Here is an 82,154-nt window from a genome sequence, read left to right as displayed (position 1 = left end):
CCGGCCACGCCCTGCACATCGGCCTGGCCGCCCAGCTTGCCCTCGGTACCCACTTCACGCGCCACACGCGTCACTTCGGAGGCAAACGAAGAAAGCTGGTCCACCATGGTGTTGATGGTGTTCTTGAGTTCCAGGATTTCGCCCTTCACGTCCACGGTGATCTTCTTCGAAAGGTCACCGGCCGCCACGGCGGTCGTCACCTCGGCAATGTTCCGCACCTGGCCGGTCAGGTTGGAGCCCATGGAGTTGACCGAGTCGGTCAAGTCCTTCCAGGTGCCGGCCACGCCTTGCACATCGGCCTGGCCGCCCAGCTTGCCCTCGGTGCCCACCTCGCGCGCCACACGCGTCACCTCGGAGGCAAACGACGACAACTGGTCCACCATGGTGTTGATGGTGTTCTTGAGTTCAAGAATCTCGCCCTTCACGTCCACCGTGATCTTCTTCGAAAGGTCACCGGCCGCCACGGCCTTGGTCACGTCGGCGATGTTGCGCACCTGGCTGGTCAGGTTGCCGGCCATGAAGTTCACGTTGTCGGTCAAGTCCTTCCAGGTGCCGGCCACGCCCTGCACATCGGCCTGGCCGCCCAGCTTGCCCTCGGTACCCACTTCACGCGCCACCCGCGTCACTTCGGAAGCGAAGGAGCGCAGCTGGTCCACCATGGTGTTGATGGTGTTCTTGAGTTCGAGGATCTCGCCCTTGACGTCCACCGTGATCTTCTTGGAAAGGTCACCGGCGGCCACGGCCGTCGTCACCTCGGCAATGTTGCGCACCTGCGCGGTCAGGTTGGAGCCCATGGAGTTGACCGAGTCGGTCAAGTCCTTCCAGGTGCCGGCCACGCCCTGCACGTCGGCCTGGCCGCCCAGCTTGCCTTCGGTGCCCACCTCGCGCGCCACCCGTGTCACCTCGGCCGAGAAGGTGCCCAGTTGCTCCACCATCTTGTTGATGATCATGGCGGTGCGCAGGAACTCGCCTTCGAGCGCCTTGCCCTCGGCCTCCAGGGCCATGCTCTTGGACAGGTCGCCTTGCGCCACGGCGCCTATCACGCGCGCCACTTCGCTGGTCGGGTGCACCAGGTCGGCGATCAGCGAGTTGATGGACTCGGCGGAGTCGCGCCAGAAACCCGAAGCGTCGGGCACAAAGGCCCGCTCCTTGAGGCGTCCCTGCTTGCCGACCACGCGGCTCAGGCGTTCGAGTTCTCGGGCCATGCGCACGTTTTCAGAGACCACATCGTTAAAAGCATCGGCGACCTTGCCTGGCACGCCGGTCCAGTCTTGCGGCAAGCTGGCGCGCGCATCGCCTTTTTTGAGGTCGGTCAATGCGGTCAGTACCACCTTGGTCTGCTCCGTCACTGTCTCGGCTTCATCGAGCACAGTGTTGATGGCCATCGCGTTCTGCAGCCAAAAGCCCGAGAGCTTTTCCTCGGGCAGGCGCCGGCTGGCACGTGTTGCCAGGCGGGACTTGGACGCCAGGCCTTTGCAGCGGCTGGTGGTCGCGGTCGTCATGGCCGAGAGCTGGTTGAATTCGGCGGCGATCTTTCCATAGACGCCATCCCACTCGGTTGGAAGTGTGACGCCGGATTCGCCGCGCCTGAGCGCGCTCAAAGATTTGAGAATGGACTTCAATTCGGTGTCGCGCTCTACCACCGAAAGCTTGGTTAAAGCTTCCATATCGTTCATCCTGTATTGAGGGTAACTTTTTGTAGAAACGGGTGCCGAGATTACTCGCGAAGATACAGAATGACAACCAAATCGCACACTATTTTCCTAAGGGCGAAAACAATGTGCGGCGAGCCTGTCACAGCGGCCAAACTGTAGGCTTTGGCTTACATGAACTTCCATTTGACCGCTGTACATTTTGTAGTTACGCCTTGAAAAATATCGCAGCCGGATGTGTGTTGCTGCACGGCGTGGGCCCTGCAGATTCGCCTGCAGTTTTTGTGAAACTACCATCGGCGGCAGCACCATGAGCGTTCCATCCAGCAGCACGGCAACACTGGCAAGCGGATTGCAGAGCTGCGAGGCAGAAGCGGCGCACTACGCACTGCTGCGCCGGCTGGCCCCGGTGATACGCCACAACATGGCGGGAACGCTGCAGCCGATTGCCATGGTGGCGGCGATGCTGGAGCGGCGCTTGCAAAAAGCCGACACGGACCCGGAAGCGCTGCTGAGAAACGCGCGCGACATCGTGGCGCTGACCAAGGAAGCGGCCGCATCCTGCGTGGACCTGATGAGCTGGCTGGCACCCAAGGAAAAGCGTTTGATCACCGCCGGCGCCGGCATCGCGGAATGCCTGGGCATGGTGACGACGCAGCTTTCGTTCAGGGGCTTTTCGGTGGTCGACAACACCGGCGGCCCCGTTGTGCAACTGCCCCAGTCCGCGCTTCGCACAGTGCTGACCGCCGCCCTCATCGCACTGACCGATGCGGCCGCCGCGCCCGGCAAGGTGCTCATAGAGGCGGAGTTTGCCCAGGACATTTTTTCCCTTCACATCGAACTCAAGCCGCACGATGGCGCCGAGCCCATGCGCGCGGCGGACAAGCCGCCCTACCGCCTGCTGGAGTGGCTCGATGTGCAGGTACTGGCCGAGCAGGAATCCGCGCAACTGGTTCATCACGGGAAGAGCCGACTCACGCTGCAGTTCGAACCCGCCGCCGCGGTGGATTCACCGGCGCTGGCGGAGACGGCGCAAGCCTGAACGGCCGCGGCCTTCACGCTCGCGGCGACTCCATGTAGGACGAGGGAGCGTATGCACAACAGGCCCCGCTCGCGCTGGCACACTGAAGCCATGAGTCCTCTTCGACGCCTGGGGCGCCATGTCCTGCTGTGCGGCTGGCTGCTTTGCGCCGCCCATTTCCCGGCTAACGCGCAAGCGCCGCAGGCAAGCGCCGCGAACGCGGAATCCGGCGCACCGGCCCTGCTCGAAAAGCACGCGGAACTGGCCGGACAGCTTGCGCAGAATGCCTACCGCAGGCCGCTGTTTCTGGAGTCAACCGAGAATCCCAATGTCGTGACCGGCAGCGCGTATGCGGTGCTGAATTCGCCGTTCGCCACCGTCAGCGGCGCCTTCAAAAGCCCCAGGCGCTGGTGCGAGATGCTGATCCTGCACATCAACACCAAGTACTGCCATGCGAGCACGGACGAAAGCCCGAGCCTGCTGAACATGCACATCGGCAAAAAGACCGAGCAGCAACTGGAAGATGCTTTTGCGCTGCAATTCAGCTACCGGCTGGCCGCCAGCTTGCCCGACTACCTGGCGGCGAACCTGAGGTCTGACAAAGGCCCCCTGGGCACGAACAACTACCGTATCGAGCTGCAGGCGGTGCCGCTTCCCGGCGGCAAGACTTTTATGCACCTGCGCTATTCCTACGGCTACGGCGTCGCCGGCCGCCTGGCCATGCAGGGCTACCTGGCCACGGCCGGCAGCGGCAAGGTCGGCTTCACACGGGTGCAACGCGGCAACACCACCGCCTTTGTGGACGGCATGCGCGGCACGGTGGAGCGCAACACCATGCGCTACTACCTGGCGATAGAGGCCTACCTGGCCTCCCTGGACAAGCCGCCGGCCCAGCAGTTGGAGGCGCGCCTGCAGCATTGGTTCGACGCGACCGAGCAGTACGCCCGCCAGCTGCATGAGGTGGACAAGGAAAGCTACCTCACCATGAAGCGGGCCGAATACCAGCGCCAGCAGGCCTCCTAAACCGGAAGCGAAAGGCCAAAGGCTAGAAGTCGGAAGTCCTGGCCGGCCTGGCCTGGGGCGGGACATGGGTGCCCGGCTCGCGAATCGGCAGCGTGGGCTCGGGCGGCGGTGGATCAGTCACCTCGGGCGGCATGCCCGGTTCGGGCGGCACGATCAGCGGCGGGACTTCCTCGGGGATATGGATGCCCGGTGTACCGGGCGGCGGCTGGGGAACATGAAGATGCAGGGGCATTGAAATTTTCCTTGATTCAGGGGCCCGCCCGCCCGGCGTCATCGCAAATGGGGCCGGCGCGGTAGCTGCAAGCGGCCGCGCAATTGCGAACGCAAGGCCAGCATGGCCAGTGCGCCCGCCGCGGCGGCCAGCAGGGCTGACTGGCCGGGCCGGGCCGCGACATGCGCGCGAATAGCCTGCATGAACGGCAAACCACGGCGGCTGCCGGTGGCGGCAGTACCGGATGACGGCAGCTGCAGCGCGGCGGCACTGCCCTGCCCTTCAACCAGCACGGCTTCTTCGGCCGTCTGGAACACATCGTCGTCCAGCCGCCTGGGCCCGGTATAGGGCGGCAGCTCGATGGGCATGTCGGCGAGTGAAGCCGCAGGTGTGCTCATGGTCAGGCCCTGGATGTGCTGCGGGTTCGGGTTCAGGCGGACTGCAGCCTTGAATTCAGCGAGTTCCTGGACTCGTCATTAGCGGCGGTTTCCAGCTTGCGGCTCTGGGTGACACAGTAGGCCAGCAGGCAATCGATTTCGGTGGACTTGTCGAACACCGCGTCCACGCCCAGCTCGGCGCAGCGCATGCGCATTTCGCGCGTGGCGTAGTTGCTGAAGACCACGATCTTCTGCAAGGGGCTGCGCGCGCGGCAGGCTTGCAGGATTCTGAGGCCGCTGCCCTGTTTGAGGAACAGGTCGACGATGGCAAGGTCCCACTGGCCTTCATGGTGCGTCAGCCATTCGGTGCCCTCGTCTTCGGTTTCGCAGCTGCCGACCGACTGCACGGGCGCCAGCTCTTCCAGCGTGCTGATCAGGTTGTCGCGGATGGTCGGATTGTCTTCCACGAGGTAGGTTCGCATTTTCATGATGGGGTGCCGATCCGCAGCAAAGGCAAACAAGGGAGGTGGGGTGGGCTCATGCCGGTTTTCATGCCCCTGAATTTACGTGCGCTGCCCGCGGCTTTGTGCCGGAGGGGCGAGCATGGCCTTGTAGGAGAAAAGGCCACGCGGTGCCATGCCCCCTTTTCAACGCCCACCCGGCCGGGGAAGGACGCCCGCCTCCGCTCATCCCTGTTGGGCCGGTAAGCGGTGTCTTACGCGAGGAGCAGAAAGCCCTTACATGGCACGCCGACGTCGGGCTACCACCCGGCCGGCCGCGAGCCCGTAATGTCCATGCACCACCCAGTGACGATCACCCAAGCACAGGAAATCACCACCATGAAGCTGATGGCCGGACTTTTGACAGGCATGGCCGCGGGGCTGCTGACCGCCTGGCGGGTCCATGCCGACCCTCGCAATATCGACCTGCTCCACGCCTTCCTGACGGTGCTGGTCTGCGCGGCGGGCCTGTTCCTGGTCTCCATGGCCCTGCCGGACAGCATCGCGCAAGTCCTGCAGGAATTCATGGCCTGGTGCCTGGCGGGCACGATTGCCGCGCTGGGCCTGCTGGCCACGGTCAAAGTGCTGGAAGGCCTGCTCGACAACTGACTGCCACACGGCGCCGGTGCCTGGCCGATGTTTGCGCACCTTCCCTCCCGCATCCGCCTGTAGGCCACCAGCCCCGGGCGGAGTCCCTTTTTTGACACAAGGATGTTCATGCCGCCCTCCAAGCGCAACACTGCCAGCCCTCACCGGAACACGGACGGCGCCAAAGACAAGAAGACCCAGCTGGAAAGCTTCACCGCCGGCAGTACGCCGGTGCTGACGACCAACCAGGGCTTGCAGATCCCGGACAACCACAACTCGCTGAAGGCCGGCGTGCGAGGCCCGACCCTGCTGGAGGATTTCATCCTCCGCGAAAAAATCACCCACTTCGACCACGAGCGCATTCCGGAGCGCGCGGTGCATGCCCGGGGCGCGGGCGCGCACGGCTATTTCAAGCCCTACAAGTCCATGGTGCAGTACACCAGCGCCGGCTTCCTGCAGGACCCGGATGTGGAAACACCGGTTTTCGTGCGTTTTTCCACCGTGGCCGGCTCCCGGGGTTCGGCCGACACGGTGCGCGACGTGCGCGGCTTCGCGGTGAAGTTCTACACCGCCGAGGGCAATTACGACCTGGTGGGCAACAACATTCCCGTGTTCTTCATCCAGGATGCGATCAAATTCCCGGACCTGATCCACGCGGTCAAGCCCGAACCCCACAACGAAATGCCGCAGGCGGCCAGCGCCCACGACACCTTCTGGGACTTCGCCTCGCTGATGCCCGAGTCCACGCACATGCTGATGTGGGCCATGTCGGACCGCGCCCTGCCGCGCAGCTTTCGCATGATGGAGGGCTTCGGGGTGCACGCCTTTCGTTTCATCAATGCCCGGGGCGGCGCCTTTTTTGTGAAATTCCACTGGAAACCCAAGCTGGGCGTGCACGGCCTGGCCTGGGACGAGGCGCAGAAGATCGCCGGCAAGGACCCCGACTTCCACAGGCGCGACCTGTGGGAGGCGATTGAAAGCGGCAACTTCCCCGAGTGGGAGCTGGGCGTGCAGATCGTCGACGAAGGCAAGGAAGCTGAACTGGGCTTTGACATCCTCGACCCGACCAAGCTGATTCCCGAGGCGCAGGTGCCGGTGCAGCTCATCGGCAAGATGGTGCTGAACCGAAACCCGGACAATTTTTTCGCCGAAACCGAGCAGGTGGCTTTCCACCCGGGCCACCTGGTGCCGGGCATTGATTTTTCCAACGACCCGCTGCTGCAGGGCCGGCTGTTCTCGTACACCGACACCCAGCTGTCGCGCCTGGGCGGCGCCAACTTCCATGAAATCCCGATCAACCGCGCGGTCTGCCCCATGCACAACTTCCAGCGCGACGGCATGCACCGCCAGGCCATCGCCAAGGGCAGGGTCGCCTACGAGCCCAACACGCTGGGCAACGGCACCGAGTTCAGGGTGGACGGCGGCGCGCAGGGCTTCCAGTCGTATCCGGAGCCCTTGGAGCCGCCGAAAATCCGGCGCCGCAGCCCTTCTTTTGACGACCATTTTTCCCAGGCCGCGCTGTTCTGGAACAGCCAGAGCCCGCCGGAGAAAGACCATATCGTGGCGGGCTTTCGCTTTGAGCTTTCCAAAGTGGAGGTGCCCGAGATCCGCCAGCGCATGGTGGACAACCTGGCCCATGTGGACCTGAAGCTGGCCACGCGCGTGGCCGCGCCCCTGGGCATCAAGCCGCCCGACCCCAAGGCCGCGGCCGGCAGGCTGGGTTTTCGCGAACACCGCATCACCAGCAAGGTGGAGGAAGACCCGGCCCTGCGCATGGTGGGCCGCCCGGGCGGCAGCGCCAGGACGCGCAAGGTGGCCATCCTGGTGGCCGACGGCGTGGAGGCCGCGGCGCTCAAGCGCCTGCAGCAGGACCTGCTGGATGCCGGCGCCCAGTGCAAGCTGGTGGCGCCGCACCTGGGTACCGTGAGCACCTCGTCGGGCCGGCAACTGGCGGTGGACCACACTTTCACCAACATGCCCTCGGTGATGTTCGACGCGGTGCTGATACCCGGCGGCAGCGAGAGCGCCGCCACGCTGGGCGCCATGGGCGAGGCGGTGCACTTTGTGCTGGAGACCTACAAGCACTGCAAGACGATTTGCGCGCTGAACGACGGCGCGCAGCTGCTGTCCACCCTGGGTTTCAGCCTGGGCAAAGACCCGGAAGCCGTCAGCGAGCCTACGCCAGGCGTCATCATTGCCGATGCGCGCAAGGTCACGGACGGCCAGGTGTCGCAGGATTTGCTGGCGGCGATCGCGCAGCACCGCCACTGGGACCGGCTCAATGTGGATGCGATCCCGGCGTGAGCTTCGGGGCCGCCAGGGCCTTCAGGGTGTCAGCGTGAGCTGGTGCGCGAAGGCCGGCGGGTTCATCTGCAGGGGCCGGTACTGCACGGCGGCCCAGCTGCCCCTCATGTCGCGGTAGCGGCCGGAAAACACCAGGCCGCTCTGCCCGGTCTGGTAGATAAAGAGGGATTTCTCGGGGTCGCCCATGTCGTACACCGCGCGCAGGGACGCGGCTTGCCGGTTGGCAAAGGGCGTGGCGTCGCCCGTGGCCCAGTACTGGCCCACGTTGACGGTGAACGGGTCGCCGCCCGTGGGCACACGCACGTCAAACCAGGGTGCAAGCCAGGCGACGTTGCCGAAAGGTTTGTGCGCCGACAGGGCCGGATGCGCCCTGCCCCAGGTCCAGCCGGCGACGTCGGCGCCGTAAGCCGCCTGCAGGCGGTCCAGCGCGCGGGCCAGCGCCGCCGCGGACTGCGCCTGGCAACCTGCCGCGCCGCACCAGTTGCCGTCCTGGCGCTCCAGGATGTCCTCCAGCGCACTCCTGAAATGGCGCTTGCCATAAAGCGGCCTGAACGTCGCCTCGCCCAGCTTGCCGCCGAGGATGCCGCGCGTGAGCTCGTCGGCCCAGGCGGCAAACACCAGCGGCGCAGCCTGGTCGGCGCGCATGGTGCCGTCAAAACCGGCCAGGGCTTTGCGCGCGGCTTCGGCCAGCGGGTGCTTGACCGGCTGCGCCAGCGTTTTCTGCAGGAAAGGCAGCAGCTTGAGCGTCGCGGGCGACAGCAGGTCGGCCTGGATTTTTTGCATGGAGGCCACGTCGTGCTTTGGCGCGGCCGCCAGCAGCTGCTCGATGCGGTCGTAGCGGTAAGGCACGGTCCAGTCCTGGCCCATGAAGAAGGGATAAGCCGGCGGCGTGATGCGCTGGTTGGCCGTGGCCCACCAGCCTTTGGCCTCGATGGCGGCGCGGCCGGCCTCGGGCGTTTGCGCATACGGCAGCCAGCCGGCCCAGTCGTAGCGGGCGTCCCATCCGGGCGACGGCGCGATGCCGCGGATGTCGTTGTCGGGCTTGCGCAGCGGTACCTTGCCGGCGGCCTTGAAGGCCAGGCCGCCCGCGACGTCCGCCGCCACGACGTTTTGCATGGGCGAGTGGTGCGCCGCGAAGGCGTCCACCAGTTCCTGCACGGACTGGGCGCGGTTGATGCGCAGGCCCGCGAGCACGGTCTGGTTGTCGGCGTCCAGCGCGCTCCAGCGCAGCGCGATGACGTACTTGCGGGTGTCCAGCAGTTCGGCGTGCGATTTCTGCACGTCGCTGAGCACCGGGCCGTGGCGGGTTTCGCGCACGTCCAGCAACACGTCGGGCTGGCCCTTGACCTTGATGGTTTCGCGGCGGGTCTGGAAGTCGGCCCAGGCGGTGCCTGCGGCGGCCGGGATGCGGTATTGCCCGGGCTTGGCGGGATTGATCTGCTCCAGGTACAGGTCCTGCACGTCGGGCGCGGTGTTGGTGAATCCCCAGGCCATTTTTTGGGTGCGGCCCAGGACCACAAAAGGCAGGCCGGGCAAGGTCGCGCCGATGACGTCCAGCCCGGTGCCTGCATCACCGCCCCCGCCGGCGGGTGCCTGCAGGCGCGCGAAGTACCAGATGGCCGGCGCCGACAGGCCCAGGTGCGGGTCGTTGGCCAGCAGGGGTTTGCCGCTCGTGCTGCGCGCGCCCGCCACCACCCAGTTGTTGGAGCCCTTGCCGTCGACCTCGCCCAGTGCCTCGGCCCAGCGGTTGATGCCTTGCGCCATGGCGACCGCCCCGGGGTCGGGCCGGCCGGCTGAGACCTTTTGGGGGGCGGGCAACTCCGCCCGGTACACGCCGAGCTCGGCGTAGAGCTTGCTGAAGTCCACCTTGGACGCCGGCTGCTCGCCCGGATAAGGCGGGAACAGCTGCCAAAGTTCAGGCGTCTTGAGCACGCGGGCGGCCGACAGGCGCGCGAATTCGGTGCCCCAGTTGCCGCCCAGGTCCAGCGCCATCATCAGCGACCAGGCCAGGCTGTCGGTGGGCGACCAGGCGGTGCCGGAATTGCCGCCGGGCTTGACACCCAGGATGTGGAACTCGGGGGACAAGGCCTGCGGCGAGCCGGCGTAAAAGGCGTTGATGCCCTCGCTGTAGGCCTGCATGGCCTCGCGCCCCTCGGCGGGCAGGCCCTGCCACTGGCGCTCGGCGGCGCGCACCACGCCCAGGGTGCGCAGCAGCTTGTCGGTGTCCAGCGTGGCCGGCCCGAACACCTCTGAGAGTTCACCGTGCATCGCGCGCCGGTTGAACTCCAGCTGCCAGCCGCGTTCCTGGGCGTGCACATAGCCGAGGGCAAACCAGGCGTCGCGCGGCGATTGGGCCTTGATGTGGGTGACGTCGGACGGGTCGCGCGCCAGGATCACGCGATCGCGCAGGCCGGCGGCCCGCAGCTCGCCGTCCAGCATGGGACTGGCCCGGTACACATAAATGCCCGCGGCCGCCGCGGCAATCAGCAGCAAGGCGGCCAAGGCGGCGGAAATCCGTTTGAACCAGACCAAGATCGTGTTCCCTGTAAGTTCGCCGGCTGGGGATCAGCGGCGGCAGTGCCACGGCAAGTGGCGGGCCTTTTTTGGCATCCCGCATCCGGCAGGATGGCCCCGGCCTATTTTTTCTGCAAGTGCATTTTGCCGTCGGCAAACTTGAAACTGACGGTGGGCACGGTGAAATCTTCAAAGGGGGCGCCCAGCGCGATCTCGCCTTCGAGCAGCAGCACGCATTCCTGCCGGCGCAACGCCACCACCGCCGCATTGTCGGAAAAGCGCACCCAGGTGCCGTAGCTGCTGACGTCTTCGAGGAAAAACTTGCCCGCGCGGTATTCAATCCGGGCATGCCGGCGGGACACGCGCGGATCCTGCACCACAAAATGCGCATCCTGGTCGCGGCCCAGGAAGATGGGCAGCTCGGTCGAGGCGAAGGCGGTGTTGATGTCCAGCCAGCAAAGCTCGATCAGCGCCAGGGCGGCGGCCGGCGGCGTCGCCGACGGCACCGTCAGGCTGGCGGGCACGGTGAAGGACTCCGACATGACCTCGGCCTGCCATTCGATGCGGTGCACCAGGCAGGCCTCGGTGCGGCCGCGGATTTCCAGCGCGCCCAGGCTTCGGGAGCGCACAAGTGTGTCAGATGGTAAGTGCCGGATGACGGCGTCGGTGGCCAGGATCTGGTCGGGGCCCGACAGGTCGCTCAGGCGCGAGGCCAGGTTGACGGCGTCGCCGAAGCAGTCGCCGTCCTGCTCAACGATTTCACCGCGCGCCACGCCCGTTTGCAGGCGCATCTTGAGTTGTTCGGGCCAGTTGCGGATGCGTTCGCGGTGAACCCGCTGCAGTTCGGTCACCGCGTCGACGGCGTCGGCATTGTCGGGAAACACCACCAGCACGCCGTCGCCGAGGTATTTCACGACGTGGCCGCGGTAGGCCTGGCAGACCTTGCCTATCCACTGGGTCAGTCGCGTGATGGCCTGTGTGGCCTTGGCATTGCCCAGCGATTCAAAAACCCCGGTGCTTCCTGTGAGATCGGCAAAAACGACGGTAACTTCTGCCATAAATCGATGTAACTGCTTGTAGTTTTGACGCCATTAAAACATAAGTAGCACATGGGACTTATGACAAAAATGCGTACCGGCGCGCTGCCCTGGCCGCTTGCCCGGCCAGGGTGGGGTGCGAAAACTCAGCTCGTGCTGGGCTTGAGCTGCATGGCTTTGAACTCCAGGAATTCCTCAAAGCCATAGATGCCGTTTTCACGGCCGTTTCCTGACTGTTTGTAACCGCCGAAGGGCGCCTGGCCGTTGAAGGGCCCGCCGTTGATGTCGACCTGGCCGGTGCGCAGGCGGCGCGCGACCTTCATGGCGTGCTCGTCGGTGCCGCTCCAGACGGCGCCGCCCAGGCCGTAAATCGTGCTGTTGGCAATCGCCACGGCATCCTCTTCGTCCTTGTAAGGAATGACCACCAGCACCGGGCCGAAGATTTCCTCCTGGGCCAGCGTATCCGTTGCCTTGATGCCCAGGATGGTGGGCTGGACAAAATAGCCCTTGTCGAAGGCGGGCGCCTCGGCGCCGCCGGCGATCACGTCCGCGCCCTCTTCAATGCCGGTGCGGATGAATCCCAGCACACGGTCGCGCTGGCCGGCGCTGACCAGGGGGCCGAGCTTGCTGCCCTCCTCCAGGCTGGGGCCTATGCTGAACTTGGCGACGGCGGCCTGGGCCAGGGCCTTGACCTCTTCATAACGCCCGGCCGGCACCAGCAGGCGGGTGTGGGCCGAGCAGGTCTGCCCGCTGTTGAGCATGCAGGCCGAAACCGTCCCCTTGATGGCGGCCTCGAAATTGGCGTCGTCGAGCACCACGCTGGCCGACTTGCCGCCCAGCTCCAGCGCCACGCGCTTGATGGTCTGGCTGGCGAGTTCACCCACCCGCTTGCCGGCGCGGGTGGAGCCGGTAAAGCTCACCATGTCGACTTCCGGGTGCGTGGCCAGCACTTCGCCCACCACCGGGCCCATGCCGTTGACCAGGTTGAACACGCCGGGCGGCAGGCCCGCCTCGTGGATGATCTCGGCCAGGATCATGGCGTTGACCGGCGCGATCTCGCTGGGCTTGAGCACCACGGTGCAACCCGCCACCATGGCCGGGGCGATCTTGAGCGTGATCTGGCTCAGCGGGAAGTTCCAGGGCGTGATGCAGCCCACCACGCCTATCGCCTCGCGCACCACCAGCGAGTTGCCGACGGTCTTTTCCCATTGAAACTGCCGCGCCACCTTGGCGAAATTGCCCCAGTGCCAGGCCGGGCCGCCCACCTGGACGGCGCGGGCCATCTTCAGGGGCATGCCGACCTCGCGGGCAATGGCCACGGCGAGGTCCTCGGTGCGGGCCTTGACGCCGGCCGCCACCTTGTCGAGGTAGGCCGCACGCGTCTCGACCGGCAGGGCCGCCCAGCCCTCAAAGGCCGCACGGGCCGCCAGCACGGCGGCTTCGGCCTCCGCCGCAGTGCCGGCGGGCACCGTCGCCATCAGGGCCTCGGTGCTGGAATCATGGACGGGCAGGGTTTCGGAAGACTGGGCCTTGACCCATTGGCCATTGATGTAATGCGCGGGATATACGGTCATTTGTGTGCTCATGGCGGTCCGGAAAGGGCCTGGAGAAGGCCCGAAAAATGGTGAATAATGCCGAAAAAATGGTGGGTGACTTTCGACTCACAGGGGAAATCTCCCTGTAGGCCTAAAGAATTAAACAGTGTTCAAAACCAGAATCAACTTGACATCTGGTTACTAACTCCTTGATTCAATTGTTGTTTTGCGTTAACCATTTCACACAAAACACCTTGCATATCCTTAGATGTCGTCTTAATCTAACAGAAGACGTCGTTCCACGGGGACGCGGACAAATATCCCACGGATGTTCCGGTAGAAAGTTGTGAAACACATGCGCTGGTTAAAACCGAATCTGAAAAGCAGCTTCATGGCTTTGCTGGGCTCTGGAGAGGTTACTCCGTCGGTGCTGGAAGACCGCACCGAGGACATCCGCCAGTTCATCCTCGACGAACTCGGCGAATTCGGCGAAAAACACTATCCCAAGATTACCCGCCGCGTGCGCTACGCCCAGGACGTGCAGAGCCTGTGGTACACCCGCGGCGACGTGATGGCGGTGCTGGCGGCCATGCACGGTGAGACCATCGCCCGTGAGAAAGTCAGCCGCATCAGCGACAAATTCAAGGGCATGCTGCCTCGCGGACTGAGTTCGCGGTCCAGCCCGCTCACCACCTGAACCCTTTTCCTTCGTTAGTTGATTCGTTAGTTGAGTTTCTTCTTCTCTTTTTCAGTCTCCAGAGTTTCTTCAGTTTCTTCCTGGCCTCCAAGGCAACTTTTTAAACCAGCTTCTAGCTGGTTTATTTTTGTCCGCTTGCAGCCGGCCCCCTGCGCGCCGGCTCAGTGTGCTCCATGCGCTCCGTGCAAATGGCCCCAGAGCACAAAGGCGTCGCGTCCCTCCACCGCCAGGGTGGTTTTCAGGCCCACCGGCAGCATCACCTTGGTCGGCACGTGGCCGAAAGGCAATCCCGTCAGCACGCGCGCCTTGACCTTGCTTTGCAGCCAGGCAATCACCGTCGCCAGCTTGAAGCCCTTGTCATGCGGCACCAGCGCGTAATTCGTGAATTGGCCGAAGATGATGGCTTTTTGCTGCGCCAACACGCCGGCATGCAGCAGCTGCGTGAGCATGCGTTCCACGCGGTAGGGATGCTCGGCGACGTCTTCGATGAACAGGATGCCGCCCTTGACGGCCGGCAGGTAGGGCGTGCCCACCAGCGAGGACAGCATGGCCAGGTTGCCGCCCCAAAGTACCGCATCCTTGACCATGAAATCGGCCACCGGCTTGGCGTCGGCCGCGGGTTTGGGCAGTTGCCAGCCCGTGCCCTCGCCTTGCCCCGTGACCAGGTCGTCGAAACAGGCTTCGGTGATCTCGTCCGGCGCCTGGGCGCCGAAATCCTCGCCCAGCGCCGGGCCGGCCCAGGTCACCGCGCCGGTCTTGGCCATCACCGCCATCTGGAAGGCCGTGAAATCGCTCAGGCCCACGAAGCGGGTGCCGCCGGCGATGGCCTTGGCGACGGCCTTGTACTGGATGCCCGGCAGGATGCGCGACAGGCCGTAGCCGCCGCGTGAGATCAGGGCCACGTCGGCGCCGCTGGCGGCCGCGCGGTGGATGGCCGCTAGCCGGGTGTCGTCGTCGCCGGCAAAACGCTGGTGGCGCGCGAGCGCGTCGGTGTCGACCTCAACTTCATGGCCCAGGGCGGTGAGACGCCGCACGCCGCGCTTGAAAGCGGCTTTGTCGCGCACGGCGCTGGAGGGGGAGTAGATGTAGATATGTTTTTTCACGGCTGCAAGTATCCCACTGCCGCCGCAACTTTCCCCGGCGGCACGGCAGCGGGTATAAACGGGACCACCATGATGCTGTATGCGCTGGACCTGCTGGGCGTTGCCGTCTTTGCCGTGAGCGGCGCACTGGCGGCCGGGCGGCTGCAACTGGACCTGCTGGGCGTGCTGGTGCTGGCGGCGCTGACCGCCATAGGCGGCGGCACCCTGCGCGACCTGTTGATGAACCGCCACCCGGTGTTCTGGATGGCCAGGCCCGCCTACCTGCTGGTGATCGCTGCGGCGGCGTTGGGCACCGTGCTGTATGTGCAGCTGTTGCCGATCCCGACGCAGGCCCTGCGGGTGGCCGACGCGCTCGGACTGGCGCTGTTCGCGCTGTCGGGCGCGCAATTGGCCGAAGCCGCGCGGCTGTCGCCCATCATCGTGGTGGTGATGGGCACCATGACGGGCGTGGCGGGTGGCTTGATGCGCGACCTCTGCAGCAACCAGGTGCCGCTGCTGCTGCGCCAGGACATATATGCCAGCGCCGCGATCGCCGGGATCACGCTTTACCTGCTGCTGAAGGCCTTGGGACTCAAGCCTTCATGGGCATTCGGCGCGGGCCTGGCGGCCGTGGCGGCGCTGCGGATCGGCGCCATCTTCATGGGCTGGCATTTGCCGGTCTTCAGGCTGCCGGGCTGAAAAACGCCAGGGCCCGGCGCGCGACCGGCTCGCCGTGCTCCTGCACAAAATGCCCGGCCTGTTCGAGCACCACGGGTTCACCGCAGCCGCGGATCAGGGCCCGCAGCCCACGCATGACGGGCGGGCCCAGCACCGGATCCTGCGCGCCCACCACCATCAGGCTGCGGCCCGTCCAGTCGTTTTGCCAGAAATCGCGCGCCTGCCGTGAGATGGCGGCGCCGTCGGCATCGGGGCTACCGGGCACCATGGGCGGGAAGGCGCGCAAGGCCGCCCGGTGGCCTTTATCCGGGAAAGGCGCGCTGTAGGCCGCGCACTCGGCGGCACTCATCTGCGGGTTGCCGCGGGCGAACAGGCGCGCCACATCGAACTCGGGATTTTTTGCGCACATCTCGCGCCAGGCCACAAAGCCCGCGGGCAGCGGCGCATCGCCGGTGCCCAGTGTGGTGTTCATGACCAGCAGCCCCTTGTAGCGCTGCGGCGCCGCCATGGGCAGCGTGAGGCCCAGCAGGCCACCCCAGTCCTGCACCACCAGCACCACATTCCGCAGGTCCAGGCTTTCGACCAGCTCCAGGAGGATCTGGCGATGGGTGCTGAAGCTGTGGAAGCTGTCCTTCTTGGGCTTGTCGCTTTTGCCGAAGCCGATCAGGTCGGGCGCGACCACGCGATGCCCGGCCTCCAGCAGCACGGGAATCATCTTGCGGTACAGATAGCTCCAGGCCGGGTTGCCGTGCAGGCACAGGTAAGTCACGCCGCCCTCGCCTGCTTCACCTTCTCCGCCTTCATCGAGGTAATGCAAGCGCAGCCCGCCCAGTGCCGGCAGCTCACTGACGTAGCGGGGCTGCCAGGGGTAGCCTGGTAAATCATCGAAAGCCGCTTCGGGCGTGCGCAGCGCGTCGTCGCGCAGCGGATGGGCCAAGCGGGCCTCTTCGCGCTTGTCGGCCCGGCGTTGGCGGAAGAAACCCTGCAGCAGTTCACCGCACTCCCCCGCCAGCACGCCGCCCTGCAAGACCGTCTGGTGGTTCAGCCGGGCTTCGGCAAACAGGTTGAGGACCGAACCGGCTGCGCCGGTCTTGGGGTCGCCCGCGCCGAACACCACGCGTTTGAGCCGCGCATGCAGCATGGCGCCGCTGCACATGGCGCAAGGCTCGAGCGTGACAAAGAGTTCGCAGTCGTCGAGCCGGTAGTTGCCCAGCGCCTGCGCCGCAGCGCGCAAGGCCACGATCTCGGCATGCGCCGTCGGGTCGTGCCCGTCGACTGGTGCATTGCGGCCGGTCGCAATGACCTCGCCGCGCCGCACCACCACCGCGCCCACGGGCACTTCGCCCGCGGCAGCGGCCTGGCGTGCCTGGGCCAGCGCCTGTTGCATGAAGTTCTCGTCGCTCATGGAATGGCAGCGGCTGCCGTCGGCCTTATTTCTCTTCCGGCATGGGGCGGGCCTGCTGCAGGGCGCCCTCCACGGCCTGCTTGACCTGCTGCTGGGTTTGCTGGCTGCGCACCTGCGGCGGCGCGTCAGCGGAAATGGCGGGCATCCCGGGCGTCGCGGGAACAGCCGCCTGCGTGCCGCCCAGCTGCTTTTTGACCAGCAGGCCGATGATGGCCACAACGACCAGCAGGCCCACGATGCTGAAAATACCGCGCATATCAAGCCTCCTTTGGGGTGTCGTTGCCGGCGGCCATGCCCAGGCGGTCCATCCAGCCGGCCAGCGCCTGTTCGTTTTCATTGCCGGCGGCGTAAATGGTCTTCATCGCGGCATGGGCCTCGCGCCTGTGCTGGTTGATTTTGAGCTTGCACTGCAGCTCAGTCACCAGCAGTTCAAAACCCACGATACCGGCCAGCATCTTGTGGGCGAACTCCTCGCCCTGGTCACGCCACTGCTGAGCAAAAGGCGGCTCGTGGTCGCCTATGAGTTTCTTGAGCAAACGGTCCTTGGCCGCCGGGTCTTCAATCAGCGTGGCCCGCACGGTGCAGTGCACCGCCAGGTAGTTCCAGGTCGGCACCCGCGCCAGGTCGGGATAGACCTTGGGCGACAGGTAGGCATGGGGACCGAGAAATGTCACGACGGCCTGGGGCCTTGCCTGCAGGTAGCGCCAGTGCGGATTGGGCTTGGCCACATGGCCCAGCAACACCATCTGCTCGCCCTGCATTTCCAGGTGCAGCGGCAGGTGCGTCACATAAGGCAGGCCCGCGTCGTCGACGCTGATCAGGCTGGCGAAGGGGTGCTCATTGATCAGCGCCGTGGCCTGGGCGCTGTCGCCTTTGAATTGGGGTGGCAGGTACATGGGCTGAAGCATAGGCCAAAACCGGGCAGATTTCCCGGGCCTGCCAGCGCGGCCGGCCAAAGACTCAGGGCCGCAACGGCCAGCGCGCCAGCGGGATATGCAGGGTCTGGCCGATCAGGCTGCGCACCAGGATAAACTCGCCGGCCGTCCAGCGGATGGGTTCAATCGCCTGTTCGGCCACCGCGCGATCGTCGTAGAGCAGGGTGACGTGGGGGGTGTAAGCCGGTTTCGCCCAACGCCCCAGCCCGGCCTTGGCCATCTCAACACCCAATGCCCGCTGGAACACCATCAGTTCGGCAAGGCCGGCATCGCCGCGCAACACAAAAGGCCGGTTGCGCGGGGAACTCGAAAAGCTCACGGCCCGGTCGAAGGTGACCGAAAACGGCGCCGCCCTGACCGCGGCGGCGGCCCTGCTCGCCATGTCAACAATGCCCTGGTCCAGGCCGGCATAGTCACCCAGGTGGTGCAGCGTGACGTGAAAGCGCTCGGTTTTCAGCGGCGTACCGTGCAGGCCGTGCTGCGCGCGCAGTTGGCGGGCGCACTCGGCAATGCGTGCCGCGGCCTCGGCGTCGGGGAAGAGCGCGAAAAACAGCCTGTCCGTCGGCTTGGCGTCTTGTTCAAAGTCGAATAGGGAGGATTGCCCAGGCATGGTTCAGGCCTCCACTCCAGTCACTCCCACTCGATGGTGGCCGGCGGCTTGCTGCTGACGTCGTAGGTCACGCGGTTGATGCCGCGCACCTCGTTGATGATGCGGCCGGAGACCTTTTTGAGCAAAGCATAAGGCAACTCGGCCCAGTCGGCGGTCATGAAGTCGCTGGTCTGCACCGCGCGCAATGCCACCACATAGTCGTAGGTCCGGCCGTCCCCCATCACGCCCACGCTTTTGACCGGCAGGAAGACGGTGAAGGCCTGGCTGGTGAGTTCATACCAGGTCTTGCCGCTGGCCGCGTCCTTGAAGTTGCGCAGTTCCTCGATGAAGATCGCATCGGCGCGGCGCAGCAGGTCGGCGTATTCCTTTTTGACTTCGCCCAGGATGCGCACGCCCAGGCCGGGACCCGGGAACGGGTGGCGGTAGACCATGTCGTGCGGCAGGCCCAGTGCCACACCGAGTTCGCGGACCTCGTCCTTGAACAGTTCGCGCAGCGGTTCCAGCAGCTTCAGGCCCAGCTGCTCGGGCAGGCCGCCGACGTTGTGGTGGCTTTTGATGGTGACGGCTTTTTTGCTCTTGGCGCCGCCGGATTCGATGACGTCGGGGTAAATCGTGCCCTGAGCCAGCCACTTGGCGCCCTTGTGGCCGCCGTCGCCGGCCTTGAGGCGTGCAGCCTCGGCCTTGAACACCTCGACGAACTCGCGGCCTATGATCTTGCGCTTGGCCTCGGGCTCGCTCACACCGGCCAGGTGGCCGAGGAACTGGTCGCTCGCGTCGACGCGGATCACCTTGGCGTGCAGCTTGCCGACAAACATGTCCATCACCATGTCGCCCTCGTTCAGGCGCAGCAGGCCGTGGTCGACGAAAACGCAGGTCAGCTGGTCGCCGATGGCGCGGTGGATCAGGGCCGCGGCCACCGAGGAATCGACGCCGCCCGACAGGCCCAGGATGACTTCCTCGTCGCCGACCTGCTGGCGGATTTTTTCGACGGCTTCGCTGATGTAGTCCCCCATGACCCAGTCCTGGCGCGTCCCGCAAATATCGAGCACAAAACGCTTGAGGATGGCGTTGCCCTGCTTGGTGTGCGTGACCTCGGGGTGGAACTGCACCGCGTAGAAGCGGCGCTCCTCATCGGCCATGCCGGCGATGGGGCAGGAATCGGTGGAAGCCATGAGCTTGAAGCCGGGCGGCATTTCGGTGACCTTGTCGCCGTGGCTCATCCAGACGTCGAGCATGCCCTGGCCTTCGGGCGTGGTGTAGTCGGCGATGTCCTTGAGCAGCGCCGTGTGGCCGCGGGCGCGCACGTCGGCGGAGCCGAATTCGCGCTTGTGGCCGCCTTCGACCTTGCCGCCCAGCTGGTGCGCCATGGCCTGCATGCCATAGCAAATGCCCAGTACCGGAATGCCGAGCTCGAAGACGGATTGCGGCGCCTTGTCGGTGGTTTCCTCGTAAATACTGGCGTGGCTGCCGGAGAGGATCACGCCTTTGAGCGTGCCGTCCTTGGCGTATTCGCGGACCCATTCGTCGCTGACGTCGCAGGGGTGGACTTCGCAGAAGACGTGGGCGTCGCGCACGCGGCGGGCAATCAGCTGGGTGACCTGGGAGCCGAAATCGAGGATGAGGATTTTCTGGTGTTGCATGAGGGGCTTCTTCAAGGCAAAAAAAGAAAGGGCGTCTTTCAAGACGCCCTGGCCGGCTGGGTCAAACTCAATCGGCGCGGTAGTTTGGCGCTTCTTTCGTGATCTGCACGTCGTGTACGTGGCTTTCACGAATGCCTGCCGAGGTGATTTCGACGAATTCGGCCTTCTCGCGCATGTCCTCGATGGTGGGGCAACCGCAGTAACCCATGCTGGCCCGCAGGCCGCCGGCCATCTGGAACACGATGGCGACCATGGAACCCTTGTAGGGAACCCGGCCTTCGATGCCCTCGGGCACCAGCTTGTCGGCGTTCGGGTTGCCGGTGCTCGATTCCTGGAAGTAGCGGTCGGCGCTGCCCTGCTGCATGGCGCCTATGCTGCCCATGCCGCGGTAGCTCTTGTAGCTGCGGCCCTGGAACAGGATGACTTCGCCCGGGGCTTCCTCGGTGCCGGCGAACATGCCGCCCATCATGACCGTGTTGGCGCCGGCCGCGATGGCCTTGGCGATGTCACCGCTGTAGCGGATGCCGCCGTCACCGATCAGGGGGACGCCGGTGCCGCGCAGCGCGGTGGCGACGTTGTCGATGGCCATGATCTGCGGCACGCCGACGCCGGCGACGATGCGGGTGGTACAGATGCTGCCGGGGCCTATGCCGACCTTGACGCCGTCGGCGCCGGCTTCGACCAGCGCCAGCGCCGCTGCGCCGGTGGCGATATTGCCGCCAATGACGTCGACCTGGGGATAGTTCTGCTTGACCCAGCGCACCCGGTCGAGCACGCCCTTGCTGTGGCCGTGGGCGGTATCGACCACGATGGCGTCGACGCCGGCCTTGACCAGGGCCTCGACGCGCTCTTCGGTGCCCTCGCCCACGCCGACGGCGGCGCCCACACGCAGCTGGCCGTGCGAGTCACGCGCGGCGTTCGGGAAGGTGGTCTGCTTGGTGATGTCCTTGACGGTGATCAGGCCCTTGAGCTCGAAGTTGTCGTTGACCAGCAGCACGCGCTCCAGGCGGTGCTTGTTGAGCAGCGCCTTGGCGTCGGACAGCGAGGCGGTTTCGGAGATGGTGATCAGGCGCTCGCGCGGCGTCATGATGGTGCTGACTGGCACGTCCATGCGCGATTCGAAGCGCATGTCACGTCCCGTCACGATGCCGACCACCCGGCCGCCGTCAATGACGGGGAAGCCGGAAATGCCGAGCTGCTCGCTGAGCGCCATGACCTGGCGCACGGTGTGGGTGGGGGTGATGACGACCGGGTCGCGCAGGACGCCGCTTTCGTAGCGCTTGACCTTGGCGACTTCAGCGGCCTGCTGCTGGGCCGTGAGGTTTTTGTGGACGATGCCTATGCCGCCTTCCTGGGCGATGGCGATGGCCAACCGGGCTTCGGTGACCGTGTCCATGGCCGCCGACACGAGCGGCAGGTTCAGGCGGATGTTTCGGGAAAATTGGGTGGAAAGTGAAGTGTCCTTGGGCAGGACCTGGGAGAACGCTGGCACCAACAATACGTCGTCGAAGGTGAGCGCTTTGCCGAGTAGGCGCATAGGGATGGCTCCAAAAACACGATTGTACCCTTGTCGCAAAAACCCGTCGGTACTAACCCCTAGCCCTTCCGCCGCCGCCCTGGCACCGCTCTCACCGTTGTTGCGCCCAGGTTGTAAAAAGGCTGCTTTGCCTCCTCTTTGCGCCCCGTTTGCGTCCGAACGGGCAAAAAACCGCGCCACACAGCGCTACACTGGCGAAATGGACCTCAAACTCGTCTCAAGAACACTCATACTGGCCGTCGCCGGCGGCGCATTTTCACTGACCGCCCTGGCGCAATGGCAATGGATAGACAAGGACGGCCGCAAGGTCTATAGCGACCGATCCCCACCGTCCGACATCCCGGAAAAAAACATCCTCAAAATGCCGCGCGGCGGCAAGGGGAAGTCCGGAATGGTTTCGGTCCCAGAGGAGACGGCGACGGCTTCCGCCGCAGCCGCCTCGGCACCGAAAAGTGATCCGAACGCACCCAAGCTGACCGGCAAGGACGCGCAGCTCGAAGCCAAGAAAAAGCAGGCGGAAGACGAGGCGGCCGCGAAAAAGCAGGCGCAGGAGGAGCAAGTCTCCAAAGCCAAGGCGGAGAACTGCGAACGGGCGAAAAAATCGCTGGCAGGCCTGCAATCAGGCCAGCGGGTCCCCATCACCAATGCCAAGGGCGAACGCGACTACATGGATGACAACGCCAGGGCCGCGGAAATCAAGCGTACCCAAGGTATTGTGAGCAGCGACTGTAAATAGGCAGGAGGCGTTGAGCCCGCGGGCCTCGCCCCTGCTCTTCATTTCAATAGCCGGCCTTGGCGCCGGCCCGGGTTTTGGCAAACAGCCCGGCCCGCTTGGCGCCCTGGCGGTTGAACCTCTCCCGGCGCGCCACCTTGGGGTCCACGCGCAGGCCGCGGTAGATTTCCACCCTGTCCTGGTTGTGCAGCACATGTCCCGGCGTGGTTTTGCGGCCCCAGATGCCCAGCACCAGGCGGACGGTCCGCAGTTCGGGAAATTCGTCCAATATTCCGCTGACCGCCAGGGACTGGGCGACCGTTGCGCCGGCTGCCAGCTCCAGCGTCCATTCACGCACCTGCCGCGGCGCGGGGGAATAAACCAGGGTGATTGCCAGCGGCGTACCGCCCTCAGGGCTCGCCATAGACGTCCGAGGCTCTTTTGACAAAAGCATCGACCAGGCTGCCCGCGATCTTGTCGAACACGGGACCGACCAGCGCCGCCAGCGCGGCATTGTCGAAGTCGTAGCGCAGGCTGAACTCCACCTTGCAGGCGCGTTCGCCGCCCTTGCCCACGGGCGTGAAGTCCCAGTGGCCGTCCAGCTTTGAAAACGGGCCGTCGACCAGCTTGAGGCTGACCTTGCGGTCCTTTTCGTGGATGTTGCGTGTGGTGAAGCTTTGTGAAAGGCCGGCGATGGAAATGCCGACCTTGGCCGTCATGCCCTGCGCGTTTTCTTCCAGCACCGAGGCCTGATCGCACCACGGCAAAAACTCGGGATAGCGCGCGACGTCGGTGACCAGGGCATACATCTCGGCGGCGCTGTACCAGATTAAAACGGACTTGTGAACGGTTTTCATACAATGGAAGGCTGGGCGCAATTGTATTGGCACTGTACTTTCCGGTTTTCGCCCCCATTCTTTATCCATGGCCACCAAAGAAGCATCCTCCTCCAAAAAAACGGCCGCAACGCCTTCCGCCAAGCTGTCCCCCAAGGCCGCTGCTGCCGCCGTGCGCATTGCCGACAACAAAAAAGCCCTCTTCAATTACCACATCGAGGAGCGCTTTGAGGCGGGCATGGTGCTCGAAGGCTGGGAAGTGAAGTCCCTGCGCGAAGGCAAGGTGCAGCTCACCGACGGTTATGTCGTGGTGCGCGGCGGCGAGCTGTTCATCATCGGCTGCCAGATCAATCCGCTGGGCACGGCCTCCACCCATGTGCGGCCCGACTCGGTGCGGACCAAAAAGCTGCTGATGCACAAGGAAGAAATCCGCAGGCTGGTCGGCAAGGTCGAGCAAAAAGGCTTCACCCTGGTGCCGCTGAACATGCACTGGAAGGCCGGCAAGGTGAAGTGCGAGATCGGCCTGGCCAAGGGCAAGGGCGAACACGACAAGCGCGACACCATCAAGGACCGCGAAGGCAAGCGCGAGGTCGAACGCGCAATGAAATCCCGCAACCGCTAGCGGATTCGGGTATTTTTCGGGCTGGATGGAATAAAGGCCGCCTTGCCGGTGTTTATCCCGGTGCAGACAGCTTCTGCCTCAACCCTCACCCGGAGACTTCCATGAAATTCCTGTCCATTGCCTTCCTGACCGCCGTCCTGCTCGGCGGCTGTGCCAGCATGACGTCCAAACATCCTGCCACCGTCGCCGACGGCGTGCTGGTCGGCCCCAGTGGAATGACGCTTTACACCTTTGACCGCGATACGGCAGGTAGCGGCAAGTCCGTTTGCAACGGCCCCTGCGCGACCAACTGGCCGCCCCTGATTGCCACGCCCACGGCCCAGCCGCTGGGTGAATACACCCTCATAACCCGGGATGACGGTAGCCGCCAGTGGGCCATGAAGGGCAAGCCGCTGTACTACTGGATCAAGGACAGCAAGCCCGGGGACAAGACCGGCGACGGCGTGCAGAACGTCTGGCGCGTCGCGAAACCCTGAGCGATCGGCTGAAGCGGGAAGACTTGCATGACAAATTTCCCGCTGACCGACCATATCCCCAGCCTGCGGCGCTATGCGCGTGCGCTGACGGGCGACGCCTGGACGGCCGACGACCTGGTGCAGGACACGCTGGAACGCGCCTGCGCCAAATGGCGGCTGTGGGTGGTGGGCAGCGACCTGCGTGCCTGGCTGTTCACGCTGATGCACAACATCTTCGTCAACCAGGTTCGCCGCTCCCTGCGGCAGGCGGCTGCGGGCGCGACGGTCAATGTCGATGAGGTCGAGAACGAGCTTGCGGCGCCGGAGGCCGGCACCGCCCAGTCGCTGGACCTGCAGCGCTGCCTGCTGCGCCTGCCCGAAGACCAGCGGGCCGTGCTGCTGCTGGTCAGCCTCGAAGACCTCAGCTATGAGGAAGTCGCAAAAATCACCGGCGTGCCGGTCGGAACGGTGATGTCCCGGCTGTCGCGCGCGCGCAGCCGATTGCGCGAATTGATGGACGGCCCGGCCCCGGTGGCCGTCGCACCGGCCCAGCTCAGGCGCCTGAAGTAAAGGCAGGACCCCATGGAAAAACCCCACGACGCATCGCATGCCCCCCAAGGCGAAGTCCTGCACGACCGGATCAACGCCCTGGTCGACGGCCGCTTGCCGACGGCCCGGCAGGCTGAACTCGAGGCGCAACTGGGCGAAGACACCGCCGCCCGCGAGACCTTGCAAGCCTGGACGGCGCAGCGCGAGGCCTTGCGCGCCCTGCACCGTCCCTTGCTGGACGAGGCCATCCCTGACGCCTTGCTGGCCGCCGCGCGCCGCGGCCAGGCGGCCAAGCAGCACATCGACCAATGGCGGCGCTGGGGCGGCATGGCGGCCGCCGTGGTGCTGGCCTTTAGCATGGGCTGGCTGTCGCATGGGCAGCCCGGCAGCCCGGCACCGCAGCAGCTGGCCTCCGCGCGTTCGGCGCAATCCTTTGTGCGCCAGGCTTCGCTGGCGCATGCGGTGTTTTCACCCGAGGTGCGCCATCCCGTCGAAGTCACCGCCGCGCAGCAGGAGCACCTGGTGCAGTGGCTGTCAAAGCGTGTGGGCCGGCCGCTGAAAGTACCGGTGCTGGCGGCCGAAGGTTATGAGCTGGTCGGCGGCAGGTTGCTGTCCGGTGACGGCGGCGCCCGCGCGCAATTCATGTTCCAGAACGCGGCCGGGCTGCGCCTGACGCTGTACCTGGGCGCCGTGGATGCGGTTTCAGCCGCCGCGTCGGCGCCCCAGCCGCCCTCCCAGGCCACGCAGGAAACCGCCTTCCGCTACAGCGGCGACGGTCCGGTTCCCTCGTTTTACTGGGTGGACCAGGGTTTCGGTTATGCGCTGAGCGGGGCCGTCTCGCGCGATGAATTGATGAAGCTGGCGCAGCGGGTGTACCAGCAGCTCTGAGCCTGCGGGCTCTCTTACTTCAGCCCGCGCAGGGGATGCGTTTCAGGCATCCAGGGGCTGGCAAAAAACGCATCCGCCATGCCAGGCTTGACGTCTTCGATGCGCGCCGGGTTCCATTGCGGCTTGTAGTCCTTGTCAATCGCCAGCGCGCGTATGCCTTCGACGGTCTCGCCGGCTGCGCCTGGGCGCAGGTGAAAGCAGTGGTGCACCATGTCGCGCTCCATGCGCAGGTCGTCGGCCAGGCCCATGCCGCGCGCGCGGCGGATCTGCTCCAGCGTGACGTGCAGCATCAACGGCGAGCGTTTGCGCAAGGTCGCGGCGGTTTTAGCCGCCCATGGATCCGGCGAGGCTTCCAGCGCGTCGACGATATGTTTCACCCGCTGCAGGGAAAAATAGCCGTCGATCCGGCTGTCGGCCTTGGGCTGGCGGGTACGGCCCACTGTCCACTGCGCCGCTATCCATGCCTGGGCGTCCGCGGCCGAAGCAAAGGCCTGGTCGCCCAGCGCTTCCCACAGTTCAGGCAGGCGGGCCGCCTCGACCTGGATGTCGGCCAGGCCGTAGTCCATCGCCTCCTCCGCGCCAATGACATCACCCGTCAGCGCGAGGTATTCGCCGGCGTGGCCGGGGCAGCGGCCCAGGAAATAACCGCCGCCCACATCGGGAAACAGGCCGATATTGGTTTCCGGCATGGCCATCTTGGTGTGCTCGGTCACGATGCGCACGCGAGCCCCTTGGCTGATTCCCATCCCGCCGCCCATGACCACACCGTCCATGAAGGCGACGTAAGGCTTGGGGTAGGTATGGATCAGGTGGTTGAGGGCGTACTCCTCGGTGAAGAAATCCTCCAGCGCGGAATCCCCCGCGAACACCGCCTGGTGGAAAAAGCGAATGTCACCACCCGCGCAAAAGCCGCCGAACAGGCTCTGCGGTGTGCCGGGCTGGCCTTTTTTGTTGCTGCCGCGTATGGCCACGACATGGACCGCCGGGTCGTCGCGCCAGGCCAGCAAGGCGGCGGATAAGGCCCGAATCATGCCCAGGGACAGCGCATTGAGCGCCTTGGGGCGGTTCAGGGTGATGAGCCCGGCGCCGCCGCGGCGCTCGAGCAGCACCTCGGTCCTCGTCTCCGTGTTCATGCCGCTCATGCCCGCTGCCTCCATCCAATCAGTTCATTGACCACCAGCGCGCCTATGACCAGCGCACCGCCCGTCAGCACGCTGGCGCCGGGCACCTCGCCCGCGCCGAACCAGGCCAGCAGGATCCCGAAAATCACTTCCAGCAGCGCCAGCAAGGCGACTTCCGGCGCCTTGAGCACGCCGGCGCACATCACCGACAGCACGCAGGGAATGGCCAGTTGCACCAGGCCCAGCAGCGCCAGCAGGCCGACGTCATGCGCCGTGGCGGAAAACGGCAGCGACAGCGGCAAGGTCGCCAGCGTAGAAATCACCGCGCCCAGCAGTACCGCGGGCACCAGGTCGACATTCTTGCCGTGGGCGCGGCTGTGCTGCACCACCGTCCAGTTGCTGGCGCTGGCCAGCGGCACCATCAGAGCCACCAGGGTTCCGCCGATGTGGCTGGAAAGGTCCATCTGGCCGCCGTACATCCAGGCAATGCCGGCGCCAGCCATGGCAATCGCCAGCCAGGTGCGTGCCGGAATCTTGTGGCCGATGAAGGCGCGGGCCAGCAAGGCCGTGATGAAGGGGCTGACCGCCATGGTCACCAGCACGTTGGCCACGGTGGTCAGCGTGAGCGCGACCATGAAGGCGGTGAACATCATGCTCCAGCAGACACCCGACAGCCAGAAGGCCAAGCCGCCGTTGCGGATCTTGCTAAACACCGCCCTGCCCTGGAAAAACGGCAGGATGACCAGCAGCGACACCACCGTGAAAAAGCTGCGCCAGAAGGTGACTTCAAAGCTGCGGGCCGACTCCAGGTGGCGGGTCACCACACCGGCGATGGACCACATCATGGTCACCAGGATCATCAGGAAAACGGCGCGGGAATGCGTGAGTTTCATGGGCTTGCAATCATTTCAGGCTGCTAGGCAAACATAAAAGGCCGCTGGAGCTTGCACACACAGCGGCCTGGTTTTCAAGCGCGCTCCTCCGTTACCAGCAGGGGCCGCGGAACCGGCTTTGCCGGGCCGCAGGCGCAGCGGCCCCCTCGGGGGCAGAGAGCTACACGCAGTGAGCGAACGTGGAGGCTCTGCTCACCGTGGGGGCATCAAGACCTGCCGGCGCGCTTGCGGTCGCTTTCTTTCAGGTGGCGCTTGCGCAGGCGGATGGACTTGGGCGTGATTTCAACCAGCTCGTCGTCCTCGATGAATTCCACGCCGTATTCCAGCGTGCATTCAATCGGCGGCGTGATCTTGATCGCGTCTTCCTTGCCGCTGACGCGGAAGTTGGTCAGCTGCTTGGTGCGCGTGGCGTTGACCACCAGGTCGTTGTCGCGGCTGTGGATGCCGACGATCATGCCTTCGTACACCGGGTCGTTGGCGCGCACGAACATGCGGCCGCGGTCGTCCAGCTTGCCCAGGGCGTAGGTGAAGATTTCACCGTCGTCCATGGAAATCAGCACGCCGTTCTTGCGGCCGCCGATGTCGCCCTTGTGCGGCTCGTAGCTGTCGAAGATGTTGGAGATCAGGCCCGAGCCGCGCGTCAGGTTCAGGAACTCGTTGGTGAAACCGATCAGGCCGCGTGCCGGGATGCGGTACTCGAGGCGCACACGGCCGCGGCCGTCCGGTTCCATGTTCACCAGTTCGCCCTTGCGCTCGCCCAGGGCCTGCATCACGCCGCCCTGGTGCTGGTCTTCGATGTCGGCGGTGACCAGCTCGATAGGCTCGTGTTTCTCGCCGTTGACGTCCTTGAACACCACGCGCGGCTTGGAGACGGCCAGTTCATAGCCCTCGCGGCGCATGTTTTCCAGCAGGATGGTCAGGTGCAGCTCGCCGCGGCCCATGACTTCAAAAATGCCTTCTTCGTCGGTTTCCTTGACGCGCAGGGCCACGTTGTGTTGCAGCTCTTTCTGCAGGCGGTCCCAGATCTGGCGGCTGGTGACGTACTTCCCTTCGCGGCCGGCCAGCGGGCTGGTGTTGACGCAGAAGTTCATGGTCAGGGTCGGTTCGTCGACCTTGAGCATGGGCAGCGGCGCGGGGTTGACCGGGTCGGTGATGGTCACGCCGATGCCGATGTCGGCAATACCGTTGATCAGCACGATCTCGCCGGGGCCGGCTTCGGTGGCCTGCACGCGCTCCAGGCCCTGGAAGGTCAGGACCTGGTTGATGCGGCCCTTGATGGCCTTGCCGTCCGGGCCTTCCGTGACGACCACGTCCATCATGGGCTTGATGGTGCCCTGGCTGATGCGGCCCACGCCGATGCGGCCGACGAAGGTCGAGAAGTCGAGCGCGGAAATCTGCAGCTGCAGCGGCGCCGCCGGGTCGCCCTTCTGTGACGGCACGTGCTTGAGGATGGTGTTGAACAGGGCCGACATGTCGGGGCCCCACTGCTCGTTGGGAGGGCCTTCCTCGAGCGAGGACCAGCCGTTGATGCCGGAGGCGTAAACCACGGGGAAGTCCAGTTGCTCGTCGGTCGCGCCCAGCTTGTCGAACAGGTCGAAGGCGGCGTTGACCACCTTGTCGGGGTTGGCGCCCGGCTTGTCGACCTTGTTGACCACGACGATGGGCTTCAAGCCCAGGGCCAGCGCCTTCTTGGTCACGAAGCGCGTCTGCGGCATGGGGCCTTCCTGCGCGTCGATCAGCAGCACCACGCCGTCGACCATGGACAGCGCGCGCTCGACTTCACCGCCGAAGTCGGCGTGGCCCGGAGTGTCGACGATGTTGATGTGCGTGCCTTCCCAGGTCACGGCGCAGTTCTTGGCCAGGATGGTGATACCGCGTTCTTTTTCGATGGCATTGTTGTCCATCACGGTGTCGACCACTTTTTCGTGTTCGGCGAAGGTGCCGGACTGGCGCAGCAACTGGTCGACCATGGTGGTTTTGCCATGGTCAACGTGGGCGATGATGGCGATATTGCGGATCTGTTTGTGGCTCATGGTTGGCTTTCTGGGAACTTTAAAACGTCAAAAACTGGCAAAAACTGTCAAAACTTTTAATGGTGAACAAGGGCCGCCGCACTCGCGGGTGCGGCATGGCCGGAACTCTGTGCGGCTGCCAGGATGTCCTGGATCTCGATCGGGCTCAGCAGGCGCTGCGGAATCAACTCGTCCGCCGTGATGTGGGCCGAGCCCAGAAAGGCCGGGGCGTCGCCGCCCTGCCCCGCCGCGGGACCGTAGACCTGCACCAGCGGCGCGTCGGCACCCCATTGGCCAGGCTCGCCCCGGCGGCGCAGCCCGCTTAAAAACCGCCCCGCATTGTCGGCGTCCAATGTGACAGACGGATACGCTGAGACCAGGGACTGGGCCGGCAGCAGGCAGGCTTCGCGCTCGGGCTCGGTCATGGCTTCCAGCGCCGGCAGGCTCACGCACTGCTGCGTGGTGTAGCCGCCGGTCTCCAGCCGCCGGAGCGAGCCCAGGTGGGCACCGCAGCCTATGGCCTCGCCGATGTCTTCGCCCAGCGTGCGGATGTAAGTGCCCTTGCTGCAGGTCACGGTGATTTTGATGGCGGCCGGCGCGCGTTCGTCGTGGACCTGCGCCATTTCCAGTTTGAAAATGGTGATGTGGCGGGCTTCGCGCTCGACTTCCTGGCCCTTGCGGGCGTACTCATAGAGGGCCTTGCCGTCTTTCTTGAGCGCCGAATACATGGGCGGCACCTGCGCCAGAGGGCCGGTGAAGCGCGCCGTCAGGCCTTGCAGCAGGGCCGGCGTGATCTCGGGCACGGGCCGGGTTTCGATGACCTCGCCTTCGGCGTCGGCCGTACTGGTTTTTTTGCCCAGCAGCAGGACGGCCTCGTAGGTCTTGTCGGCATCGAGCTGGATCTGGCTGAACTTGGTGGCCGCGCCAAAGCACAGCGGCAGCACGCCGGTGGCCAGCGGATCCAGCGTGCCGGTGTGGCCGGCCTTGTCCGCGCGCAGCAGCCATTTGGCCTTCTGCAAGGCCTGGTTGCTCGACAGGCCCAGCGGCTTGTCGAGCAGCAGCACGCCGTGCACGGGACGTCGCTGGATTTTCTGGCGATGAGAAGAAGTTTGCGTCATAAGTTCCGACAGGCTCGGCGCACGGGACAAGCCCGGCGCTTCGTTGGCGCCGTTGTCCCTGAACCTGTCATCAAGGGGAACGGCGCGAACTCAGTCGTCGTGCGCGCGGGAAGAGACCGCCTTGGCAATCAAGGCGTTCATGTCGGCCGCACGCTCGGTGGTGCGGTCGAAGTGGAAATGCAGGGTCGGCACCGTGTGCGTCATCAGGCGCTTGAACAGGCCGTTGCGCAGGAAGCCGGCGGCCTGGTTGAGCGCTTCCTCGCACTCCTTCGGGTCGCCGACGAGCACGCTGAAGAACACCTTGGCGTGCGCGTAGTCGGCCGTCACCTCGACGGCCTGGATGGTCACCATCCCGACCCGCGGGTCCTTCAGCTCGCGCGCGATCAGCTCCGTCAGGTCGCGCTGGATCTGATCGGCGACACGAAAGCCGCGGTTGGGGGTGGATGACTTTTTACGCATGGAGTGAATGGAGCGGAATCTTGTCTTGTCTGGAAAGCCCGCCGCGGGAATGCGGCAGGCCGGTCCGTTTTACAAGGTACGCGCCACTTCCTTGATTTCGAAGAACTCGAGGATGTCGCCTTCTTGAATATCGTTGTAGTTCTTGATATTCAAGCCGCACTCGAAACCTTCCTTGACTTCCCGCACATCGTCCTTGAAGCGCTTGAGCGAGTCGAGTTCACCCGTGAAGATGACCACGTTGTCGCGCAGCAGACGCAGGCGTGCGGTGCGGCGAACCACACCGGCGGTGACCATACAGCCGGCGATGGAGCCGATCTTGCTGACCTTGAACACCTGGCGAATCTCGGCATTGCCGATGACTTCTTCCTTCTTGTCGGGCGTGAGCATGCCGGACATGGCGGCCTTGAGTTCGTCCACAGCGTCATAAATGATGTTGTAGTAACGAATGTCGATGCCGTTGTTCTCGGCCTGCTTGCGCGCCTGGGCGTCCGCGCGGGTATTGAACCCGATCAGCACGGCCTTGGAGGCGATCGCCAGGTTGACGTCGGACTCGGAAATGCCGCCGACGCCGGAGTACACCAGTTGCACCTTGACCTCGTCGGTCGAGAGCTTGAGCAGCGACTGGGCCAACGCTTCCTGCGAGCCCTGCACGTCGGCCTTGATGATGATGGGCAGCATCTTGACCTCGCCCGCCGAGATGTCGGAGAACATGTTCTCCAGCTTGGCAGCCTGCTGTTTGGCCAGCTTGGTATTGCGGAACTTGCCGGCGCGGTAGGTGGCGATTTCACGGGCGCGGCGCTCGTCGGTCATCACCATGAACTCGTCGCCCGCCTGTGGCACGTCGGTCAGGCCCTGGATTTCCACGGGAATCGAGGGGCCCGCCGATTTGATGGGCTTGCCGTTTTCGTCCAGCATGGCGCGCACGCGGCCGTAGGTCGATCCGGCCAGCACCACGTCGCCGGCTTTGAGCGTGCCGGACTGGATCAGCACGGTCGCGACCGGGCCGCGGCCCTTGTCGAGCTGGGCTTCAATGACCAGGCCCTTGGCCAGGGCGTCGACCGGCGCGCGCAGTTCCAGCACCTCGGCCTGCAGCAGCACCTGCTCGAGCAGCTGGTCGATACCGGCGCCCGTGCGGGCGGAAACCGGCACGAAGGGAGAATCGCCGCCGAATTCTTCGGGTACGACTTCCTCGGTGACCAGCTCACCCTTGACGCGATCCAGGTTGGCATCGGGCTTGTCGATCTTGTTGATGGCCACCACGATGGGAACGCCTGCCGCCTTGGCATGCTTGATGGCTTCCTTGGTCTGAGGCATCACGCCGTCATCGGCCGCCACCACCAGAATGACGATGTCGGTGGCCTGGGCGCCGCGGGCGCGCATGGCGGTGAAGGCCTCGTGGCCCGGGGTGTCCAGGAAGGACACCATGCCGCGCGGGGTTTCCACGTGATAGGCGCCTATGTGCTGGGTAATGCCGCCGGCTTCGCCCGCGGCCACTTTGGCACGGCGGATGTAATCGAGCAGCGAGGTCTTGCCGTGGTCGACGTGGCCCATGACGGTGACCACGGGCGCGCGCGGCAGCAGTTCAGCCTGCTGGCCCTGCACGTCGTCGTCGGTGAAGGCTTCCGGATCGTCCAGCGCGGCGGTGACCGCCTTGTGGCCCATTTCTTCCACCACGATCATGGCGGTGTCCTGGTCCAGCGGCTGGTTGATGGTGACCATCTGGCCGAGCTTCATCAGGTGCTTGATCACCTCGGAGGACTTGACGCTCATCTTGTGGGCCAGTTCGGCCACGGTGATGGTCTCAGGCACATGCACCTCGATGACCTTGAACTCGGTCGGTGCCACAAAGGTGGACTCGGGGCGTGCTTCGCGGTCATTGCTGCGGCGGCCGCGCGGGCCGCTGCGGAAATTGCCGCGTCCGGGCACGACGGGCGCGCCACGGCTCGGGATGCCCTTCTTCTTTGCGGCGTCGTCCTTCCAGGTCGAGGACAGGTTCTCCGACTTGACCTCCTTCTTGCCGGCGGCGCCCGGGGCACCGGCAGCTGCGGGAGCGCCCGGCTTGGGCGCGGCGCCCGGCGCACCGGCCGGCTTGTGCAGCGTGCCCTTGATGGCGGCCTTGGGGTCGACGTGCGGCACCAGCACGCGCTTGGGCGCGGACATCATGGCGCGAATGCCCGCGGCTTCGGCCTCGGCCTTGCGGCGGCGTTCCTGCAGCTCCTGCGCCTTGGCGGCGTCGGCCTGGAATTCAGCGGTGGCCTTGGCCTTGGCGGCGGCGGCGGCGGCAGCGGCATCAGCGGATTTCGTGGCCTGTTCGGCGGCGGCGGTTTCAGCAGCCTTGGAGGCGGCGGCCGTCGGCGCGGCGGCTTCCTTGGCCTTGCCGGCGGCGGGCTTGGCCTTCTTGGCGTCGGCGGCGGCGGCAGCAGCGGCGGCGGCCTGGGCAGTCTGCTCGGCGGCCAGGCGCTCCTGTTCGCGCGCGGCGTCCTTCGCATCCTGCTCTTCACGCAGGCGGCGTTTTTCGGCGAGCTCCTGCTCCTGGCGGCGCAACAGTTCGGCGTGGCGGCGGGCTTCTTCCTCGCGGCGGATCAACTCGGCGTCATCGACGACGGGCGCCGGCGGCGGTGCGGCCACTTCGGGCTGCACTTCTTCGGCGGGCTGGTCAGAGCCTTCGTCGCGTTTGATGAAGGTGCGCTTTTTGCGGACTTCCACCTGGATGGTGCGGGCCTTGCCGGTGGCGTCGGCCTGCTTGATTTCGCTAGTGGATTTTTTCACCAGCGTGATTTTTTTGCGCTCGGCCGTGACGGTGCCATGGCTGGCCTGCAAATAGCCCAGGAGCTTTTGCTTGTCCGCCTCGGACAGGGGGTCGCTGGGCTGCGCCTTGGCGACGCCCGCGCTGGTCAATTGCTCGATCAGCGTGGCGGGGGATTTATTGAGTTCAGCTGCGAATTCAGCGACGGTGGTGGTACTGGACATATGTTTTTTTCCTGCAGGCCTTTCATGATCATTGCTCTTGGGCCGCTGCGGGTGCAGGGGTGTCAGCGGCAGCGGGCTCATCGGTAAACCAATGCGCGCGAGCGGTCATGATCAGGGCTTTGGCCTCGTCCGCAGACTGGCCGGTGATATCGGTGAGTTCGTCCACAGCCAGGTCGGCCAGGTCGTCGCGGGTGGTGATGCCCGCTTCCGTGAGTTTGGCGATCAGCTCTGGCGTGAGGCCTTGGACGTCGCGCAGGTTCTGCGAAACGCCTTCGGCATTTTCTTCCTTGGCGATTTCCATCGTCAGCAGCGCGTCTTTGGCGCGCGTGCGCAGCTCATTGACGGTGTCTTCGTCAAAGGATTCGATCTCCAGCATTTCCTGCAGCGGCACATAAGCCACTTCTTCGAGGCTGGTGAAGCCTTCGGAGATCAGGATGTCGGCGATTTCCTCGTCCACGTCGAGCTTTTCCATGAAGAGCTTGCGGCTGGTGTCGGTTTCGCTGGCCTGCTTCTGGGCGGACTCGTCGGCCGTCATGATGTTGATCTTCCAGCCGGTCAGCTCGGCGGCAAGGCGCACGTTCTGGCCGCCGCGGCCGATGGAGATGGCCAGGTTTTCCTCGTCGACGACGACGTCCATGGCATGGCGTTCTTCGTCGACCACGATGGACGACACATTGGCCGGGGCCAGCGCGCCGATGACGAACTGGGCCGGGTCTTCGCTCCAGAGCACGATGTCGACGCGTTCGCCGGCGAGCTCGTTGGTCACGCCGTTGACGCGGGTGCCGCGCACGCCGACGCAGGTGCCTATGGGGTCGACGCGCTTGTCGTGCGAGAGCACGGCGATCTTGGCGCGCGAGCCGGGGTCACGGGCGCAGGACTTGATCTCCAGCAGGCCCTGCTCGATCTCAGGCACTTCCTGGCGGAACAGCTCGATCATGTACTCGGGCGCGGTGCGCGAGAGGATGATGGGCGCGCCGCGCAGGGTGGTGTCGACTTCCATGATCATGGCGCGGACGCGGTCGCCGGAGCGCAGGTTTTCCTTGGGGATCATGTCCCCACGGCGCAGGCGGCCCTCGACGCGGCCGGACTCGACGATGATGTCGCCCTTGTCCATGCGCTTGACGGTACCGACAAAAATCTTGTCGCCGCGCGACATGAAGTCGTTAAGCAGCATTTCGCGCTCGGCGTCGCGGATTTTCTGCAGGATGACCTGTTTGGCCGCTTGCGCGCCGATACGGCCTATGGGCAGGCTTTCAACCGGCTTCTCGATGTAGTCGCCCTCTTCGATGTCGGGGATTTCGTCGCGCGCATCGCTCACCAGTTCTTCGGCTTCGGGGTTTTGCAGGCCGGCTTCGTCCGGCACCACCAGCCAGCGGCGGAAGGTTTCGTAGTTGCCGCTGTCACGGTCGATCACCACGCGGATGTCCACTTCGCCTTCGTACACTTTTTTGGTGGCCGAGGCGAGCGCGAGCTCAACAGCGCCGAACACGACGTCGCGCTCCACATTTTTTTCACGCGAGATGGCGTCAACCAACATCAACAGTTCGCGATTCATTTCACAAGCCTGCCTTTCTTCATTTCTTGAAATTTAATTCTCTGTGGAGGAGGCGGCACCGGGGGCCGGCCTGGGTTTGCGGCCCTTGAAGTCCACCACGGGCGCAAGCCGCGCCTGGTGAAGCTCGTCGAGCGTGAAACCCAGCGCCTGCAGCGGCGCGGGAATCCTCTTCTTGCTAATCTTCTGGCCGGGTTTGGCGGGAGGCTCGTCACTCCAGACGACCTGCCAGCCGGCCTCGGCACGCTCCAGCGTGCCGCGGAATTTCTTGCGGCTGGCCGTCACCGTCGAGCCGGCGCTGGCCGCCACGCCAATAGGCGCCTTCAGCGTGATGTCGACCAACTCGCCGGCAAAACGCTCAAAATCCTTTTCGCTGCGCAAAAGCCTGTCGATGCCGGGGGAGCTGACCTCCAGCCGGGCGTACTCGACGCCCTCGACTTCCAGCACAAACTGCAGCTGGCGGGTGACTTTTTCGCAGTCTTCGGCATTGATGAACTGCTCGGCGCCCTGGACGTAAGGCATGTCGATCGTGACACGCAGCAAACCGCCGCCGGTGCGCTCGATCTCGACCAGTTCGTAGCCCAGCCCCGTCACAGTTTGCTCAATCGTCTCTTGCAATGCCATTCAGTCTCTAAAACCCGCTCTATTAGTTCAATAGTTCAAAAACAAACGCCCAAAAAAAATGGGCGGTGAAAACCCGCCCATTTGGTCGTGAAGCTCTTATTGTAACGCGCTGCGCCCCTCGATGCAAACAATTTCCGTGCCTGAAACGAGAGTCGCCGCTAAAAACTCCGGCGGGAGCAGCCCGCCCTAACCCTTTTTGTCAAGCCATCACACCGTCATTCATTGATCGCCAGCTTGTGGCGGGACCGGTAGCAACAAAGATGGGCGCCGCACATTGTTTTTCAACGACGCCCACAGGTCAACATCAAAATCTCCAATGAAATCATAGGGATTTTTTGATAATTTGAAGTAAGACTTGAAGACTGACGGTCTTATGCGGCCGTCACAAGTACACGCGTATAGGGATGACGCGGCGAATCCAGCACCTCGCTGAGCGAGCCGGATTCCAGCACATCGCCGTCCTTCATCACCATGACCTCATGCGCCATGGCGCGTATCACGTCCACGTCGTGCGTGATCAGCAAATAGCTGAGGCTGCGCTCGCGCTGGAGTTTTTGCAGCAGGCCCAGCACCTGCTTCTGGATGGTCACGTCCAGTGCGCTGGTCGGTTCGTCCAGCACCAGCAGGCTGGGGTTGATGATGAGCGCCCGGGCAATCGCCAGGCGCTGGCGCTGTCCGCCCGAAAACTCGTGCGGGTAACGCTGCAGCAGGCCCGGAAACTGGGCTTCGGTCATGCCGACATCGGCCAGCGCCTGTATGGCCCGCTCGCGCCGGACGGAAGGCGCCAGATCGGGCTCGTGCACACGCAGGCCCTCCTCCACGATGGCTTCGACGCTCATGCGCGGCGACAGCGAGGAAAACGGATCCTGGAACACCACCTGGACCGCGCGGCGCATGGTTTTGTCACGCGCGGCCTCGCGGCCCCATACCTGGCCGGCCGCCTGCAACTGCCCTGAGAAGGGCAGCAGCCCCAAGCTGGCCAGCGCCAGGGTGGACTTGCCGGAGCCCGACTCGCCAATCACGCCCAAGGTTCTGCCGGCCGGAATCTGGAAGCTGGCTTCTTTCACCGCCACAAACTCACCGCGTCGGAACCAACCTCGTATGCCGGGAAGCGGCACCGGATAGCTCACGCGCAGCCCTTGGGCCTTCATCGTGATGGCGGCATCCGCCGCGGCACTGGCCGCCGCCAGCCCGTCGCGCCGCGGCTTGCTGTCGATCAGCTTGCGGGTATAGGGGTGCTGCGGCCGGGCGAAGACCTCGGCCACGACACCCTGCTCCACGATGCGGCCGTTTTCCATCACCGCGACCCGGTCGGCGAACCTGCGCACCAGATTGAGGTCGTGGGTGATCAGCAGCACGGCCATGCCGTTGCGCTGCTGCAGATCGCCCAGCAGGTCCAGGATCTGGCCGCGCAGGGTGACGTCCAGCGCCGTGGTGGGCTCGTCGGCCAGCAGCAGCCCGGGTTGGCAGGCGAGCGCCATGGCGATCATGGCCCGCTGCCGCTGCCCGCCCGAGAGCTGGTGCGGAAAAGCCATGGCGCGGCGCGCGGGCTCGGGAATGCCGGTGTCGGCCAGCAGCTGGATGGCGCCTTGCATGGCTTCGGCGCGGGACAGGCTTTTGTGGAGTTCCAGCACTTCGGCAATCTGGTCGCCCACGCTGTAGAGCGGGTTGAGCGCCGTCATGGGCTCCTGGAAGATCATGGCGATGTCGCGGCCGCGAATCCCACGCAGGGAGGACTCCGGCAGGGACAGCAAATCGACGGGAGCCTTGGGCGGCGCCCCGCTGGCCGTGCGTTCGGCCGCATCCACACCGGCGAAAACGGCTTTCCCGCTCACCGCGGCATTCTGCGCCAGCCTCAACAGGCTGAGCGCGGTCACGGTCTTGCCCGAGCCGGACTCGCCCACCAGCGCCAGCTTTTCGCCGGGGGCGATGGAGAAATCAATGCCATGGACCACGGATTTGCCCGCAAACGAGATCCGCAGGTTCTGGACGTCAAGCAGCGGCGCGCCCATCAGTCGGCCTTCCTGGGGTCCATGGCGTCGCGCAAAGCATCGCCCATGAAGGTGAGCAGCAGCAATGTCATGACCAGCACCAAGAAGGTGGACAGTGAAATCCACCAGGCGTCTATGTTGTTCTTGCCCTGCGACAGCAGTTCGCCGAGCGAAGGCGTACCGGGCGGCACACCCAGGCCCAGGAAGTCCAGCGAGGTCAACGCCAGGATGGAACCGCTCATGCGAAACGGCAGGAAGGTCACGACTGGCGTCATGCTGTTGGGCAGGATGTGCCGCCACATGATCTGCAAATTGCTGACGCCCAGGGCCCTGGCCGCCCGCACATAGTCCATCTGGCGGTTGCGCAGGAACTCCGCGCGCACGTAATCGGCCAGACCCATCCAGCCGAACACCGACAACAGGATTAGCAGCAGCGCGATGCTGGGCGCGAAAATGGCACTGAAGATGATGAGCAAATAAAGTTCGGGCATCGCAGTCCAGATCTCGATCAGGCGCTGCATCACCAGGTCGGTTTTACCCGCGAAATACCCTTGTACCGCACCCGCCAGGATGCCCAACGCCGTGCCGATCACGGTCAGCGCCAGACCGAAAAGGACACTGACGCGAAATCCGTAGATCAGTTGCGCCAGCAGGTCGCGCCCCCGGTCGTCGGTGCCGAACCAGTTGTCGCGCGTGGGCGCGGCCGGACTGGGGGACTTGGCGAAGTAGTTCAGGGTTTTGGGGCCGTAAGGATTGGGTGCATATATCGCCCAGTTGGCGCCGGCAGTGATGCGGTCGCGGATGAAAGGGTCCAGGTAGTCCGCGGGCGTGGGGAAATCGCCACCGAAGGTCTGCTCGGAGTAATCCTTGACGATGGGGAAATAAAGGGTGCCCTCGTAGCGCACGACCAGCGGACGGTCGTTGGAGATGACTTCGGCGAACAGGCTGAGCACCACCATCACACAGAAGATCACCAAGCTCCAGAAACCCAGCGGATTGCGGCGAAATCGCCGCCAGGCGCGGCGGGCGGGGCTGATGTGGAGCGCCGACGCGGCGTCGGCCGCCGGCGCAGGGGCGCCATTGCTAGTCGAATTTGACACGTGGATCCACCAGTACGTAAGAGAGGTCGCTGACCAGTTTGGTTAAAAGCCCGATCAATGTGAACAGGTAGAGCGTTCCGAGCACCACGGGATAGTCGCGCCGGATCACGCTCTCGTAGCTGAGCAGGCCCAGGCCGTCCAGGGAGAACAGCGTCTCGATCAGCAGCGACCCCGTGAAGAACGCGCCGATGAACGCGCCCGGAAAACCGGTGATGATGGGAATCAGCGCATTGCGGAACACGTGTTTCCAGAGCACACGGTTTTCGGCCAGACCCTTGGCGCGCGCGGTCAGCACATATTGCTTGCGAATCTCTTCCAGGAACGAGTTCTTGGTCAGCATGGCCGTCACCGCGAAGCTGCCGAATACCATGGCGGTCACCGGCAGGGTGATGTGCCAGAGGTAGTCCACGATCTTCGCGCCCACGCTCAGTTCGTCCCAGTTCGGCGAGGTCAGCCCGCGCAAGGGAAACCACTGCAGCTGGCCGCCAAAGATCACAAGCAACACAACGCCCAGCACAAAACCCGGAATGGCATAGCCCACCAGGATCAGCAAGGTGGTGATCAGGTCGAACTTGCTCCCCGCCCTGACTGCCTTGGCCACGCCCAAGGGCACGGCGACGCCGTAACTGATGAAAAAAGTCCACAGCCCCAGGCTGATGGACACCGGCAGCTTCTCCAGGATCAGCGTCCACACGTCCTTGTTCTGGAAAAAGCTCTTGCCCAGGTCGAAGCGCGCGAACTGGCCCAGCATCTGCACCAGCCGCTCATGGGCCGGCTTGTCGAAACCGTATAAGGCCTTGATCGCCTCCAGGCGCTTGGGGTCCACGCCCTGGTTGCCCCGGTAGCTGGAGCCGCCCGACTCCACACCGCCGAAGCCGCCTTTGGCGTCCGACAAGTATTGCTCCACCGGCCCGCCGGGCACGAACTGGATCACGGCAAAGGTGATCAGCAGCACGCCCAGCAAGGTGGGAATCATCAGCAGCAGGCGTTTGAGGGCGTAGGCGAACATCTGGCTACTTTCCTTGGGGCACGGGTTTGGCCCACCAGGCCAGCATGACCCAGTCTTCCGCCCCGGCATAAGGCGGCATCGGCGGTTTGAAGCCCAGCCGCCAGGCGTTGTAGGCGACGCGGTGCGAGGTCAGCGTCCACTGGGGGATCAGGTAGTGGCTGTGCATGATCACGCGGTCCAGCGCCCGGCAGGCCGGGATCAGCTCAGCCTTGGTCCTGGCGCCGACCGCCGCGGTGACCAGCGCGTCCACGGCCGGGCTCTTGACGCCAAAGTAATTGCCCGAGCTTTCGGTGTCGGCCGCCTTGCTGCCGAAAATGTCGCTCAGTTGCTGGCCCGGGTCGTGCGTGCCCGGGAAGTTGATGGTCGTGATGTCGAACTCGAATTTGTCCAGTCGCTGCTGGTAGAGCGCAAAGTCCACCGGCGAGAAGCGCAGCGTGATACCCAGCTTTTCCAGGTTGCGCATCCAGGGCGCGATCGTGCGCACGCCCGTGTCGCGGCTGTCCAGATAGTCGAGCACCATGGCGTCGCCCTTGGCGTTGCGCAGCGCGCCGTCGCGGTAGGTCCAGCCGGCATCCTTGAGCAGGGCCTGCGCCTTGCGCAGGTTGTTGCGCAGCGACTGGCCTTCACCGGTCGTCCTGGGCGGCTGGTACATGGGCCCGAAGACCGCGGCGGGCACCTTGGCGCGCAAGGGCTCCAGCAGGGCCAGTTCCTCCGGAGACGGCTGGCCGGTTGCGGCGCAGTCCGTGTTGCCGAACAGATCCATCACGCGCGGATAGCCGTTGTAGAACATCTGCCGGTTCATCCACTCATAGTCCAGCGCCAGGCCGAGAGCCTCGCGTACACGCGGGTCGGACAGCATGGGCTTGCGGCTGTTGAGCACATAGCTCTGGAACCCGGCCGGCTGGCGGTGCGGGAAATCCTGCTTGACCAGCTCACCCGAATCAAAGCGCTTGCCCGTCACGCGGCGCGCCCAGTCGCCGGCCGAGTAGAAGCTCATCATGTCGAACTCGGCCGCCTTCAGGGCCTCCAGCCGCGCCGTGTTGTCCTTGTAGATCTTCACGGTGATGCGATCGAAGTTATAGCCGCCGCGCCGCACGTTCAAATCACGGGCCCAGTAGTCGGGGTCGCGCACATAAGTGATGTCCTTGCCGAAACGCACCGGGCCGATCTTGTAGGGCCCGCTGCCTATGGGTATGTCCATCACAACTTCGTCGAAGCGCTTGGGCTTGCCGCCCACCATGCCCCAGACACGGCTGAACACCGGCAGGCCACCCACGGTCAGGGGCAATTCGCGGTTGGGCTTCTTGAACCGGAAACGCACGGTGCGCGCGTCGATCACGTCGCAGCCCGCCACATCCTCCAACGCGGTCTTGTAGCCGGGTGAGGTGTAGGGGCCCATCAGCGTGTCGTAGCTATGCTTGACGTCCGCGGCCTCCACCGGCATCCCATTGTGGAACTTCGCCTGCGGGCGCAGGCGGAACACCACGCTCAGCCGGTCGGGTGCCACCTGCACGTCCTCTGCCAGCAGGCCATAGCCCGCGGCGGTTTCGTCCATGGAGCCGGCCAGCAGCGAATCGAACATCAGTACCGACAGATAGGCGGGTGCCGAGCCCTTGATCGTGAAAGGGTTGTATTTGTCGAAGGTCGAATAACGCAGGTTGCTGACCAGTCGCAGCTCGCCGCCTTTGGGCGCCACGGGATTGACGTAGTCGAAATGGGTAAAACCCGCGGGGTACTTGAGATCGCCCCAGAGCGCGTAACCGTGCGCGGCCCATGACGGCGCAGAAACTACCAGCAGGAGCCAGACCAGCAAACTTCGCATGCGACAATTCTGCCCTACTTAGGTCGGCAAATTTCCGGCGCGCGAATCTCGCGCCCCTTGCCGGCATATCTTCCGCACATTTACTGGAGCACCTGCATGGCGACACACACCGGATTCCTCACTGGCAAAAAACTGTTGATCACGGGCGTGCTGTCCAACCGCTCCATCGCCTACGGCATCGCCAAGGCCTGCCACGCCCAGGGCGCCGAACTGGCCTTCAGCTACGTCGGGGAGCGTTTCAAGGACCGCATCACGGAATTCGCCGCCGATTTCGATTCGAAACTGATTTTTGACTGCGACGTGGGCGACGACGCGCAGATTGCCAAGCTGTTTTCCGACCTGTCCCAGACATGGCCGACGTTTGACGGCTTTGTGCACAGCATAGGCTATGCGCCGCGCGAGGCGATTGCCGGCGACTTCCTCGACGGCCTGTCGCGCGAGGGCTTCAAGATCGCCCACGACATCAGCGCCTACAGCTTTCCGGCCATGGCCAAGGCGGCCCTGCCCTACCTGAACCCGAAATCGGCGCTGCTCACGCTGACCTACCTGGGCGCAGTGCGCACCGTGCCCAACTACAACACCATGGGCCTGGCCAAGGCCAGCCTGGAAGCCTCGGTACGCTACCTGGCCGAATCGCTGGGCCCCAAGGGCATGCGCGTTAACGGCATCAGCGCCGGCCCCATCAAGACCCTGGCCGCCAGCGGCATCAAGGGCTTCGGCAAGATTCTGAGCGTGGTCGCCGAAGCCTCCCCGATTCGCCGCAACGTGACGATCGAGGACGTGGGCAATGTGGCGGCTTTCCTGCTGAGCGACCTGGCCGGCGGCGTGAGCGCCGAGATCACTTATGTCGACGGCGGTTTCAGCCACGTCGTGGGCGGCATCGCCGAGCCGGCCGAAGCGGCCTGAGCCTGGGCAGCCACCTACGGTTGCCGCCAGTAGTCGTAACTCCAGACGGTCTCAAAACCCGCGCGCCGGTACAGCGCCAGCGCCGGGGCATTGACGTCTTCCACCTGCAAAAAAGCCCGCGCGATGCCGCGCTGTTCGGCCACGGCGGCGATGCCGGCCAGCACGCGCCCGGCCAGTCCCCTGCCCCTGCAGGCCTGGTCGGTGCGCATGCCGTGCACGCTGGACCAGCCATGGCTGAAGGCGCCGGCGCCCGCCGCCACGGTTTTGCCGTTTTCGCGCACGCTGGCATAGACCGAACCGCGGGCGCGGCTCAAGGCCTTGACGCGGCTCGCGCCGTCTACCGGGTCAAAACCTTCGGCCAGGAACAGCGCGGCCCAGGCCGCATCGGGCACATCGGCGGTTTCGGCCGGCGCTGCCGCACTGGCCGCGCGCATGGCCTGCACCGGCGCCACCTGAACCAGCACCGGCTTTCCCGATTGGTAGCCGCGCCGCGCCAGTTCCTGCCGCAGGCCGTCGAAGCAGCCCTCATTGGCCAGACGGAACACCGTGCGCAGGCCGCGCGCCCGGTAGCGCGCTTCTATCTGCTCGACCATGCCCACGCCCGCCGGCACATGGCGCAGCGGCACGGCGCTGTGGGCCCGGCTGACCGTGCCACCGTCAAAAGGCAGCAGCCAGCCCTGGAATTCCTCGACGGCTTCGGGAGACACCGCGGCCAGGGTGGCCCGCTCTATGGATTCGATATCGCTGGGGGTCATGCAGCCCGCCCGTTGAAATGCTGGACGGGGATGGCGGCGAGGTCCAGATCCTGCACGCAGCGCAGGTTGATGGCGGCCATGCGCTTGCCGTCCGGGCCCGTGCCTTCGCCATAGGGGTGGATGCCGCAGGTGGGGCAAAACCGGTGCTGGATGAGGTGCTTGTTGAACAGATAGGTACTGGCGTTCTCGTCGGGCGTGAGCAGGCGCAACTGCTCGCGCGGAACAAACCAGAGCAGCGAGCCCTTGCGCGAGCACATGGAGCAGTTGCAGGCCAGCGCGCTGGCGGGCTCGCCCTCGACCTCAAAGGCAATCCTTCCGCAGTGGCAGCTTCCTTGGTGGGTCATGTTTTTGCATCCTTTTTTCTCAATGATTTGCGGGGGAACCAGGCGCATGTGGCGCGCCCTCGACAGTTTCCTGGAGCAACGCTTGCCGCGCCCGGCACGGGACTATAGACTGTACATTCATACAGCCAAAAGTCAAAGAAACATGGCACCGCACCCAGCACAAACACCCACCTCCCACATTTCAACCTCCACGGCGGTTTTTCGCCTTAAAGCCCTCCAGTTGCTGCTGGTCGTCGCAGGCCTGCTCACGCCCACCCTGTCCGGCCCGGCCTTTGCCGCCGCGACTGCTCCCGAGGCGCCGCAGCTCATGCTGGCCAAAGCCTACCGCCCGGGCATCCCCCTGGCCGACTACTGGGTCAGCGAAAAATACGACGGCATACGCGGCTACTGGGACGGCGAAAAGCTGCTGACGCGCAACGGGGAACGCATCGCGGCGCCGGCCTGGTTCACGGCGGGCTGGCCCAAGGTGCCGCTGGACGGCGAATTGTGGGCGGGCCACGGGCAGTTCGCCCGCGCGATGTCCACGGTGCGCCAGCAAAGCCCCGATCCGGCGGCCTGGCGGGCCATGCGCTTCATGGTGTTCGACCTGCCCACGCAGGGCGGCCGCTTCAACGAGCGCATCCCGGCCCTGAACGGCGTGGTGAGCCGCATCGACCAGCCCTGGGTACAGGCCGTGGCCCAATCCAAGGTCGCCAGCCATGCGGCCCTGCAGGCTTTGTTGGCCACCACCGTCAAGCACGGCGGCGAAGGCCTGATGCTGCACCGCGGGGCCTCGCTTTACAGGGGCCAGCGCAGCGACGACCTGCTCAAGGCCAAGCCGCACGAAGACGACGAAGCCCGCGTGGTGGCGCACATTCCAGGCCAGGGCAAATATGCGGGCATGGTGGGCGCGCTGCTGGTGGAGATGCCGGCCGCCGACGGCAAGCCCGGCCGTCGCTTCAAGCTGGGCAGCGGCCTGAGCGACGAGCTGCGCCAGAACCCGCCGCCCGTGGGCAGCACCGTGAGCTACCGTTTCCGCGGCCTGAACGACAGCGGCATTCCGCGCTTTGCCAGTTTCATGCGGGTGCGGGACGCCGCCGTTTAAGGCAGCCGGGGCAGGCGTCGTCCGCGCGCCCGGGCCGGCTTGGGCCTACTTCTTGACGCAGTCGGCGTAATAACGGGTCTTGCCCTTGGCATCAACCTCTTCCACCAGGCCGTGGATGTCGGTCTCGAAACCCGGGCACTGCGCGTTGAATTCGCGCGAGAACTTCAGGTAGTCCACGATGCGCTTGTTGAACACCTCACCCGGAATCAAGAGCGGGATACCTGGCGGGTAAGGCGTCACCAGGCCCACGGTGATGCGGCCTTCCAGCTGGTCGATCTCGACGCGCTCCGTCGTACGGTGGGCGATGTGGGCATAGGCGTCGCTGGGCTTCATGGCGGGTGCCAGGTCACTCAGGTAGACCTCGGTCGTCAGCCGCGCGATGTCGTACTTGGCGTACAAGGTGTGGATGTGCTGGCACAGGTCGGCCAGGCCCATGCGCTCGTACTTGGGGTACTTCTGGCAGAACTCGGGCAGGATGCGCCACATCGGCTGGTTCTTGTCGTAGTCGTCCTTGAACTGCTGCAGCGCCGTCAGCAGCGTGTTCCAGCGGCCCTTGGTGATGCCGATGGTGAACATGATGAAGAAGCTGTAGAGGCCGGTTTTTTCGACGATCACGCCGTGTTCGGCCAGGAACTTGGTCACGATGCTGGCCGGGATGCCGGTTTTGGCGAACTTGCCGTTCAGGTCCAGGCCGGGCGTGACGATGGTGGACTTGATCGGGTCCAGCATGTTGAAGCCGGTGGCCATCTGGCCGAAGCCGTGCCAGTTGTTGGCGCCGTTTTTCGCCATCTTGGCGCTGCGGGATTCGCCCTTGATGATCCAGTCCTGGGCCTCGCCTATGCCCTCTTCGACCAGCTTGTCCGGCCCCCAGACCTTGAACCACCAGTCGTCGCCGTACTCTTCGTCGATCTTGCGCATGGCGCGGCGAAAGTCCAGTGATTCGGCGATGCTCTCCTCGACCAGCGCGGTGCCGCCGGGTGGCTCCATCATGGCCGCGGCCACATCGCAGCTGGCGATGATGCTGTACTGCGGCGAGGTGGAGGTGTGCATCAGGTAGGCCTCATTGAAGAGGTGCCTGTCGAGCTTCACGTCCTGCGAGTCCTGCACCAGCACGTGGCTGGCCTGGCTGATGCCGGCGAGCAGCTTGTGGATGGACTGCGTGGCGTACACCACGGCATTTTTCGGCCGGACGCGGTTTTTGCCCATGGCGTGGTAAGCGCCGTAGAAGGGGTGGAAGGCGGCGTGCGGCAGCCAGGCTTCGTCAAAGTGCAGGTTGTCGATGTAGCCGTCCAGCATGCCCTTGATGGTTTCGGTGTTGTAGAGCACGCCGTCATAGGTCGACTGCGTCAGCGTCAGCACACGCGGCCTGACCTTGCTGCTGTCCACGCCCTTGAGCAACGGGTTGGCGTCTATCTTGGCGCGGATGGCGTCCGGCTCGAATTCGCTCTGCGGAATCGGGCCGATGATGCCGAAATGGTTGCGCGTCGGCTTCAGGAACACCGGGATTGCCCCGGTCATGATGATGGAGTGCAGGATGGACTTGTGGCAGTTGCGGTCGACCACCACCACGTCGCCGGGCGCCACCGTGTGGTGCCAGACCATCTTGTTGCTGGTGGAAGTGCCGTTGGTCACGAAGAAGCAGTGGTCGGCGTTGAAAATGCGCGCCGCATTGCGCTCGCTGGCGCCTATCGCGCCGTCGTGGTCCAGCAACTGGCCGAGTTCCTCCACCGCGTTGCAGACGTCGGCGCGCAGCATGTTCTCGCCGAAAAACTGGTGGAACATCTGCCCGACCGGGCTTTTGAGAAAAGCCACGCCGCCGGAATGGCCGGGACAGTGCCAGGAATAGGAGCCGTCCTCGGCGTAGTCCAGCAAAGCCTTGAAAAACGGCGGCTGCACGCCTTCCAGGTAGCTCTTGGCCTCGCGCAGGATGTGGCGCGCGACGAACTCGGGCGTGTCCTCGAACATGTGGATGAAGCCGTGCAGCTCGCGCAGGATGTCGTTGGGGATGTGGCGCGAGGTCTTGGTCTCGCCATAGACGTAAATCGGCACGTCCAGGTTCTTGCGGCGCACCTCCTCGATGAAGGTGCGCAGGTTCAGCACGGCGGGATCGAGGTCGGGGCCCGGTGAGAACTCCTCATCGTCGATCGACAGGATAAAGGCGCTGGCCCGGCTTTGCTGCTGGGCGAACTGCGAGAGGTCGCCGTAACTGGTGACGCCCAGCACCTCGAAGCCTTCGCTCTCGATGGCCTGCGCCAGCGCGCGAATACCCAGGCCGGAGGTGTTTTCGGAACGGAAATCTTCGTCAATGATGACGATGGGAAAGCGGAATTTCATGGCGGGGAGAGCAGTTCAAGGGCGCCCTGAACCTGTCGGAGGGCATGGGGAACGCTCAAAAGGCATAGACAGGTTGAGCCCGAGCGGCGGGAGTGAAGCTTTTTCCAAGCAGCGAAGTGTAAGGACATATTGTTGCGCTACGCTTGTCTTGGGGTCTAATTGCCCCAAAATGTAGCGGATGACCGACAAAAGGAGGAAGCATGAGTGAATCGACGATCTGGTGGCTGCTGGCCGGCGTGGCGGTCGCGGTGGAGCTGGCGACGGGAACGTTTTACCTGCTGATGGTGGCCATAGGGCTGGCGGCTGCGGCCATTGCCGCCCACCTGGGCGCCTCAACGTCCGTGCAGCTCGTTACCGCGGCCGTGGTGGGCTCGGCCACCGTCGGCATTGCCCATTTTGTCCGGAGCCGGGGGCCCGAAGCCCTGCCGCCCGGAACCAATCCGGACGTCAACATGGATGTCGGCGAAACCGTGCAGGTCGACGACTGGCAAGCCGACGGCACGGCGCTGGTGCGCTACCGCGGCGCGCAGTGGGCGGTCGTGCAGGCGGGCGGCGCAGCGCCATCCGCGGGCCTGCACCGTATCCGGGAAGTCATTGGCAGCAAACTGGTCGTAGAAAAAATCTGAGGGAATCACCATGTCGTCTTATGTAGCACTTATCGTTTTTATCGTCGCGATGATCTTTGTCATCCGCGCCATCAAGGTCGTACCGCAGCAGAACGCCTGGGTCAAGGAACGCCTGGGAAAATATGCGGGAACCCTGACTCCCGGCCTGAACTGGCTGATTCCCTTTGTCGACCGCGTCGCCTACAAGCACAGCCTCAAGGAAATCCCGCTGGACGTGCCCAGCCAGGTTTGCATCACGCGCGACAACACCCAGCTGCAGGTGGACGGCATCCTGTACTTCCAGGTGACCGACCCGATGCGCGCCAGCTACGGCTCGTCCAACTACATCGTGGCCGTCACGCAGCTGGCCCAGACCTCGCTGCGCTCCGTCATCGGCAAGCTGGAGCTCGACAAAACCTTTGAAGAGCGCGACATCATCAATGCGCAGGTCGTGGCCGCCATCGACGAAGCGGCGCTGAACTGGGGCGTGAAAGTCCTGCGCTATGAAATCAAGGACTTGACGCCGCCCAAGGAAATCCTGCACGCCATGCAGTCGCAGATCACCGCCGAACGTGAAAAGCGCGCGCTGATCGCGGCATCGGAAGGCCGCCGCCAGGAACAGATCAACATCGCCACCGGTGAACGCGAGGCCTTCATCGCCCGCTCCGAAGGCGAAAAACTGGCCGCCATCAACAACGCCCAGGGCGAAGCGGCGGCCATCATGGCCGTTGCCGATGCCAATGCGAAAGCCATCGAAATGGTGGCGGCCGCCATCCGCCAGCCCGGCGGCGAGCAAGCCGTGCAGCTCAAGGTCGCCCAGCAGGCGGTGGACGCCTATTCCAAGGTGGCCAAGGACGCCACCACCACCCTGATCGTGCCCAGCAACATGACCGAAGTCGGCGCCCTGATCGGTTCGGCCATGAAAATGGTGCAGGCCAACAAGGCGTGACACGGGCCTGCCGGGAACACACGCCATGACCGCAAAAAATGTCCTGGGCACGGACCTTGTGCCCTGCTCCTACGACCCGCTCACCGGCTATTTCCGGGACGGCTGCTGCAACACGGACGCCTCGGACCTCGGCTCCCACCTGGTCTGCGTGCGGGTGACCACCGAATTCCTGGCATTTTCCGCCTTGCGCGGCAATGACCTGAGCACACCGCGGCCGGCTCACCGTTTTGCCGGGCTCAAGCCGGGCGATCGCTGGTGCCTGTGCGCCAATCGTTGGCGGGAGGCGCTGGAGGCCGGCCTGGCGCCGCCCGTCGTGCTGGAATCCACCCACAGCAAAGCACTGGAATTCGTCACCATGGCCCAGCTGGAAAAACATCGTTTCCAGGGCGCCGTGCATTAGCACGCGCATTTGTGGCGCGTTTTCAGCCGGCAGGCCGAGGCACTGCTATAATCAAAGGCTTCGCGGAAGGGTGGATGAGTGGTTTAAGTCACACGCCTGGAAAGCGTGCGTAGGGTTAAACCTACCGCGGGTTCGAATCCCGCCTCTTCCGCCAATGAGTCAGTAAAAACGGGGCCTCGCGCCCCGTTTTTCATTTGGCTTCGCCGAATACCGGCTCAACTGCAAAGCCCTGGGTCTATTCCGGTTTTGGCTCCGCGCCGCTTTCGGCCACCTGCTTGAGCTTTTCCATTTCCGATTGCATGTGCTGCAGGAACGCGGCAAAACCCTCACGGCCAAGACGCTGGATCGCCTCGTCGACCTCCTGCTGGCTGGTGGGGCGCGGATAAGCCACCCCATCGATTTCGCACACGGAGGCGGCGGGATACACAAAACCCATCATGTAAGGCAGGTTGGCTGCCGCCTCGGTGCCGAACATCCGGGTGAGCTGGCTCTCGTAAAGGATGTCGATGGGCTTGATTTTCAGTTTACGTCCCAGGATGTCGGTGAGTACCACGACCTCGTCGGCCGCGGCGCTCATGACGCCGGGTGCAGCCTGACTTTCCAGGCGTGTTTGCGGTTTAGCCATTTTTATGTCTCCAGGAAGAAGGTTGACCCAATGAGTGCGTTTCAGGCGGGTCATCGCCGGCTTTTTCCTGCCGGAAGTTCAACAACCTGCCTGGGAACATTCTGGGCGGGCAAACGCAACGAGTTGGAGGACATTGTCTTTTGGCGAACAATGTTTCCATGATTTCCTGCTCCGCCTGCAGCAGCAAGGCGCACGGGAAAACGGGCAAAAAAAAGCCACCTTGCGGTGGCTTTTTTGGTTCGCGGTGAACGATCAGTTCAGAGCGGACTTCTTGCCGTCCTTGTAGACGTACAGGGTGATGGCGGGGTTCTTCAGTTCGCCATTGGGTTCAAAAGAGATCGTGGTGGTCACGCCCTTGAAGTTGGTCTTGATCAGTTCAGGGGTGTAAACCTTTGGATCCCAGGAACCGGCGCGCTTCATGGCGTCAACCAGGACAAAAGTCGCGTCATAGGTGTACGGGCTGTAAACCTGGAACTGGTTGGGGTACTTGGCGTCGTAACGCTTTTTCCAGGCTTCGCCGCCGGGCATTTTTGCCAGGGAAGCGCCGCCTTCAGCGCAAACCACGTTGCCGATGGTCTTGGCGCCGGCTGCCAGCTTGGCCAGTTCGGCCGTGCAGATGCCGTCACCGCCGAAGTACTTGACGTTGCTCATGCCGAGCTGTTCCATCTGGCGCAGCATGGGGCCGCCTTGTGGGTCCATGCCGCCGAAGAAGATGGCGTCAGGAGCCTTGGCCTTGACCGCGGTCAGGATGGCCATGAAGTCGGTGGCTTTGTCGGTCGTGAACTGTTCGTCAACGACGGTCATGCCTTTGGCCAGGGCCGTCTTCTTGAACACTTCAGCAACGCCTTGGCCGTAAGCGGTACGGTCGTCGATGATGGCGACCTTCTTGAGCTTCAGTGCGTCGGCGGCATAGAAAGCCAGGCCAGCGCCCAGGGCGTTGTCGTTGGCGATGATGCGGTAGGTGGTTTTGTAGCCTGGCTTGGTCAGGTTGGGGTTGGTTGCAGCGCCCGTGACGTGGGGAATGCCGCAGTCGTTGTAGACCTTGGAAGCGGGAATCGTCGTACCGGAATTCAGGTGACCGACTACGCCAGCGACTTTGGAGTCGCACAGTTTTTGTGCGGCTGCCGTGCCCTGTTTTGGATCAGCAGCATCATCTTCAGCAACAATTTCAAACTTGACCTTCTTGCCGCCGATGACCACGTTTTGCGCGTTCAGGTCTTCGATGGCCATGCGCACGCCGTTCTCATTGTCTTTGCCGTAATGGGCCTGCGAGCCGGACAGCGGCGCCACGTGACCGATTTTGACGACTGCGTCTTGGGCAGAAGAAAAACCTGCCACCGCAGCGAGGGCGGCCACTACTGTCAGTTTTAATTTCATTTGCATAAAAAACACTCCGATTAGGAAATTACCGTTAAAGGTTGAGAACGAATTTTTTTACTCAACGGGGCCGAACATAACGCAATTTCCGGGCCCGCACCATAGCAACGTCCCTAGGTTAATTTCTGATAAGGGGGTTTACCCGGGGAGCAGCCCGGCTTATGTGAGAGGGTGTTTCAGCAGCGCCCGCGATAGCGCCGCGAGTGCAAAATACGCGGGCACAAACAGTCACCTGGGCGACCTATCCGCCGGCCGGAGGCGGCGTGGTTTCATTCGCGAAAGCCTGGCTCACGGACTGGCGAACGACGTCCTCGATTTCCTCGCGAAGGCGCGGCGCCAGGCTTTGCGTTTGTTCAAGAATGAGCTGGCCCACCACCTCGCGCAGACGCCGGTCCAGCATCAGGTCCACACGCTGCAGCACGCGCTGCACCATCTGTTCCTGCAGGTCCGGTGAAGCCGCCAGCGCAGCCGGCTGCGCTGGCGAGGCGGGTGCCGCGATGGCCGGTCCCGAAGCCGGCAGGGGCGCGGCGACGGGCCGCACGACTTCCGTCAGTGTCGGCACAAAGCGCGGCGGCGCGGGCGGCGGACGGTTCATGCGCCCTCCCCGGCCGTGGCCAGGTCATGCCGCTTCATCGCATAGCCCCTGTCGGTGTAATGCTTCCAGCGGCTGCGCGCGGCGAGGCGGTCTTCATCCTCACGCGCCACCACTTCGATAAATCGTTCAAAGCGCTCGAACTCGGGCGGAATGCCCTGCCCCAGATTGACCAGCACGCCGTAATGCGGGCAGTCCTGCAGCGATTCGGCCAGCACCACGGGCGAGGCCGCCAAGGTGCTTTGCGCCGAACCGGCCCGGCAGTGCGGCACAAACTCGGCCGGCGAAAAACTCCACATCAACTGGTCCAGCTCAGCCAACACCACCGGCTCGCCCGTCACCACCACACTCGCGCCGCTGAGGTAAGCCTTTCGTAGCAACCGGCAGCTGTAGGCCAGCTTGTCGGGCACGTTGAAGTGAAAAGCGATTTCGGTCATGCCCGTGTTCTGGCGGCGGCCTTGGGTTTGCCCGATGCCTTGGGTTTGCCCGATGCCTTGGGTTTGGCGGGTGCCTTGGGCTTGGCCGCAGCCGCCTGGCCGAGCAGGTAGTCAAGCAGCAGCGGCACGGGCCGGCCGGTGGCCCCCTTGGCGGCGCCGCCTTTCCAGGCGGTGCCGGCGATGTCCAGGTGCGCCCAGGGGAAGCTGGCCGCAAAGCGCTGGAGGAACTTGGCGGCCGTAATCGCGCCGCCGGCCCTGCCGGCCACATTGGCGACGTCGGCAAAGTTGGTCTTCAGGCCTTCGGCGTAGTCCTCGTCCAGCGGCATCCGCCAGCACAGGTCCATGGACGATTCGCCGGCTTGCGCCAGCGCCTCGGCCAGGGCATCGTCGGTGGAGAACATCCCGCTGCGCACACCGCCCAGCGCGATCACGCAGGCGCCGGTCAGCGTGGCGATGTCGACCACCGCCCTGGGTTTGAAGCGCTCGGCGTAGGTCAAGGCATCGCAAAGCACCAGGCGGCCCTCGGCGTCGGTATTCAGAATCTCTATGGTCTGGCCGCTCATGCTGGTGACCACGTCGCCCGGCTTGATGGCGCGGCCGCCCGGCATGTTTTCACAGGCCGGGATCAGGCCCACCACATTGAGCGCGGGCTGCAGTTCGGCCAGGGCCCGGAAGGTGCCCAGCACGCTCGCGGCGCCGCACATGTCGAACTTCATCTCGTCCATCTCGGCGGCGGGCTTGATGGAAATGCCGCCCGTGTCAAAAGTGATGCCTTTGCCGACCAGCACCACGGGCGCCGCAGACCTGGCCGCGCCGTCGTAGCGCAGCACGATGAAGCGCAGCGGCTCGGCCGTGCCCTGGGCCACGGCCATGAAGGAGCCCATGCCCAGTTTGGCGACCTCTTTGGGACCCAGCACCTCGACCTTGATGTTGCGCAGCTTGCCCAGCTCCCTGGCGGCGCCGGCCAGCAGGGTCGGCGTGGCGTGGTTGGACGGCCGGTTGGCCCATTCCTTGGCGAATTCCAGGCCTTTGACCAGCGCCACGCCCTTGTCCAGGCCGGCCTTGGCCGCCTTGGCGTTCGCGGCGTCGCCCACGGCCAGCAGCACGCGCTGCAGCTTCGAAGGGCTGGCCTTGGATTTGGTCGTGGTGTACACGTAAGCCACTTCGCTACAGGCCGTCACGGCGGCGCGAACGGCCTCGGCCTGCAGCCCGTCCAGCAGGTCCAGGCACAGCACCAGGCGCTGCGTGTTGCCGTTCTTCACGGCACCCAGGGCCGCGCCCACGGCCGTGCGGATATTTTTGGGGCTGGCATCACCCACCCCCGCCAGCACCAGGCGCGTGGCGGCGATGCCGGGTGCCCGGTAGGCGGCCAGCAGCTTGCCCGGCTTGGCCTCGAAGTCGCCGGACTTGATGGCCAGCGCCGTGAGCGCCGAAAGCGGGTCGCTGCCGACGCCCCCGCCCTGGGGGACCAGCACAAGCAGTGCGTCGGTTTTTTCACTGCAAATGCGGGCGCGGGTCAGTGTTTTGAGTTCAAAGTCCATAATTCAGGGTCTGGTGGTTAAACCAAAGTAAAACAAAAAATAAAACAAACGCAGATATTTCAGTCAATGTTATTCCAATCTTCGATTCGCAAAGAGCTGGCGCGCAGTTTCGGGGCCACGCTGGTGGTGTTGGTCACCATCGTGATGACCATTGTGCTGATCCGCACGCTGGGCCAGGCCTCGCGCGGTTTCATCAATCCGCAGGACGTGATGCTCTTCATGGCCTACTCCGCGCTGGGCCGCCTGCCGACCATCCTCACGCTGTCGCTCTTCATCGCCATGGTCAGCACCCTCTCGCGCATGTACCGCGACAGCGAGATGGTGGTGTGGTTCACCAGCGGCCAGGGGCTGGCCGGTTTTCTGCGGCCGCTTTTCCGTTTTTCCTGGCCGGTGCTGCTGGTGATCACGCTGATGGCGCTGTTTGTCTGGCCCTGGACCAACCAGCAGACCAAGGACATGCAAAGCCGCTACGAGCAACGCGGCGACATCGACCGCATCGCCCCCGGCCAGTTCCAGGAGTCCTCCAGCGGCAACCGGGTGTTCTTCATAGACCGCGAACTGGCGGGCGCGCGGGCCAGCAACAATGTGTTCATCGCCGCCACCGAAAAAGGCAAAAGCTCCATCACCACCGCGCGTTCCGGCCGCATCGAGGTGCTGAACGACGCCCAGTTCCTCATGCTCGAGAACGGGCAACGCCTGGAAAACGTGATCGGCCAGCCGGCGCTCAAGATCAGCGACTTCGAGGAATACGGCACCAAGACCGGCGACTCGAATCCACTCGCTGAAAACGCACCCGAAGCCAAGCTGCTGTCCACCCGCTCGCTCATCAAGGCGCCCACGCGCGGCAACCTCAGCGAACTGGCCTGGCGCATCGGGCTGGCGCTGGCAGCCATCAACTTCGTCGTGCTGGCCGTGGCCCTGGCCAGCGTGAACCCGCGCGGCGGGCGCAGCGGCAACATGATTTTTGTGCTGCTGACCTTCGTGGTCTACAACAACCTCGTCAACCTCGGGCAAAGCTGGATTTTTGTGGGCCTCATCAGCTTCAGCAACTTCCTGCTGGCCCTGCACGGCGGCGTGCTGCTGCTGGGCCTGGCCTGGCTGTCCAAGCGGCAGTTCAACTGGGTGCTCAGGCCCGCCCGGCGCATCCGGCGCCAGCCGATGGCCGTGCGCAACTCCGAAAGCCAGCAAGCATGAAAACCATACGCCGCCTGATTTACGGGGAAGTGCTGGCGGCCATCGCCCTGGTGGCCCTGGGCTTTCTGGCCCTGTTCTTCTTTTTCGACCTGGTCGATGAACTGCAGTACCTCGGCAAAAGCAACGGCATCAACGCCGGCGAGATCTACCAGATCCGCCATGCGCTGCTGTATGTGGGCCTGCTGGTGCCCAACCACCTTTACGAGCTGCTGCCCATTTCGGTGCTGATAGGCACGATTTTTGTCATGGCGCGGCTGGCCCAAAGTTCGGAATACACCATTTTGCGAACCAGCGGCCTGGGCCCCTGGCGCGCGCTCAAGCTGCTGCTGGTCCTGGGCGCGCTGTTTGTGGTGTTCAGCTTCGTGGTGGGCGACTACGTGGCGCCCGCCAGCGAGCGAGCCGCGCAACTGCTCAAGGCGCGCTACCAGAGCAAGATCACCATAGGCCAGACCGGCGCCTGGCTCAAGGAAAAGCAGGCCTACAACACCTACGTGGTCAATGTGAAAGCCCTCACCCCCGACAACGAAATGCAGGGCGTGCAGGTGTTTGAGTTCAATAACAAGGGGCTGATCGTCTCCACCACCCAGGCGCCGCTGGCGACCTTTGCCGCCGGCGATGCCTGGCAGCTGCAGCAGGCCACGCGCGCGGAATTCGAGGTCAGCGGCGCACCCAGCGCCGCCAGGCCGCAGGAGAGCGCCAAGGTCAACCGGGTGGTGCTGGAGACCTTCCGCTGGCCCACTGAAATCAGCGCCGAAATGGTCTCGGTGGCGCTGCTCAAGCCCGAGCGCATGGGCACCATAGACCTCTTCAACTACGTGCGCCACCTGGACGCCAACGGCCAGACGGCCCAGCGCTATGAAATCGAGTTCTGGAAAAAGGTGTTCTACCCGCTCAGCTGCCTGGTGATGGTGATCCTGGCCCTGCCCTTTGCCTACCTGCACTTTCGCTCCGGCGGCATCGCGGGTTATGTGTTTGCCGGGGTCATGATAGGTATCAGCTTCTTCCTGCTCAACAACGTGTTCGGCTACATCGGCAACCTGCGCAACTGGATGCCCTGGCTGGCGGCCGCCACGCCCGGCCTGCTCTACATGGCTGTCTCGCTGGGCGCTTTCGGCTGGCTGGTGCTGCGGCGCTAGGCACAGACACGAATGGCGATGGCGACCACGGCAGCACAGCCCCGCGGCATCATCCTGCTGGCCCACGGCTCGCGCGACCCGCTGTGGCGCGCGCCCATAGAGGCTGTGGCCGCGCAGGTGCGCGTCAGCGCGCCCGGCACGTCCGTGCTCTGCGCCTACCTGGAGCTTTGCCCACCCACCCTGCCTGAGGCCGCGGCGGAACTCGCCGCCGGCGGCGCACGCGCCATCAGGGTGTTTCCGCTGTTCTTCGGCGTGGGCAAACATGCCCGGGAGGACTTGCCGAGGCTGGTCGCGCAAGTCCAGGCCAGCCATCCCGGCATCGCCGTGGAACTGCTGCCCACCGCCGGCGAATACCCCGAACTCACAGCCCTGATGGCCAGCATCGCGCTGGGCTAAGGCTTGGCCGGCGCGGCGGCAAACAGGCTGCCAGCCGTCTCTATAGCGGTATACGGGCATAATAAAGTCAATAATTAGCCTGAATTCGATATGAACCTTCACCAATTCCGATTTGTCCAGGAGGCCGTACGGCGCAACCTGAACCTCACCGAGACCGCCAAGGCCCTGCATACCTCGCAGCCCGGCGTTTCCAAGGCCATCATCGAACTCGAGGAAGAACTGGGCGTGGAAATCTTCGCGCGGCACGGCAAGCGCCTCAAGCGCGTCACTGAGCCCGGCGAGCATGTGCTCAAAAGCATAGAGCTCATCATGCGCGAGGTCGGCAACCTGCGCCGCATCGGCGAGCAGTTCTCGGCCCAGGACAGCGGCACGCTGTCCATCGCCACCACGCACACCCAGGCCCGCTATGTGCTGCCGCAGCCGGTGGCCAAACTGCGCGAGGCCTTTCCCAAAGTCAACGTCAGCCTGCACCAGGGCTCGCCCGACCAGGTGGCGCGCATGGTGCTCGACGAGGTCGCCGAAATCGGCATCGCCACCGAGTCACTGACGCAGTACGACGACCTCGTCACCCTGCCCTGCTACGAATGGCAGCACATGCTGGTGATCCCCGTGGACCATCCGCTGGCGAAAAAAGAAAACATTTCGCTGGAAGACCTGGCCGAAGAACCGCTGATCACCTACCACCCGTCCTTCACCGGCCGCACCAAGATAGACCTGGCTTTTGCCGCCAAGCGCCTGCAGCCGCGCATCGCGCTGGAGGCCATCGACTCCGACGTCATCAAGACCTATGTGCGCCTGGGCCTGGGCGTGGGCATCGTGGCCGAAATGGCGATCAAGGAAGACGGCACCAACAGCGACCTGATCGCCATCCCGGCCGGCCCGCTGTTCGGCATCAACGTGGCCCGCGTGGCGTTCAAGCGCAGCGCCTACCTGCGCAACTTTGTCTACAAATTCGCCGAATTGCTCAGCGACAAGCTGGACCGCGCCCTGATCACCAAGGCAATGGCCGGCCGCGTCAACGATTACGAGATTTGATCCACCCTCGAAGCGCCCCCGCAGCTATGACCACCACCCTCGAACGCACCCCCACGCTACAAACCAAATTGCCCGCCGTAGGCACCACGATATTCACGGTCATGTCCACCTTGGCCGCCGAAAAAGGCGCCGTCAACCTGGGCCAGGGTTTCCCTGACTTTGAATGCGACCCGCAGCTGGTCAATGCCGTCACCGACGCCATGACTAAAGGCCTGAACCAGTACCCGCCCATGACGGGCGTGCCGGTGCTGCGCGAGGCCATCTCGGCCAAGGTGGCCAGGCTCTACGGCCATCGTTACGACGCCAATAGCGAGATCACCATCACCGCCGGCGCGACGCAGGCCATCATCACCATCATCCTGGCGGTGGTCCATCCCGGCGATGAGGTCATCGTGCTGGAGCCCTGCTACGACAGTTACGTGCCCAATATCGAGCTGGCCGGCGGCAAGGTCGTGCGAGTGCCGCTGACACCCGGCACCTTCCGCCCCGACTTCGGCAAGATCGCCGCGGCCATCACGCCGCGCACGCGCGCCATCATCGTCAACTCGCCGCACAACCCCAGCGCCACGGTCTGGAGCGAAGCCGACATGCTCGCGCTGCAGGAGCTGCTGGCGCCCACCGAGGTGCTGCTGATCAGCGACGAGGTCTACGAGCACATGGTGTTCGACGCGGCCCAGGGCCGCATCCACCAGAGCGCGGCGCGCTTCCCGGGCCTGGCCGCGCGCGCCTTTATCGTGAGCAGCTTCGGCAAGACCTATCACGTCACCGGCTGGAAGGTCGGCTACGTGGCCGCGCCCGCCGCGCTGACGGCCGAATTCCGCAAGGTGCACCAGTTCAATGTCTTCACGGTCAACACGCCGGTCCAGCATGGCCTGGCCGCCTACATGGCCGACGAGCAGCCCTACCTGGGCCTGCCGGCCTTCTACCAGCGCAAGCGCGACCTGTTCCGTGAGGGCCTGGCCAAAACCCGCTTCAAGCTGCTGCCCAGCGAAGGCAGTTACTTCCAGTGCGTGGACATCTCCGAGGTCAGCGACCTCGATGAAGCCGAATTCTGCAAGTGGCTGACCACCGAGATCGGCGTCGCGGCCATTCCGCTGTCGGCTTTTTACGGCAACGGCTTCGACCAGCGTGTGGTGCGCTTTTGCTTCGCCAAAAAGGACGAAACCCTGAACACTGCGCTGCAGCGACTCGCCAGGCTGTAGGCCAAGGCTGTCAGCATTGACCGACGGTTGGACAGGCCCCCCTCCTGCTTGATCAGGCCGGGGCCCGGGCAAGAATCAAGGCACACACATAACTAGGAGTGCCTCCAAATGTCCCTATCGCTCATCCTGCTGATTGTCCTGATCCTGATCCTGGTCGGCGCCCTGCCCACCTGGGGCCACAGCCGCAGCTGGGGCTACGGGCCCAGCGGCGGCCTTGGCTTGGTCGTGCTGATCCTCATCATCCTGCTGCTGATGGGTCGTATCTAGCCACGCGGTTTCACCAGGAAAAATGGCCTTGCAATGCAAGGCCATTTTTTATGCGCCTGGAAAGCCTGGCCTCAACTATTCAGTTGAGCCCAGGCCTTTTCCAACCTCTTGATGCTGACCGGTTGCGGCGTGCGCAGCTCCTGCGCAAAAAAGCTCACGCGCAATTCCTCCAGCAGCCAGCGGAACTCCTGCATGCGCGCGTCGACCGCGCCCTTGCGTTCGGCCACCAGGCGCCAGTAGCGCTGTTCCTGCGGCCGCAGTTCAGCCAGGCGCGCGGCGTCGCGTGCCGGGTCGGCGCGCCATTTTTCCAGCCGCAAGGTGATGGCTTTGAGGTAGCGCGCGAAATGCTGCAGTTGCGCATAAGGCGTGACCGCCAGAAAACGCTTGGGCACCAGGCGCTGCAGTTGCTGGGCGGCGTCGGCCGCGGCTTCGGCGGCGTTTTTGCTGTCCTTGATCTTGCGCTGGGCCGCGGCGAATTCGGTGAGAATGCCCGCGGCCAGCCGGGCGACCTCGCTGGCAATCAGGGTCAGGCGGCCCCGGCCGTCTTCGATGCGCTTCTTGAATTCGCCCTCGCTGGTGGGCAACGGATCGAGCAGGAAGGCACGGTCCAGCGCGACCTCGATGATCTGCTCACGCAGTTCCTCGAGCGTGCCGCCGCCGGAGTTATCGGCCGCACGGCCCACCAGCATGTAGGCCGTGGCCATCTTCTGCAGCTCGGGCAGGTTCTTCTCGAGGTATTTGAGCGCGTCCTTGATCTGCAGCGCAAACAGCCGGCGCAGGCCGGCACGGTGTTTTGCGGCCGCCGCATCGGGTTCGTCGAACACCTCTATGGTGACCGCGTCGCCCAGGTCAATCAGCGCCGGAAAGCCTATCAAGGTCTGCGAGCCCTTGCGGATTTCCATGAGCTCGGGCAATTCGCCAAAACTCCAGCCTGTGTAGCGCTCCGCCACCTTGACCGCCGGTTTTTCCGCCGCTGCCGGAGCGCCGGGCTTGCCGGCAGGGGGAGTCTTGCCTGGATGGGCGGCCGGCTCGGGTGCTTTCGCGAGGTTCTTGAGCCCCGCCAGCGCCTGGAAGGCGCCGCGCGCCTGCGAGCCCAGTTCGCCCTTGAGCGCGCCCAGGTTGCGGCCCGCGCCCAGCTGGCGGCCGTGCTCGTCGACCACGCGGAAGTTCATGAACAGATGCGGCGGCAGCATGTCCAGCTTCATGTCGTTGCGCTTGATGTCCAGCGAGGTCGCGTCGCGCACCAGCTTGAGCACCGCGTCCGTGAGCGAACCGCTGCCGAAGACTTCGGGCTGCAGCAGCTGCTCCGTCATGCGCGCCGCGGTCTCGGGCAGCGGCACTAGGCGCGAGCGCGGGCGCTGGTGCAGTGTCTTGATCAGCGCCTGGACCTTGTCCTTGAGCATGCCCGGCACCAGCCACTCGCAGCGCTCCTCATTGACCTGGTTGAGCGCGAACAGCGGCACGTCCACGGTCACGCCGTCGCGCGCGTCGCCGGGCTCGTGCAGGTAGGTCACCAAGCAATCCACCCCACCCATGCGCAAGGTTTTGGGGAAAGACTGGGTGGTGATGCCGGCCGCTTCGTGGCGCATCAGTTCTTCGCGGGTCAGCAGCAGGAGCTGCGGCTGCTTTTTCGACTCTTCCTTGTACCAGTGCTCGCAGCCCGCGCCGCTGTGCACGTCGGCCGGCAATTGCTGGTCGTAAAAGGCGTAGATCAGTTCCTCATCGACCAGCACATCCTGGCGCCTGGCCTTGTGTTCCAGGTCCTGCACCTGCTGGATCAGCTTCTGGTTGGCCGCCAAAAAAGGCAGCCTGGTGTCCCAGTTACCGGCGACCAGTGCCTCGCGGATAAAGATCTCTCGCGCCGTGACCGGGTCGACCCGGCCGAAGTTGACGCGCCGCCCGTTGTAAACCACCAGGCCGTACAGCGTGGCGCGCTCCAGCGCCGTGACCTGGGCGGCCTTTTTCTCCCAGTGCGGGTCCAGCAGCTGTCTGGACAAAAGATGGCCGGCCACCTGCTCTATCCAGGCCGGGTCTATATTGGCGATGCCGCGGCCGAATAGGCGCGTGGTTTCCACCAGTTCGGCCGCCACGATCCAGCGGCCCGGTTTTTTGCTCAGGCGCGCACCGGGATGGCGGTAAAACTTGATGCCACGCGCACCCAGGTACCAGTCTTCCTCGTCGCTCTTGCAGCCTATATTGCCCAGCAGGCCGCACAGCATGGACAGGTGCAATTGCTCATAGCTGGCGGGCTTGTCATTGAGCACCCATTTCTGTTCACCCACCACTGTATGCAGCTGCGAATGGATGTCGCGCCATTCACGCACACGGCGCACGTTGACGTAGTTCTCGCGCAGCAGGTTTTCATACTGGCGATTCGAGAGCTTGTGCTGGGGGCCTTCGGCCCGCAGCACGGGTGCTGTTTCAGGAGGCGTCACGCGACCGCGCGACGCGCCATGGCCGCCGCGCGCATCGCCCAGCCATTTCCAGAGCTTGAGGTAGCCGCTGAACTCGCTTTTTTCGTCGTCGAACTTGGCGTGCTGCTGGTCGGCCTGGGCCTGCTTGTCCATGGGCCGGTCGCGCACGTCCTGCACGCTGAGCGCACTGGCGATCACCAGCACCTCGTCCAGCGCATTGCGGTCCCTGGCTTCGAGGATCATGCGGCCCACACGCGGGTCCAGCGGCAGCTTGGCCAGCGTGCGGCCCACGGGCGTGAGTTCGTTGTCCTCGTCCACGGCGCCGAGCTCGGCCAGCAGCTGGTAGCCGTCGGCAATGGCGCGGCGCTGCGGCGGCTCAATGAAAGCGAATTCCTCGACATTGCCCAGGTGCAGCGCCTTCATGCGCAGAATCACCGAAGCCAGCGAGCTGCGCAGGATTTCCGGGTCGGTAAAGGGCTGGCGGCCCTGAAAGTCCTTCTCGTCGTAAAGGCGTATGCAGATGCCGTCGGCCACGCGGCCGCAGCGGCCGGCGCGCTGGTTGGCCGCCGCTTGCGACACCGGCTCCACCATCAGTTGCTCGACCTTGTTGCGAAAGCTGTAGCGCTTGACGCGCGCGGTGCCGGCATCGATCACATAGCGGATGCCGGGCACGGTCAGCGAGGTTTCGGCCACGTTGGTCGCCAGCACGATGCGCCGGCCGCTGTGGCCGTCAAAAATCCGGTCCTGCTCGGCCTGGCTCAGGCGCGCGAACAGCGGCAGCACCTCGGCATTGCGCGTCAGCGGCTGGTGCGCCAGGTGCTTGCGCAAATGGTCGGCCGCCTCGCGGATTTCGCGCTCGCCCGGCAGGAACACCAGGATGTCGCCCGCGCTGTGCGGGCTCAGCCAGAGCTCGTCGACCGCGTCGGCGATCGCGTCGTTGAGGTCGTGCTCGCGCGACTCTTCAAACGGGCGGTAGCGCTGTTCGACCGGAAACATGCGGCCGGAAACCATGATGACCGGCGCAGGGCCTTTGGCCGAGGCAAAGTAATCGGCAAAGCGCTGGGCATCAATCGTCGCCGACGTGATGACCACCTTGAGGTCGGGCCGGCGCGGCAGCAGTTGGCGCAAATAGCCCAGCAGGAAGTCGATATTCAGGCTGCGTTCGTGGGCCTCGTCGATGATGATGGTGTCGTAGGCCTTCAGCAGCGGGTCCGTCTGCGTCTCGGCCAGCAAAATGCCATCGGTCATCAGCTTGACCGAGGCATCGCGCGAGAGCCGGTCCTGGAAGCGCACCTTGTAGCCCACCACCTCGCCCAGCGGTGTCTTGAGTTCTTCGGCGATGCGCTTGGCCACGCTGGAGGCGGCGATGCGGCGCGGCTGGGTGTGGCCTATGAGCCGGCCCTGCCCCGGCGGGTAGTTGAGCTTGCCGCGGCCCATGGCCAGCGCGATCTTGGGCAGCTGAGTGGTCTTGCCCGAGCCGGTCTCGCCGCAGACGATGACGACCTGGTGGGCCGCCATCGCGGCGGTGATCTCATCGCGCTTGCCGGAGACGGGCAGCGATTCGGGAAAGGTGATGGTCAGGGGAGTCAAAGCAGGGGACAAAGGGAAGAGCCGTAAGGAATGCGCGGGGCCGGGACGGCCAAAGCCGCCAATTATCGGCGCTTCCGCAAAGCCCCGCGTGCCGAGGCTGTGCCGGCTCAGGCCGCCAGCACCGGCATGTCGACGATTTCCCCGCTGCCCTCGTCAAACCAGGCAATGCGGCTGGGATAACCCAGCGCCGCGCGCGACATGCCGCGCCCCAGTCCCACCGCCGAGGAGGCGCGCGCATCGGTTTTGGACACCCGCAGCACGCCCAGGCCGACCTCCGCCGCCCAGGGCGTCTGCTGGCCGGCTACCGTGCCGACGTCCAGGCTGGTGTTGAGCGTCACGGTGCGCGTCAGCGCGGCCTGCACGCGGCGCGCCAGGTGGATCAGGTCGCCGCTGTCGTGGCAGTTGCGCATCAGCAGCAAAAAGCCGTCCTCGCCCAGGCGCCCCATCTCCACATGGGCCGGCACGGTGCGCCGCAGCCGCCCGGCGCAGACAAACAGCGCATGGTTGACGGCAGCCAGGCCATAGAGCTTTTCCAGCACATAGAGGTTGGCGAGGGAAACCACGATCACGCCCATCGGCACCGGCTTGTCGCGGTAATCCCTGAAAGCCCCGTTCAACATATTGTTGGTTTCGCTGTTGGAGCGCATGCGGGTGACGGGGTCATAGCTGGGGCCGTAGGCCATGGCCTGGTTCAGCTCGATCAGGTAGGAATAGCGTATCCACAGCACCGACGCCATGGTGGCCAGGTAGGCCGTGCCCGCCAGCGCGGCGACGGCGTGGGCCTGCCAGGGCACATGGGCACGGTCCAGCGCCGCCCAACTCAGGCCCACGATGGCCACCAGCATGAAAACCACGCCCGCCACCGCCACCCAGGCCAGGCGGTCACCGCGCAGGGCGCTGCGCAGGCTCAGGGCCAGGGCCACAAAACCCATCAGCGCGGCTGCGGCCAGGCTCAGCATCAGGGACTGCTGCGGACTCACGGCCCAGCCCAGCCCGATGACCAGCACGGCAACGCCCGCCAGCAGCAGCAAGGCGCGCCGCTGGGACGAGGGGCTGCGCAAAATGCCCAGGATGGAGAACAGCAGGTAGGCCAGCAAAACCGACACCAGGCTGGCCACATGGGCCAGGAAACGGTCCTGCGTGTCGGCGTCGCCTATCGGCAGGACGCCCAGAAAGGCCACCACAAAAAAGGTCGAGGCCAGGGCCGAGGCGGCGGCATTGACGGCAATGCGCCGCAGGGACCGGATGTAGGCAAACACCGAACCGGCCAGCATCAGGCCGGCCGACCCGAAGTAGCAGCCCCAGAACCCGATCGCATATTTATCCATGACCCCCTGACCATAACCTGCCGCACCTTCTTCGCCAAGCACTAAAAGACGCAACGCCGGCCACCATGGACCTCCCCGGGCCGGCCGCGTCTCCCTTACACTCACTGGACTTTTTCGTTTGCCGGGAAATTGCGGGGAGAAGCAGCGCCGGGAAGCAGTGCCTTGCCCTGCGGCCGCCCCGCCCCCGGCTGCTCCCGCCCTGCCCTTTACGACCCGAAAGCGCGCCCATGTCCGCCGTCTTCAATTTCACCTTTGTGCCCTGGTTCCGCTCGGTCGCACCCTACATCCACACGCACCGCGGCAAGACCTTTGTGGTGGGCCTGGCCGGTGAAGCCATCGCCGCCGGCAAGCTGCAGCACATCGCCCAGGACCTGGCGCTGATCCAGAGCATGGGCGTGAAGATCGTGCTGGTGCACGGATTTCGCCCGCAGGTCAACGAACAGCTCAAGGCCAAGGGCCATACGGCCAAGTACTCACACGGCATGCGCATCACCGATGAGGTCGCCCTGGACAGCGCCCAGGAGGCCGCCGGCCAGCTGCGTTATGAAATCGAGGCGGCTTTCAGCCAGGGCCTGCCCAACACCCCCATGGCCGGCTCCACGGTACGGGTGATTTCGGGCAACTTCATCACCGCGCGCCCGGTCGGCATCCTGGACGGCGTGGACTTCAAGCACTCGGGCCTGGTGCGCAAGGTGGACACCGCCGCCATAGGCCGGGTGCTGGATTTCGGCGCCATGGTGCTGCTCTCGCCCTTCGGCTTCTCACCCACCGGCGAGGCCTTCAACCTGACCATGGAAGAGGTCGCCACCTCGGTGGCCATCGCCATGCAGGCCGACAAGCTGATCTTCCTGACCGAAATCCCGGGCATACGCATACACCACGACCAGCCCGAAAGCGAAGACAACCCCATAGACACCGAGCTGCCGCTGGCCGCCGCCGAAAAGCTGCTGGCCACCCTGCCCAACGGCGAGCGCCCCACCGACACCGGCTTTTACCTGCAGCACTGCGTCAAGGCCTGCAAAGCCGGCGTGGAGCGCAGCCACATCCTGCCCTTTGCGGTGGACGGCTCGCTGCTGCTGGAAATCTATGTGCACGACGGCATAGGCACCATGGTGGTCGATGAGAAACTCGAAGAGCTGCGCGAAGCCACCGGGGACGACGTGGGCGGCATCCTGCAGCTGATAGAGCCTTTTGAAAACGACGGCACCCTGGTCAAGCGCAGCCGCACCGAGATCGAGCGCGACGCCGCCAACTACAGCATCATCGAGCACGACGGCGTGATCTTCGCCTGCGCGGCGCTCTACCCCTACCCGGAAGCCAAAACGGCGGAAATGGCGGCGCTCACCGTCTCGCCGCAAAGCCAGGGCCAGGGCGACGGCGAAAAAATCCTGAAACGCATAGAGCAGCGCGCCCGCGCCGCCGGCCTGCAAAGCATTTTTGTGCTGACCACCCGCACCATGCACTGGTTCATCAAGCGCGGTTTTGTGCAGGTGGACCCGGACTGGCTGCCCGAAGGCCGCAAGCGCAAATACAACTGGGACCGCAAGAGCCAGGTGCTGGTCAAGAAGCTGTCCTGACCCGGCCGGGGTTTCCCTCGCAGGGATTTTTCTTTAGCATCGGGTCAATCCCCCCTTCACACAGGACTTCTCCATGCTCCAAATGCGACCCAACTGCGAATGCTGCAACAAGGACTTGCCCAACGAGTCGGCCGAGGCGCGCATCTGCACCTTTGAATGCACGTTTTGCGCCGACTGCGCCGACACCCGGCTCAAGGGCGTCTGCCCCAACTGCGGCGGCGGCTTCACCGTGCGGCCCAGCCGCCCCGAGCGCCTTCTCGCGAAATACCCGCCTTCGACCGAGCGCGTCTACAAGCCAGAAGGCTGCGGAGCGGCAGCCGCATGAACACCACCACCCTGCTGCTGTTTTCCGTCGTCGCGCTGGTGGCCATCGCCACGCCCGGCCCCACGGTGCTGCTGGCGCTGGCCAACGGCTCGCGCTACGGCGTGCGCCGCTCTGTGCCCGGCATGCTGGGCGCGGTGGTTTCCGATTTTGTGCTGGTGGGCGCGGTGGCCCTGGGCCTGGGCGCGCTGCTGGCCGCCTCCGAGTTCTGGTTTTCGGTGCTCAAGTGGGCCGGCGCGGCCTACCTGGCCTGGCTGGGCCTGCGCCTGCTGCGCTCGCGCGGTGGGTTTGAGATTCCCACCGAAGGCGCCGCCGGCACGCAGCACGGCGGCCGGGCGATTTTCATGAAATCCTTCCTGGTGGCGGTGACCAATCCCAAGGGCTACCTGTTCTGCTCGGCCCTGCTGCCGCAGTTCATCGACCCGGCGGCCGCCCAGGCGCCCCAGTACCTCGCGATTGCGCTGGTGTTCGCGGGCATCGATTTTTCCGTGATGTTGGGCTACGCCTTTGTGGGCGCGCGGGCGATACGCCTGCTCAAGGCCTCGGCCACGCGCTGGATAGACCGCGCCTGCGGCGGCGCGCTGCTGGCGCTGGCGGGTTCTCTGGCGTTTTACCGGCGCGCCAACAGCTAGGTTTGCAGCGCCGGCGGGAGCATACGCGTGACGGACCCGGTACTGCCCTACCGTGACCGCGTCCATGCCGGGCGCCTGCTGGCCGGCGCCCTGGCGGCTTACCGCGGCCGCCCCGGCCTGCTGGTGCTGGCCCTGCCGCGCGGCGGCGTGGCCGTGGGGCGCGAGGTGGCCCGGGAACTCGAAGCGCCGCTGGACGTCTTTGTGGTGCGCAAGCTCGGTTATCCGGGGCATGAGGAATACGCCATGGGCGCCATCGCCAGCGGCGGTGTGCGGGTGATGATGAACCCGCCGCCCGGCGCGGCGCCACAGCCGCAGGCCGTGGCCGCCGTTCTGGCCCGGGAAGAAGCCGAATTGCTGCGCCGTGAGCAGCTCTACCGCCAGCAGCGCCCGGCGCCCGCCATCGCGGGCCGCAGCGTCATCGTGGTGGACGACGGCCTGGCCACAGGCGCCACCCTGCGCGCGGCCGTGCTGGCGATACGGCAGCAGCAGCCGGCGCAGCTGGTGGTGGCCGTGCCGGTCGGTTCCGGGCAAGGGTGCAGCGAACTGGAAGACCAGGGCACGGAAGTCGTCTGCCCGGCCCGCCTGGACTATTTCGGCGCCGTGAGCCAGTGGTATGTGGACTTTCCCCAGGCCACGGACGAAGAGGTGCGGCAGTTGCTGGACGATGCGCACCGGGAGCACGCGCGGCAAGCCGGCCGGCCTCAATGAAAGTCGCGGCTGGAGGTTCCCAGCCGCCCCAGCAGCGGCGTCAAGTCTTCCAGCCGCCGCGCCACCAGGTTGCGCACCGCGCCATAGCCCTTGGCGGTGCCGCTTTCCTCGCTGCGCTGCCACACCCCGTAGACCGCCAGCAAACGTGAATGCAGCAGCTCGGCGCGCTGCGCTTCGCGCAGCGACTTCCAGACGATCACATTGACCGGCCCGGTTTCGTCCTCCAGCGTGACGAAGATGGTGCCCTTGGCGGTTTGCGGCTGCTGGCGCACGGTGACGATGCCGCAGCCCGCCGCTTCCTCGCCGTCGGGCAAGGCATTGAGTTCGCTGGCGCTCAGCAGGCCCTTGCGCGCCAGCCGCTCGCGCAGCAGCGCGACCGGGTGGCGCCGCAGCGTGAGGCCGGTGGCCCGGTAGTCGAACAGGATGTTTTCGCCTTCGGGCGTATCGGGCAGCACCAGCGGCGTTTCATGCGTGGGCACGGACTTGAGCAGGCGCGGCGCCGGCTTGATGGCCGAGGCCTCCCATACCTGCTGGCGCCTGTGGCCCGACAGCGGCAGCAAGGCATCGGCGGCGGCCAGCGCGTTGATTTCGAGCGTGCCCAGTTGCGCCCGTGACACCAGGTCTTCGGTCGAGTTGAAAGGGGTTTGCGCCCGCGCCGCCACCAGGCGCAGGGCCGCGTCCTCGCGCAGGCCGGCCACCAGGCGCAGGCCCAGGCGCACCGCCGGCTGCGTGCCGGCCGGCAGCACGCCGTCCGGCTCCAGCATGCAGTCCCAGTGGCTGTGCATCACGTCCACGGCGCGCACCTCCACGCCGTGGCGCACGGCGTCCTGCACCAGCTGCGAGGGCGTGTAAAACCCCATGGGTTGCGAGTTGACCATGGCCGCCAGGAAACAGGCCGGCTCATGGCACTTGAACCAGCAGCTCACATACACCAGCTTGGCAAAGCTGGCGGCATGGCTTTCGGGAAAACCGTAGTCGCCGAAGCCCAGGATCTGGCTGAAGATGCGTTCGGCGAATTCAGCGCTATAGCCGTTCCTGACCATGGCCTGGACCAGGCGGCCGTGAAAACGCTCCACCCCGCCCTTGCGCTTCCAGGCCGCCATGGAGCGGCGCAGGTCGTCGGCCTCGCCGGGCGTGAAGTCGGCGGCGATCATCGCGATCTGCATCACCTGCTCCTGGAAGATGGGGATGCCCAGCGTGCGCTCCAGGGCCGGGTTGAGCGCCGGGTATTCGGGGGTGATGGTTTCCCCGCGCCTCTGGGCTTCGCGGTTCTTCAGGTAGGGATGGACCATGCCGCCCTGGATGGGCCCGGGCCGCACGATGGCGACCTCGACCACCAGGTCGTAGTAGCTGCGCGGCTGCAGCCGCGGCAGCATGGACATCTGGGCGCGGCTCTCGATCTGGAACACGCCCACCGTGTCGGCCGCGCAGATCATGTCGTAGGTTTTCTCGTCGGGCTTGACCTCGTGCATTTGCAGCGTGGTGCCGCGCACCTGGTTCACCAGCGCCAGGCAGCGCCGTATGGCCGACAGCATGCCCAGCGCCAGCACGTCGACCTTGAGCAGGCCCATGGCTTCGAGGTCGTCCTTGTCCCACTGGATGATGCGACGCTCCTCCATGGAGGCCGGCTGTACCGGCACCAGCCGCGTGAGCTTGCCCTGCGTGAGCACAAAGCCGCCCACATGCTGGCTCAGGTGGCGCGGAAAACCGATCAGCTGCGCCGACAGGTCCAGCCACTGCAGCACCGGCCCTTCCCTGCCCGCCAGGCCGGCCTGGCGGATTTTTTCCCGCAGCACCTCGCTGCCGTCAAACCAAAAATGCTCCTTGGCGAACTGGTCTATCAGTTCCGGCTCCATGGCCAGCGCCTTGCCGACGTCGCGGATCGCGCTGCGCGGGCGGTAGCTGATGATGGTGGCGGCAATCGCGGCGCGGTCGTGGCCGTATTTGCGGTAGATGTACTGGATGACCTCCTCGCGCCGCTCATGCTCGAAGTCCACGTCGATGTCGGGCGGCTCGCGGCGCTCGCGGCTGATGAAGCGCTCGAACAGCAGCTTGCTTTCCGCCGGGTTGACGGCCGTGACGCCCAGGCAGAAACACACCACCGAGTTGGCCGCCGAGCCGCGCCCCTGGCACAGGATGCCTTCCTGCCTCGCAAAGCGCACGATGTCGTGCACGGTGATGAAGAACATCTCGTATTCCAGCTCTTCGATCAGGGCCAGCTCGAAGCCCAGCTGCTTCCTGACCTTGCGCGGAATGCCCTGCGGATAGCGTGTGTGGGCGCCTTGCCAGCTCAGCCGCCTGAGCCAGCGCGCCGGCGTTTCGGCCGGCGGCACCATGTCATCCCGGGGGTAGCGGTAGAGGTCGCGGATCTCGTCAAGGCTGAAATTGCAGCGTGCCGCCACCACCAGCGTGGCGCGCAGCAGCGCGGCCGGGTAGATGCCGGCCAGCCGCATGCGCGGACGCAGGTGCGCCTCGGCATTGGCCTGCAGCGCAAAGCCGCACTCATGCACCGGCCGGCCCAGCTTGATGGCCGTCATCACGTCGTGCAGCGGCTTGCGCGAGCGCTTGTGCATCAGCACATTGCCGGCCGCCACCAGGCCTATGCCGGTGCGCGCCGCCACCTCCTGCAGCTGCTGCAGGCGCAGCGCGTCGTCCAGGCCCTGCTGCAGCTCGACGGCCAGCCAGGCGGCCGTCCCGAACAGCCGCAGCGCCCAAGCGGCGTGCGCGCCCAGCGCCTGCGCATTGATGGCCTCGGGCAGGGGCGAGAGCAGGATTTCACAATCGGCCAGCCGCGAAAAATCGGTCTCGTCCAGCGCGACGCGGTAGCTGCCCTTCTCGACCTCGTCGCCGGCCCGGCGTGCCTCGGTGATGAACTCGCACAGGTTGCCCCAGCCCGCCGCATTGTGGGGCAGCACCACCAGCCTGAAGGCATCAGCGGCCTGCACCAGGAATTCGGCCCCCGGCAGCAGCTTGAGCCCGTGCGCCCGGGCCGCCTCATGCGCCTTCACGACACCGGCGACCGAACATTCGTCGGTGACGGCCAGCGCCTTGTAGCCCAGCTCGGCCGCCCGCTCGGCCAGCTCGTCGGCATGCGAGGCGCCGCGCTGGAAGCTGAAGTTGCTCAGGGCATGCAGCTCGGCGTAATCGGGCAGCGCGTGGGCGGACATGGCGGCGGGTCTCAGGCAAAAAAACCGTGCAAATACCAGGCGCGCTGCCGCGCGCCCTCGGGCGTCGCACCCAGGCGCTCGCTGTAAATCCAGAGCAGGCCGCCCTGCTGGCTGCGGTAAATGAAGTAGTCGCGCAGCGCCCACGGTTTTTCAGACAGGCCGGCACCGCGCGCGGCCTCGCTGTCCGCCAGCAGCCACTCGGCGGCCTCCAGCCGCTGCGGCCCGGCCAGGCGGCGCAGCGGGCCCTGGTAAACCGGGTTGTTGCCGGCGGCGGCCAGCTTGAGCGGCTCGGGCAGCAGCCAGGCCGGGTACAGGGCATCGGTTTTGGTCTCCGGGAGTGGGCTGCTGGAAGCCGCTTTCGAACCCTTTGAGCGCTTGCGACCGGGCCGCTCAGGATTGAGCTGCGCGCGTATCGATGAGATCACGCCCCGGGCCGGCACCCAGCGCTGCATCAGTTCCGGCCGGTGGTCGGCGCAAGGCTGCCAGGCCCGCACCCGCGCATCACCCAGGCGGGCGCTCAGGCGCTCGACCAGTTCCACCACGCCGTCGCCCTGCTGGCGCGCCTCCATCAGCAGGCTGCCGGTGGCGGCGGCCGCGTCGGCCAGCAGCTCGGTAGCCAGCGAGCGCAAGCTCAGGCTGTGCACCGGTGCCGGCAGCTTTTGCTGCGCCAGGTGCTCCGATATCAGGCGCGCCACATGGCGCAGGTCTTGCGCGGGCTGGGCCGTGCGCACGTCGAGCTCGCCGGTGGGCGGCACGTCGCGGCGCTTGTCCAGGTGCCAGGTGATTTTCAGGGCGCACAAGCCGCTCTGGCGCCCGAGCAGCCAGGCATGCAGTTGCACCAGCAAGCGCTCCACGCCGGCCATCAGCGCGGGGGCGTGGGTCACCAGCGCGTTGAGCTCGAGTTTTTCCTCAAAGTGCTCGGGCAGCAGCAGCCACTCATAGTCGTCGGGTGCGCTACCGCGCGCGCGGTCCAGCGCTTCCAGCAGTTCCGCGCCGAAGCGCCGCGCCACGCCGTCACGCGGCAGGCGCAGCAGGTCGTCCCAGGTACGGCAACCTATGCGCTCGAGCACACCCAGGTGCGGGCGGGCGGCCGTCAGCGTGTGCATGGGCAGCTCGGCCACGCGTTTTTTGACGGCGGCCCCGCCCTCGCCCAGCACACGCAAGCGGCCCAGCGCGATCAGGGAAGTCGCGCCCTGCGCGCGTTGAACTTCGGCCCGCAGCCCGTTCTCGCCGAAAAAGGCCGCCAGGCGCTGCGCCAGCAGTTGCATCAGCCGCGCCAGCCCGCCGAAGAGGCGCAGGCTGGCCGTCACGTCCATCAGCACCGCCTCATCGACCAGCGCTACGCGCGGCGTCAGGCCCAGCGCCAGGCTGGCCGCCGCCTGTTGCAGCGCGGCGGCATCCATGGCGCAGGCCGGCTGGCCCGCCTCAGTGGTGGTCGAGATGCGCAATGCGATCCAGCAACGCATGGATGGGGCTCTCGGGTGAGTTGAGGGGAAGCGCCACCCGCGACGGCAGCAGCAGCGGCACCGGGATACCGGCTTCTTCGCGCTGGCGCCACACCCTTTCACGGCTGGCCGCCAGCAGCGCGGCCAGACGGGCCGGCCGGGTGTCCAGCAGCAGCGGCGCGGCCAGCGGCGGGCCGCGCCGCTTGAAGACATCGACCCGCAGCGTGCCCGCCTCCTGGGCCGCGCCCTCCAGCCGCAAACGCAGCGGCGCGGGCGAGGATTCCTGCTGCGCCCGCAGCGGCCGGAACACAAACAGCAGCTTGTGGTGCGCATGGGCGGCGATCTGCAGGCGGCGCAGGTGCGCACTGCGCGCATCGGGCAACCAGGCCAGCACGCTGTGCACGTCGGCGCATTGCAGGGCCTCGCGCGTCGCCCACAGCAGCGAGGGCGCATCGCCGGGCTGCCCTTCGATGCTGAGCAGGCGCCGCATGTCCAGGGATCGCGCGCCCAGCGCCGGGCCGAATGGCAGCCAGGGCGCGCCCACCAGCACCGTCAATTCGCGGGCCTGCGCCTGCAAGGCCGCCAGGGCCGGCGCCACCAGGCCCCATTCATGCACGCCGGCCTGGGGCTGCAAAAGCTCGATCAAGGCCCCCCGCGGCCAGCCGCCGCCGGGCAGCACGGCGTCCAGCCCCGCATAGCCCGTGGCGACGGTCTGCACACTCGCGCCGCCCAACTCGCCGGCGCGCCAGATATGGGCATTGGCGAAGTCCGGCAAGGCGCGGGCTGCGGAGGTTGGCGAAAGCATGGCGGGAGGTCAAATTCGGATAAATACTGTATTTATGTACAGTATATCGATGCCGCCCTTGGCCGCAATCCCTTGGCCCTTTAAAAGCGTCACCTATGCAAGAAGCGCCATCAGCGCGCTCTTGCCATCCCCGAGGCGGCCGGGGCCCAAAAAACGGAGGAATGCGTAATGCCCTGTAATGGCGCCTCCTCCACGGCGCCCGTACATTGGCGCCTCCCCCGCCTGCAAGCAGGCCGGGAAAGATTTTTCAACCCTGAAGGAGAAGAAACATGGCCACCAACATCACCGTGAACATTTCGGGCGGATCGGACAAGGAAAACGTCACGGCCGCCACATTGGCCAACAAGCGATGGGGGGAAAACGGCACGGCGCGGTTTGGCCAGGCCCAGCAAGTCAACGCCGGCGGCACCACCCTCACGATCTACAAGACAACGGCACCTCGCCAGCTGTCCATCGCCGTGGACGTGACCGACAACGGCGACTTCACCTTGAACGTGCAGGTGAACCAGAACGACATGACGGTTTCCCAGAGCGGGGTGTAATCCCCCGTAATGGCTTTGCCAGGACCGCCGCCGTAAATTGGCTTCACCCTCTTGAGCAACACGAGGGCAATTTTTTGCCAACACCCCAAGGAGGAAATATGGCCGGTATACGCGTATATGTTGTGGGTGGAACAGAACAGGAAAATACCACGGCGGTGACCGTGGGGCCGCAGCGATGGGGACAGAACGGCCAGGCCTACGGCACCGTCCAGCAGGTCCCGGCGGGATTCCAGCCCCTGACTGTTTTCAAGACGACACAACCGCCGAGCATCTCCATCACGCTGGAGGTGCGCCCCGACTACCCCGGTGACCACACGCTCAATGTGACGGTGAACCTCAACACCATCAGCGTGGCCGAAGTCTGAACAAGGCGCTCAGGACTTGCGCGCCAGCCGGGCCACCAGCAGCAGGCCCACCAGCGCGATCACCACGAAGCAGACAAACGACCAGTTGGCAATCGAGCCGCCCAGAAAGGTCCAGTCGATCTTGGTGCAGTCGCCGCTGCCCTTGAAGATCATGGGAATGGCGCGCTTGAGCGGGAAGGTCTCGATCATTCCGTAAAAATCGCGGCCGCAGGAGGCGATCTCCGGCGGGTACCACTGCAAAAAGCTCTGGCGCGCCGCCACGAATGCACCGAACCCGGCCAGCAGCACCATTACGCCCGAGCCGGCCATCAGGAGGCTGCGGCTTCTGGCAATGGCCGTGACGCCCGCCACCAGCGCCACCAGCACCAGCGCGTAACGCTGCACGATGCACATGGGGCAAGGCTCCAGCCCGACCACATGCTGCAGGTAAAGGCCAAAAGCCAGCATGGCCACGCAGGCCGCGGCCACCAGCACCAGCACGCGGCGCGGCATGGCATCGAAATACGTCAAAAACATCAGGGAGCCCTCTTTTTTTCTGGGTGGATTATGAATGGTCCAGGGGTTCGGGCGTTTGGACCGGGATAAGTTCCCTTCCGCGATTCATTCAGGGCCAATCCTGGTCGTCCCGCGCCGCGCTTTCAGCACAATTTGCCGGTACTTGTCCTACAGGGTGAGTTCCCCGGCGGGCGTAAATTTTCAGGACTGCAACCTTTTTGGAGACTCATCATGATGGTGCAAAACGCCCTCGCCAGTGTCGCCGTGCGCAAGCTGGCCACCGCCCTGCCCTGGTATGAAAAATTATTGGACGCCAAAGCCAGCCGCCCCATGCCCGAAGTCGGCGAATGGCAGTTCCAGCGCGGCGGCGGCCTGCAGCTTTATGAACTGCCTGAGCGCGCCGGCGAAGGCTCGGTCACCCTGGCCGTCAACGACCTTGAGCCGGAAATCGAGCACCTGGAAAAGCTGGGCATAGACACCAGCCATAAAACCTCCAGTGACAAGGTCCGCACGGTGATGATCACCGACCCCGACGGCAACCACATCGCGATCGCCGAAGCCCTGATGCCCGGCGTGATACGCTGAAAACCTGAGAAAACAGGAAGGATAGAACCATGGAATTCCACCGCGGCCGCCTCGTCGACCACATCCACCTGCGCGCCCATGACCTCGCGGCCAGCAAGCGCTTTTACCGCGCCGTGCTGCAGTCGCTGGGCAAGGCCGGCGCCATCCAGGAAGCCGACAGCCATTTCTCGGCCGACGAACTCTGGATAGACCAGGCCGACGGCGCCACATCCCACGTCCACCTGGCTTTCCAGGCCAAGGACCAGGCGGCCGTCAAAGCCTTTTACGAAGCGGCCCTGGCCGCGGGCGGCACCGACAACGGCGCGCCGGGCGAGCGGAAATACCACCCGGGCTACTACGGCGCCTTTGTGCTGGACCCGGACGGCAACAACATCGAGGCGGTCTACCATGGGCCTTTTGTGGCTTCGGCCGAGTCGGTGGTGATCAAGCCCGCCGGCTAGGCAGAGCCAGGGATTTCAACGCGAAGCCTTCGCCTCAAGGAGCCGGCATGTGCCGCAACATCAAGACCCTGTTCAACTTCGAGCCGCCCGCCACCGAGCTGGAAATCCGTGATGCCTCGCTGCAGTTCGTGAGAAAACTCAGCGGCTTCAACGTCCCGTCCAAGGCCAATGAAGCCGCGTTCGAGCGTGCCGTGGAAGAAGTGGCGGCCTCTGCGCGAGATTTGATCCGCTCGCTGGTCACCCATGCCGAGCCGCGCAACCGCGAGGTCGAGGCGGAACGGGCGCGCGCCAGGTCGGCAATCAGGTTTGGCGCAAATCCGTAACAAGCGTCATTCCATCTCCCGGACTTCGATACTGGAATAAATACCTGCCAGCACGGCGGGGATCCGGTTCGGGCTTGCCTTGGGATTATTCAAGGCTTCGCTTCACTTAAAGACTGATATAAATCAGGTTCACAAAAGCATGAAGCTCATATGACGACCAAAGACGATTGGCCCAGGGAGAAACGCTGGAAAGACCTGTACATCCGGTCAACAAAAGTTGCGCGTGCAGAGCAGCTGGGCCTCGATTACCCCCGCACGACAGCAAAGCAACTTGTGCAGAAAGAAGAAACCGCCCGCAGCACTGAGCGCCTCAAAGTTCTGTTCGTGTGCAGCCGTAATCAATGGCGGAGTCCGACAGCCGAACAACTCTGGCGCAAGCACCCGCAACTGCTAACCCGCTCCGGCGGTACCAGCCCCAATGCGCGTCACACCGTTTCCGTAGAAGACATCCGGTGGTCCGACGTGATCCTTGTCATGGAGGAAAAACACAAGTCGAGGTTGACTGCAGAGTTCACCAGGCTGCTTGATGGCAAGACTGTGCATGTTCTTGATATCCCTGACGACTACAAATTCATGGACAAGGAACTGATAGAAATGCTGGAGCAGTGCGTGCCCAGCATACTTGGGATCGAGTGAGCCGGTTTCAGAGCACAGCACACTCACCCCTCCACAAACACCCTCGCCTTGCGCGGCGTCACCACCAGCATGTCGCCTTCGCGCAAGCCCATATCGGAAAATTGCTGTGAAGTCATCTGGGCTTCGATGATTGAATCGCCGGAAACATTGCCTTTTTGCTCAAAGCCTTCAGCGGGAATCAGTTCCAGCCGCGCGATGGGGCCTATGACGATGGCACGCTCCAGGTGGGCGACGATGCCTTCGGCGCCCGGCGCGTAGCGCTGCACGTCCAGGTCGTGCGGGCGCACATAGGCAAAGGCTTTGGCGTCCTGCGCGCCGGCGTGCTCGGGAGAATTGAGGCGCAGGCCTTCGAGCTGCACCTCGCCCTCGTGGGCGCGGCCGTGGAATAAATTGACGTCGCCCAGGAAACCGTAGACGAAAGGGCTGGCCGGGTGGTCCCAGACCTGCTGCGGCGAGCCTATCTGCTCGACCTTGCCGGCGTTCATCAGCACCACGCGGTCGGCCACTTCCAGCGCTTCTTCCTGGTCGTGCGTCACAAAAATGCTGGTGACGTGCAGGTCGTCATGCAGGCGGCGCAGCCAGCGGCGCAGTTCCTTGCGCACCTTGGCGTCGAGCGCGCCAAAGGGTTCATCAAGCAGCAGCACCTTGGGCTCCACCGCCAGCGCGCGCGCCAGGGCGATACGCTGGCGCTGGCCGCCCGACAGCTGCGAGGGAAAGCGGTCGGCCAGCCAGTCGAGCTGCACCAGGTTGAGCAGCGAATGCACTTTTTCCTTGATCTGCGCCTCGCTGGGTCTGAGGCCTCGCGGCTTGACGCGCAGGCCGAAGGCCACGTTCTCGAACACCGTCATGTGACGGAACAGCGCGTAGTGCTGGAACACAAAGCCGACCTGGCGCTCGCGCACATGCACGTCGGTGGTGTCTTCGCCGCTAAAGAGGATGCTGCCGCGGTCGGCGGTTTCCAGGCCGGCGATGATACGCAGCAGCGTGGTCTTGCCGCAGCCCGAGGGGCCCAGCAAGGCGACAAGCTCGCCCGATTCAATGTCCAGGCTCACGTCGCCCAGGGCCTGGAAGTCGCCAAAATGTTTGCTGACGTTGCGGATTTCTATGCTCATGGTGTGTTCCTTTAAGGGGCGGCCACGCCTGCGACAGCCCGCGGGCGTTCTGGTGGCAGGTCCGCCGCGGCTTTCATGTCGGCTTCGTGGCGCCATTCGGCCACCGACTTGATGGCCAGCGTGACCAGCGCCAGGATGGCCAGCAGCGAGGCCACGGCGAAGGCAGCCACCGACTGGTATTCGTTGTAGAGGATTTCGACGTGCAGCGGCAGCGTGTTGGTCTGCCCGCGTATGTGGCCCGAGACCACCGAGACCGCCCCAAACTCACCCATGGCCCGCGCATTGCACAGGATGACGCCGTAGATCAGGCCCCACTTGATGTTGGGCAAGGTCACGTGCCAGAAAGTCTGCCAGCCGGTCGCGCCGAGCACGATGGCGGCCTGCTCCTCGTCGTTGCCCTGCGCCTGCATCAGCGGGATCAGCTCGCGCGCGATAAAGGGAAAGGTCACGAACACCGTCGCCAGCACGATGCCGGGCACGGCAAAAATGATCTTGATGTCATGCGCCAGCAGCCAGGGCCCGAACCAGCCCTGCGCGCCGAAGATCAGCACATAGATCAGGCCGGCCACCACGGGAGAGACCGAAAACGGCAGGTCCACCAGCGTCGTCAACACCGACTTGCCGCGGAACTCGTACTTGGCAATCGCCCAGGCGGCAGCCACACCGAACACCAGGTTCAGCGGCACGGCGATCACGGCGGCGATCAAGGTCAGCTGAATGGCCGACCAGGCGTCGGGCTCGCGTAGCGCGGCGAGGTAGGCGCCAAAGCCTTTTCGCAAGGCCTCGGTGAACACGGCCGCCAACGGCAGCACCAGGAAGAGCAGCACAAACAGCAGCGCCACGGTGGTCAGCGTGTAGCGGACCCAGGGGGCTTCGGTCGTTCCGGATCTCGGTGCGGCGCGGGAGGAAGCCGTCGAGCGCCGCGAAGGGCCGCCCCGAGCAAGCTCAGCCCCTTCTTTCGCATCGAGGGGCAGCGTACCGCCGGAGGCTCGCGAAGCGACAAGCGTGGGGGCCTGTTTCATGCCGGCGCCCCCGCGTTACGACGCTGCCAGGCCTGCAGGCCGTTGATCACCAGCAGCAGCACAAAGGACACCAGCAGCATCACCACGGCCACGGCAGTGGCGCCGGCGTAGTCGTACTGCTCGAGCTTGCCGATGATGATGAGCGGTGTGATCTCGGAAATCATGGGCATGTTGCCGGCGATAAAGATGACCGAGCCGTACTCGCCGATCGCGCGTGCGAAGGCCATGGCAAAGCCGGTCAGCAAGGCCGGCGTGATGTGCGGCAAGATCACCTTGGTGAAAATCTGCAGGCGCGTGGCGCCCAGCGAGGTCGCGGCTTCCTCAAGCTCTTTTTCGGCGTCTTCCAGCACCGGCTGCACCGTGCGCACCACAAACGGCAGGCCGATAAAAATCAGCGCGATCACCACGCCGGCCGGCGTAAAGGCCAGCTTGATGCCCATGGGCTCCAGGTACTGGCCTATCCAGCCGTTGCCGGCCAGCAAGGCCGTGAGCGAAATACCGGCCACGGCCGTGGGCAGCGCAAAAGGCAAATCGACCAGCGCGTCGACGATCTTTTTGCCTGCAAACTTGTAGCGCACCAGCACCCAGGCCAGCAGCAGGCCGAAGACCAGGTTGACCAGCGCCGCAATCAGCGAAGCGCCGAAGGTGAGCCGGTAAGAGGCCAGCACGCGCGGCGAGGTCACCGCGGTGACGAACTGCTCCCAGCTCATCGTGAAGGTCTTGAAGAACAGCGCCGAGATCGGGATCAGCACGATCAGGCTCAGGTACAGCACCGTGTAGCCCAGCGTCAGCCGGAAGCCGGGCAGCACGCGCCTGGCAGCCCTTTTGCCACCCGCAGGGATGCCCGGCACCACCGCGGAAGGCGGCGCCACAGAAGACAAGGCAGTCATGGCTTGACTTATTTAATCGTGTACAGCTTGTCGAACTGCCCGCCGTCGTTGAAGTGCACTTTTTGCGCTTCACCGAGGCTGCCGAAGACGTCCTGCACCGTGAACAGCTGCAGCGGCTTGAAGGTGCTCGCGTATTTCCTGAGCATGGCCTGCGAGCGCGGGCGGAGCGCATGGCGCGCGGCGATTTCCTGGCCCTCGTCCGAGTAGAGGTAATTAAGGTAGGCCTTGGCCAGGTCGGCCGTGCCCTTCTTGGCCACGGTGCGCTCCACCACCGCCACCGGGTTCTCCGCGAGGATGCTGATGGACGGGTACACCGCGTCCACCTTGCCTTCGCCGAACTCCCGGTTCACCGACAGCACTTCGGATTCAAAGGTGATCAGCACGTCGCCGATATTGCGCTGCAGGAAGACGGTGGTCGCATCGCGCCCGCCCTTGCCCAGCACCGGCACGTTTTTGTAGAGCTTGCCGACGAACTCAGCGGCTTGCGCGTCGGTGCCGCCTTTCTTCTTGGCGTAACCCCAGGCAGCCAGGTAGGCGTAGCGGCCGTTGCCGCCGGTCTTGGGATTCACCAGGACGACCTGTATGCCGGGCTTGACCAGGTCATCCCAGTCCTTGATGCCCTTGGGATTGCCGTTGCGCACCAGGAACAGCATGGTCGAGGTGGTGGGCGAGGCGTTGTCCGGAAACTTTTTTGCCCAGTCCCTGGCGACCACACCGGCACTGGCCAGGAAGTCCACGTCCGTCGAGGTGTTCATGGTGACCACATCGGCGTCCAGGCCGTCGGCCACCGAACGCGCAATGGCACTGGAACCGCCGTGCGACTGGTCCACCTTCACGTCCTTGCCGGTGGTCTTTTTGTAGTGGGCGATAAAGGCCGCGTTGTAGTCCTTGTAGAACTCGCGCGCCACGTCGTAAGAGCCGTTGAGCAGCGTTTGCGCCTGCGCCGGGACGATACCGCTCGTTGCCAGGGCCAGGGCGGCAAGAGCGATTTTGAATTGTGGGGAAGTCATGCCGTTTCCAGGGATCCGAAAGAAGAAGAGGAAGAAGTCTGTGAAGAGGAAAAATCAAGGCGGCCGGCCGTGAGGGAGGCATCGCCCGCCAGCGACTGCAGCAGCGCGATGCCCAGCGGCCATTCGCCGTGGCCCGATTCGACGTTGATGTGGCCTGCATCCTGCAGGCGCACAAACTCGCTGCCCCAGGCACGGGCATAGGCGCCGGCCAGGCGCACCGGACAGAAAGGGTCGTTGCTGCTGGCCACCAGCACGCTGCGGTAAGGCAGCTTCTGGTAAGGCACGGGCGCGAAATCGCTCAGCACGGCGCGGCGCTCCGGGTCGGCCGGCGCCACCAGCAAGGCGCCCTGTATACGCCCGGCCGCCTCGGGCGGCAGGTGCGTTGTCGCGATGCAGCCCAGGCTGTGCGCCACGACCACCACAGGCTCGTTCTGCAGCAGGATGGTGTTGGCCAGCGACGCCACCCAGGCTTTGCGCGAAGGCGTGATCCAGTCGTCCTGCCGCACACGCACCGCATTGCTCAGGCGCTCGGCCCACAGGCTTTGCCAGTGGCCGGGGCCGGAGTCGCGCCAGCCGGGAACGATGATGAAGCGCACGCTGCGTAAACCCGTCTGTCTTATTTATTGGGCTGCGGCGTGACGCGCAAATACGGCTTGATGGCCTTGAAGCCCTTGGGGAAACGCTGGGCGATTTCGGCAGGGTCCTGCAGGCTGGGCACGATGATCACGTCGTCGCCGTCCTTCCAGTTCACCGGTGTGGCGACCTTATAGCCGTCGGTCAGCTGCAGCGAATCGATGACGCGCAGGATTTCATCGAAATTGCGGCCCGTGCTGGCGGGATAGGTGAAGGTGGTGCGTATCGCCTTCTTCGGGTCGATGATGAACACGCTGCGGACCGTGGCAGTGGGGCCGGTGCTCAGGGCATTCGGGTGGATCATGTCGTAGAGCCCGGCCACCTTGCGGTCCGCATCGGCCAGGATGGGGAAATTCACCGTGGTGTTCTGCGTTTCGTTGATGTCGTTGACCCACTTGCTGTGGGAGTCCAGCGGATCGACGCTGACCGCGATCGGCTTGACATTGCGCTTGGCGAATTCACCGCCCAGGGCGGCGGTTTTGCCGAGTTCGGTGGTGCAAACGGGGGTGAAATCAGCGGGGTGCGAAAACAGCACCACCCAGGAATCGCCGGCCCATTCATGAAAGGAAATTTTGCCCGCGGTGGAGTCCTGGGTGAAGTCGGGGGCGGTGTCGCCGAGTCTGAGGGTGGCCATGGTTTGCTCCTTGAGGTTGCTTGATCAAAGCATTGTGGGGAGCAAGCGTTAAAACGCAAAAGAATATATCGCTCTTAATTTATCTTGCTTTTTGCATAACAATGGCTTTCGGGTATCTGGTATTCCTGTCCCACCCCCTTGTGGATGCGCCGAGGAGCGCAGGGCCAGACGGATCAGGGCAAAAACTTGTTTGAGCGAAGCGAGTTGTTTTTGACCCCGGC

General features: G+C 64.8%; 80 protein-coding genes and 1 tRNA gene. 33 read left to right on the top strand and 48 right to left on the bottom strand.

What is annotated here, in order from left to right; all coding sequences use genetic code 11:
* Window positions 1-1,385 (bottom strand): HAMP domain-containing protein (locus PMI15_RS06590; protein ID WP_162130760.1); only part of this gene is annotated, 1,385 nt, incomplete at its 3' end.
* Window positions 1,386-1,962: 577 nt separating this feature from the next.
* On the opposite strand from PMI15_RS06590, the gene PMI15_RS06585 reads away from it, so the two are divergent.
* Window positions 1,963-2,694 carry a hypothetical protein gene (locus tag PMI15_RS06585; RefSeq protein WP_007865499.1) on the top strand — a complete coding sequence of 244 codons (732 nt, stop codon included), beginning with the start codon at window positions 1,963-1,965 and terminating at the stop codon, window positions 2,692-2,694.
* A gap of 90 nt (window positions 2,695-2,784) precedes the next feature.
* Window positions 2,785-3,696 carry a hypothetical protein gene (locus PMI15_RS06580; RefSeq protein ID WP_036837769.1) on the top strand — a complete coding sequence of 304 codons (912 nt, stop codon included), beginning with the start codon at window positions 2,785-2,787 and terminating at the stop codon, window positions 3,694-3,696.
* 22 nt (window positions 3,697-3,718) lie between these two features.
* Here PMI15_RS06580 and PMI15_RS06575 read toward each other — a convergent pair whose 3' ends face one another.
* The 3 genes from PMI15_RS06575 to PMI15_RS06565 are packed head-to-tail and all read right to left on the bottom strand — an operon-like array spanning window position 3,719 to window position 4,772.
* Window positions 3,719-3,928 (bottom strand): hypothetical protein, encoded by a 210-nt coding sequence (locus tag PMI15_RS06575; protein ID WP_007865495.1) that lies wholly within the window; start codon window positions 3,926-3,928, stop codon window positions 3,719-3,721.
* Window positions 3,929-3,966: 38 nt separating this feature from the next.
* On the bottom strand, window positions 3,967-4,305 hold the full coding sequence (locus PMI15_RS06570; protein ID WP_007865482.1) for a hypothetical protein: 339 nt from the start codon (window positions 4,303-4,305) through the stop codon (window positions 3,967-3,969).
* A 32-nt stretch (window positions 4,306-4,337) separates the two neighbouring features.
* Window positions 4,338-4,772, bottom strand: a complete 435-nt coding sequence (locus tag PMI15_RS06565) for a response regulator (RefSeq protein ID WP_007865480.1) — start codon at window positions 4,770-4,772, stop codon at window positions 4,338-4,340.
* A gap of 318 nt (window positions 4,773-5,090) precedes the next feature.
* On the opposite strand from PMI15_RS06565, the gene PMI15_RS06560 reads away from it, so the two are divergent.
* Entirely contained in the window at window positions 5,091-5,393 is a 303-nt protein-coding gene (locus PMI15_RS06560; protein ID WP_238541083.1) for a hypothetical protein, read from the top strand.
* 108 nt (window positions 5,394-5,501) lie between these two features.
* On the top strand, window positions 5,502-7,676 hold the full coding sequence (locus PMI15_RS06555) for a catalase (RefSeq protein ID WP_007865477.1): 2,175 nt from the start codon (window positions 5,502-5,504) through the stop codon (window positions 7,674-7,676).
* 21 nt (window positions 7,677-7,697) lie between these two features.
* Here PMI15_RS06555 and PMI15_RS06550 read toward each other — a convergent pair whose 3' ends face one another.
* The 3 genes from PMI15_RS06550 to PMI15_RS06540 all read right to left on the bottom strand — a co-directional run bounded on the left by PMI15_RS06550 (window position 7,698) and on the right by PMI15_RS06540 (window position 12,801).
* Window positions 7,698-10,208: a penicillin acylase family protein gene (locus tag PMI15_RS06550; RefSeq protein ID WP_007865476.1), complete on the bottom strand. Its 2,511-nt coding sequence runs from the start codon at window positions 10,206-10,208 to the stop codon at window positions 7,698-7,700.
* Window positions 10,209-10,312: 104 nt separating this feature from the next.
* Entirely contained in the window at window positions 10,313-11,248 is a 936-nt protein-coding gene (locus PMI15_RS06545; RefSeq protein ID WP_007865474.1) for an adenylate/guanylate cyclase domain-containing protein, read from the bottom strand.
* Window positions 11,249-11,373: 125 nt separating this feature from the next.
* Entirely contained in the window at window positions 11,374-12,801 is a 1,428-nt protein-coding gene (locus PMI15_RS06540; protein WP_036837763.1) for an aldehyde dehydrogenase family protein, read from the bottom strand.
* Window positions 12,802-13,117: 316 nt separating this feature from the next.
* Between PMI15_RS06540 and PMI15_RS06535 the strand changes: the two genes are divergently transcribed.
* Window positions 13,118-13,459 carry a hypothetical protein gene (locus tag PMI15_RS06535; protein ID WP_036837762.1) on the top strand — a complete coding sequence of 114 codons (342 nt, stop codon included), beginning with the start codon at window positions 13,118-13,120 and terminating at the stop codon, window positions 13,457-13,459.
* Window positions 13,460-13,620: 161 nt separating this feature from the next.
* On the opposite strand, the gene PMI15_RS06530 is transcribed toward PMI15_RS06535, so the two are convergent.
* Window positions 13,621-14,562, bottom strand: a complete 942-nt coding sequence (locus PMI15_RS06530; RefSeq protein WP_007865468.1) for an LD-carboxypeptidase — start codon at window positions 14,560-14,562, stop codon at window positions 13,621-13,623.
* A 69-nt stretch (window positions 14,563-14,631) separates the two neighbouring features.
* On the opposite strand from PMI15_RS06530, the gene PMI15_RS06525 reads away from it, so the two are divergent.
* Entirely contained in the window at window positions 14,632-15,240 is a 609-nt protein-coding gene (locus tag PMI15_RS06525; RefSeq protein WP_007865465.1) for a trimeric intracellular cation channel family protein, read from the top strand.
* Here the strand turns inward: PMI15_RS06525 and tadA are convergent.
* The 6 genes from tadA to guaB all read right to left on the bottom strand — a co-directional run bounded on the left by tadA (window position 15,224) and on the right by guaB (window position 21,346).
* Window positions 15,224-16,624, bottom strand: a complete 1,401-nt coding sequence (gene tadA, locus PMI15_RS06520; protein ID WP_007865462.1) for a tRNA adenosine(34) deaminase TadA — start codon at window positions 16,622-16,624, stop codon at window positions 15,224-15,226. The two genes, PMI15_RS06525 and tadA, sit on opposite strands and share 17 nt — an antisense overlap.
* Window positions 16,625-16,649: 25 nt before the next feature.
* Window positions 16,650-16,880 carry a hypothetical protein gene (locus tag PMI15_RS06515; protein ID WP_007865460.1) on the bottom strand — a complete coding sequence of 77 codons (231 nt, stop codon included), beginning with the start codon at window positions 16,878-16,880 and terminating at the stop codon, window positions 16,650-16,652.
* A gap of 1 nt (window position 16,881) precedes the next feature.
* Entirely contained in the window at window positions 16,882-17,520 is a 639-nt protein-coding gene (locus tag PMI15_RS06510) for an FMN-binding negative transcriptional regulator (protein WP_036837761.1), read from the bottom strand.
* Between the two features lie 64 nt (window positions 17,521-17,584).
* Window positions 17,585-18,169: a 2'-5' RNA ligase family protein gene (locus tag PMI15_RS06505; RefSeq protein ID WP_007865453.1), complete on the bottom strand. Its 585-nt coding sequence runs from the start codon at window positions 18,167-18,169 to the stop codon at window positions 17,585-17,587.
* Between the two features lie 20 nt (window positions 18,170-18,189).
* Window positions 18,190-19,809 (bottom strand): glutamine-hydrolyzing GMP synthase, encoded by a 1,620-nt coding sequence (gene guaA / locus PMI15_RS06500; RefSeq protein WP_007865448.1) that lies wholly within the window; start codon window positions 19,807-19,809, stop codon window positions 18,190-18,192.
* A 67-nt stretch (window positions 19,810-19,876) separates the two neighbouring features.
* On the bottom strand, window positions 19,877-21,346 hold the full coding sequence (gene guaB / locus PMI15_RS06495) for an IMP dehydrogenase (protein WP_007865446.1): 1,470 nt from the start codon (window positions 21,344-21,346) through the stop codon (window positions 19,877-19,879).
* 199 nt (window positions 21,347-21,545) lie between these two features.
* Between guaB and PMI15_RS06490 the strand changes: the two genes are divergently transcribed.
* Window positions 21,546-22,082, top strand: a complete 537-nt coding sequence (locus tag PMI15_RS06490; protein ID WP_007865444.1) for a DUF4124 domain-containing protein — start codon at window positions 21,546-21,548, stop codon at window positions 22,080-22,082.
* Window positions 22,083-22,125: 43 nt separating this feature from the next.
* Here PMI15_RS06490 and PMI15_RS06485 read toward each other — a convergent pair whose 3' ends face one another.
* Together PMI15_RS06485 and PMI15_RS06480 are read right to left on the bottom strand one after the other, a co-directional pair.
* The gene (locus PMI15_RS06485) at window positions 22,126-22,482 is read right to left on the bottom strand and encodes an RnfH family protein (RefSeq protein ID WP_007865442.1); all 357 of its coding nucleotides are present in this window, start codon (window positions 22,480-22,482) and stop codon (window positions 22,126-22,128) included.
* On the bottom strand, window positions 22,469-22,915 hold the full coding sequence (locus PMI15_RS06480) for a type II toxin-antitoxin system RatA family toxin (RefSeq protein WP_007865440.1): 447 nt from the start codon (window positions 22,913-22,915) through the stop codon (window positions 22,469-22,471). The genes PMI15_RS06485 and PMI15_RS06480 overlap by 14 nt, the downstream gene beginning before the upstream one ends.
* A 67-nt stretch (window positions 22,916-22,982) precedes the next feature.
* Between PMI15_RS06480 and smpB the strand changes: the two genes are divergently transcribed.
* The 4 genes from smpB to PMI15_RS06460 all read left to right on the top strand — a co-directional run bounded on the left by smpB (window position 22,983) and on the right by PMI15_RS06460 (window position 25,408).
* Entirely contained in the window at window positions 22,983-23,516 is a 534-nt protein-coding gene (gene smpB / locus PMI15_RS06475; RefSeq protein WP_007865439.1) for an SsrA-binding protein SmpB, read from the top strand.
* A 101-nt stretch (window positions 23,517-23,617) separates the two neighbouring features.
* A complete protein-coding gene (locus tag PMI15_RS06470) occupies window positions 23,618-23,992 on the top strand; it encodes a hypothetical protein (protein WP_007865436.1) in 375 nt (124 codons plus the stop codon).
* A gap of 27 nt (window positions 23,993-24,019) precedes the next feature.
* Window positions 24,020-24,541, top strand: a complete 522-nt coding sequence (locus PMI15_RS06465; RefSeq protein WP_007865432.1) for an RNA polymerase sigma factor — start codon at window positions 24,020-24,022, stop codon at window positions 24,539-24,541.
* Window positions 24,542-24,553: 12 nt separating this feature from the next.
* The gene (locus tag PMI15_RS06460) at window positions 24,554-25,408 is read left to right on the top strand and encodes an anti-sigma factor (protein WP_007865425.1); all 855 of its coding nucleotides are present in this window, start codon (window positions 24,554-24,556) and stop codon (window positions 25,406-25,408) included.
* Between the two features lie 14 nt (window positions 25,409-25,422).
* Here PMI15_RS06460 and PMI15_RS06455 read toward each other — a convergent pair whose 3' ends face one another.
* The 12 genes from PMI15_RS06455 to PMI15_RS06400 all read right to left on the bottom strand — a co-directional run bounded on the left by PMI15_RS06455 (window position 25,423) and on the right by PMI15_RS06400 (window position 42,079).
* Window positions 25,423-26,550 carry an enoyl-CoA hydratase/isomerase family protein gene (locus PMI15_RS06455; protein ID WP_007865422.1) on the bottom strand — a complete coding sequence of 376 codons (1,128 nt, stop codon included), beginning with the start codon at window positions 26,548-26,550 and terminating at the stop codon, window positions 25,423-25,425.
* Window positions 26,547-27,422 (bottom strand): DMT family transporter, encoded by an 876-nt coding sequence (locus PMI15_RS06450; RefSeq protein ID WP_007865420.1) that lies wholly within the window; start codon window positions 27,420-27,422, stop codon window positions 26,547-26,549. Before PMI15_RS06450 ends, PMI15_RS06455 begins: the two co-directional genes overlap by 4 nt.
* 206 nt (window positions 27,423-27,628) lie before the next feature.
* Complete coding sequence (gene typA / locus PMI15_RS06445; RefSeq protein WP_007865418.1) at window positions 27,629-29,455, bottom strand: translational GTPase TypA; 1,827 nt, start codon at window positions 29,453-29,455, stop codon at window positions 27,629-27,631.
* A gap of 56 nt (window positions 29,456-29,511) precedes the next feature.
* Complete coding sequence (gene truB / locus PMI15_RS06440; RefSeq protein ID WP_036837756.1) at window positions 29,512-30,552, bottom strand: tRNA pseudouridine(55) synthase TruB; 1,041 nt, start codon at window positions 30,550-30,552, stop codon at window positions 29,512-29,514.
* Between the two features lie 90 nt (window positions 30,553-30,642).
* Window positions 30,643-31,011 carry a 30S ribosome-binding factor RbfA gene (gene rbfA / locus PMI15_RS06435; protein WP_007865402.1) on the bottom strand — a complete coding sequence of 123 codons (369 nt, stop codon included), beginning with the start codon at window positions 31,009-31,011 and terminating at the stop codon, window positions 30,643-30,645.
* Between the two features lie 69 nt (window positions 31,012-31,080).
* On the bottom strand, window positions 31,081-33,981 hold the full coding sequence (gene infB, locus PMI15_RS06430) for a translation initiation factor IF-2 (protein ID WP_007865398.1): 2,901 nt from the start codon (window positions 33,979-33,981) through the stop codon (window positions 31,081-31,083).
* A gap of 28 nt (window positions 33,982-34,009) precedes the next feature.
* Window positions 34,010-35,536: a transcription termination factor NusA gene (gene nusA / locus PMI15_RS06425; protein WP_007865395.1), complete on the bottom strand. Its 1,527-nt coding sequence runs from the start codon at window positions 35,534-35,536 to the stop codon at window positions 34,010-34,012.
* A 33-nt stretch (window positions 35,537-35,569) separates the two neighbouring features.
* Window positions 35,570-36,157, bottom strand: coding sequence for a ribosome maturation factor RimP (rimP, locus tag PMI15_RS06420; RefSeq protein WP_007865392.1), 588 nt, complete (start codon window positions 36,155-36,157; stop codon window positions 35,570-35,572).
* A 371-nt stretch (window positions 36,158-36,528) separates the two neighbouring features.
* A complete protein-coding gene (locus tag PMI15_RS06415) occupies window positions 36,529-38,169 on the bottom strand; it encodes an ABC transporter ATP-binding protein (protein ID WP_007865389.1) in 1,641 nt (546 codons plus the stop codon).
* On the bottom strand, window positions 38,169-39,185 hold the full coding sequence (locus PMI15_RS06410; RefSeq protein WP_238541085.1) for an ABC transporter permease: 1,017 nt from the start codon (window positions 39,183-39,185) through the stop codon (window positions 38,169-38,171). The genes PMI15_RS06415 and PMI15_RS06410 overlap by 1 nt, the downstream gene beginning before the upstream one ends.
* A gap of 46 nt (window positions 39,186-39,231) precedes the next feature.
* Window positions 39,232-40,257 (bottom strand): microcin C ABC transporter permease YejB, encoded by a 1,026-nt coding sequence (locus PMI15_RS06405; RefSeq protein ID WP_007865371.1) that lies wholly within the window; start codon window positions 40,255-40,257, stop codon window positions 39,232-39,234.
* Window positions 40,258-40,261: 4 nt separating this feature from the next.
* Window positions 40,262-42,079, bottom strand: a complete 1,818-nt coding sequence (locus tag PMI15_RS06400; RefSeq protein WP_007865366.1) for an extracellular solute-binding protein — start codon at window positions 42,077-42,079, stop codon at window positions 40,262-40,264.
* Window positions 42,080-42,175: 96 nt separating this feature from the next.
* Here PMI15_RS06400 and fabI point away from each other — a divergent pair, with 96 nt between their 5' ends.
* On the top strand, window positions 42,176-42,985 hold the full coding sequence (gene fabI, locus PMI15_RS06395; RefSeq protein ID WP_007865360.1) for an enoyl-ACP reductase FabI: 810 nt from the start codon (window positions 42,176-42,178) through the stop codon (window positions 42,983-42,985).
* Window positions 42,986-42,999: 14 nt separating this feature from the next.
* Here fabI and PMI15_RS06390 read toward each other — a convergent pair whose 3' ends face one another.
* Complete coding sequence (locus PMI15_RS06390; protein WP_007865357.1) at window positions 43,000-43,740, bottom strand: GNAT family N-acetyltransferase; 741 nt, start codon at window positions 43,738-43,740, stop codon at window positions 43,000-43,002.
* Complete coding sequence (locus PMI15_RS06385) at window positions 43,737-44,084, bottom strand: GFA family protein (RefSeq protein ID WP_007865354.1); 348 nt, start codon at window positions 44,082-44,084, stop codon at window positions 43,737-43,739. Before PMI15_RS06385 ends, PMI15_RS06390 begins: the two co-directional genes overlap by 4 nt.
* Before the next feature lie 142 nt (window positions 44,085-44,226).
* Between PMI15_RS06385 and PMI15_RS06380 the strand changes: the two genes are divergently transcribed.
* A complete protein-coding gene (locus tag PMI15_RS06380) occupies window positions 44,227-45,168 on the top strand; it encodes a DNA ligase (RefSeq protein ID WP_157214551.1) in 942 nt (313 codons plus the stop codon).
* A 45-nt stretch (window positions 45,169-45,213) separates the two neighbouring features.
* Here PMI15_RS06380 and PMI15_RS06375 read toward each other — a convergent pair whose 3' ends face one another.
* Window positions 45,214-47,502, bottom strand: coding sequence for an arginine/lysine/ornithine decarboxylase (locus PMI15_RS06375; protein ID WP_007865348.1), 2,289 nt, complete (start codon window positions 47,500-47,502; stop codon window positions 45,214-45,216).
* A gap of 200 nt (window positions 47,503-47,702) precedes the next feature.
* On the opposite strand from PMI15_RS06375, the gene PMI15_RS06370 reads away from it, so the two are divergent.
* The 4 genes from PMI15_RS06370 (at window position 47,703) to PMI15_RS06355 (ending at window position 49,610) form a co-directional block, all read left to right on the top strand.
* Window positions 47,703-48,128: an NfeD family protein gene (locus tag PMI15_RS06370; RefSeq protein ID WP_007865345.1), complete on the top strand. Its 426-nt coding sequence runs from the start codon at window positions 47,703-47,705 to the stop codon at window positions 48,126-48,128.
* 10 nt (window positions 48,129-48,138) lie between these two features.
* Window positions 48,139-49,056, top strand: a complete 918-nt coding sequence (locus PMI15_RS06365) for an SPFH domain-containing protein (RefSeq protein ID WP_007865341.1) — start codon at window positions 48,139-48,141, stop codon at window positions 49,054-49,056.
* 25 nt (window positions 49,057-49,081) lie between these two features.
* Window positions 49,082-49,456: a DUF2237 family protein gene (locus PMI15_RS06360; protein ID WP_007865338.1), complete on the top strand. Its 375-nt coding sequence runs from the start codon at window positions 49,082-49,084 to the stop codon at window positions 49,454-49,456.
* 64 nt (window positions 49,457-49,520) lie between these two features.
* A tRNA-Ser gene (locus tag PMI15_RS06355) sits at window positions 49,521-49,610 on the top strand.
* An 81-nt stretch (window positions 49,611-49,691) separates the two neighbouring features.
* On the opposite strand, the gene PMI15_RS06350 is transcribed toward PMI15_RS06355, so the two are convergent.
* From PMI15_RS06350 to PMI15_RS06330, 5 genes are all read right to left on the bottom strand, one after another.
* Window positions 49,692-50,081 carry a hypothetical protein gene (locus tag PMI15_RS06350; RefSeq protein WP_007865337.1) on the bottom strand — a complete coding sequence of 130 codons (390 nt, stop codon included), beginning with the start codon at window positions 50,079-50,081 and terminating at the stop codon, window positions 49,692-49,694.
* Between the two features lie 252 nt (window positions 50,082-50,333).
* Complete coding sequence (locus PMI15_RS06345; RefSeq protein ID WP_007865335.1) at window positions 50,334-51,464, bottom strand: branched-chain amino acid ABC transporter substrate-binding protein; 1,131 nt, start codon at window positions 51,462-51,464, stop codon at window positions 50,334-50,336.
* 235 nt (window positions 51,465-51,699) lie between these two features.
* The gene (locus PMI15_RS06340; RefSeq protein ID WP_007865333.1) at window positions 51,700-52,053 is read right to left on the bottom strand and encodes a hypothetical protein; all 354 of its coding nucleotides are present in this window, start codon (window positions 52,051-52,053) and stop codon (window positions 51,700-51,702) included.
* Window positions 52,050-52,487 (bottom strand): DNA polymerase III subunit chi, encoded by a 438-nt coding sequence (locus tag PMI15_RS06335; RefSeq protein ID WP_007865332.1) that lies wholly within the window; start codon window positions 52,485-52,487, stop codon window positions 52,050-52,052. The genes PMI15_RS06340 and PMI15_RS06335 overlap by 4 nt, the downstream gene beginning before the upstream one ends.
* The gene (locus tag PMI15_RS06330) at window positions 52,484-54,028 is read right to left on the bottom strand and encodes a leucyl aminopeptidase (protein ID WP_007865329.1); all 1,545 of its coding nucleotides are present in this window, start codon (window positions 54,026-54,028) and stop codon (window positions 52,484-52,486) included. The genes PMI15_RS06335 and PMI15_RS06330 overlap by 4 nt, the downstream gene beginning before the upstream one ends.
* Before the next feature lie 66 nt (window positions 54,029-54,094).
* Between PMI15_RS06330 and lptF the strand changes: the two genes are divergently transcribed.
* The 6 genes from lptF (at window position 54,095) to PMI15_RS24320 (ending at window position 59,258) form a co-directional block, all read left to right on the top strand.
* Window positions 54,095-55,222, top strand: a complete 1,128-nt coding sequence (lptF, locus tag PMI15_RS06325; protein ID WP_007865325.1) for an LPS export ABC transporter permease LptF — start codon at window positions 54,095-54,097, stop codon at window positions 55,220-55,222.
* Window positions 55,219-56,358 (top strand): LPS export ABC transporter permease LptG, encoded by a 1,140-nt coding sequence (lptG, locus tag PMI15_RS06320; protein ID WP_007865323.1) that lies wholly within the window; start codon window positions 55,219-55,221, stop codon window positions 56,356-56,358. The genes lptF and lptG overlap by 4 nt, the downstream gene beginning before the upstream one ends.
* 12 nt (window positions 56,359-56,370) lie before the next feature.
* Window positions 56,371-56,754, top strand: coding sequence for a sirohydrochlorin chelatase (locus PMI15_RS06315; protein ID WP_007865320.1), 384 nt, complete (start codon window positions 56,371-56,373; stop codon window positions 56,752-56,754).
* 90 nt (window positions 56,755-56,844) lie between these two features.
* A complete protein-coding gene (locus PMI15_RS06310) occupies window positions 56,845-57,789 on the top strand; it encodes a CysB family HTH-type transcriptional regulator (RefSeq protein ID WP_007865317.1) in 945 nt (314 codons plus the stop codon).
* A 26-nt stretch (window positions 57,790-57,815) separates the two neighbouring features.
* Window positions 57,816-58,991, top strand: a complete 1,176-nt coding sequence (locus PMI15_RS06305) for a pyridoxal phosphate-dependent aminotransferase (protein ID WP_007865314.1) — start codon at window positions 57,816-57,818, stop codon at window positions 58,989-58,991.
* 108 nt (window positions 58,992-59,099) lie between these two features.
* Window positions 59,100-59,258 (top strand): DUF3309 family protein, encoded by a 159-nt coding sequence (locus PMI15_RS24320; RefSeq protein ID WP_007865311.1) that lies wholly within the window; start codon window positions 59,100-59,102, stop codon window positions 59,256-59,258.
* Between the two features lie 71 nt (window positions 59,259-59,329).
* Here PMI15_RS24320 and hrpA read toward each other — a convergent pair whose 3' ends face one another.
* A complete protein-coding gene (gene hrpA / locus PMI15_RS06300) occupies window positions 59,330-63,274 on the bottom strand; it encodes an ATP-dependent RNA helicase HrpA (RefSeq protein ID WP_036837748.1) in 3,945 nt (1,314 codons plus the stop codon).
* A gap of 95 nt (window positions 63,275-63,369) precedes the next feature.
* Window positions 63,370-64,590 carry a GGDEF domain-containing protein gene (locus PMI15_RS06295; RefSeq protein WP_007865307.1) on the bottom strand — a complete coding sequence of 407 codons (1,221 nt, stop codon included), beginning with the start codon at window positions 64,588-64,590 and terminating at the stop codon, window positions 63,370-63,372.
* A gap of 227 nt (window positions 64,591-64,817) precedes the next feature.
* Here PMI15_RS06295 and argA point away from each other — a divergent pair, with 227 nt between their 5' ends.
* The 4 genes from argA (at window position 64,818) to PMI15_RS06275 (ending at window position 67,829) form a co-directional block, all read left to right on the top strand.
* Window positions 64,818-66,167, top strand: a complete 1,350-nt coding sequence (argA, locus tag PMI15_RS06290) for an amino-acid N-acetyltransferase (protein ID WP_007865306.1) — start codon at window positions 64,818-64,820, stop codon at window positions 66,165-66,167.
* A 73-nt stretch (window positions 66,168-66,240) separates the two neighbouring features.
* A complete protein-coding gene (locus tag PMI15_RS06285; protein WP_007865304.1) occupies window positions 66,241-66,492 on the top strand; it encodes a DUF1272 domain-containing protein in 252 nt (83 codons plus the stop codon).
* Window positions 66,489-67,121, top strand: a complete 633-nt coding sequence (locus PMI15_RS06280) for a LysE family translocator (protein WP_007865301.1) — start codon at window positions 66,489-66,491, stop codon at window positions 67,119-67,121. Before PMI15_RS06285 ends, PMI15_RS06280 begins: the two co-directional genes overlap by 4 nt.
* Before the next feature lie 27 nt (window positions 67,122-67,148).
* Window positions 67,149-67,829 carry a phosphoribosyltransferase gene (locus PMI15_RS06275; RefSeq protein ID WP_007865299.1) on the top strand — a complete coding sequence of 227 codons (681 nt, stop codon included), beginning with the start codon at window positions 67,149-67,151 and terminating at the stop codon, window positions 67,827-67,829.
* Here PMI15_RS06275 and PMI15_RS06270 read toward each other — a convergent pair.
* The 3 genes from PMI15_RS06270 to imuA are packed head-to-tail and all read right to left on the bottom strand — an operon-like array spanning window position 67,823 to window position 73,246.
* The gene (locus PMI15_RS06270; protein ID WP_007865297.1) at window positions 67,823-70,996 is read right to left on the bottom strand and encodes an error-prone DNA polymerase; all 3,174 of its coding nucleotides are present in this window, start codon (window positions 70,994-70,996) and stop codon (window positions 67,823-67,825) included. The genes PMI15_RS06275 and PMI15_RS06270 overlap by 7 nt on opposite strands.
* 11 nt (window positions 70,997-71,007) lie before the next feature.
* Window positions 71,008-72,462, bottom strand: coding sequence for a DNA polymerase Y family protein (locus PMI15_RS06265; RefSeq protein WP_007865296.1), 1,455 nt, complete (start codon window positions 72,460-72,462; stop codon window positions 71,008-71,010).
* On the bottom strand, window positions 72,422-73,246 hold the full coding sequence (imuA, locus tag PMI15_RS06260; protein ID WP_007865294.1) for a translesion DNA synthesis-associated protein ImuA: 825 nt from the start codon (window positions 73,244-73,246) through the stop codon (window positions 72,422-72,424). The genes PMI15_RS06265 and imuA overlap by 41 nt, the downstream gene beginning before the upstream one ends.
* Before the next feature lie 269 nt (window positions 73,247-73,515).
* On the opposite strand from imuA, the gene PMI15_RS06255 reads away from it, so the two are divergent.
* Window positions 73,516-73,788, top strand: coding sequence for a hypothetical protein (locus PMI15_RS06255; protein ID WP_007865292.1), 273 nt, complete (start codon window positions 73,516-73,518; stop codon window positions 73,786-73,788).
* A gap of 122 nt (window positions 73,789-73,910) precedes the next feature.
* Window positions 73,911-74,153: a hypothetical protein gene (locus PMI15_RS06250; protein WP_238541082.1), complete on the top strand. Its 243-nt coding sequence runs from the start codon at window positions 73,911-73,913 to the stop codon at window positions 74,151-74,153.
* A gap of 9 nt (window positions 74,154-74,162) precedes the next feature.
* Here the strand turns inward: PMI15_RS06250 and PMI15_RS06245 are convergent, their stop codons facing one another.
* Window positions 74,163-74,669: a disulfide bond formation protein B gene (locus tag PMI15_RS06245; protein WP_007865288.1), complete on the bottom strand. Its 507-nt coding sequence runs from the start codon at window positions 74,667-74,669 to the stop codon at window positions 74,163-74,165.
* A gap of 210 nt (window positions 74,670-74,879) precedes the next feature.
* Between PMI15_RS06245 and PMI15_RS06240 the strand changes: the two genes are divergently transcribed.
* From PMI15_RS06240 to PMI15_RS06225, 4 genes are all read left to right on the top strand, one after another.
* Window positions 74,880-75,233 (top strand): VOC family protein, encoded by a 354-nt coding sequence (locus PMI15_RS06240; RefSeq protein ID WP_007865286.1) that lies wholly within the window; start codon window positions 74,880-74,882, stop codon window positions 75,231-75,233.
* Between the two features lie 29 nt (window positions 75,234-75,262).
* The gene (locus PMI15_RS06235; protein WP_007865284.1) at window positions 75,263-75,673 is read left to right on the top strand and encodes a VOC family protein; all 411 of its coding nucleotides are present in this window, start codon (window positions 75,263-75,265) and stop codon (window positions 75,671-75,673) included.
* A gap of 47 nt (window positions 75,674-75,720) precedes the next feature.
* Window positions 75,721-75,996, top strand: a complete 276-nt coding sequence (locus tag PMI15_RS06230) for a DUF2277 domain-containing protein (protein WP_007865282.1) — start codon at window positions 75,721-75,723, stop codon at window positions 75,994-75,996.
* A gap of 150 nt (window positions 75,997-76,146) precedes the next feature.
* Window positions 76,147-76,632, top strand: coding sequence for a low molecular weight protein tyrosine phosphatase family protein (locus PMI15_RS06225; RefSeq protein ID WP_007865280.1), 486 nt, complete (start codon window positions 76,147-76,149; stop codon window positions 76,630-76,632).
* A 23-nt stretch (window positions 76,633-76,655) separates the two neighbouring features.
* On the opposite strand, the gene PMI15_RS06220 is transcribed toward PMI15_RS06225, so the two are convergent.
* The 6 genes from PMI15_RS06220 to PMI15_RS06195 are packed head-to-tail and all read right to left on the bottom strand — an operon-like array spanning window position 76,656 to window position 81,933.
* Complete coding sequence (locus PMI15_RS06220) at window positions 76,656-77,744, bottom strand: sulfate/molybdate ABC transporter ATP-binding protein (protein ID WP_007865278.1); 1,089 nt, start codon at window positions 77,742-77,744, stop codon at window positions 76,656-76,658.
* Between the two features lie 11 nt (window positions 77,745-77,755).
* Window positions 77,756-78,766: a sulfate ABC transporter permease subunit CysW gene (cysW, locus tag PMI15_RS06215; protein WP_007865275.1), complete on the bottom strand. Its 1,011-nt coding sequence runs from the start codon at window positions 78,764-78,766 to the stop codon at window positions 77,756-77,758.
* Window positions 78,763-79,656, bottom strand: coding sequence for a sulfate ABC transporter permease subunit CysT (cysT, locus tag PMI15_RS06210; protein WP_007865272.1), 894 nt, complete (start codon window positions 79,654-79,656; stop codon window positions 78,763-78,765). The genes cysW and cysT overlap by 4 nt, the downstream gene beginning before the upstream one ends.
* 8 nt (window positions 79,657-79,664) lie before the next feature.
* Window positions 79,665-80,666, bottom strand: coding sequence for a sulfate ABC transporter substrate-binding protein (locus tag PMI15_RS06205; RefSeq protein ID WP_007865270.1), 1,002 nt, complete (start codon window positions 80,664-80,666; stop codon window positions 79,665-79,667).
* Complete coding sequence (locus tag PMI15_RS06200; protein ID WP_007865266.1) at window positions 80,663-81,262, bottom strand: alpha/beta hydrolase; 600 nt, start codon at window positions 81,260-81,262, stop codon at window positions 80,663-80,665. Before PMI15_RS06200 ends, PMI15_RS06205 begins: the two co-directional genes overlap by 4 nt.
* 20 nt (window positions 81,263-81,282) lie before the next feature.
* Complete coding sequence (locus PMI15_RS06195) at window positions 81,283-81,933, bottom strand: peroxiredoxin (RefSeq protein WP_007865263.1); 651 nt, start codon at window positions 81,931-81,933, stop codon at window positions 81,283-81,285.
* Window positions 81,934-82,154: the final 221 nt, after the last annotated feature.

The organism is Polaromonas sp. CF318 (genome assembly GCF_000282655.1).
Classification (GTDB): Bacteria; Pseudomonadota; Gammaproteobacteria; order Burkholderiales; family Burkholderiaceae_C; genus Polaromonas.
This window is presented reverse-complemented; position numbering and strand designations above follow the sequence as displayed.

Bases quoted from the DNA above. Each gene is read 5' to 3' on its own strand.
- PMI15_RS06555 (WP_007865477.1), top strand. From the start codon at position 5,502: ATGCCGCCCTCCAAGCGCAACACTGCCAGCCCTCACCGGAACACGGAC.
- PMI15_RS06565 (WP_007865480.1), bottom strand. From the start codon at position 4,772: ATGAAAATGCGAACCTACCTCGTGGAAGACAATCCGACCATCCGCGAC.
- PMI15_RS06480 (WP_007865440.1), bottom strand. From the start codon at position 22,915: ATGAAAACCGTTCACAAGTCCGTTTTAATCTGGTACAGCGCCGCCGAG.
- infB (WP_007865398.1), bottom strand. From the start codon at position 33,981: ATGTCCAGTACCACCACCGTCGCTGAATTCGCAGCTGAACTCAATAAA.
- PMI15_RS06380 (WP_157214551.1), top strand. From the start codon at position 44,227: ATGGCACCGCACCCAGCACAAACACCCACCTCCCACATTTCAACCTCC.
- fabI (WP_007865360.1), top strand. From the start codon at position 42,176: ATGGCGACACACACCGGATTCCTCACTGGCAAAAAACTGTTGATCACG.
- PMI15_RS06265 (WP_007865296.1), bottom strand. From the start codon at position 72,462: ATGCGTTGCTGGATCGCATTGCGCATCTCGACCACCACTGAGGCGGGC.
- PMI15_RS06535 (WP_036837762.1), top strand. From the start codon at position 13,118: ATGCGCTGGTTAAAACCGAATCTGAAAAGCAGCTTCATGGCTTTGCTG.
- PMI15_RS06510 (WP_036837761.1), bottom strand. From the start codon at position 17,520: ATGTACCTGCCACCCCAATTCAAAGGCGACAGCGCCCAGGCCACGGCG.
- cysW (WP_007865275.1), bottom strand. From the start codon at position 78,766: ATGAAACAGGCCCCCACGCTTGTCGCTTCGCGAGCCTCCGGCGGTACG.
- nusA (WP_007865395.1), bottom strand. From the start codon at position 35,536: ATGAATCGCGAACTGTTGATGTTGGTTGACGCCATCTCGCGTGAAAAA.
- PMI15_RS06570 (WP_007865482.1), bottom strand. From the start codon at position 4,305: ATGAGCACACCTGCGGCTTCACTCGCCGACATGCCCATCGAGCTGCCG.
- PMI15_RS06405 (WP_007865371.1), bottom strand. From the start codon at position 40,257: ATGTTCGCCTACGCCCTCAAACGCCTGCTGCTGATGATTCCCACCTTG.
- guaB (WP_007865446.1), bottom strand. From the start codon at position 21,346: ATGCGCCTACTCGGCAAAGCGCTCACCTTCGACGACGTATTGTTGGTG.
- PMI15_RS06195 (WP_007865263.1), bottom strand. From the start codon at position 81,933: ATGGCCACCCTCAGACTCGGCGACACCGCCCCCGACTTCACCCAGGAC.
- PMI15_RS06280 (WP_007865301.1), top strand. From the start codon at position 66,489: ATGAACACCACCACCCTGCTGCTGTTTTCCGTCGTCGCGCTGGTGGCC.
- PMI15_RS06240 (WP_007865286.1), top strand. From the start codon at position 74,880: ATGATGGTGCAAAACGCCCTCGCCAGTGTCGCCGTGCGCAAGCTGGCC.
- PMI15_RS06400 (WP_007865366.1), bottom strand. From the start codon at position 42,079: ATGCGAAGTTTGCTGGTCTGGCTCCTGCTGGTAGTTTCTGCGCCGTCA.
- PMI15_RS06485 (WP_007865442.1), bottom strand. From the start codon at position 22,482: ATGGCGAGCCCTGAGGGCGGTACGCCGCTGGCAATCACCCTGGTTTAT.
- PMI15_RS06415 (WP_007865389.1), bottom strand. From the start codon at position 38,169: ATGGGCGCGCCGCTGCTTGACGTCCAGAACCTGCGGATCTCGTTTGCG.
- PMI15_RS06255 (WP_007865292.1), top strand. From the start codon at position 73,516: ATGGCCACCAACATCACCGTGAACATTTCGGGCGGATCGGACAAGGAA.
- PMI15_RS06345 (WP_007865335.1), bottom strand. From the start codon at position 51,464: ATGCAAATGAAATTAAAACTGACAGTAGTGGCCGCCCTCGCTGCGGTG.
- PMI15_RS06505 (WP_007865453.1), bottom strand. From the start codon at position 18,169: ATGCCTGGGCAATCCTCCCTATTCGACTTTGAACAAGACGCCAAGCCG.
- PMI15_RS06575 (WP_007865495.1), bottom strand. From the start codon at position 3,928: ATGCCCCTGCATCTTCATGTTCCCCAGCCGCCGCCCGGTACACCGGGC.
- PMI15_RS06360 (WP_007865338.1), top strand. From the start codon at position 49,082: ATGACCGCAAAAAATGTCCTGGGCACGGACCTTGTGCCCTGCTCCTAC.
- PMI15_RS06350 (WP_007865337.1), bottom strand. From the start codon at position 50,081: ATGGCTAAACCGCAAACACGCCTGGAAAGTCAGGCTGCACCCGGCGTC.
- guaA (WP_007865448.1), bottom strand. From the start codon at position 19,809: ATGCAACACCAGAAAATCCTCATCCTCGATTTCGGCTCCCAGGTCACC.
- PMI15_RS06490 (WP_007865444.1), top strand. From the start codon at position 21,546: ATGGACCTCAAACTCGTCTCAAGAACACTCATACTGGCCGTCGCCGGC.
- PMI15_RS06465 (WP_007865432.1), top strand. From the start codon at position 24,020: ATGACAAATTTCCCGCTGACCGACCATATCCCCAGCCTGCGGCGCTAT.
- tadA (WP_007865462.1), bottom strand. From the start codon at position 16,624: ATGAGCGACGAGAACTTCATGCAACAGGCGCTGGCCCAGGCACGCCAG.
- PMI15_RS06370 (WP_007865345.1), top strand. From the start codon at position 47,703: ATGAGTGAATCGACGATCTGGTGGCTGCTGGCCGGCGTGGCGGTCGCG.
- PMI15_RS06205 (WP_007865270.1), bottom strand. From the start codon at position 80,666: ATGACTTCCCCACAATTCAAAATCGCTCTTGCCGCCCTGGCCCTGGCA.
- PMI15_RS06385 (WP_007865354.1), bottom strand. From the start codon at position 44,084: ATGACCCACCAAGGAAGCTGCCACTGCGGAAGGATTGCCTTTGAGGTC.
- PMI15_RS06545 (WP_007865474.1), bottom strand. From the start codon at position 11,248: ATGGCAGAAGTTACCGTCGTTTTTGCCGATCTCACAGGAAGCACCGGG.
- PMI15_RS06340 (WP_007865333.1), bottom strand. From the start codon at position 52,053: ATGAACCGTCCGCCGCCCGCGCCGCCGCGCTTTGTGCCGACACTGACG.
- PMI15_RS06270 (WP_007865297.1), bottom strand. From the start codon at position 70,996: ATGTCCGCCCACGCGCTGCCCGATTACGCCGAGCTGCATGCCCTGAGC.
- PMI15_RS06245 (WP_007865288.1), bottom strand. From the start codon at position 74,669: ATGTTTTTGACGTATTTCGATGCCATGCCGCGCCGCGTGCTGGTGCTG.
- PMI15_RS06225 (WP_007865280.1), top strand. From the start codon at position 76,147: ATGACGACCAAAGACGATTGGCCCAGGGAGAAACGCTGGAAAGACCTG.
- PMI15_RS06330 (WP_007865329.1), bottom strand. From the start codon at position 54,028: ATGGACTTTGAACTCAAAACACTGACCCGCGCCCGCATTTGCAGTGAA.
- PMI15_RS06515 (WP_007865460.1), bottom strand. From the start codon at position 16,880: ATGCGCGGTATTTTCAGCATCGTGGGCCTGCTGGTCGTTGTGGCCATC.
- rbfA (WP_007865402.1), bottom strand. From the start codon at position 31,011: ATGCGTAAAAAGTCATCCACCCCCAACCGCGGCTTTCGTGTCGCCGAT.
- PMI15_RS06460 (WP_007865425.1), top strand. From the start codon at position 24,554: ATGGAAAAACCCCACGACGCATCGCATGCCCCCCAAGGCGAAGTCCTG.
- typA (WP_007865418.1), bottom strand. From the start codon at position 29,455: ATGAGCCACAAACAGATCCGCAATATCGCCATCATCGCCCACGTTGAC.
- PMI15_RS06335 (WP_007865332.1), bottom strand. From the start codon at position 52,487: ATGACCGAAATCGCTTTTCACTTCAACGTGCCCGACAAGCTGGCCTAC.
- PMI15_RS06455 (WP_007865422.1), bottom strand. From the start codon at position 26,550: ATGAGCGGCATGAACACGGAGACGAGGACCGAGGTGCTGCTCGAGCGC.
- PMI15_RS06585 (WP_007865499.1), top strand. From the start codon at position 1,963: ATGAGCGTTCCATCCAGCAGCACGGCAACACTGGCAAGCGGATTGCAG.
- PMI15_RS06390 (WP_007865357.1), bottom strand. From the start codon at position 43,740: ATGACCCCCAGCGATATCGAATCCATAGAGCGGGCCACCCTGGCCGCG.
- PMI15_RS06470 (WP_007865436.1), top strand. From the start codon at position 23,618: ATGAAATTCCTGTCCATTGCCTTCCTGACCGCCGTCCTGCTCGGCGGC.
- PMI15_RS06450 (WP_007865420.1), bottom strand. From the start codon at position 27,422: ATGAAACTCACGCATTCCCGCGCCGTTTTCCTGATGATCCTGGTGACC.
- imuA (WP_007865294.1), bottom strand. From the start codon at position 73,246: ATGCTTTCGCCAACCTCCGCAGCCCGCGCCTTGCCGGACTTCGCCAAT.
- argA (WP_007865306.1), top strand. From the start codon at position 64,818: ATGTCCGCCGTCTTCAATTTCACCTTTGTGCCCTGGTTCCGCTCGGTC.
- PMI15_RS06295 (WP_007865307.1), bottom strand. From the start codon at position 64,590: ATGGATAAATATGCGATCGGGTTCTGGGGCTGCTACTTCGGGTCGGCC.
- PMI15_RS06375 (WP_007865348.1), bottom strand. From the start codon at position 47,502: ATGAAATTCCGCTTTCCCATCGTCATCATTGACGAAGATTTCCGTTCC.
- PMI15_RS06315 (WP_007865320.1), top strand. From the start codon at position 56,371: ATGGCGATGGCGACCACGGCAGCACAGCCCCGCGGCATCATCCTGCTG.
- PMI15_RS06365 (WP_007865341.1), top strand. From the start codon at position 48,139: ATGTCGTCTTATGTAGCACTTATCGTTTTTATCGTCGCGATGATCTTT.
- PMI15_RS06285 (WP_007865304.1), top strand. From the start codon at position 66,241: ATGCTCCAAATGCGACCCAACTGCGAATGCTGCAACAAGGACTTGCCC.
- PMI15_RS06525 (WP_007865465.1), top strand. From the start codon at position 14,632: ATGATGCTGTATGCGCTGGACCTGCTGGGCGTTGCCGTCTTTGCCGTG.
- lptG (WP_007865323.1), top strand. From the start codon at position 55,219: ATGAAAACCATACGCCGCCTGATTTACGGGGAAGTGCTGGCGGCCATC.
- PMI15_RS06220 (WP_007865278.1), bottom strand. From the start codon at position 77,744: ATGAGCATAGAAATCCGCAACGTCAGCAAACATTTTGGCGACTTCCAG.
- truB (WP_036837756.1), bottom strand. From the start codon at position 30,552: ATGACGCAAACTTCTTCTCATCGCCAGAAAATCCAGCGACGTCCCGTG.
- smpB (WP_007865439.1), top strand. From the start codon at position 22,983: ATGGCCACCAAAGAAGCATCCTCCTCCAAAAAAACGGCCGCAACGCCT.
- PMI15_RS06580 (WP_036837769.1), top strand. From the start codon at position 2,785: ATGAGTCCTCTTCGACGCCTGGGGCGCCATGTCCTGCTGTGCGGCTGG.
- PMI15_RS06230 (WP_007865282.1), top strand. From the start codon at position 75,721: ATGTGCCGCAACATCAAGACCCTGTTCAACTTCGAGCCGCCCGCCACC.
- PMI15_RS06305 (WP_007865314.1), top strand. From the start codon at position 57,816: ATGACCACCACCCTCGAACGCACCCCCACGCTACAAACCAAATTGCCC.
- cysT (WP_007865272.1), bottom strand. From the start codon at position 79,656: ATGACTGCCTTGTCTTCTGTGGCGCCGCCTTCCGCGGTGGTGCCGGGC.
- PMI15_RS24320 (WP_007865311.1), top strand. From the start codon at position 59,100: ATGTCCCTATCGCTCATCCTGCTGATTGTCCTGATCCTGATCCTGGTC.
- lptF (WP_007865325.1), top strand. From the start codon at position 54,095: ATGTTATTCCAATCTTCGATTCGCAAAGAGCTGGCGCGCAGTTTCGGG.
- PMI15_RS06235 (WP_007865284.1), top strand. From the start codon at position 75,263: ATGGAATTCCACCGCGGCCGCCTCGTCGACCACATCCACCTGCGCGCC.
- rimP (WP_007865392.1), bottom strand. From the start codon at position 36,157: ATGGCATTGCAAGAGACGATTGAGCAAACTGTGACGGGGCTGGGCTAC.
- PMI15_RS06310 (WP_007865317.1), top strand. From the start codon at position 56,845: ATGAACCTTCACCAATTCCGATTTGTCCAGGAGGCCGTACGGCGCAAC.
- PMI15_RS06540 (WP_036837763.1), bottom strand. From the start codon at position 12,801: ATGACCGTATATCCCGCGCATTACATCAATGGCCAATGGGTCAAGGCC.